Origin of the sequence: Algoriphagus sp. A40 (genome assembly GCF_002002735.1) — a bacterium.
GTDB lineage: Bacteria > Bacteroidota > Bacteroidia > Cytophagales > Cyclobacteriaceae > Algoriphagus.
Map to the genome: position 1 here is coordinate 1 of NZ_MUNY01000042.1, position 115,343 is coordinate 115,343.

Annotated in this window: 76 protein-coding genes and 1 tRNA gene (1 of these 77 running past the window's edge); 43 read left to right on the forward strand and 34 right to left on the reverse strand. The window is 43.7% G+C overall.

Features of this window, described 5'->3' with window-relative positions; genetic code table 11:
• Nucleotides 1-354: 354 nt before the first annotated feature.
• The 4 genes from B0E43_RS26530 to B0E43_RS26545 all read left to right on the forward strand — a co-directional run bounded on the left by B0E43_RS26530 (nucleotide 355) and on the right by B0E43_RS26545 (nucleotide 5,623).
• Complete coding sequence (locus B0E43_RS26530; protein WP_077347418.1) at nucleotides 355-1,500, forward strand: acyltransferase family protein; 1,146 nt, start codon at nucleotides 355-357, stop codon at nucleotides 1,498-1,500.
• Nucleotides 1,501-1,577: 77 nt separating this feature from the next.
• On the forward strand, nucleotides 1,578-2,570 hold the full coding sequence (locus B0E43_RS26535; protein ID WP_139352665.1) for a hypothetical protein: 993 nt from the start codon (nucleotides 1,578-1,580) through the stop codon (nucleotides 2,568-2,570).
• 106 nt (nucleotides 2,571-2,676) lie between these two features.
• On the forward strand, nucleotides 2,677-3,231 hold the full coding sequence (locus tag B0E43_RS26540) for a DUF5655 domain-containing protein (protein ID WP_077347422.1): 555 nt from the start codon (nucleotides 2,677-2,679) through the stop codon (nucleotides 3,229-3,231).
• A 103-nt stretch (nucleotides 3,232-3,334) separates the two neighbouring features.
• Entirely contained in the window at nucleotides 3,335-5,623 is a 2,289-nt protein-coding gene (locus B0E43_RS26545) for a DPP IV N-terminal domain-containing protein (protein WP_077347424.1), read from the forward strand.
• A 22-nt stretch (nucleotides 5,624-5,645) separates the two neighbouring features.
• Here the strand turns inward: B0E43_RS26545 and B0E43_RS26550 are convergent, their stop codons facing one another.
• Nucleotides 5,646-5,870: a DUF2283 domain-containing protein gene (locus B0E43_RS26550; protein ID WP_077347426.1), complete on the reverse strand. Its 225-nt coding sequence runs from the start codon at nucleotides 5,868-5,870 to the stop codon at nucleotides 5,646-5,648.
• Nucleotides 5,858-6,061: a hypothetical protein gene (locus tag B0E43_RS26555; RefSeq protein WP_139352666.1), complete on the reverse strand. Its 204-nt coding sequence runs from the start codon at nucleotides 6,059-6,061 to the stop codon at nucleotides 5,858-5,860. Before B0E43_RS26555 ends, B0E43_RS26550 begins: the two co-directional genes overlap by 13 nt.
• Before the next feature lie 381 nt (nucleotides 6,062-6,442).
• Here B0E43_RS26555 and hisG point away from each other — a divergent pair, with 381 nt between their 5' ends.
• The 6 genes from hisG to B0E43_RS26585 all read left to right on the forward strand — a co-directional run bounded on the left by hisG (nucleotide 6,443) and on the right by B0E43_RS26585 (nucleotide 12,246).
• The gene (gene hisG / locus B0E43_RS26560; RefSeq protein ID WP_077347430.1) at nucleotides 6,443-7,303 is read left to right on the forward strand and encodes an ATP phosphoribosyltransferase; all 861 of its coding nucleotides are present in this window, start codon (nucleotides 6,443-6,445) and stop codon (nucleotides 7,301-7,303) included.
• Nucleotides 7,304-7,333: 30 nt separating this feature from the next.
• Nucleotides 7,334-8,629 carry a histidinol dehydrogenase gene (gene hisD / locus B0E43_RS26565; protein WP_077347432.1) on the forward strand — a complete coding sequence of 432 codons (1,296 nt, stop codon included), beginning with the start codon at nucleotides 7,334-7,336 and terminating at the stop codon, nucleotides 8,627-8,629.
• The gene (hisC, locus tag B0E43_RS26570) at nucleotides 8,626-9,678 is read left to right on the forward strand and encodes a histidinol-phosphate transaminase (protein ID WP_077347434.1); all 1,053 of its coding nucleotides are present in this window, start codon (nucleotides 8,626-8,628) and stop codon (nucleotides 9,676-9,678) included. Before hisD ends, hisC begins: the two co-directional genes overlap by 4 nt.
• Before the next feature lie 85 nt (nucleotides 9,679-9,763).
• Complete coding sequence (gene hisB, locus B0E43_RS26575) at nucleotides 9,764-10,858, forward strand: bifunctional histidinol-phosphatase/imidazoleglycerol-phosphate dehydratase HisB (RefSeq protein WP_077347436.1); 1,095 nt, start codon at nucleotides 9,764-9,766, stop codon at nucleotides 10,856-10,858.
• Nucleotides 10,859-10,951: 93 nt separating this feature from the next.
• Nucleotides 10,952-11,311, forward strand: a complete 360-nt coding sequence (locus tag B0E43_RS26580; protein ID WP_077347438.1) for a cupin domain-containing protein — start codon at nucleotides 10,952-10,954, stop codon at nucleotides 11,309-11,311.
• Nucleotides 11,312-11,445: 134 nt separating this feature from the next.
• Nucleotides 11,446-12,246 carry a tetratricopeptide repeat protein gene (locus B0E43_RS26585; protein WP_077347440.1) on the forward strand — a complete coding sequence of 267 codons (801 nt, stop codon included), beginning with the start codon at nucleotides 11,446-11,448 and terminating at the stop codon, nucleotides 12,244-12,246.
• Nucleotides 12,247-12,431: 185 nt separating this feature from the next.
• Here B0E43_RS26585 and B0E43_RS26590 read toward each other — a convergent pair whose 3' ends face one another.
• The 4 genes from B0E43_RS26590 to B0E43_RS26605 all read right to left on the reverse strand — a co-directional run bounded on the left by B0E43_RS26590 (nucleotide 12,432) and on the right by B0E43_RS26605 (nucleotide 17,000).
• The gene (locus B0E43_RS26590) at nucleotides 12,432-13,043 is read right to left on the reverse strand and encodes a hypothetical protein (protein WP_139352667.1); all 612 of its coding nucleotides are present in this window, start codon (nucleotides 13,041-13,043) and stop codon (nucleotides 12,432-12,434) included.
• Nucleotides 13,044-13,530: 487 nt separating this feature from the next.
• Nucleotides 13,531-14,424, reverse strand: a complete 894-nt coding sequence (locus B0E43_RS26595; protein WP_168171894.1) for a carboxypeptidase-like regulatory domain-containing protein — start codon at nucleotides 14,422-14,424, stop codon at nucleotides 13,531-13,533.
• Between the two features lie 784 nt (nucleotides 14,425-15,208).
• Complete coding sequence (locus tag B0E43_RS26600) at nucleotides 15,209-15,760, reverse strand: hypothetical protein (protein ID WP_077347448.1); 552 nt, start codon at nucleotides 15,758-15,760, stop codon at nucleotides 15,209-15,211.
• 358 nt (nucleotides 15,761-16,118) lie between these two features.
• Nucleotides 16,119-17,000, reverse strand: coding sequence for a RimK family alpha-L-glutamate ligase (locus B0E43_RS26605; RefSeq protein WP_077347450.1), 882 nt, complete (start codon nucleotides 16,998-17,000; stop codon nucleotides 16,119-16,121).
• A gap of 101 nt (nucleotides 17,001-17,101) precedes the next feature.
• On the opposite strand from B0E43_RS26605, the gene B0E43_RS26610 reads away from it, so the two are divergent.
• Nucleotides 17,102-17,854, forward strand: coding sequence for a polyprenol monophosphomannose synthase (locus B0E43_RS26610; protein WP_077347452.1), 753 nt, complete (start codon nucleotides 17,102-17,104; stop codon nucleotides 17,852-17,854).
• On the opposite strand, the gene B0E43_RS26615 is transcribed toward B0E43_RS26610, so the two are convergent.
• Nucleotides 17,832-19,049: an FtsX-like permease family protein gene (locus B0E43_RS26615; RefSeq protein WP_077347454.1), complete on the reverse strand. Its 1,218-nt coding sequence runs from the start codon at nucleotides 19,047-19,049 to the stop codon at nucleotides 17,832-17,834. The two genes, B0E43_RS26610 and B0E43_RS26615, sit on opposite strands and share 23 nt — an antisense overlap.
• A gap of 193 nt (nucleotides 19,050-19,242) precedes the next feature.
• On the opposite strand from B0E43_RS26615, the gene B0E43_RS26620 reads away from it, so the two are divergent.
• From B0E43_RS26620 to B0E43_RS26660, 9 genes are all read left to right on the forward strand, one after another.
• A complete protein-coding gene (locus B0E43_RS26620; RefSeq protein WP_077347456.1) occupies nucleotides 19,243-20,424 on the forward strand; it encodes an exo-beta-N-acetylmuramidase NamZ domain-containing protein in 1,182 nt (393 codons plus the stop codon).
• Nucleotides 20,425-20,462: 38 nt separating this feature from the next.
• The gene (locus B0E43_RS26625) at nucleotides 20,463-20,753 is read left to right on the forward strand and encodes a helix-turn-helix transcriptional regulator (RefSeq protein ID WP_077347458.1); all 291 of its coding nucleotides are present in this window, start codon (nucleotides 20,463-20,465) and stop codon (nucleotides 20,751-20,753) included.
• Nucleotides 20,754-20,825: 72 nt separating this feature from the next.
• On the forward strand, nucleotides 20,826-21,206 hold the full coding sequence (locus tag B0E43_RS26630; protein ID WP_217349139.1) for a hypothetical protein: 381 nt from the start codon (nucleotides 20,826-20,828) through the stop codon (nucleotides 21,204-21,206).
• A 7-nt stretch (nucleotides 21,207-21,213) separates the two neighbouring features.
• Nucleotides 21,214-22,137, forward strand: coding sequence for a methionyl-tRNA formyltransferase (gene fmt, locus B0E43_RS26635; protein ID WP_077347898.1), 924 nt, complete (start codon nucleotides 21,214-21,216; stop codon nucleotides 22,135-22,137).
• Between the two features lie 77 nt (nucleotides 22,138-22,214).
• The gene (locus tag B0E43_RS26640; RefSeq protein ID WP_077347460.1) at nucleotides 22,215-23,075 is read left to right on the forward strand and encodes a DUF4412 domain-containing protein; all 861 of its coding nucleotides are present in this window, start codon (nucleotides 22,215-22,217) and stop codon (nucleotides 23,073-23,075) included.
• A gap of 83 nt (nucleotides 23,076-23,158) precedes the next feature.
• Complete coding sequence (locus B0E43_RS26645) at nucleotides 23,159-23,662, forward strand: dihydrofolate reductase (protein ID WP_077347462.1); 504 nt, start codon at nucleotides 23,159-23,161, stop codon at nucleotides 23,660-23,662.
• A complete protein-coding gene (locus tag B0E43_RS26650; protein WP_077347464.1) occupies nucleotides 23,659-24,444 on the forward strand; it encodes an SDR family oxidoreductase in 786 nt (261 codons plus the stop codon). The genes B0E43_RS26645 and B0E43_RS26650 overlap by 4 nt, the downstream gene beginning before the upstream one ends.
• A gap of 14 nt (nucleotides 24,445-24,458) precedes the next feature.
• Nucleotides 24,459-25,715: a competence/damage-inducible protein A gene (locus B0E43_RS26655; protein ID WP_077347466.1), complete on the forward strand. Its 1,257-nt coding sequence runs from the start codon at nucleotides 24,459-24,461 to the stop codon at nucleotides 25,713-25,715.
• A gap of 87 nt (nucleotides 25,716-25,802) precedes the next feature.
• On the forward strand, nucleotides 25,803-27,107 hold the full coding sequence (locus tag B0E43_RS26660; RefSeq protein ID WP_077347468.1) for a dihydrolipoamide acetyltransferase family protein: 1,305 nt from the start codon (nucleotides 25,803-25,805) through the stop codon (nucleotides 27,105-27,107).
• Nucleotides 27,108-27,147: 40 nt separating this feature from the next.
• On the opposite strand, the gene B0E43_RS26665 is transcribed toward B0E43_RS26660, so the two are convergent.
• The 5 genes from B0E43_RS26665 to B0E43_RS26685 form a co-directional block, all read right to left on the reverse strand.
• Entirely contained in the window at nucleotides 27,148-30,000 is a 2,853-nt protein-coding gene (locus B0E43_RS26665; RefSeq protein ID WP_077347470.1) for a PAS domain-containing hybrid sensor histidine kinase/response regulator, read from the reverse strand.
• Nucleotides 30,000-30,911: a Cache sensor protein gene (locus B0E43_RS26670; protein ID WP_139352668.1), complete on the reverse strand. Its 912-nt coding sequence runs from the start codon at nucleotides 30,909-30,911 to the stop codon at nucleotides 30,000-30,002. The genes B0E43_RS26665 and B0E43_RS26670 overlap by 1 nt, the downstream gene beginning before the upstream one ends.
• Before the next feature lie 125 nt (nucleotides 30,912-31,036).
• Nucleotides 31,037-31,276, reverse strand: a complete 240-nt coding sequence (locus B0E43_RS26675; RefSeq protein ID WP_077347474.1) for a hypothetical protein — start codon at nucleotides 31,274-31,276, stop codon at nucleotides 31,037-31,039.
• Nucleotides 31,273-31,692: an OsmC family protein gene (locus B0E43_RS26680; protein ID WP_254423364.1), complete on the reverse strand. Its 420-nt coding sequence runs from the start codon at nucleotides 31,690-31,692 to the stop codon at nucleotides 31,273-31,275. The genes B0E43_RS26675 and B0E43_RS26680 overlap by 4 nt, the downstream gene beginning before the upstream one ends.
• 108 nt (nucleotides 31,693-31,800) lie before the next feature.
• Nucleotides 31,801-35,178 (reverse strand): methylmalonyl-CoA mutase family protein, encoded by a 3,378-nt coding sequence (locus tag B0E43_RS26685; RefSeq protein ID WP_077347476.1) that lies wholly within the window; start codon nucleotides 35,176-35,178, stop codon nucleotides 31,801-31,803.
• A 162-nt stretch (nucleotides 35,179-35,340) separates the two neighbouring features.
• On the opposite strand from B0E43_RS26685, the gene B0E43_RS26690 reads away from it, so the two are divergent.
• Together B0E43_RS26690 and B0E43_RS26695 are read left to right on the forward strand one after the other, a co-directional pair.
• Nucleotides 35,341-36,684 carry a sugar porter family MFS transporter gene (locus tag B0E43_RS26690; protein WP_077347478.1) on the forward strand — a complete coding sequence of 448 codons (1,344 nt, stop codon included), beginning with the start codon at nucleotides 35,341-35,343 and terminating at the stop codon, nucleotides 36,682-36,684.
• A complete protein-coding gene (locus B0E43_RS26695) occupies nucleotides 36,677-37,552 on the forward strand; it encodes a carbohydrate kinase (protein WP_077347480.1) in 876 nt (291 codons plus the stop codon). Before B0E43_RS26690 ends, B0E43_RS26695 begins: the two co-directional genes overlap by 8 nt.
• Before the next feature lie 187 nt (nucleotides 37,553-37,739).
• Here the strand turns inward: B0E43_RS26695 and B0E43_RS26700 are convergent, their stop codons facing one another.
• Nucleotides 37,740-38,207 carry a histidine phosphatase family protein gene (locus B0E43_RS26700; protein ID WP_077347482.1) on the reverse strand — a complete coding sequence of 156 codons (468 nt, stop codon included), beginning with the start codon at nucleotides 38,205-38,207 and terminating at the stop codon, nucleotides 37,740-37,742.
• Between the two features lie 157 nt (nucleotides 38,208-38,364).
• Between B0E43_RS26700 and topA the strand changes: the two genes are divergently transcribed.
• Nucleotides 38,365-40,695 (forward strand): type I DNA topoisomerase, encoded by a 2,331-nt coding sequence (gene topA, locus B0E43_RS26705; protein ID WP_077347484.1) that lies wholly within the window; start codon nucleotides 38,365-38,367, stop codon nucleotides 40,693-40,695.
• A gap of 131 nt (nucleotides 40,696-40,826) precedes the next feature.
• On the opposite strand, the gene B0E43_RS26710 is transcribed toward topA, so the two are convergent.
• From B0E43_RS26710 to B0E43_RS26740, 7 genes are all read right to left on the reverse strand, one after another.
• The gene (locus B0E43_RS26710; RefSeq protein ID WP_077347902.1) at nucleotides 40,827-41,840 is read right to left on the reverse strand and encodes a virulence RhuM family protein; all 1,014 of its coding nucleotides are present in this window, start codon (nucleotides 41,838-41,840) and stop codon (nucleotides 40,827-40,829) included.
• 518 nt (nucleotides 41,841-42,358) lie between these two features.
• A complete protein-coding gene (locus tag B0E43_RS26715) occupies nucleotides 42,359-42,904 on the reverse strand; it encodes a hypothetical protein (protein ID WP_077347486.1) in 546 nt (181 codons plus the stop codon).
• Nucleotides 42,888-44,081, reverse strand: a complete 1,194-nt coding sequence (locus B0E43_RS26720; protein WP_077347488.1) for a hypothetical protein — start codon at nucleotides 44,079-44,081, stop codon at nucleotides 42,888-42,890. The genes B0E43_RS26715 and B0E43_RS26720 overlap by 17 nt, the downstream gene beginning before the upstream one ends.
• 3 nt (nucleotides 44,082-44,084) lie before the next feature.
• The gene (locus B0E43_RS26725; protein WP_139352669.1) at nucleotides 44,085-44,897 is read right to left on the reverse strand and encodes a hypothetical protein; all 813 of its coding nucleotides are present in this window, start codon (nucleotides 44,895-44,897) and stop codon (nucleotides 44,085-44,087) included.
• A complete protein-coding gene (locus B0E43_RS26730; protein ID WP_139352670.1) occupies nucleotides 44,875-47,574 on the reverse strand; it encodes a hypothetical protein in 2,700 nt (899 codons plus the stop codon). The genes B0E43_RS26725 and B0E43_RS26730 overlap by 23 nt, the downstream gene beginning before the upstream one ends.
• 474 nt (nucleotides 47,575-48,048) lie before the next feature.
• A complete protein-coding gene (locus tag B0E43_RS26735) occupies nucleotides 48,049-52,242 on the reverse strand; it encodes a hypothetical protein (protein WP_077347494.1) in 4,194 nt (1,397 codons plus the stop codon).
• Between the two features lie 49 nt (nucleotides 52,243-52,291).
• A complete protein-coding gene (locus B0E43_RS26740; protein WP_077347496.1) occupies nucleotides 52,292-57,658 on the reverse strand; it encodes a hypothetical protein in 5,367 nt (1,788 codons plus the stop codon).
• 316 nt (nucleotides 57,659-57,974) lie between these two features.
• Between B0E43_RS26740 and B0E43_RS26745 the strand changes: the two genes are divergently transcribed.
• The 8 genes from B0E43_RS26745 (at nucleotide 57,975) to B0E43_RS26780 (ending at nucleotide 67,497) form a co-directional block, all read left to right on the forward strand.
• Nucleotides 57,975-60,386: a TonB-dependent receptor domain-containing protein gene (locus tag B0E43_RS26745; protein WP_077347498.1), complete on the forward strand. Its 2,412-nt coding sequence runs from the start codon at nucleotides 57,975-57,977 to the stop codon at nucleotides 60,384-60,386.
• A 124-nt stretch (nucleotides 60,387-60,510) separates the two neighbouring features.
• The gene (locus tag B0E43_RS26750) at nucleotides 60,511-60,732 is read left to right on the forward strand and encodes a FeoA family protein (RefSeq protein WP_077347500.1); all 222 of its coding nucleotides are present in this window, start codon (nucleotides 60,511-60,513) and stop codon (nucleotides 60,730-60,732) included.
• Nucleotides 60,733-60,736: 4 nt separating this feature from the next.
• A complete protein-coding gene (gene feoB, locus B0E43_RS26755) occupies nucleotides 60,737-62,869 on the forward strand; it encodes a ferrous iron transport protein B (protein WP_077347502.1) in 2,133 nt (710 codons plus the stop codon).
• Between the two features lie 168 nt (nucleotides 62,870-63,037).
• Nucleotides 63,038-64,513, forward strand: coding sequence for a lipopolysaccharide biosynthesis protein (locus B0E43_RS26760; RefSeq protein WP_077347504.1), 1,476 nt, complete (start codon nucleotides 63,038-63,040; stop codon nucleotides 64,511-64,513).
• Nucleotides 64,514-64,954: 441 nt separating this feature from the next.
• Complete coding sequence (locus B0E43_RS26765; protein WP_077347508.1) at nucleotides 64,955-65,878, forward strand: universal stress protein; 924 nt, start codon at nucleotides 64,955-64,957, stop codon at nucleotides 65,876-65,878.
• 248 nt (nucleotides 65,879-66,126) lie between these two features.
• Nucleotides 66,127-66,672, forward strand: a complete 546-nt coding sequence (locus B0E43_RS26770) for an RNA polymerase sigma factor (RefSeq protein WP_077347513.1) — start codon at nucleotides 66,127-66,129, stop codon at nucleotides 66,670-66,672.
• A gap of 31 nt (nucleotides 66,673-66,703) precedes the next feature.
• Nucleotides 66,704-67,063 (forward strand): hypothetical protein, encoded by a 360-nt coding sequence (locus B0E43_RS26775; protein WP_077347515.1) that lies wholly within the window; start codon nucleotides 66,704-66,706, stop codon nucleotides 67,061-67,063.
• Between the two features lie 5 nt (nucleotides 67,064-67,068).
• Nucleotides 67,069-67,497, forward strand: coding sequence for a hypothetical protein (locus B0E43_RS26780; protein WP_077347517.1), 429 nt, complete (start codon nucleotides 67,069-67,071; stop codon nucleotides 67,495-67,497).
• Between the two features lie 28 nt (nucleotides 67,498-67,525).
• Here the strand turns inward: B0E43_RS26780 and mscL are convergent, their stop codons facing one another.
• Nucleotides 67,526-67,948 (reverse strand): large-conductance mechanosensitive channel protein MscL, encoded by a 423-nt coding sequence (gene mscL, locus B0E43_RS26785; RefSeq protein ID WP_077347519.1) that lies wholly within the window; start codon nucleotides 67,946-67,948, stop codon nucleotides 67,526-67,528.
• A 166-nt stretch (nucleotides 67,949-68,114) separates the two neighbouring features.
• On the opposite strand from mscL, the gene B0E43_RS26790 reads away from it, so the two are divergent.
• The 3 genes from B0E43_RS26790 (at nucleotide 68,115) to pfkA (ending at nucleotide 71,697) form a co-directional block, all read left to right on the forward strand.
• On the forward strand, nucleotides 68,115-70,157 hold the full coding sequence (locus tag B0E43_RS26790; protein WP_077347521.1) for a S9 family peptidase: 2,043 nt from the start codon (nucleotides 68,115-68,117) through the stop codon (nucleotides 70,155-70,157).
• A 179-nt stretch (nucleotides 70,158-70,336) separates the two neighbouring features.
• Complete coding sequence (locus B0E43_RS26795; RefSeq protein WP_077347523.1) at nucleotides 70,337-70,708, forward strand: methylglyoxal synthase; 372 nt, start codon at nucleotides 70,337-70,339, stop codon at nucleotides 70,706-70,708.
• A gap of 2 nt (nucleotides 70,709-70,710) precedes the next feature.
• Nucleotides 70,711-71,697 (forward strand): 6-phosphofructokinase, encoded by a 987-nt coding sequence (gene pfkA, locus B0E43_RS26800; protein WP_077347525.1) that lies wholly within the window; start codon nucleotides 70,711-70,713, stop codon nucleotides 71,695-71,697.
• Between the two features lie 115 nt (nucleotides 71,698-71,812).
• Here the strand turns inward: pfkA and B0E43_RS26805 are convergent, their stop codons facing one another.
• The 3 genes from B0E43_RS26805 to fbaA all read right to left on the reverse strand — a co-directional run bounded on the left by B0E43_RS26805 (nucleotide 71,813) and on the right by fbaA (nucleotide 80,335).
• A complete protein-coding gene (locus B0E43_RS26805) occupies nucleotides 71,813-77,254 on the reverse strand; it encodes a CHAT domain-containing protein (protein WP_077347527.1) in 5,442 nt (1,813 codons plus the stop codon).
• Nucleotides 77,255-77,605: 351 nt separating this feature from the next.
• Nucleotides 77,606-79,162: an alpha-amylase family glycosyl hydrolase gene (locus tag B0E43_RS26810; protein ID WP_077347529.1), complete on the reverse strand. Its 1,557-nt coding sequence runs from the start codon at nucleotides 79,160-79,162 to the stop codon at nucleotides 77,606-77,608.
• Nucleotides 79,163-79,273: 111 nt separating this feature from the next.
• The gene (fbaA, locus tag B0E43_RS26815; protein ID WP_077347531.1) at nucleotides 79,274-80,335 is read right to left on the reverse strand and encodes a class II fructose-bisphosphate aldolase; all 1,062 of its coding nucleotides are present in this window, start codon (nucleotides 80,333-80,335) and stop codon (nucleotides 79,274-79,276) included.
• Between the two features lie 360 nt (nucleotides 80,336-80,695).
• Between fbaA and B0E43_RS26820 the strand changes: the two genes are divergently transcribed.
• Nucleotides 80,696-83,134: a glycoside hydrolase family 31 protein gene (locus B0E43_RS26820; RefSeq protein ID WP_077347533.1), complete on the forward strand. Its 2,439-nt coding sequence runs from the start codon at nucleotides 80,696-80,698 to the stop codon at nucleotides 83,132-83,134.
• A gap of 50 nt (nucleotides 83,135-83,184) precedes the next feature.
• A complete protein-coding gene (locus B0E43_RS26825; RefSeq protein WP_077347535.1) occupies nucleotides 83,185-84,057 on the forward strand; it encodes an ABC transporter substrate-binding protein in 873 nt (290 codons plus the stop codon).
• Here the strand turns inward: B0E43_RS26825 and B0E43_RS26830 are convergent.
• The 5 genes from B0E43_RS26830 to dnaG form a co-directional block, all read right to left on the reverse strand.
• Entirely contained in the window at nucleotides 84,007-85,890 is a 1,884-nt protein-coding gene (locus B0E43_RS26830; protein WP_077347537.1) for a tetratricopeptide repeat-containing sensor histidine kinase, read from the reverse strand. The genes B0E43_RS26825 and B0E43_RS26830 overlap by 51 nt on opposite strands.
• Nucleotides 85,891-86,077: 187 nt before the next feature.
• Nucleotides 86,078-86,863, reverse strand: coding sequence for a 5'/3'-nucleotidase SurE (gene surE / locus B0E43_RS26835; protein WP_077347539.1), 786 nt, complete (start codon nucleotides 86,861-86,863; stop codon nucleotides 86,078-86,080).
• A 5-nt stretch (nucleotides 86,864-86,868) separates the two neighbouring features.
• Complete coding sequence (locus tag B0E43_RS26840; protein WP_077347904.1) at nucleotides 86,869-87,507, reverse strand: hypothetical protein; 639 nt, start codon at nucleotides 87,505-87,507, stop codon at nucleotides 86,869-86,871.
• Between the two features lie 89 nt (nucleotides 87,508-87,596).
• Nucleotides 87,597-88,829 (reverse strand): bifunctional 3,4-dihydroxy-2-butanone-4-phosphate synthase/GTP cyclohydrolase II, encoded by a 1,233-nt coding sequence (locus B0E43_RS26845; protein WP_077347541.1) that lies wholly within the window; start codon nucleotides 88,827-88,829, stop codon nucleotides 87,597-87,599.
• Between the two features lie 64 nt (nucleotides 88,830-88,893).
• On the reverse strand, nucleotides 88,894-90,831 hold the full coding sequence (dnaG, locus tag B0E43_RS26850) for a DNA primase (protein ID WP_077347543.1): 1,938 nt from the start codon (nucleotides 90,829-90,831) through the stop codon (nucleotides 88,894-88,896).
• Between the two features lie 159 nt (nucleotides 90,832-90,990).
• Between dnaG and B0E43_RS26855 the strand changes: the two genes are divergently transcribed.
• The 6 genes from B0E43_RS26855 to B0E43_RS26880 all read left to right on the forward strand — a co-directional run bounded on the left by B0E43_RS26855 (nucleotide 90,991) and on the right by B0E43_RS26880 (nucleotide 98,449).
• Complete coding sequence (locus B0E43_RS26855) at nucleotides 90,991-92,085, forward strand: Mrp/NBP35 family ATP-binding protein (RefSeq protein ID WP_077347545.1); 1,095 nt, start codon at nucleotides 90,991-90,993, stop codon at nucleotides 92,083-92,085.
• A 6-nt stretch (nucleotides 92,086-92,091) separates the two neighbouring features.
• Entirely contained in the window at nucleotides 92,092-92,340 is a 249-nt protein-coding gene (locus tag B0E43_RS26860) for a NifU family protein (RefSeq protein WP_077347547.1), read from the forward strand.
• A 13-nt stretch (nucleotides 92,341-92,353) separates the two neighbouring features.
• On the forward strand, nucleotides 92,354-95,425 hold the full coding sequence (locus tag B0E43_RS26865) for a M43 family zinc metalloprotease (protein WP_077347549.1): 3,072 nt from the start codon (nucleotides 92,354-92,356) through the stop codon (nucleotides 95,423-95,425).
• 124 nt (nucleotides 95,426-95,549) lie between these two features.
• Nucleotides 95,550-96,305, forward strand: a complete 756-nt coding sequence (locus tag B0E43_RS26870) for a PASTA domain-containing protein (protein ID WP_077347551.1) — start codon at nucleotides 95,550-95,552, stop codon at nucleotides 96,303-96,305.
• A 4-nt stretch (nucleotides 96,306-96,309) separates the two neighbouring features.
• Nucleotides 96,310-98,151 (forward strand): T9SS type A sorting domain-containing protein, encoded by a 1,842-nt coding sequence (locus tag B0E43_RS26875; protein WP_077347553.1) that lies wholly within the window; start codon nucleotides 96,310-96,312, stop codon nucleotides 98,149-98,151.
• Nucleotide 98,152: 1 nt separating this feature from the next.
• Nucleotides 98,153-98,449 carry a rhodanese-like domain-containing protein gene (locus B0E43_RS26880; protein WP_077347555.1) on the forward strand — a complete coding sequence of 99 codons (297 nt, stop codon included), beginning with the start codon at nucleotides 98,153-98,155 and terminating at the stop codon, nucleotides 98,447-98,449.
• A gap of 32 nt (nucleotides 98,450-98,481) precedes the next feature.
• On the opposite strand, the gene B0E43_RS26885 is transcribed toward B0E43_RS26880, so the two are convergent.
• Together B0E43_RS26885 and B0E43_RS26890 are read right to left on the reverse strand one after the other, a co-directional pair.
• Nucleotides 98,482-99,591: a site-2 protease family protein gene (locus B0E43_RS26885; protein ID WP_077347557.1), complete on the reverse strand. Its 1,110-nt coding sequence runs from the start codon at nucleotides 99,589-99,591 to the stop codon at nucleotides 98,482-98,484.
• On the reverse strand, nucleotides 99,584-100,213 hold the full coding sequence (locus B0E43_RS26890; protein WP_077347559.1) for an HAD family phosphatase: 630 nt from the start codon (nucleotides 100,211-100,213) through the stop codon (nucleotides 99,584-99,586). Before B0E43_RS26890 ends, B0E43_RS26885 begins: the two co-directional genes overlap by 8 nt.
• Before the next feature lie 99 nt (nucleotides 100,214-100,312).
• Here B0E43_RS26890 and B0E43_RS26895 point away from each other — a divergent pair.
• Nucleotides 100,313-100,389: transfer RNA gene (locus tag B0E43_RS26895), tRNA-Ile, on the forward strand.
• Between the two features lie 319 nt (nucleotides 100,390-100,708).
• On the opposite strand, the gene B0E43_RS26900 is transcribed toward B0E43_RS26895, so the two are convergent.
• The 3 genes from B0E43_RS26900 to B0E43_RS26910 all read right to left on the reverse strand — a co-directional run.
• Nucleotides 100,709-109,243 carry a neuraminidase-like domain-containing protein gene (locus B0E43_RS26900; protein WP_077347563.1) on the reverse strand — a complete coding sequence of 2,845 codons (8,535 nt, stop codon included), beginning with the start codon at nucleotides 109,241-109,243 and terminating at the stop codon, nucleotides 100,709-100,711.
• 45 nt (nucleotides 109,244-109,288) lie between these two features.
• Nucleotides 109,289-109,777, reverse strand: coding sequence for a DUF4231 domain-containing protein (locus tag B0E43_RS26905; RefSeq protein ID WP_077347565.1), 489 nt, complete (start codon nucleotides 109,775-109,777; stop codon nucleotides 109,289-109,291).
• A gap of 224 nt (nucleotides 109,778-110,001) precedes the next feature.
• A protein-coding gene (locus tag B0E43_RS26910) for a SpvB/TcaC N-terminal domain-containing protein (protein ID WP_077347567.1) crosses the window boundary here: on the reverse strand, nucleotides 110,002-115,343 show its 3' portion. The gene runs 2,287 nt beyond the window's last position; 5,342 of the gene's 7,629 nt are visible here — the last part of the coding sequence; its start codon lies beyond the right edge, outside the window — the gene reads right to left on this strand; the stop codon is at nucleotides 110,002-110,004.

Sequence of the window (115,343 nt, forward strand, 5' to 3'; positions counted from 1 at the left end):
CAATGATATAACTGTCTTTAATTAGATTTTTTTCTTCTATCCCGATAAGGTTAACCTCTAATAAAGGTCTACATGAAAACAACCCAAGGCCAATCAACAAAATCAATATCTTTCTCATTACTTTAAAAATTTAAACGGTTAAAAATCAATACATTAAAATCTACCGAATTTAACAAATCCTTTAAACCCAGTTTAAAGTGATTGCAAAGGAATTTTAGTGTTTTCTGCAAATGGCTTTTTTTTAGGGCAATTGATAGTCCTTTTTGCCCATTTACCCCCTTTATAGTTATCATTCCTGAATATTTCGGGGAAAACTTTATCTTGAATTTTCATTTTCACCTATAAAAACCACCTATGTCCATTGATCAACAGGCAAAAGTCTTGAGCAATCGATACCTCGCCCTGGATGTATTCCGGGGGATCACGCTCGCTTTCATGATTATCGTGAACTCTCCCGGCAACTGGAATGATCTCTATGCGCCGCTGGAACACGCGCATTGGCATGGCTTCACCCCAACTGACTGGATTTTTCCTACCTTCCTTTTTGTAGTGGGCAATGCTATGAGCTTTGCCATGAAAAAGCTCAATGAAATGCCTTCTGGACAGTTTTACCGGAAGGTCATCAAGCGAACTGTACTTATCTTCCTAGTGGGTTGGTTGCTCAACGCATTCCCTTTCTATGACCTGAATGAAGCCGGGGAGATGGTTTTGAAAAATCCTTTAAATGTCCGTCTTCTTGGTGTGCTTCAGCGGATCGCACTTTGCTACTTCTTTGCGGCGATTATCCTGTATTGGGGTGGAGAAAGACTGGGCTGGATTTTCAGTGGTGCCGCCTTGCTGCTCTATTGGCCAATCCTCTATTTCTTTGGAGAAGCGGGTGACCCGTACGCCCTCGCCACCAACGCCGCCACCAAGTTTGACTTGGCCGTGCTGGGTGCCGAAAGATTGTACACCGGCGAAGGAATTGCTTTTGATCCTGAAGGCCTCCTAAGTACACTGCCTTCAATTGTCAATGTAATCGGTGGGTATTTGGTTGGAAAAATGATTCAGAGAAAAGGCAACACAGTCAAGACCGTACAGACGCTCTTGATCGGTGGCCTTCTTCTTATTGCGGCAGCTTATGCTTGGAACACGGTATTTCCAATCAATAAGAAACTTTGGACCAGCTCTTATGTCTTGCTGACTGTGGGATGGGATCTGTTGGTCTTGGCAGGATTGATCTTCTTGATCGAGATTCGAAACCATAAAAACTGGACTTATTTCTTCGAGGTTTTTGGGAAAAATACCCTGGCGCTGTACGTACTTGCATGGGTTGTCGTCGATATTTTTGCCCTGATCCCGGTGGGCGAAACCACCTTAAGAGGGTTGTACTATGACACCCTTTTCACCAGCTGGCTAAACCCTAAAAACGCCTCCTTCTTTTTCTCCCTCAGCTATATGTTCTTGATTTGGCTGATCGGGTGGTGGATGGACCGCAAAAAGATCTACATCAAACTCTAAAAACATCCGGCTGATAAAGAGGCTTTTGAAGTAAAATGGTAAATTCCATTACTGTTTTACTTCAAAAGCCTTTTTTTATGAATCTCAAAATAGCTGTTTACAATGTGGAGTGGATGCGGGATCTCTTCGAACCTGACGGCACTCCGAAAACAACAGGAAAAGACGGGAAAAGAAGTAAAAAACTGGCAGCAATTGTCAAGGCTCTCCAAGTGGATTTTTTGGGAGTGGTCGAAGGCCCTGACACCTTGGTCAATGGCTCAAAGACCACTTCGGGGCAGTTGATTGCATGGGCAAATGAATTTATTCCCGGCCACACATTTTCCGCGGCTCATGGCTTTCCATCGTCCGGTCAGCAGGAACTCGGAGCAATGTTTGATTCCACCAAAATCAAAGTCATTTTCACACCTGAAACCCGGGACGGAGAGCGCTTCAATGAGCCATTTCTGATGGATACCACCAACAGGATGATCAAGGAGCAATATCGCCACTACCGCCCTCCTCTAGAATTGAGCATTTTAGACCTTAATGACCAACTCATTTCCCGGGTAATAATTGCCCATACCAAGTCCAAAGGGATCTTTGACAAGGTTGATTACGCCAGATTTGAGCAACTCTCCCAGCGGGACAGACTGAGGTTGTTTGGAGAATGCATGCATATCCGGGATCGTTGCGACCAGTACCTTGCCAAAGGCCAAAATGTGATCGTCATGGGAGATATCAATGACGGTTTTGAATTGGATTTTTATGAAAACAGATTTTCAAAAAGTGCTGTCGAAATGATCCTGGGAGATGCTTGGAAACCTGAATGGATTTTGAAATCTGTGCTTCCAAAACCTAAGCTCAATGCCTATGGCTGGACACCTTACTCAGGAAAATACATAGACCGGATCACAGGTGATGAATTCAATGTACTGATAGATCATATTTTGGTCAGCAAAGGAATAAAAGTCCTTAAAGGTCAGGTCTGGAACCCCTATTTAGAAAGGGAAGACACCCTCATCCAAAGTCTCAAAAACGAATTGATCCAGGCCGCAGACCACTATCCTATTTACGCAGAAATTGAAACATAAAAGTATCAAGACGTTAGTATCAAGAATCAAGATTTCGCCACAAGCCTTTCAAAAACAATACTAGTACTGAATCTCCCAAAATATCCCACCTCTAAACCAAAAATCTATGGACCAGGCCACCCAAACCATGATTGACAATCTCCAAAAAAACACAGGAAAATCCCTTGAGGATTGGATCGGAATTGTTGAAAAAGCAAAACTTCAAAAGCATGGGGAAATCCTGAAATTTCTGAAGGAAAATCATGGATTCACGCACGGATTCGCCAATTTGGTTGCCCACAAAGCCTTGAAATCTGATGCTGGATCAGCAGATGATCAGGATGAATTGGTCAGAAAACAATATATTGGAAAAGAGGCATTTTGGCCCATCTATGAGAAACTGAAAAGCGAAATCGAGGCAATGGGAAAGGACGTGGAATTTGTTCCGAAAAATGCCTACGTCAGTGTAAAGCGTAAAAAGCAATTTGCCTTACTGGTACCTGCCACAAAAACCCGATACGAAATCGGAATCAACCTGAAAGGTCAACCTGCACAAGGAATTTTGGAACTGGAATCCAAGGCCAACGCCATGTGCAGCCATAAAGTCGTCGTCAACCATGAAGAACAAATCACTCCTGAGGTGATTTCATGGCTAAAAAAAGCTTTCGATGCAGCAGGCTAACCAGTTTTTCCCCTTTAAATGAATAAGGACCAACTCATCCAAAATCAGGGCTGGTCCTTTTTCTTTTTTGCTAATTTGAGGATCAAGTTCTAAATCAGGTATCATGAGTAACTCGACACGATTTTGCTTTTCCATTCTGGTCATTGTGATGACTGCTTTCAGTTTTTCCCAAAATTTAAAAGCTCAAATTACCGAAGAAACTTACCATAGAGCCGAGTTTTTTCTGACCAATTCAATCCAAAAAGAAATCTACCATCTGGAAGTCATTCCCAACTGGATCGATGGAAGCAAAGCATTTGTCCACGCCACTTACACTCCTGAAGGAAAACGGTTTTTCAAGACGGATACACAGTCTCTGGAAACAAAGATTGCCTTTGATCATGCTGCTTTGGCAAAATTGCTTCAGGATAAAACCGGCGAAACGATCGATCAATCCAATCTTCCGATTGAACGGGTTTCTGTCGCAAACGGGAAAACCATCACATTCCAATGGAGAAATCATAACTGGAACTGGAACACCGAAAACGGTTCTCTTGAGTCCATTCCTATGTCAGAAAGAAATGAAATGGAGTCTTTTTCTCCTGACAGAAAATGGAAGGCCTTCTCTAGAAATTATAACCTGTTTGTAAAAAATCTGGATAGCGGCGAAGAAACGCAACTGAGCTTTGACGGCAAAAAAGACTTTGAATACGCCTCATTTTACGGTTGGAGTGATTTGATTTATGGTGAAAATGGAGAGCGGCCAGCGCACTTTTCAGTTACCTGGTCTTCGGATTCCAAGAAGATTTTCACCCAAATAGTGGATTTGAGAATTGCCGAAAAAATGTATTTGCTGGACTTTAGCAAGGATGAAAAATTTAGGCCAGAATTGGTATCCTATTACCGCGGATCTCCGGGCGACAGCACAGTAGTAATGTACATTCCGGTCGTTTTTGACTTGGAAAAGAAGTCGGAAAAAAAGCTCCCTGAACTCTCCTCCCCCCATTTCATCGGCATCAACTTGCGCTGGTCAGATGATAGCAAAATGCTGAGTGGCTTTTATCTGCCAAGAGGATACAAGGAATTTCACCTGCTTGAAATCGACGGAGAAAGTCTGGAAATACGAAAAATTTACTCAGAATCCTCGACGACTCACATCAATAGAGATAATGTTTTTCGCAAGCTGAAAAACGGACAGTTTATTATCAGCTCTGAAAAATCCGGCTGGGCCCAACTTTACCTCTATGACTGGAATACCGGAAAAGAACTCAATCCAATCACCACCGGCGAGTTTGTCGTCAATAAGCTGAGTCATTTGGATGAGGAAAATAGCGTCTTGTATTTCGAAGCATCAGGTAAAGAATCCGGTAGAAATCCCTATTTCAACCATTTGTATAGCGTTAACCTGGACGGTTCAAATCTGCAATTGCTCACTCCGGAAAATGCCTACCATGAAATCTACATTTCCCAAGACGGCAAGCTAGCGGTGGACAATTACTCTACAGTCAATCAACCCACTCAATCTATTTTGATGGACTTGAAAACCGGCAAACACCTCCAGAAAATCTCTGAAGCTGACATCTCCAACCTTCTCGAGCGTGGCTACAAATTCCCTGTCCCTTTCACCGCCACAGCCAAAGACCAAAAAACCGAAATCCACGGGGTTTACTTTCTTCCAACCACATTTAGCTCCAAGAAAAAATATCCGATCATAGATTATACGTACACCGGCCCACATACCTCAACCACACCGAAAACGTTCAAATCTGCAGTTCTCGGACACCAGCAACCTATGGCGGAACTTGGTTTTGTCGTGGTTACTGTTGACGGTTTAGGAGGTTTTGGACGGTCTAAGGCTTTCTCGGATGTGTCTTACCGAAATCTCGGAGACGGCACCACCGACCATGTGCTGGCCATTACCCAATTAGCGAGCAAAGAGCGGTTTATTGACATTACAAAAGTTGGGATATTCGGTCACTCTGCAGGAGGATACGATGCAGGCAGAGCCATGCTGCTGCACCCTGATTTTTACAAGGTTGGGGTTGCCTCAGCTGGTGATCATGACTTCCGGATGGAAAAAGCCTGGTGGCCAGAAATGTATATGGGCTATCCGGTCGGCGATTATTACCACGAACAATCCAATATCACCAATGCGGCCAACCTGAAAGGGCATTTGCTCCTGGCCCATGGAGGAATCGACGAAAACGTCAATCCTTCAGCTACCTTCAAACTGGCGGAAAATCTGATCAAGGCCGGAAAAGACTTTGACTTGTTTATCTGGCCAAGCAGAAACCACAGCTTCGGGCGACCTCCCGGAGATTATTTTACCAAAAAGCGGTGGGATTATTTCATCGAGCATCTAATGGGCGAAAAACCGATTCGGCATTATCAGCTAAACCTAAGCAATCAGTAAACTTGTAAATAACCCAGGAGAATTACATTTTCTTACTTGCATTTAAAACAGTAATTCCGACTACTTCTCCTACCTCATACCTGATGATGAGGTCGTCTTTTGTTAATTCAGAATCATCGGAAACGGCATTTTCCTTGAAGTGGACATATAGAACATCTGCCTTGTCGTCATAATTAGTCCATAGAAATTTATGCTTTAAGAAATAAGGCAGCACTGCCTTGATGTCTTTAAATTCTACTTCTTCCATATCAGTCTTTTCTTTTCCAGTCTGCTTAATTTTGAAATCAAAAAAGAGGTCACTAAAAAGCCATCTTCTTTATTCAATTCTTTATAAACAACCACAATTAGCTTTCCTAAGTTGCTCAAATAATCCTTTACAGCAATCTTTTCCCCACTACTTCCTTCAAAAATTAAATCTGGGGCTCCCAAAGTATCCATCACCTCAGTTTGAAATCGCTCCATTTCAGGGTGACCCAAAACAACATGATCCCATCTTTCTTTTGGAATACGAATTGGAATTTTGTTGATCGAATGAACTACCCTCATCCCATTAAAATAATGAATTTATTTCTTTGCTGAAAAAGCATTCATTCCCTTGCATATTTTCATCCCGCGCCTATCTTTGCCCACGTAAATGGAAAACAGCAATAGAAATATTGAATTTTTAGCAAATGCACAGGACACCTTCCTGATGCATCACTTCCATCATTCCTCCTGAGGAAGACATATACACACCCACCCGGTGAGGCTGATGACAGGGATTCGGCAATCCACCAAAATTTTCTTAAATCCAAAACTTTCCAAGCGTAACTTGTCCCCATGGAACAAATAATCCGCATTGCCGTGCAGAAAAGCGGCAGACTTTCCGATGACTCACTCAGCCTGATCAAAGAGTGCGGCATCAAATTTTACAACGGAACGGGCAAACTCAAGTCCACTTCCACCAATTTTCCAGCCGAATTCCTCTTTCTCCGTGACGATGACATTCCAGGATACGTCGCTGACGGAGTCGCTGATTTGGGAATCGTCGGTCAAAACGAACTGGTCGAAAAGGACAAAGACGTGTTGACCTTGAAGAAACTGGGCTTTTCCAAATGCCGCCTCTCTCTGGCCATTCCCAAAGGCGAGGATTATCCAGGAGTTTCCTATTTTCAGGGGAAAAACATCGCCACCTCCTACCCAAAAATCCTGGGGGACTACCTGAAATCCCAGAAAATCCAGGCTGAAATCCATGAAATCAGCGGTTCGGTTGAAATCGCTCCAAGCATCGGATTGGCAGAGGGAATTTTTGATATCGTAAGTTCCGGCTCCACGCTGATGATGAATGGCCTCAAGGAAGTGGAAGAAGTTTTCAAATCTGAGGCCGTCCTGATCGGAAACAAGAATTTAGCGGATTGGAAAAAAGTCATTCTGGACAAATTGCTTTTCAGAATCAATGCCGTCCAAACAGGCAAAAGCAACAAATACGTCCTGATGAATGCCCCAAACGACTCCATCCAACGTATCATCGAATTAATTCCCGGAATGAGAAGCCCTACGATTTTGCCATTAGCGCAGCCGGGTTGGTCATCGATCCATTCGGTTTTGAGTGAGGATCAGTTTTGGGAAAACATCGAAGAACTCCGCGCTGCAGGTGCAGAGGGCATTCTTGTCGTTCCGATCGAAAAAATGGTTATTTAAAGAGATTTAAAGCTTTTTACCAAAAAAACTATGCAACTCCTGGTCAATCCTTCATCTGAAAAGTTGAAAAAAAACCTCGCCCGACCGGTCCAGAAAACCAAGGAAATCAACAAGATTGTCAAACCGATCCTGAAGAAAGTTCAGAAAAACGGTGACAAAGCCCTGAAAAAATTCGCTCAGGAATATGACCATGTCCAATTGGAAAGTCTGGTGGTTTCTGCTCAGGAAATCAAGGTTTCAAGAGATTTGGTCAGCAAAGAGCTCAAAGAAGCCATTGCGGTTGCAAAATCGAATATTGAGAGATTCCATGCTGCCCAGTTCACTCCAGAGCTCATCGAAGAAGTAATGCCTGGAGTAGTTTGCCGGAGAAAAAGTATCCCTATCCAGCGGGTCGGGCTCTATATTCCCGGAGGCACAGCCCCACTTTTCAGCACAGTTTTGATGTTGGGTATCCCTGCAAAACTTGCGGGTTGCAAGGAAATTATCCTCTGCACCCCGCCAAATCGCGAAGGCAAAATCCATCCGGCAATTCTTTATACCGCCAATCTGATCGGCATCACCAAAATCGTCAAAGTTGGAGGAGCTCAAGCCATTGCGGCGCTGACTTTCGGTACAGACAGTGTGCCACAGGTGGATAAAATCTTTGGTCCCGGCAACCAGTACGTGACTGCTGCCAAGCAGCTCGTGACCAAATATGGGGTGGCGATCGATATGCCAGCGGGTCCATCAGAAGTTTTGGTTTATGCAGATGAGACAGCCATTCCTGCTTTTGTCGCTTCGGATTTGCTTTCACAGGCTGAGCATGGAGTGGATTCTCAGGTCGTATTGGTGACTCCTTCAGAAAAATTCGCCAAAAAAGTCCTGAAGGAAATCAACGAACAACTGGAAAAACTTCCCCGAAAAGATATTGCTGCCAAAGCTTTGGCCAATTCCACTGCGGTCGTGATGGAAGATCAGGAAAAGGCCTTGGCCCTGATCAATAATTACGCTCCTGAGCACCTCATCATTGCAGTGGAAAATGAGGATGAAATAGTCGAAGCAATCTACAATGCAGGCTCTGTATTTATCGGAAATTACACTCCGGAGTCTGCCGGAGATTACGCTTCCGGAACCAACCATACCCTTCCGACTTACGGGTATGCCCGTAATTACAGCGGGGTTTCATTGGACAGCTTCGTGAAAAAGATCACCCTTCAAAAAATCACCGCCGAAGGTTTGAAAAACCTCGGACCAACCGTAGAAGTGATGGCTGCAAACGAACTCCTCGAAGCCCATAAAAACGCGGTGACCATCCGTCTTAACTACCTGAAAGGCAAAAAGAAATGAGCTTCGATCTAAACTCACTTTTGCGACCACACATCGCGAAATTACAGCCTTATACCTCAGCTCGGGACGAATACACCGGCAAGGAAGGAGTATTCTTGGATGCCAATGAGAATCCTTTTGGCTCTATCACAGAGCAGGATTTCAACCGCTATCCTGATCCCTATCAAAGTGCTCTGAAGACGGAGATTTCAAAAATCAAAGCGGTCCAAACCAGCCAGATTTTTCTGGGAAACGGTTCGGATGAAGCGATTGATCTGCTTTACCGTGCTTTTTGCAATCCGGGAAAAGACAACGTGATCCTCCTTCCTCCCACCTATGGCATGTATGAGGTCAGCGCCAACATCAATGACGTGGAAATCCGCAAGGTCTCGCTGAGTGAGGACTTTCAGCTTCAGCCTGAAAAGATCATGGCAGCAGCCGACGCCAACTCCAAAATCCTGTTTATCTGCTCTCCGAATAACCCATCGGCCAACAAAGCCAAGCGGGAGGATGTGCTGTTTCTATTGAATAATTTCAAAGGATTGGTAGTTGTGGACGAGGCGTATATCGACTTCAGCGATGAGCCCAGCTTCACTGCCGAACTGGACAATTTCCCCAATCTGTTGGTCATGCAGACTTTCTCCAAAGCTTGGGGATTGGCTTCTCTCCGACTCGGGATGGCTTTTGCGAGTGAGGAAATCATCCGTATTCTGAACAAAATCAAGCCTCCCTACAATATTTCTGGATTGACTCAGGAAACGGTTTTGGCAGCTATAACCAACAAAACCAAAGTGGACCAGATGATCCGAGAGATTCTGGAAGAGCGGGATTTTCTGCAAAGCGAATTGGGAAAATTCGCTTTCGTAAAAAAGATCCATCCTTCACACGCCAATTTCCTTTTGGTACAAATCCCCAATGCAAGCCAGGTTTATGATGATCTGATCGCCGAAAAAGTAATTGTCAGGAACAGAGCCAAAGTTCTGCTTTGTGAGGATTGCCTGAGAATTACTGTTGGAACAAGAACTGAAAACGAAGCCTTGATTTCGGCTTTGAAAAAAATGATTTCTTAATTGAAAGATTGGAAAATTCGAAAATTGGAAAATTGGGCGAATCATGCCAAAATCTAATTTTCAGCTCGTAAATCTAAAATCGTAAATGAAAAAAGTACTCTTCATAGATCGGGACGGCACGATCATCAAAGAACCGCCTACTGACTTTCAGGTTGACAGCCTGGAAAAACTGGAATTCCTTCCAAAAGCCATTTCAAACCTTCGCAAAATCGCTGAGGAATGCGACTACGAACTTGTCATGGTGACCAATCAGGACGGTTTGGGAACTGACTCTTTTCCAGAAAAAGACTTCTGGCCGGCTCAGTACAAAATGCTGAAGACGCTGGAGCAAGAAAATATCTTTTTCAAGGCAATTCATGTAGACCATACTTTTGAACATGAAAATGCTCCTACCCGCAAACCTCGAACAGGACTTCTTACCCAATACTTCTCAGAGGAATACGATCTGGCCAATTCCTATGTGATTGGTGACCGATTTACCGATGTGCAATTGGCAAAGAATCTGGGTTCCAAAGCAATCTTCATCGGTGATGAAAATCCGGATGCGGCACTCTCGACCAAGGATTGGGATGAGATTTACAATTTCCTAAAAATGCCTCCACGGGCAGCTGAGGTCAAAAGAACCACTTCGGAAACGGATATCTACATCAAGCTGAATCTGGACGGAAGCGGAAAATGCGACATTTCCACAGGTTTGCATTTCTTCGACCACATGCTCGAGCAATTGGGAAAGCATGGCAGCACCGATCTGGAAATCAAAGTAAAGGGTGACCTCCATATCGACGAACACCATACCATTGAGGATACGGCTTTAGCTTTGGGAGAAGCTTATTTGAAAGCATTGGGAGACAAAAAAGGAATCTATCGCTATGGTTTTTTACTGGCTATGGATGATGCATTGGCACAGGTAGCAATTGACTTTGGCGGACGGCCCTGGCTGGTTTGGGATGCGGATTTCAAGCGCGAAAAAGTCGGTGACATGCCCACCGAGATGTTTTACCATTTCTTCAAGTCCTTCTCAGATACTGCTAAGTGTAACCTGAACATCAAAGTAGAGGGTGAAAACGAGCACCACAAGATCGAAGCGACCTTCAAAGGACTTGCACGGGCTATCAAGATGGCTGTGATGCGGGACCCAAGAAATATCAATCAACTGCCAAGTACTAAAGGAGTGCTTTAACGCTAGCTTAAGAAATGACGCTATTCCCTCTTTCTAAGAGGGTTAGGGGGACTTTTCATCTAACATAAGCCTCACTTCAGATTTAACCAACCCATGGAAAAAGTAAACCTCAGCCAAAAATTCGGACTTTTCAACGAACACTGGGCACCAAAGATCGTCGGCGAACTCAACGGTCAGCATGTTAAGCTGGTCAAGCTCCAGGGTGAGTTTGTCTGGCACAAACATGAACTGGAGGACGAACTCTTTTTTGTAGTGAAAGGCACCCTTTTGATGGAACTCCGAGACAAGACGGTTACCATTCAGGAAAATGAATTTCTCATCATGCCAAGAGGTGTAGAACATAGGCCGGTTGCACCGGAGGAAGTCTGGATCATGCTTTTCGAGCCAGCCAGCACGCTCAATACCGGGGATGCGGAATCAGACTTGACCAAAACCAAGCTGGACTGGATTTAAGCCGAATCAGAAAAATCGAGAATTGAAAAAATCGAAAACCCAAAACCTGTCGGATATGAAACTCCGGCAGGTTTTTTTTACATCTTTTCACTTTTGAAGCTTTTCATTTAGTCAGTATTTTTGTTTATTTCGTTATGATACGATTTAATCATATTCTTACGATAATATCATCACTAGTTCTTTTAGTATCATGTGCTGCTGATCCGGCTACTATCGAACAACTTTATCGAACCGGAAAATATGAGCAGGCGATTTCGGCGATTTCCCGAAGGCTTTTTATCCATATCAAAGACATCAAATCTCTTCATATCCGGGCAAGATGTTTTGAGGAATTGGGCAAAATGGAGGAAGCCATGGAAGATTACGACCGAATTTTGGATTTAGATCCGGGTTATGCCCAAGCGCATGCTGCAATCGGAAAAATCCTGTTTGAAAAGGAATACTATAAACCTGCAGAACTGCACATTCTAAGAGCTGCCTCACTCGATCCCGAGGATTTTGAGATTATTTATTTGGCAGGAAGAAGTCAATTGATGGTGAATAACTGGGTACGAGCGGAAATTTTCCTCAAACAGGCCCAGCAAATGAATCCAGAATTTGCTCAAGTCTATTATTACACCGGGCTTGCAAGAGCGAATCAGGGCGATGTCAACGGTGCAGCAGCCTCCTTCAACACCTATTTGACCAAAGAACCTGACAACCTCGCCGCCAGATACAACAGAGGATTTGCACTTTTGAAAATCGGATACTTGCCATGGGCTTTGGAAGATTTTGATTTTGTGCTAAAAAACAACCCAAACCATATCGAGGCCTTAGCTCGAAAGGGTGTCTGCCTCGCTCTTATGGACAATACGGAAGGCTGCCAAATGATCCAGGAAGCTGCCAACAAAGGCAGCGACTATGCAGAAAGTCATTTGGAGGAGTTTTGTTTTTGAGAGAAGTGACTGATTTGCCAATTACAAATTGGTAGGGATACTTTGGTGGAATTACAAATTCCACCAAGTGTCAATTCCTTCTTCAATGTGTTAGGAAGAAACTCCGCTAAGAGCAGAAGACAAATCCTTGATGGGGCAACGCTCTGACCCCGCAATCCAATTTACAAAATGTTAGAAGCAGTTTTTTATTTAATTCCAAACTTTATTATCACCTTATTTTCCTTTGAATCATAATAAGATTCGGTAAAAAATCCACCTTCATATTCTTGTTTCACAGATTCCAGAACTTTCTTATCCAATGTTTTGTCAGGTATTTCCCAATCTTTGGTAATTGCCATGTAAATTAAGCTGTCACCGTTTTTGCAGCGAGTGTCAATTTTTGCTTTTACAATATTGTATTTCCCTTTGGCAGCAAGTGTCGCATTACTTTTGAAAAATGACCATTCTCCAATCTTATAGTTGTAAAATACTCTTTCAAGTCCAGCTATTCCGCAATCTACATAAGAACTTATCTGATAATTCCCTTCACACTTCACTGTACCGTCCGAATAGTATTCTGTCCATTCTCCGACTCTAAAGTCACTTACTTTTCCTTCTTTGTCAATAGCACATTTTCCTATTGATTTGATATCTCCATTGTCATAATATTTTATAATCAATGAATCTTGACCACTAAAAGTATCATTGTTAATCAAAGAGAAATCATTGTCATAAAAAATGACTGTTGAGTATTTCTTTTGAGCACTCGCTAATTGTATTCCTAATACTAAAATTAATATCGTTACTAGTTTCTTCATTAAAAATGGTTGCTAACAACTGCTAAAGTCCCACTCCATTTTTGAGTATCGATTATTTTCGTTTTTGACACAGATTTTTCCGGACTTTTTATGGATTCAAATTAACCATTTGGGCGAGTCATCCAAGCGGCAAGAAAGGATTTTAGTTAGAAAGGGAAGAAATGATGGAAAATTCTGCTTTGCTTGTTGGCAATCCTTTCCGGCTGAGCGCCTTCATGTTCGGTAGGCAAGGAGTCGAAATCAACTTTGCTCGATCTATAATCCCCCTAGCCCCCTTGATCAAGGGGGGAGAAGAGCCAGTTACCAAAACAGAAATCCAGATTCAATCTCCATAGGAACATTATCAGATTCAGGAAACGTTTGTGCATAAGAAGTGACGGGAATTCGAACCGCGACGCTATCCCACGACAAAAAACTTAATTTGAAAAACTAAACTATAATTTTACACTGAATCTCGCCATTGATTATGCATTTTGTTGGGTACCGTTTACCCTTTTCCTTTCTTAGTTCTATAACCAAATCCTGTTCCAATGCCTACACTTAATTCATTAAATGAGTCCAATTTGTAAAACTTCAAGAAACATAAAAATCGCTTATGTCCACCTTGAATTGAAGCTTGATATTCTACTTTGTCTTTGTACAAGCCTACTTTCAATATCGCTGTCGGATGTAGCGGAATGTTAAAGTATCGACCAACACCAATTGAAAGTCCTGAAAGTTTTTTGTTGTCAGCCGTCTCTATTTTGGTGAAATCAAGTCTAGAATAACCGGCAATTAGTTTTACTTTTCTTAGGTTCAAGTCGGTTTCAAATGAGTTCACGCTGAAGTCCAAGTTGTTGTCAAAGTTTACTTGTCGATAATTCCACCTGAAATCAATATCGAAGTCACAGTTGCTAATGGAATGAGCTAATTCCAATTGTCCGGTTTGCATTTTGTTGTCTTCTAGGTTGGTCTGGTAAGCATATGAACCTTTGATGACTCCTAGAAAAATCCATGGTGAAGCAACGTCAATTTGTCCACCTACTGGATTGTTGATTACACCACTATTTGCATATACGTGAACTTCATTAGAGTCAAAAAAATCTTTGTTGCAATCAAGTTTTAGTGTGACGAATATTTCTCTTTTTCCTTTCAGCTCAAACTCTTGAGTCCTTACTCCGATAAATGAGAAGACTAAAGTAGCATCCGGGTCTTCAACTGTCAGTTTAAAAGCCCCGTCTTTGTCGGTCACCGTTCCGTTTTCAGTCCCTTTCTCTACAATATTAATTCCCGGAGCTGTCGATTTGTCCTCTTTGAAAATCACTGTCCCATTAATTGTTACTTGACTCCAACTAGTCGTTGTCGTTAGTACTAGAATTAAAAATATCAGTCGTTTAATCAAAGTCAAATTTGTCCAAGGGTAAATAGTGCACAACGGTTTGCATCTACCCGAAGGTGGCGATTTCGAAGCACTTCACTGTCAACCAAGACAGACTTTGATAGAAGCACAAAGCTTGATTTAACCACTGAACCGCCACTTTTGGGTAGGTGCTGTTGCCTGCTGTAGCTATTACAATATGATTCCACTTTTTATTTGTGTCAATTTGTATGTCTCTGTCTCAGGTAAATACTTGAAATAGAAAATGTAAGCTCCGTCCGCAAAGAATGTTGTCCTCTTATCTCTTTTCTCATATGCCCAAATTGATAGCGTAACTTGGTCACGAATTATTGTCAGTCCGTTGACTTTGAATAAAACGTCATTGTCACCGAGGTTCTTTGTTTTATAATTTTTTGCTTTGTCCTGCTTGACTATTATGATGTTCCTAATTGTCTCTGGAAAATCTTGAATTGTCGACCAGTCCGCCCATAAAACTATTTTTTCAATTCTTTTTTCTTTTTCAATCTTCTGTATCAAGGAGTCCACCGAGTAATAAAACATTCCTGTCTTGTCAGACGAAACGGAGTTGACAACTTGACCAAAAATCGTCTGTGAAAAAAATGTCATCAGTATTATTATTAGTAGTCTCATCTGTCTCGAGCTATTGCTAGCAACGTTTATGTATGAAACGTGGCTGGGCTTTCGAAGCGCATCACTGTCCCATGACACCAAACGTAATTTGAAAAACTAAACTACAAATTTACACTGAACCCAGCCATGTTTTATACATTTTGTTGGCTGCCGTTAGCTACCGCTTCTCATAAATTGTCCCGAGCGCTCCAATCTTTCTCTCCGTTTTATAGTTGTCACCCTTCTCAAATTTATTGTAGTCCGACTCGGCTACCTTTATTTCAATTTCTCTTCCAATTGACAGGTCGTTTATTTCAAAATAATACCTTGAGCTATATTGGTCCTTGTCGATAATTTGTCCGCTGATAGCAGTTAGCTTTTGTTCTCCGGCAGTCCTGTTATAAATACTTAAAAGTCCCTGAGTAACTGCAAAGAAACAAAGTCCCATTCCAGGTATCCATACAATGAACTTAATAGCTGTCTTTAAAATTTTTGAAATCTCAATATCTATTCCTTCGTACAAGTCCCAAAAGTCGTCAGTAAGTAAAATCCAGTACGCGGACATTGCTATTGATAGAATGATTATTGGTATAAGGAATGTATTGATGACTATGTCGCTTAAGGCAAATTCATTTGAAGTAAGAAATGCTTCAATGACTCCCACGACAAATAAAATCATGAATGTCGGTATAACTACTTTTTTTGTTCTCTCAATTTGTCCGTGTGTCATAATTTGCTAATGGCAGCCAACATCCGAATAAATCCAACTGTCCCATCGAATGTCGTGTATATCCATTTTCGACGGAGGATTTTCTCGGCTGTTTCTGGGTTCAAATTAATCATTTGGGTGAATCATCCAAGCTGCAAATCACGATTTATAATCCCCCTATCCCCCTTGATCAAGGGGGAATCCTGTCAACTTGAACTTCAATGGTGAAAATGAAAATCAAGCTGCAGCCTAGAACTCTCATTTACAACGGAGCTTTCCAACTTCCTACCTCCAACTTCCAACCTCCTACTTCCCTACTTTCAACCTCCTACTTCCCTACCTCCAACCTCCGACATCCAACATCCCGACCTTCAACTTCCTACCCCAAAAGACTTTCCTTCAAAGCCGCTTTATAATTCGGAATAGCCTTCCCCGAAATTCCCAAAAACAAATACGGCTCGATAAGCTCCAATTCCATTAGGTGAAATACGCCATCTATTTCCACCCCATCGACGCGTCCGTAAAGCGTCTCAGGCCCAAAGGTATCGATGAGTTTTTGGCAGGATTCCAGCACGGCGATTGAGGGTTGAATCTCCTGAATGGTTCCACCAAAATAATGTTGAACCCGGAAATCCGATTTAGCTGGAGTTTTCAAGACCGCATGGGAAAACATTCTGTTGAAGAAAATCAGGGAATACTCCCCTACTTCAGCCACTTCAGGAACAAAAGGCTGGGCCAGAAAATCTTCCTCCTTCACGAGTTGAGCTACTTTTTCTTCATGATCGGCCCAATCCTTCACCGGAATTTTAAGTGTGTTTTTAGCCCCACCGCTCACCAATGGTTTTACCACAATGGTATCCGCCTTTACCTTTTCCCGGATTTCAACCAAACTCGGCTTGCTGCCTTTTCTCAAAATCAATCCGGCAATGGTCGGAAAACCTTTTCCCTCTATTTCGAGAAGATATTCCTTGCTAGAGTTCCATCGGACAGTGTCAAGATCATTTAAGACGGGAATTCCCAAAGCCTGGATTTTCTCAATCCAAGCCAAAAACTCCGGATAAAAATCGAAATAGTCCCAAGGTGACTTGATCAAAAGATGGGTGTATCGGCTCCAATCCACACTTGGATCCGACCAAACCTGAATTTCATGGGAGATTCCAAGTTCAGTCAAAATGGAAGAAAGAATTTTATCCTCGTCGATGGTATTGGTATCATAGGCACCTGTGGAAAAATAACTGACGATGGCGATATGTTGGGACATGGGGGAATTTTCTTTTTGCAAAACTACTTTTTATGCAAATTTCACATAAACCACTCTTCAAAAATCCACCTTAAATCTTACTTTTGACCATTGATCATCCTATGACCCATCACAAACTCGTCATCATCCCTACATACAATGAGCTGGAAAATATCAGCGATATGGTTCAGTCGGTGATGGGGTTGAATGGAGATTTTGAACTTTTGGTCATCGATGACGGATCTCCCGACGGAACAGGTGAGGTAGTCAAATCCCTCCAAAATGATTATCCCAAACGCCTCCATCTATTGGAACGACAGGGTAAAATGGGCCTTGGTACCGCTTATATCACCGGTTTCAAATGGGCATTGGAGCGATCTTATGATTTTATTTTTGAGATGGACTGTGATTTTTCGCATGATCCCAAAGACCTGATCAGACTTTACGATGCCGTGAAGGACAGAAACTATGATTTGGCAATTGGTTCAAGATACATCACCGGAGTCAATGTCGTCAACTGGCCCATGGGCCGTGTTTTGATGTCTTACTTTGCCAGTGTTTACGTCAAATTCATCACAGGTCTTCCTGTGAAAGACGCAACTGCCGGTTTCAAATGCTATCACAGAAGTGTGCTTGAAGGCATTCAACTGGACGGAATCCGTTTCATCGGTTACGCATTCCAGATCGAGATGAAATTCACCACCTGGAATCTTGGATTTAGAATCGTGGAGGTTCCGATCATTTTTACTGACCGAACAAAGGGAACCTCGAAAATGAGCACCAAGATCTTTAAGGAGGCTGTTTTGGGTGTGATTTGGATGAAAATCAAAAGTATCTTCTCCCCCTACAAACTCAATCGAAGCGGATCGATTTGATCGGGTCGATTCTGGAAATCACCATTACCGGAATCCACAAAACGAGGGAAGTCAGCAGGGCAATCCCGAGATTGAGCCAGATAAACATCGGCCAATTCCACTCTATCGGCACATAAGTCATGTAGTAACTGGCTGCCTCCAGAGGAACCAGTTTAAACTGATCTTGCAAAAACCCGATTCCCAGACCGAAGAGATTACCCAGAAGTAAGCCTTTTCCGAGAATTTTCATCCCGTTCCAAAAGAAAATCAGTCGGATTTGTCCGTTTCTGGCTCCCAATGCCTTGAGTAATCCTATCATCTGCGTGCGCTCCATGATCAGGATAAAAAGAATTGCTCCCATATTGAAAATCGCCACGAAACCGATCAGGGAAATAAACACTACCACATTCGTATCCAGCAAGGTGAGCCAGTCAAAAATTTCCAGAAACCTCTCTCTACTGTCTATCAACTTCAGATTCAGATCCAGTTCATTTTCGATCAGGGAAAAATAGGAGGCGTTCTTTTTGGGATCATCCACAAACAGCTCCAGGCCTCCGACCTGGTCCGGAGTCCAGCCGTTGAGATTTCGAATCGTCTGAAGCTCACCCACCACGATTTTTTCATCAAAATTCTCAAGGTAAGTTTCAAAAATCCCTACGACTTCCACCCTTCTAAACCTGGGCGGATCCTGCACAAAATACAGGGTCACCTTGTCGCCGACTTTTAGCCACAACTTATTGGCAACCAACTTGCTCAACATGATCTCATTGCTGACCCCGGAATCTGGCAGATGAAGCATTCTCCCCTCGACCAAGTATCGGGAAAACGCCAGAGTATCAAAGTCCTTTCCTACCCCTTTCATCAGTATTCCTTCCACTTCCTGGTCGCCTTTAATAAGCGCTGCCTTGTGTGCAAAAGACTGGATTCGCTTCAGAAAAGGCAGTTTTTTGGAGTTTTGGATAAACTCGGAATTGAGAGAAAAAGGAGCTTCTTCAAAGGCATTGCTCATCTGAAATCGCTGCACCTGGTAATGTCCGGTAAATCCAAAAACCCGATCGGATATTGAACCCTGAAATCCGCCAAGCACCATGAACGCCAGGATAGAAACCCCCAATCCCAAGGCCAGACTTCCCACTGCTATGCGGTGAATCGTCCCGGAAAAACCTCCGGTCTGCTTGAAACTGATTCTTTTGGCAATGAAATAGGAAAGGTTCAAAAAGGTGCTTTTTAGGTTTAAAACTTGGTAAACGAACAAGAATTCCCCTGCGTTTTTACTTGGATTGGCCGTCCCCGGTTGACGGTCAACTGTCGACCTTGAACGATTATCCGCCGTTCTTCAATCAAACCTGAATCTGCTAGCATAGGATCGGATAATCCTTTTAATTTGTTCAAAATCCCCGCAAAATAGCATGAAGCAAACGAAATATTCATTCCTGATTTACTTTTTGGCTTTTACGCTCTCGTTTTGTTACTCCTCTTCTGTTTTTTCCCAACAGCAAGTTCTGACGGGTTCCGAGCGGCCTGAGCTTTTTCTCCCACTTCTTGAGGGAAAAAAAGTTGGCTTTGTAGGCAACCAAACCAGCATCATGCCCCAATCAGACAACAAGCATGTGGTGGATTTTCTGTTGGAAAAAGGGATTCAGGTAAAAAAGGTATTCGTGCCTGAGCATGGATTCCGGGGTACGGCCGATGCAGGAGAAAAAGTCGACAACAGCATTGACCAAAAGACCGGACTGCCGATTGTTTCCCTCTATGGAAACAACAAGAAACCATCCGCCGCCCAAATCGCTGATCTCGATGTGGTCATCTTCGACCTCCAGGATGTAGGCACCCGATTTTTCACCTATATCAGTACGATGCATTATGTGATGGAGGCATGTGCCGAGCAGGGCAAAAAGGTCATCATCTTTGACCGCCCCAATCCCAATGGCGGCTACATCGACGGACCGATGCTGAAACCCGGCTTTGAATCTTTCGTCGGAATGCACAATATCCCAATCGTCCATGGATTAACAGTAGGTGAATTGGCGAAGATGATCAACGGAGAAAAATGGTTAAAAGGAGGACTGACGGTGGATTTGGAAGTGATCCCAGTGGCAAACTGGACTCACCAGACAGCCTACAGCCTCCCTGTTAAGCCCTCGCCAAATTTACCCACCGATCTGGCGATTAAGCTATATCCGAGCACCTGCCTTTTTGAAGGAACGGTCGTTTCGCTGGGCCGGGGCACCCATTTCCCTTTTCAGGTGTATGGCTATCCTGATCCAAAATTCGGGGATTTTCAATTTACTCCTGTCAGCATAGACGGCATGTCCAAAACTCCTCCACTTCAGGACAAACTCTGCTATGGCGTGGACCTGAGAGGGGAATCGATGGACCATCACTTTACGCTGAAATACCTCCTGGACGCCTACTCCAAATCTGGCATGAAAGAGAAGTTTTTCAACAATTACTTCAATACTTTGGTGGGCACAGACGAACTGAAAAAGCAGATTTTGGCCGGAAAAAGCGAGGCTGAAATCCGGGAAAGCTGGAAGGCGGGACTGGATGCTTACAAAGTCAAAAGAGAGAAGTATTTGATTTATAAGTAGGAATTTGGGTTTTGACTCAAGAGTTACTGAATAAAACTATGAGCACTAAATCTTGGAGCACAATCAAAGACGAAGTCTACGGAGAAAAAGGAACGCTGAGAAGAGACGGACTTGAACGGGATTTTGAATCCTTCAAAATAGGATTGATGCTAAAAAAAGCCCGCGAAGAAAAAAAAATGACGCAAGAACAACTGGCGGATTTGGTTGATAAAAATAGAGCATATATCTCAAGAATTGAGAATAACGGGAGCAATCTGACACTTAAAACACTCTATGAAATCGTGGAAAAAGGCTTAGGGGGAAAAGTTAAAATCTCAATTGAATTCTGAAATACAAAGTGAATTTGAGTTGACGTGATTTCGAATTTCAAATCTCAAATTTCAAATTCAATACTTTATCTCATGAAAGATCTCCAAAAACTATCCATCCGATTTTTTGACGACCGGGAGGTACGTGCCCTTTGGGACGAGGCAAACGCCAAATGGTGGTTTTCGGTATTGGATATCATCGCTGTGCTGACCAACCAGGACGACTATTGGAAAACCCGCAACTACTGGAAATACCTCAAAGCCAAACTCAAAAAAGAGAGAAGTCAGTTGGTTAGTACCACTACCCAACTGAAATTAACCGTGGCAGATGGTAAAAAATACAAGTCGGACATGCTCGACTACGAGGGCATCATCGCTTTGGGAAATTCAAATTTCAAATCTGGAATTCCTGTGCTGAGCTTGTCAAAGCATCAAATCTCAAATCTCGAACACCGAATACCGAATGTTGAATAACGAAGTGATAGAAAAAAATCTAAGGATCATCTACATGGGCACGCCGGAATTTGCCGTGCCTGCGCTTGAAAAACTGGTGGAAAACGGCTGGAATGTTGTCGCCGTGATCACCGCTCCCGACAAACCCCAAGGCCGCGGCCAAAAACTGGTCGGTTCCCCGGTCAAAGAAGCGGCTGAAATACTTGGCCTGCAAATCCTCCAGCCTACCAACCTTAAAAACCCAGAATTCCATCAGGAGTTGAGAGATCTTAAAGCCGATCTTCAGATCGTAGTCGCTTTTCGCATGCTTCCTGAAGCTGTTTGGAACATGCCACCTCTGGGCACATTTAATCTTCACGCCTCCCTCCTGCCCAATTACCGCGGTGCAGCTCCGATCAACTGGGCCATCATTAACGGGGAAAAGGAAACTGGAGTGACCACCTTCCTTCTCAAACATGAGATTGACACCGGGAGTATCATTTTCCAAGAAAAAGTCCAGATCCTGGCAGAAGATGATCTAGGTTCGGTCTATGAAAAGCTGATGACAATAGGAGCCGATTTGGTTGTCAAAACCGTGGAAGCAATCTCCAAAGGCGAAGTTAACCCGACTGTCCAGGACGAGTCAAAAGCCATGCATCACGCGCCGAAGATCTTCAAGGAAACAGGCAAGATCGACTGGACAGACTCAGCGGAATCCATCCACAACCTGATCCGTGGATTATCTCCCTACCCTGCGGCTTGGACAGAATTTCAGGGCAAGACCTGCAAAATTTTCAAGTCGGGATTTTCTTCAGAAAATCTGTCCGGAAAACAAGCAGGTGATTGGGAATCCGATGGAAAAAGCTATCTGAAATTTCAGACTGGCGCCGGAGTATTGATGGTTTTGGAGCTCCAAATAGAGGGCAAAAAACGAATGAAGACAGAAGAACTTCTCAGAGGAATCAAACTCTGAGGTTGCATTAATTACGATTTCTATTTTTCATGTTGCTGATTTTTAGGAAATTGAAATGAATTTTTAAAAATAATATCATGAGAAAGTCAATTTTAAGTATCCTCATTCTTGCTGGGTATATGATTGCATTGCCTGCTCAGGCCCAGCTTTTGAAGAAAATCCAAAACGCCGCTGCTCAAGGTGCGGAAAACGCCGCAACCAAGAAGACAAGGGAATCCTCCGAAAAGGCAACAAATGATGCGATCGATGGGATGTTTGGTGGTTTGATGGAGCAGGCACCTACCGAAACAGACTATTCGTTTACTGGCTACATGGTGATGGAGGTGACCAGCACGGACAAGAAAGGCAAGGCTGAAGACCCGGTTAAGATTCAGTATTTGCTTTCCTCCAATACAGAGTTCATGGGAATGGCCTTCGCTGATCCCAAGCAATCGGAAACTACTACTACCACAATCATGGACACCAAAAACCAAGCGATGGTCATCTTGCTGGAAGATAAAGGTGAAAAATCAAGTATGGCCATGAAACTGGACTACGACAAAATGCAGGGAATGGTAGATGAAGAAGCCGAGAAACAACTTGAGCAGCCGGACTATAAGATCACCAAAACAGGAAATTCCAAAACTATCCTCGGCTATTCCTGTGAGGAATACCTGGTCACGACCGAAGATGGCGAAGGGAGGTACTGGGTCACAGAGGAGCCGATTGCCGGGGTTTCGATGTTTTCTCCACAAAGCAATCCGATGGTATCAAGCAAGACAATTGAGCGCTATTCCTCCATGTTTTCCAATGCCCCAAAAGGCACTTTTATGGAAATGATCTTTACTGACAAAGAGGGCGCTGTCACCGATATGAAAGTGATCGAACTCGAGACGGACAGTCCTAAAAAATTCCAGATGTCCGACTATCCCAACATGATGGCAGGTGCAAACAAATAATCAGCAAAAAGGGTAGTTTTTCTACCCTTTTTCATTTTTTCCTTTCCAAAGACTGGTAACTTCAAGCCAAACTTTGAAGCCCTGTGCAACTTATACTCATTGCAGCCAAAGCCAAAAACAACGTTATCGGCAAAGACAATCAGCTCATTTGGAAGCTTTCTGCTGACCTCAAGCGATTTAAAAATCTAACTTCCGGTCATTACATCCTGATGGGAAGAAAAACTTACGAATCGCTGGGTAAACCGCTTCCAAACCGGACCCACATCATTGTTAGCCGAAACCCCGATTTCTCCGTTCCCGAAGGCCACTATGCCTTTTCATCCGTTGAGGAAGCTTTCATTTTTTGCAACAAAGTTGGGGTCGAAAAGCTTTACATTATCGGAGGCGGGCAGATCTACGGTGAAACGCTAAACCTCTGCGATAGGCTTGAGATTACCGATGTAGAGGCAAGTCCAGATGGTGACACCTTTTTTCCCGAGATCGATTCTAAAATTTGGCTGGAAACCGGAAGAGAGGACCACCCTGCCGACGAGAGAAACGAATACCCATTTTCCTTTGTGACTTACGAAAAAATAACAAAGCCATGACGAAACCTGTCATTTGGATCACAGGAGCATCTTCTGGAATCGGCGAGGCTGCAGCCAAAAAATTTTCAAAAGAAGGATATCAAGTGATCATTTCAGCCAGGAAGGAACAGGAACTCAACCGGGTGAAGGACGAGTGCGCCCATCCCTCTGAAGTATTGGTTTTGCCCCTTGATTTGACAGACATTCCCTCATTTGAATCCAAAGTGACCCAAGCAATCGGGTACTTTGGACAGGTGAATGTGATGCTGCACAATGGTGGTATTAGCCAAAGGTCTTTGATCCGTGAGACTGGCCTGGAGGTGGATCGCAAGCTAATGGAGGTCAATTTCTTCGGAACGATCGCTTTGACGAAGGCCCTTCTTCCCAACTTCATCTCCCGGAAAACCGGCCAATTTGCAGTGATTAGCTCCCTGGTCGGCAAGATCGAGTCTCCTTACAGATCTTCTTACGCAGCTTCCAAGCATGCCTTACATGGTTTTTTCGATACGCTTAGAGCAGAGCACCATCTGGACAACATAGCAGTGACGATGATCTGCCCGGGTTTTATCCGAACCAATGTCTCGGTCAATGCCATCACCGCTGATGGAACCGCCCTTGGCCAGATGGATGAGGCCCAAGCCAATGGCATGAGCCCGGAGGACTGTGCAGCCGAGATATTCTCCGCCATTACACAAAAGAAAGAGGAAGTCTATATCGGGGGAAAGGAAACCATGGCCATCTACCTCAAGCGATTCCTTCCATCCGTTTTCTCCAAAATCATCAGAAAAGCCAAAGTCAGATAAACCCAAATTCCAGAATGGTACTTGTAAAAGCAGAAATCATAGCCATAGGAGATGAATTGCTCTATGGTCAAATCATGGACACCAATTCCCATTGGATCAGCCAGGAACTGGATCTTTTGGGCGCAAAAGTGGTCCGAAAAACGACCGTTGGAGACAATAGGACGGATATTTTAACTGCATTCGCTGAAGCAGAGAAACGCGCTGACCTGATCCTGATCACCGGTGGATTGGGACCAACACAGGATGACCTGACCAAACCTCTTTTGGCAGAATACTTTGGCTGCGAAATCATCGAGTTTCCAGAGGCAGTGGCCGCTGTCACTGATTTCTTCAAAAGACGGGGACGGGAAATGACTCCGCTGAATACACTTCAGGGCCACCTTCCCTCTTGCTGTACCTATGTGCCAAATGAAGTTGGAACGGCACCGGGAATGTGGTTTGAGCGGAATGGCACCTATTGGATGTCTATGCCGGGCGTACCGTATGAGATGAAAAAGCTGATGAAGGATTTTGTCCTTCCCAAATTGCCAGAGCTTTTTGACCTACCGGTGATCTATCACAAGGTGATGAAAACTGTTGGAATCGGAGAAAGCTGGCTCGCGGATCTGATCAAAAATTGGGAAGATGCGCTTCCTGAACACATCCGCCTGGCCTATCTTCCATCACCTGGGCATGTGAAACTTAGACTGACAGCTTTTGGAAATGACAGGGTAAAACTTCAAGGGGAAGTTGCCAAACAGATTGAACTCGTCATGCCCCTGATCGATAAATTCGTCTATGGTTTTGATGAAGAAAGCCTCGAATCTGCCATCGGAAAACTTTTGAAGAGCAAAGGGAAAACTTTAGCTTTGGCCGAAAGCTGCTCAGGAGGCTACATTTCGCATTTGGTCACCAGCATTCCAGGCAGTTCCGATTACTTCAACGGATCGGTAGTTCCTTATCACAATCAGTTTAAGCAAAATATCCTGGGTGTAAAAGCAGAAACTCTGAACTCCTATGGGGCGGTAAGTGAAGAAACTGTTCTGGAAATGGCCGAAGGCGTGCGAAAACTCTTTGGAGCGGATTTTGGACTTTCAAGCAGTGGAATCGCCGGGCCGGATGGTGGGTCTGAGGAAAAACCGGTTGGAACAGTCTGGATCGCCTGTGCCGGAGAGAGATTTGCTGAGGCAAAAAAACTCCAACTGACCCAGGACAGGTTGCTGAATATTCAATTAACCGGGGTTGCTGTTTTGAATTTGTTAAGGATTTGCCTTATTCAGAATAACAAATAAAATTTTACTATCATGGTTTGGGTAGGAGTTAAAGAAAATTTAATTTTAAAACTTGAATTTAAACCCAATTAAATTACCTCAATCGCTATGGCAAGTGTAGAAATGCTGATGCCCAAAATGGGTGAAAGTATCATAGAAGGCACCATCCTCACCTGGCTGAAAAAGGAAGGAGATTCCATTGAGCAAGACGAGTCTGTCCTAGAGGTGGCCACTGACAAAGTTGACACAGAAGTTCCTGCCACACATGGGGGAATACTTACAAAGATCCTTGCCAAGGAAGGAGATGTCGTAGCTGTGGGTGCTCCGATCGCGGTTATTGAAACTGCCTCTGAAAATGGAGTTGCCACTCCCGCCCCAAAGAAAGAAAAAGCTTCTTCCAAAGAAGAATTGGTAGCAGCCGCACCTGCAAATACTGCTGCGATCCTATCCATCCCTGAACCTGAAAATGAAACCCCGTCTGCTGATGGACGATTCTATTCACCCTTAGTGAAAAACATCGCCAAGGAGGAGGGAATCTCCGGTATGGAACTCTCCAGAATTCCGGGTAGCGGAAAAGACGGCCGAGTCACCAAAGACGACATTTTGGGTTTTATCAAAACGCGAAAAGAGTCTGAAGTCCAAAAGCAAAATGTAAAATCGATTCCTTCCATTTCCGAACCAAAGGCACAGATCAGTATCTCAGCCACCGATGAAATCATCGAAATGGATCGGATGAGAAAGATGATCGCGCTGCGGATGGTGGAGTCCAAGCGCATATCTGCACACGTCACCTCCTTTGTGGAAGTGGACATGACCAATATTGTGCTCTGGAGGGAAAAGAACAAATTGGCCTACAAAGCCAAATATGGAGAAGGAATTACCTATACTCCTTTTTTCATAGAAGCCGTAGCAAAAGCGATCCGTGACTTTCCGATGATCAATATTTCTGTTGACGGTGAAAGAATCATCAAAAAGAAAGACATCAACGTAGGAATGGCTGTGGCACTTCCCTCAGGAAACCTAATCGTTCCAGTTATCAGAAATGCCGATCAGTTAAATCTCGTGGGTATTTCCAACAAAGTAAATGAACTGGCCAACCGGGCAAGAAATAACAAACTCACTGCAGATGACCTGGCAGGTGGCACCTATACGGTATCCAATGTGGGGTCCTTTGGAAATATCATGGGCACACCGATCATCCCCCAGCCACAGGTAGCCATCATGGCAGTTGGTGCCATAGTCAAAAAGCCGGCTGTCGTTGAGACTCCAACTGGTGATGTGATTGCCATCCGCCACAAAATGTTCCTATCCCACTCCTATGACCATCGAGTGGTCGATGGTGCTTTAGGCGGAATGTTTGTCAGGAGAGTTGCTGATTATCTGGAGGAGTTTGACCTTCATACTGGCTTATAAATGGGAATGGCCCCGGAATGATCCGGGGCCATTCTATTTTTCATCCGACCCTCTCACGCATCTTTCGATAGTAAAATTCCAACTTGTCTGCCAAAGAGGCCAGACGGATCGGCTTGGTCAGATAATCATCCATTCCAGATTCCAGAGCCTTTTTTTGGTCCTCCTCAAACACGTTGGCTGATAGTCCGATTATAACTAGATTGCTCTTCCCTTTCAGCTTTCTGATTTCTCTGGTAGCCTCCAATCCGTTCATCAAAGGCATCTGCACATCCATCAAGATCACATCAAAGTCCTGGTTTTTCACCTTTTCGAGAGCCTCTTCCCCATTTTGAGCCACTTCAAACTGAAAGCCCAACTGCTGAAACATCAAGGTCATGAGCTGAAGATTCAGATCATTGTCCTCTGCCAAAAGTATTCGTAATGGAAATACCGTCCCCATTTCCCGGATATCTTTCCAAGTCAATTCCTGACTTTCTGGGGTGATGATATTTTGATCTGCTTTTTTGACAATCACCGAAAAGCTGAACACCGAACCTTTGCCAATTTCGCTTTCGATTTCAAGCTGCCCCCCCATCAATTCAATGATTTTCTTGGCAATTGCGAGGCCTAGGCCGGTTCCCTGATAGGTTCTGGTATTGGAACTTTCCACTTGGTAAAAAGGATCTGCCAAATGCTCCAGATGCTCTTTCGAAATTCCGATTCCTGTATCGGTAATTTGAAATGATAAAACATAGAAAAGATCATCCACGGCACTCAAATCCATTACTACACCTACTGTTCCATGCTCCGGAGTAAATTTGATCGCATTTCCGATCAGGTTCAATAGGATCTGATTGATTTTTCCTTTGTCTCCTTCCAAAAAAATATTCCCCAGGAAGCCAATGCTTACTTCTATTTTGATGTTTTTCTTGCCTGCAAGTCCAGAAAGAATTTTTATTTGGTCCTTCAATTCTTCTTCAGGATCAAAAACAATGTTCTGAATCTGGATTTTTCCGGATTCTATCTTTGAATAATCAAGAATATCCCGAATGATCGTCAAAAGGGAATTGCCTGAGTTTTTGATGATTTCGACATACTGTTTTTGGATTTTATTGAGGTTGGTACTCTCAAGCAAATCGATAATCCCCAACAAGCCGTTCATCGGGGTTCGGATCTCGTGGCTCATGTTTGCCAAAAACTCAGATTTCGCTTTGCTTGCCAGATCAGCTGCATTCATTGCCTCGACAAGACCTTTTTCCCAGATTTTTTGTCCGGTAATATCTTTGGAAATAGACATGATCTGATTTTCATCCAATGGAAAAAAACGCATCTCATGGTGTCTATCCCCCATGGAAGTTTGCCATACTACATCTATCGTCTGAATACTGCTGGTAGTTTTTGCCTTGTGAAATACCCTCAAAAGGTCCTCAGCCTGACCATGCGGTACAAATTCCTTAAGCGATTTTCCCAAGGCAGCCATAGCAGGTTCATGCAGTCCTTTCTTATCCTGAACATGGAAATCCAAGACAATGCCTTCGTTGTCATAAATAAAAATTGTATCAGGAATGTTGCTGATCAAGGTCCTAAGCCTGTTTTCACTTTGGATTATTTCCTGTCTGGAAAGGAACTGGGAAGTAATGTCAGTCCCGATCCCCATTCCACCGGAAAACCTTCCCTGTTCATCAAAAATCAACTTTTCAAAAACCCTTACCCAGATTTTCTCGCCATTCGGTTTGACAAAATCGTATTCAAGATCGACAAAATCCTTTCCTTCAGACAGCGCTTTGATGGTATGAGACTTCACTAAATTTGCCTGAGGGTGGGTGGAGTCCACCTTAAAAGCCTCCACAAATTCTTCGATAGAATGTCCCAATACTCCTTCGACTTCTTTAGACACCTTGGTGATTTCACCTTTGTAATCATGAAAAAAAACAAAGCCCTTCAATTCTTGCAAGAGCAGGTTTTGCTGGTCAAACAATCTGGAAATCTCTCCCAGGTTTTCTTCCTGAACCTTGATGGAATCCATATTCCCCTTTAGAGACAGGATGAAAAATGAAACTGTACCGATCAAAAGGCCAACTATCCCCAAAAAGAAATAAATATAGGTACTGTAAAACCCTGTGGAGAGTCCTTCCATCGGAACAAAAAAGACCAAAGAAGCAGGGATTTCCCCATTGGCAAAGGAAAAGGGATATTGGGCAAGAATTCCCTCAAAGTCTTCACTACCCTTGCTCCACTTGACTTCATAAAATCCCTTGAGACCCAAATTAATATCCGTCTCAATTCGAACCAGGTCTTTTTCTGCAAGATTGACCTGCTCCACATCCTCATGAAGACCGATAGGAATCAAGGTGGAGTCGTAATACAAAAATTTTTCTCCCCCAGGGTTCAAATAAAAATTGGTGGCGTATTCTCTGGAATATCCCAGAATATCGATTGAATAAAGAATCCGATGGCCTAATTTACCAGTTACTAAAAGCTTTGAATCATGGAATTTTTCTGGAAATGGCTTGTTGGTTTTTTTTCTGATGAAATCATTTCTTTCAGTCATGGTAAAAACCAGGACAGAATCATTCATATCTACCCAAATGGAATCAATCATCCCCGAAAAGGTCGTAAATGTCCTTCTCGCCATCACTGTAAATTCATCACGATAATCCTCTTCATCAAGATCGGGGTCCTCCAGAAAAGAAACCAATATTTTTGACTCTTCCTTGAAGCGGTGCAAGTCCATTTCCAAGCCCCTGGCAGCAAGCTCGGTTTGATTAATCAAAAATTCCTTTCTGGAGTTTACCTGGGCAAAAAAGATCGCATTGAAAAAACTGAAGCCCAAAACAATAACCAGGACCACCAGGATGCTTCCTACCACAGTAGTCTGCCAGAATTTTGAACGATCTATGAAATTTCCAGCCATCAGTTATTGGGGAATATTTCAATCAAAAACCACCCTATAGAAACAAAAGGAACACAAATAGCCTTTCTTAAATTGGCTTCCTCCTGAAATTCAAAATGCTCACTTTTTTCAAGGAGAAATCCCTGAGCCATTTTTCTCACCTCTCTGCTTTTGCTGTTGAACAGGTTAAAATCAGAAATCCTGAAATTATCCGACTGTACTGTTTCCCTATAAACATGGTTTTTCAGCGGTGGCATACTTAATAATTCAATTGCTTCGGCTTTGCCTGCCACTATATCACCATTGGAATTGACCAGAATATACTCACCGGGCTCAGATGCTAAATATTCTTCAATGAAATCTGTAACGGTAAAATCAACTCCCAAAACCGCAAAAAGCTCCTCCCCATCATAAATCGGATGAACCAAGGAAAGTATCCAACCTTTGCCTGCAGGATCTACATAGGCCTCTGGTATCCAAACAAGACCTTTTGTAGGATTATGCTCCAGATCTGCCTCGTAGTAAAAATTAAATTTAGTCACATCAATGTTGGCATCAATGATGTTTTTTGCATCATAGGCAGGATACACCCGGCTCACCTGCATGGCCGAATTGGAATAAACTTGCACTGCCATCCTGTTACTGCTTTTGAAAGCAGCAAATACACTGTCCAGCACATTTGTCAAAATCACTTCCTCCTCAGCTTTTTGCCTGTTTGGGGTAGGATTGAGGATTATTAGGGAACTGAGAGTGGAATCCTGACCGGGAAGATTTGTAGAGAAAGCTCCCTCAAATTTGTATGGGTTGGTTCTCGGATTCTTGAGGATAGAGTCTTTTTTGGTTAGAATGTATTCATAAAAATGCGCAACAGTGTCTAATTTCTCAGCCATTACTGCACCCTTCGTTTCCATATCCTGGATCAAGGATCTCATTTTTTGGAAATTTTCTTCAGGGACTTTTTCCAAAGAAGGACTGCATCCTACAAATAAAACTGAAGCTGAAAGGAAAACCTGTATTCCCTTAAGAAAACGCATAACACCAACCGATTTCAGGGAAATTAGAGATTTTCCAACTGCGAACGAAAAGTAATTCCCATTTCATCAAATCTTCGCTTTACTTTTTCAAAAAAATCTCCTTCCAAAAAGGAATCCAGCTCAGACTCCTCCAATACATCCATTTCATTCAGCTTAAAAGTCTGCTCCATGGGACCCAACTCAAACTTGAGGATATACTTATTGTTCCAGGAGAAAATGCTGATTCTCACCTCCTCCCGGATCAATTCTTTAACCACTCTCATTCGGGTCTTCTGACTTCAGATTTGAATGTAATCCTGGATTTCAGCGAGGAAGCTACGGAGCAATACTTCTCTACTGACAAGGCCACCACTTTGGAAAATTCCTCTTCAGTGGCGTTTGGAGAAACGATAGTAAACTTCAGTTCGATGTCAGTAAAAAACGCAGGAACACCGTCATTTCGGATTCCTTCTACAGTTACAAAAAAATCAAGAATTTCTCTTCTCTTTTTCTTCATCATCAACACCGCATCCACCGAAGCACAACTACCCAAAGCAGAAAGCAACAAATCCATAGGTGATTGAGCATGCTTATGCTCAGGATCGTACATGTCGATATTAACCATATTGCCCTGTGCATTGCGGGCTTCATATTCCAGATCCGCCTTCATGCGGACGGTCACGTTTCGCTTATTTGCCATTTATATTTAGGATTTTTGATTTACGATTTACGGGATTTCAGCTTGGCTGCTTCTCCCGAAGCAGAATGATTTTCGATCTTCCGTCTCCGGTCTTCGGTCTTCCAAATTTTACATATTCCTTCTGTATTGACCTCCAACTTCATACAAGGCGTGTGTAATCTGTCCCAAAGAACAAAATTTGGCAGCTTCCATGAGTTTGGTAAAGACGTTTTCATTAGATACAGCCGCCTTTTGCAGATCTGTCAATAATTCATGCTCCAAACCATCAAAAGCCTCGTGTAAGTTCCTCAAGGTTTGAATCTGAGCTTCCTTTTCCTCAAAGTTGGCCCTGATCACTTCACCTGGAGTCACGGTTGGAGATCCTTCAGAGGAGAGGAATGTGTTTACCCCGATAATCGGGAATTCTCCTGTATGCTTGAGCATTTCGTAGTGCAGACTTTCCTCCTGGATTTTTCCGCGCTGATACATGGTCTCCATGGCACCCAAAACTCCACCTCTTTCGGTGATTCGGTCAAACTCCTCATATACTGCTTCCTCTACCAGATCAGTCAATTCCTCGATGATGAAGGCGCCTTGAAGCGGGTTTTCATTTTTAGATAGACCCAATTCTTTGTTGATAATCAACTGGATAGCCATCGCCCGGCGAACAGATGCTTCGGTTGGCGTCGTGATTGCTTCATCGTAAGCATTGGTATGCAGGGAATTACAGTTGTCATAAATCGCATACAAAGCCTGAAGTGTTGTTCGGATATCGTTGAAGTCAATTTCCTGAGCGTGAAGTGAGCGCCCGGAAGTCTGAATGTGGTACTTCAGCATCTGGGAGCGCTCGTTTGCACCGTATTTCAGTTTCAATGCTTTTGCCCAGATTCTTCTTGCCACGCGCCCGATAACTGCGTATTCCGGATCGACTCCATTGGAAAAGAAAAAGGATAGGTTTGGCGCAAAATCATTGATGTTCATTCCCCGAGAAACGTAATATTCCACGTAGGTGAACCCGTTGGAAAGCGTCAGCGCCAATTGCGTGATCGGATTGGCTCCGGCCTCAGCAATGTGATATCCGGAAATGGAAACAGAATAGAAATTCCGAACACTCTGTTCAATGAAATATTGCTGCACATCCCCCATCAATCTGAGGGAAAATTCGGTTGAGAAAATACAGGTGTTTTGAGCCTGATCTTCTTTCAAAATATCCGCTTGCACTGTGCCACGAACTTTGGAAAGTGTATCGGCTTTGATCTTTTCATAGACCTCTTTTGGTAAAACCAAATCTCCTGTCACCCCCAAAAGCATCAAACCCAAGCCGTTGTTTCCATCCGGAATTACTCCGTTGTAGGTTGGTCTTGGAAACCCTTTGTCTTTGTAGATAGAATCGATTTTTGCCTGAACTTCTTCCTCCAAACCATTGGCCTTTATGTATACTTCACATTGCTGATCGATGGCAGCATTCATGAAAAATGCGGTCATCGTAGCAGCAGGGCCATTGATCGTCATGGAAACGGAGGTCATCGGATCTACCAGATTGAAACCTGAATAGAGTTTTTTGGCATCATCCAGACAGCAAACATTGACACCGGAGTTACCGATTTTACCATAGATATCCGGCCTGTAGTCCGGGTCTTCCCCATACAAAGTCACCGAATCAAAAGCCGTGGAAAGGCGCTTTGCAGGCATCCCCGCTGACACATAATGAAAGCGTTTGTTGGTGCGCTCAGGTCCGCCTTCTCCGGCAAACATCCGGGTAGGGTCCTCCCCTTCTCTTTTGAAAGGAAAAACTCCCGAAGTATAGGGAAATTGACCTGGTACATTTTCTCTCAAGCCCCATTTCAGCAGCTCTCCCCAAGCTTCATACTTTGGCAAGGCAACTTTTGGAATCCGGGAACCTGAAAGAGAAAAAGAGATAGTTTGGATTTTTATTTCCTTTTCTCTGACTTTAAATACATAATAATCTTCCTTGTATTTGGCCGCTTCACCGGGCCACTCCTCCAGCCATTTCTTATTTTTCGGATCCAGATTCAATTCCACTTGGGCATAGACTTCCTGAAGTTCCTTGATCAGTCGATCCTTGTCAGCCACATTGGTTGACTTGATGGCTTCAATAGACTTTTGAATGCTGTAGAGTTGTTGAGCGATTTCCTTTTGCTCCTCGACCCACTTGTCGTAATTGCGATTGTTCTCGGTGATTTCGCTTAGGTATCGGGTCCGTGCTGGAGGAATGATATAGATTTTCTCAGAAGTGCCCGCAGTCATTTCAAAACTGCTTTCCCAACCGTGGAATTTTTCATTGACTTTTCCAATGACCGCCCGGTACAATTGATTCATTCCGGGGTCATTGAATTGGGAAGCGATCGTGCCGAACACAGGAATCTTTTCGTCCTCGATATCCCAAAGGTTGTGGTTTCGCTTGAATTGCTTTTTCACATCCCGGATCGCATCGAGTGCTCCACGCTTATCAAACTTATTGAGCGCGATCACGTCGGCAAAGTCCAGCATGTCGATCTTCTCCAATTGAGAAGCTGCACCGTATTCAGGTGTCATCACATAGAGCGAAAGATCGGAATGCTCGATGATCTCCGTATCCGACTGCCCGATTCCCGAAGTTTCAAGGATAATAAGATCAAAACCGGCAGCCTTCACCGTATCCACTGCATCCTGCACGTATTTGGAAAGTGCCAAGTTGGATTGACGGGTAGCCAAGGAGCGCATAAAAACCCTGGGATGATGGATCGAATTCATGCGGATTCTGTCTCCCAAAAGTGCCCCACCGGTTTTTCGTTTGGAGGGATCGACTGAAATTATAGCCAGAGTTTTCTCTTCAAAGTCAATTAGAAATCTCCTAACCAGTTCATCCACCAAAGAGGATTTTCCTGCTCCACCGGTTCCGGTGATTCCCAAAACCGGCGTCAATGAAGTTTTACTCTGCTTTCTTACTGTTTCCAGCAGTGATTTGGAGTTTTCAGGGAAGTTTTCAAAAGCGGAAATTGCCCGCGCGACATGCTCTTTGTGTTCTTTGACCAGGGAAAATTCCTCCGGCAATTCATCACCGATCGGAAAGTCGCATCTCTGAACCAGATCATTGATCATCCCCTGCAGGCCCATCGCACGTCCATCATCAGGCGCATAAATGCGGGTAATTCCGTAGCCATGAAGTTCCTTGATTTCCTCCGGCAGGATGGTGCCTCCACCTCCTCCAAAAATCTTGACATGCCCGGAACCTTTTTCTCGAAGCAAATCATACATGTACTTGAAAAATTCCACGTGACCGCCCTGATAGGAAGTAATGGCAATTGCCTGCACATCCTCCTGAATCGCACAATCGACGATTTCCTGGACAGAACGGTTGTGTCCGAGGTGAATCACTTCACAACCGGTGGATTGTATGATCCGGCGCATGATATTGATCGCCGCATCATGCCCGTCAAACAGCGAGGCTGCTGTAACGATCCGGATGTGGTTTTTGGGTTTGTAAATCTCAGTCGTGATAGTCATGACTTTGGGTTTATATTTTCAGAATGGGTAAAACAATTGCGAAATAAATGGCTGTGGGGCATCATTTTTTGTGCCCGCGAATATAAGAAAATTAAGCCTTGCAGGGTTTTGAATTGCGATCCTTCTCCTTAGTTTAGTGAATCAATCGACCTAAAATAGTCCATGTCCTCAAACCGGTACGCCTTTTTTGTTTCCATTACAGCCGCTTTGGGCGGCTTTTTGTTTGGTTTTGATACAGCTGTAATCTCCGGTGCCGAACGGGATATCCAGGAAGTCTGGAAGCTCAGCGACTGGATGCATGGACTGGCAATTGCTTCAGCGCTTTATGGCACAGTCATCGGAGCATTGTTTGGAGGAATACCCGCAGACAAATGGGGGCGAAAGAAAAGCTTGCTTTGGATCGGATTATTCTACTTTGTTTCAGCCGTAGGATCTGGCATAGCTTGGGATGTAGAATCTTTCACCTTTTTCAGATTTTTGGGAGGATTAGGTGTTGGGGCCTCGTCAGTAGTTGCTCCGATGTACATTTCAGAAATCGCTCCTGCTAAAAACCGGGGACTTTTGGTTGCACTTTACCAGTTCAATATTGTCTTCGGAATCGTGATGGCTTATGTGTCTAATTACCTAATCGGCACTGCGGGAATCGCGGAAGATTGGAGATGGATGCTCGGAGTGGAGGGAATTCCAGCACTGATCTACAGCGTGATGATCTTTAGAATTCCGGAAAGCCCTCGCTGGTTGATTTCCAAATTCAACGATCAGGTGAAAGCCCGGAAAATCCTGACCCGGACTGATCCGGAGGGTGTGGATGAGGCCATCAGGCTCGCCATTGAGGAAGAAAAATCCATGAAGCAAAAGTCTGGTTTTGGAGTTTTGTTTAGCCCGAGATTTTTCTCAAGTACCATGCTTGCTGTGATGATTGCTTTTTTCAATCAGGTTTCTGGCATCAATGCGATCATTTACTTTGCTCCGAGGATATTTGAAATGGCCGGAATCTCCACTGAAAACGCGTTGATTTCCACCATTGGCATTGGGTTGATCAACCTGTTTGCCACATTTTTTGGATTGTATCTGATAGATCGACTTGGAAGAAAAAAACTGATGTCTATCGGGTCCATTGGATATATTATTTTCCTTTCCTTGATGGCCTATAATTTTCTCGGACCGGGAATCCCGGCATTCTGGCTCCCCATTTTCGTATTTGGATTTATCGCATCCCATGCCGTGGGCCAAGGCGCTGTGATTTGGGTGTTTATTTCCGAAATGTTTCCCAACGAGCTCCGGGCTTATGGGCAGTCGCTGGGATCATTCACCCACTGGATCCTGGCAGCAGTGATCGCCAACGTCTTTCCTTTCTTTGCCAATAGTTTCGGTCCGGGTTACATTTTTGCATTCTTTTGTCTGATGATGATCCTTCAGTTACTTTGGGTGATTTTTAAAATGCCGGAAACCAAGGGAAGGACTCTGGAAGAGATTCAAAAAGATTTACAAAAAAGTCATGCGTGATAACGTCGTTATTTTCGGAGAAATGCTTTGGGATTGCTTGCCTTCCGGGCCTGTGGCCGGTGGAGCTCCCATGAATGTTGCACTCAACCTCCATCAGTTAGGTCTGAATTCCCGTTTGATTTCAGCCGTTGGAAAAGACGAAGACGGGGAAAAACTCCTTGAATTTCTAAATGGGTTCGGACTCCCTCTGGATTTGATCCAAACCAAAATCGACCACGAAACTTCCAGAGTTTTGGTAGATACTTCTGATCCGGAAAACATCAAATATTCTATCGTCGCACCGGTGGCATGGGATTTTATCGAATGGAATGAGAAGCTGGACAAAGTCGTCGAGGAGGCCGATGCTTTTGTTTTTGGAACACTTGGAGTCCGAAATCCGGAAAGCCTCAAAACCTTACTCAAACTTCTCCGTCATCCAACTTTGCGGATTTTTGACGCCAACTTCCGTCCTCCATTTTATGATTTTGAAGTGATCGAGACACTTCTCGGCTTTACCGATGTGCTGAAAATCAATGAGGATGAAATGGAGATTTTTGCGGATTATTTCGGGACTGAAGCCACAATAGAGGATTTGTGCTTTCACCTGGATCAGCATTTCCCTATGGAAATCATCTGTGTGACCCGAGGTTCAAAAGGTGCACTGATCTATCAGAAAGGGAAAATGTTTGAGCACCCGGGATATGTCGTTCAGGTCCAGGACTCAATCGGAGCAGGTGATGCGTTTTTGAGCGGGTTTATCAAAACCTTTTTGGAGGAAAAATCACCTGAAGAAATCCTGGATTTCGCCTGTAAAATCGGCGGCTTCGTCGCAACCCAAAAAGGCGGAACTCCCAAATACACCGAGGCGGATATTGAGAATATTGGTTGAATCGCAGTGGTCAGTGATCAGTGGGCAGTATTCAGTGAGCAGTATTCAGTTTGAAAAACAGAGACTGATCGCCGCAAACTGTGACTAATCTCGGCCAAATGCAACTTTATACTGCGACTGATTACTGCAAACTGCAACTGCCTACTGAGACTGCCTACTGCGACTGACCACTGCCTACTGAGACTGCCTACTGCAAAACCTCCTTCAAAATCCCTGTTCCCAGTCCGATCATATACCACTCAGTGATTTCAAGCTCGATGATGGCCATCATTCCGGGCTTCAGTCCGATGTAGTTTTCGTGGGTCAAGTGAGAAAGCAACAGACTGATGGTAGGATTGTGTCCGATCAGAATGCAGGACTCAGCAGTTTTGGGAGTATTTTCGAGCCGCTTTAGCAGAGATTCCAGGTTTCCTTCATAGATATCCCGGGTATATTCCTCCTCCCCGATCTCCATGTATTTCTTGATAATCTCGGCCGTTTCCCGGGTACGGGTAGCTGCGGAACAGTGCAAATAGTCAACTTTCATTTCAGCCGAAAGCAAAATTTCACCCAGCCTATTCAGGTTTTCTTTTCCGCTTTGAGTAAGCTGCCTTTGAAAGTCAACTCCATCCGAAAAGCCTGCCTCACCGTGTCTCAAAAGAATTAAATGCTTCATTACGAAATCGTTTTAACGAGAAGTCCTGACCGATAAACCTCAAAAATCCATCCAATACTAAAGGTCTCATTTTTTTATTATTTGGAGGAGAAGACTAGGCCATCTATTTTTAGCTTTTCAAAATTGGCCTTTCGGTCAAGAATTTCCTCTTTTCTCTATGTCAAAAAATCTAGTCATCGTCGAATCCCCAGCCAAGGCAAAGACCATTGAAGGCTATCTGGGCAAGGATTTCAAGGTAGTTTCCAGCTACGGTCACGTGCGGGATCTTCCCAAAGGCGATAAAGCAATAGATATTAAAAACCGCTTCAAACCGACCTACGAAGTCACTGCCGATAAAAAGGAAGTCATCAAAAATCTGAAAGCACTTTCCAAGGACGCCGAAATGGTGTACCTGGCGAGTGACGATGACCGCGAAGGAGAAGCCATTTCCTGGCATCTAAAAGAAGTCCTCAATCTCAAAGAAGATCGCACGAAGCGGATCGTATTTAGAGAAATCACCAAAAATGCAATTACCAAAGCCATAGAAAATCCTCGTGGAATCGACTATGATTTGGTTAATGCACAGCAGGCAAGAAGGATTCTGGATCGACTGGTGGGTTTTGAACTTTCTCCAATCCTTTGGAAAAAAATCAAAACCGGACTCTCAGCGGGTCGGGTGCAGTCTGTGGCTGTTCGCTTGATTGTCGAGAGAGAGCGCGAAATCGAAGGGCATAAATCAAAGTCATCCTTTAGAATCACTGCGATTTTTGAAGTGGAAGGAAAAACGTTCCAGGCCGAACTTCCAAAGAAATTTGAGACCAAAGCCGAAGCCGAGGATTTCCTGAAGAAATGTCTGGATGCTTCTTTTTCCGTAGCAAATTTGGAGAAAAAGCCGACTAAAAAGACTCCTGCACCGCCTTTTACCACTTCTACTTTACAGCAGGAAGCTTCGAGAAAGCTCTATTTCTCTGTGGCCCAAACCATGTCTGTGGCTCAGAAACTGTACGAGGCCGGTAAAATATCCTACATGCGTACCGACAGCACCAACCTGTCCCAAGAGGCAATGGGTGCTGCAAAAAGTGCCATTGAAAACTCCTTCGGGGCACAATATCACAAGTCCAGGCAGTTTACCACCAAATCGGAAAGTGCCCAGGAAGCTCACGAAGCTATCCGACCTACCGACTTTTCACAAACTCAGGCTTCAGGAGACCGGAATGAGCAACGCCTCTACGAACTTATCTGGAAGCGTGCCATCGCGTCCCAGATGTCGGATGCCGAATTGGAAAAAACCACCATCACCATCGCTATTTCCAATTCTCCTCTCAACCTCATTGCTACCGGAGAAGTAATCAAATTCGACGGATTCTTGAAAGTTTACCTGGAAGACACAGATGACGAACCGGAAGAGGACGAAGAAGGTAACAAATCGCTTTTGCCTCCAATTAAGATCGGTCAAGGACTGAATCTGCAGGAAATGAAAGGTCGAGAAACCTTCAGCAGACCTGCTCCAAGATATACTGAAGCCTCCCTTGTCAAGAAACTCGAAGAACTTGGCATCGGCCGACCGTCTACTTATGCTCCTACTATTTCTACCATCCAAAAGCGGGAATATGTGGTCAAGGAAGCAAGAGACGGCACTCCGAGAAATTATGTCGAAATGAAGATTGCCAAGGGGCAATTTCAGGATTCGACCAAAACTGAAAATACAGGGGCAGAGAAAAACAAGCTCTTCCCTACCAATATCGCCATGGTGGTCAATGACTTCCTGGTGGAGCATTTCCCAAATGTGATCGACTTCCATTTTACTGCACGGGTAGAAAAGGAATTTGATGACATCGCTGCCGGTGGACAGGATTGGCAGGATATGATTGACGGGTTCTATGGTAAATTCCACAAGAGCGTGGAAGAGACCGAGCAGGTTTCCCGTCAGGATATCAACTCCAGCCGATTGATCGGGCAGCATCCCACTTCCGGCAAAAATGTCTATGCAAGACTTGGAAGATTTGGACCGCTGGTGCAGATCGGCGAGACCGAAGATGAAGACAAGCAATTCGCGAGTTTGAAAAAAGGCCAGTTCATCGAAAATGTAACCATGGACGATGCCTTGGAGTTGTTCAAATTACCGCGAGAGGTTGGATTCTTTGAGGACAAAAAGATGACTGCGGCAATTGGTCGATTTGGACCTTATATCCGACATGACAGTTCATTTTATTCTCTGGAAAAAGGTCAGGATCCAATGGCGATTTCAGAAGATGAAGCCGTCACCTTGATTCAAAACAAAAGGGAAGCTGACGCCAAAAAGCATATCAAAACCTTCGATGAAAATCCGGAGATCCAGATCCTAAACGGACGTTGGGGACCTTATATCAAGTTTGGCAAAAACAACTACAAGATCCCAAAAGGCAAAGAAGCCGAGCAACTCTCCTACGCCGAGACGCTCTCCATCATCGAAACCCAACCCGATGCAGGCAAGAAAAAAGGGAAATTCCCGGCGAAGAAGAAGAGTTGATTGAAAGGTAAAAAAGCAAAAACCGACTTGAGAGAGTCGGTTTTTTTTATTTATCAGGCCCTTCACACCATTGAGGAGGAAGCCAAAGAGCCACTTGGAAAATACCTTCTCTAAACTCGCCTCAGTAAATTTCATTTTTTTGGCCTCCCCAGTTTATTAATGTCAGCCTCTATCTCTTTTAGGCTTTCCTCTTTTTCCAGAGCTTTTTGGGTTATCCGATACCTTTCAAATTCGGCCTCTGATTTTTCCAATGCTTGCTGGTGGCTGATCTTTCCCGCATGGCTGAGTAGTTCTCTGCCGTTGAGTTGTAAAATGCTATCCAAGCGCTTGATCCAATCTGCCATATACATCGGAGTGCGCTGCTGGGCCATCGTCTCGGCAAAAGCCAAATACTGCTCTACCAGCAAACCGAGCAACTTGATTTCATCTTCTTTCAGGTAGTTTTTGGCTATGCTTACATCGGATTTTTTGATGGAAAGGACTCCCATTTTGTCGAAGGACTGCATGCCGAGCAAAGGCAAACTGGCGTCTACTCTCCGATACACCAATTCAGCCGCGGTTTGCTCGCTGATCGCCCACAGGAGCTTGTTTTGCACCACTTTGAAAAACTCCAGCGTCTTCTCGTCTTTGGGATCGTAGTCTATACTGGTGGTGTAGATGTCTTTGATTTTCTGGTAGAAGAATCGCTCCGAAAGACGGATTTCCCGAATACGCTCCTGCAATTCATTGAAATAGTTCATTGAATTACCCGACTTGAATCGATCTTCATTTAAGACAAAACCCTTAATGATGTATTCTTTCAGGCGCTGGGTGGCCCAAATGCGGAACTGTGTGCCTTGCGGTGATTTGACCCGGTAACCTACAGAAATGATTACGTCAAGATTGTAGTGCTTTACCTCCTTTTCCTGAGTTTTGCCTGCTATGGCACCGTGTGGAGTGGTGTGTCGGAAATTCCGACATACCACATTTTCCTCCAATTCGCCTTCGGCAAACACATTGGAAATATGTTCCGTGATGGTACTTCTGCCTTTGCCAAACAAAGCCCCCATCTGTGCTTGAGTAAGCCAGACGGTCTCCTCCTCCAGGCGAACATCGATTTTGATCTTGCCGTCTTGGTTTTGGTAGATAAGGATGTCGCTGTTCATAGTCATTGTTAAGTTATGGGCGAATTGCAAACTCACAAAAAAATAAGGATGGAATTGGAAATCCTATCCAGTTCTAACCGAATTTTCCACACCCAGCTGCAGGCCATCAATATCAAGTTTGGCAAATACAATTACAAGATCCCCAAGGGCAAAGTAGCCGAGTAACTCTCCGATGCCGAGATGCTCTCCATCATCGAAACTCAACCCGATGCAGGCCAGAAAAAAGGGGGATTACCGGCGAAGGAGAAAACTTGATTGAAGGATAAAAAAGAGAAAAACCGACTTGAGAGGGTCGGTTTTTTTTGGTTTTAAGCGCTCAAATGAAAATAGATTTTTCCCGAATTCAAATGGGTCTGTATTTGGAGGAAGACTAAGCTAAAATTATCAAAAGGGATTTATTTATTCTCTGGGAATTAGGGTTGGAAAATTACAGCAAGTCCCAAAAACGATCTGACTATGCCCTGAATGAGATGATGGGATGAATAATTGTTTTGAGTTTGCTATAAGTCATTCTAAATTTAAATTGCTTTGTCCTTCAATTTGTCGTTAGCCAAAATTATCGCAAAGTCAAAGAACAAACCGACTGCTTTTGTAAACCGAAATTTTAATTTACTGTTCCCTACATACTGAACTACATTTCGTCTTTGCCACTCATTTAAAAAAGTAATCAAGTCAATGTCGCCTTTATTGTTTGCTATTGAAGTGCTTTCAATTATTTCTCTTTTTTTAGAAGATTCGCTTAGAAATGCTGTGATGTCCTCAACTAAAAAACTTTCAAATTCAATTTCTTGTTTGAAGTCCTTTCCATCCTTGTCCAATTCACGGCAAAGCAGGGCAAGGAAAATTAAAAAGTCCCTGCTATTCTTGTCTTTCTCGTTTGTCGATTTTAAATAAACATAATCTGTCGTGGCTATTAATTCATATTCAAATGTCTGCTTGAAAAAGTCCGCATACATTTCACGGTCAAAATAAATGGGAGTATATAATTCATCGTTCTCTAAGATGAATTTGCCATTCAAAAGTTGTTGAGTTATTTCTTTATGTTGTTTAGGAAATGGAAGCATATAATTTCACTTTAGGTAATTGAATAATTGCGTCTGATAATTCTATTTCAAATTTTTGATTGTCTGAAAACTCTGCATAAAAATCCTTTTCGTGAATAAGATTTGCCAATGAAATAAACTTTATGACACTAATGTTTTCTGTTTCCGTTTGCAGTTGGTTGTAACACCACTCATAAAAATTTGCCAGTGGCAAATTTTTCATTAACTCGTCTTTGTAATGCTCGGAGTCGGGTATCCAATCGTCAATTTCTGTTGTATCGTCTTCAAAGAAAATTGTTTCTCTGTGCTTAAACTGGTCAAGAAACAAACTTGCTTCGTCTCCAAATTCCTTTGAGTAAACCAAATGGTTTTTTCGTCTTGCAAGTATTGGTAAATCTTCTCTACCAAAAGGCTTTTGTAGAAATGCACCCAAACCTTTTAGGATTAAAGAATTTGATTCAATCCTTCTTAGCAAAGGAATAAGTTCGTTTGAAAGATGTCTTATGATTGAATTGAGTTCTTTATTTGTGTTGTCAGAGAAAAAATAAAGTTGTTCGTATAGCTGGCGAATTTCATAATCATTTTCCTCAAACTTTTTGTAGTTGGCATAATCCAAAATTTCACGAAGTGATTTTATAATTGTTAGGTCTTGGCGGCTATCAAAAATATCGTTCAATGGTTTTACGAAAACTTCAATCCATTCCCTTGTCTTTGCAATTCGTAGCGTTAAATCATTATCGGTTTTTTCTCCTGTCTTTATGTTCTCAGTGTCCTTGAAAAGTTTTCGTAGTTCGTCATTCAGTCCCGTTGTAAAATCTGAAATGGTTTCTCTTAATGCTCTGACAATTCTAAAAATGGTTTCCTTGTCTGTGCAGATTTGCAGTTTTGCAAATGCTTCATTTATCGTTTTGGTCTGATTAGCCCAACGGTCGGGCAGAGATAAATTTGATTCCTTCAAAAGGAATTCAATAAATCGTTTGTAATGAATATTGAAAATTAGGTTGCCTTCTAACTGGTCAAGCAAAATTCCATACTCAAATAGTTTCTCTCGGTTAAATTCTTTCTCTGTGCAAAGTTTTTGTAAGTCGTCATTTGTTATGCTGTCATCTTCCTTACGAATACGATAAAGCAATTCTATGAATGAAAAATTATCAAGCATAAAACCTAAAATCCGTGTCGGTGAAAGATTGTAATTCATTGCTTAGTCCTCAAAAATTATTTGTTGTTCTAAAAAGTATTTCGTTTCCAAAAGTTGTTTGCAAACTTTGCTTACAATTTCTTCTTGGCTTTGCAACACTTGTGTTGTAGGCTGTTGCTCCATTCCATTTTTCTTTTTCAATGGCTTACTATATTCTTTAAAGAGCTTATCATAGTTGTCAGGGAAAAACAATTTTGTGTTTGGGTAAATGCTTTTCATTTTCAAGTATTCATTCAGTCCTACAAAATCGTAATCAGGGCAAAAGAGAATTTCATTTGTTTCAATGCTCTTTAAGTTTTCAATACCTATTCTTCCGTAAATGTGAATGAAAGTGTATTCCCTGCTGATTGTCTTTTCTGCTACCATAAAGCAATCTAAATTTTCAACGAAACAAAGTTTGTCAGTTTTCAACTGATTCAATTGAATAGCGAAAACATTAAACTTCGTGGTCAGTTCTAATAAATTCAATTCTGAATTATTGGCAACAATTGTATTGCTGCCCCGCAGCAATACAATTCTTTGGCTTTCTTTTTTCCTGCCTTTGCTGTCTCTTAATGATTTGGCATTTTGAATAGCCGTAAACCTGTCGCTTATTTCATTTGGAAAAGAATTTATGAAATGCTGTTTTAAATGCTCCTCATTTACCACTTCATAAAACTTGCCTTTGTTTACTGCGGTTTTCAGTTCTATAAACTTTGCGGTTTCCAGAATTTGAAAATCTTTTGAACGCAAAATAGTCTTAGCAATGCCGCTTTGCGGCATTCGCTTAACTTCTATTAGTTCTTTCAAAAAATTATGAAACAGTAGGTTTTGCATTTTTATATCTGATACTTTTTACATTGGCACTATCCACTTTTAGCGGTTGTTTCTTTGATGCTTTTTTAATCACATAATATTTTTCAATTCCTTCAATTTGGCGTGGTGCTGCAAAGATTGGAATGAAGTTATACTTGATGCAATAGTTTATTATTTGACGAACATTGTGAGGTCCAATTTCTCCTAACTCGTCAATGTAAAGAACAATTTTATTGTCGGGTGCATTCTCTACTAAACGCTTAATGATACTTAGGAAAAGAAAAAGTTTCAAAACTCTGTCGGTTGCTCTTGATTCAACTTGCTTACCCAAATCAATTGGCGGTTTCTTTACTCCATCAATTTCAATTGAAATTTTCAATTGAAACAGTTCAGTAAATTTTATTTCCTTATTCTCTCTGATTTTATCTTCTAATGCTTTGATGCTTTCGGCTTGCTCTAAAGAAGTAGTAAACAAATCTGCTTTGTTGTCAAGTTTGGAAATTCTTGTGAGGGCTTGTATTTCCTTTTGAACGTCAGAAGCAACAATAGAAAGTTTGGTAATGTTTGAAACTGGAAAGTCCGCTAACTCTTTGTTGTAGTCGGTAATGAAGCGTTGGAAGTGATTGTATTTGTCTAAAAAATCACTGGTCGGTTTTGTAAACTCTGTATAAACAAGCTGCAACAAATCTTTGTAAATGGCATCAAGGTCTTTGATGTTGTCAATCTTCTGTTGCACCTTCTGAATAAATCTGTCAATGTCTTTCTCATCAATTTTCAAGTCTTTGTTTACAAAAACATAAAGCTCAAATCTTGAATGCTCTTTTTTATTGAGTTCACCGATTTGCTTTAGCAATTCGGTGTATGATTCATCAATATTTTTATTGAGAATAGCATCTGTTAGCGGTAAATCAAAATCCTTAGCCCTATCAAAATGTTCCTTTAATATTCGGTCTCTTGCTTTGAAATCATCTCTTTTCTTTTCTTCTCCACTAAGAAGGAGTTGAACATTTTTTATTTCCTGCTCTGTTTCAAAAGCTTTTGCTTTTGATTCAAGTTCTTTGCCTTTATAATCGTTAATGAGTTGTTGAACTGAATCTCTTTCAGAAATTATCAAATCTCGGCACTCAATTTTTTCAAAAAGTTGTTGCTTCTCGGTTAGTTGCTTTTCTACTTCTTTTTGGTCTTGCTCTTTTTTAGTCGTTTCCTTTACAAATTCTAAGGTTTTTTGTTTTTCTCCTAACTGTTTTTTTGCAGTCTTTAAAAATTCTTTTACATCGTCAATTGTTTCTATCGGCTCAATTTCTAATCCGTCAATTTTGATTTCTCCATCAAATATTTTCAGTAAATCGGTTGTTTCAGTTACTTTTTTTAGTAAGGCTTTGTTGGAATTTAGAGCTAAAATTTTGGGACTTAAAATGCTGTTTAATTTTCTTTTGACTTCAATATTGTCAGAAATATTTTGTCCAAGTATTTTATCAAAGTCTTTTTCCTTTTTTACTAATTGTGAGATTTGGGTTTCAAGTTTACCGATTTCAGTTTGAAGTTGATTTGCAGTCAACTTTTCTTTTTGTATTTTCTGTAACTCCGATAAGAGGTTTGTGTTTTCTTCCTTTAATCTGCTCAAATCATTTAATAATCCGTCATATGGCAAACTTCCTTTTTTATATTGGTCTATTAAATCAAGTTCAGCATTATGTTTTTTAAGGTTTTTTTCTTCTCCTTCGGCAAGTGTCGCAAATTTTATTTCATTTTGTTTTTGCTCTGTGTATTGTGTTCTAAAGGTAGTAGAAAGTTTCGTTTGTATTGTTCGGATGCCTCGCATCAAATCGCTATCATAATTTAATTGTGTTGCAATGTCCTTTGTTTCCTTATTGAATTGTTGAATAAAAGTGTTTTTCAATTCAGCACAAAGTCGATTGATAGCATTATAATCATCATTTGCCTTTTTTAAAAACTTAAATTCTTCAAGTATGCCTCGTAGGTTTTTTACTTCAAGTTCTGTTTCTCTTAGTTTCTCAACTTTTCTGTTTGTGTTATTCGCAAAAACCTGTAGTGTTTCTTCGCTAACATTTGCAGCAATGGTTAGTGCTTCTTTAAACTTTGGTTCGTCAATGTCGCTTGATTTTAAAAGAAGATGATAGATTTTTGTAAAACTGTTGCTGTGAGATTTTCCAACCCTTGTAATTTTATCAGTTGTCAAAACAACAGGCTTGTTGTCTGCTTTTTTACTGTAAACTCTGTCGTAAAGTTCGTCAGCCTTTAGTTGCTCTGGCTTGGATTGGGTTTTCAAAAGAAGTGTCGCCACAATCTTCTCAAAACTGATAGGGGCGAAGCCCCTATCAGTTTTTTCAAAAAAGTATTCTTCGTTGTATGATGAGTTGAATTTGTAATACTCTAATTCAAAGTTTCCGTTTGCTTTTACTAAAATGCAGTATGTGTAACCGCTTTTGTTGATTTCAAAAATTACGAAACTTTGATTGACTGTCTTGAAGTAGTGCTTTATAGATTCTTTTAATTTTCGTTCACCTTCAAACAGCATTTGTCCCTGGTCAATGATGTAAAGAAAATTGAGAGTGTTAATTAGGGAACTCTTACCAACATTACTGTCAGCCTCCAACTGTATGCTGGTCGTGTCGCCTATTAAGATGTCGGCTTTTGAATAGAGTTCTGAGTTTATAATTATTATTCTGTTTAACATTATCGGAAGTCTTAAAAGTTAGTAACAAATAAATGAATGCTTTCGAGTGTTTGGTGCGGTTGGGCAAAAGCCAATGTGCTTCAAATTGCGTTGTTTGTGTGTCGGCTTTGCAGGTCTTTTGATTTTGCGTAGGGTTGCCTTTTCCATTTGGTCACTGTATATAATTGTTTAACTTTCGGTTTTTTAGGGTTTATGGTAACACCTTGACACCCCCATCAGAAATCTTTCATAAGCTATCTAATTCAGGAATCAATCGACCCCCAACTTTTAAAAACACATATCAATTACCTCTCGGATTATGTCTCAAATTACACCTTTCTTCGTTTACCTATAACTTCCTTAAAAAAAAATTCCGAGGATATAGAGAAATTGACAAAACTTGTCAGGCTTTTATATCTCTCCCACACAAAAACTCATAAAAGCAAAAAAGCCCAACCTTCTGGCTGGGCTTTTACATAGGGAGGGTTCAGCAACTTACTCACAAGTTGGGCAGCAGACAAACGGCACCTTGGTCAGCGGAGAGGTTCTTAGAATCCTGAAATTCCCAAGACTGTTACCCAAATCCTCCCGGTCATCGGGGGTCGCGGTACCTGTTGCATGCATCATTCTTTGGGTGGCAAGCATAGCATCGGCGTTGTCGCCTGAAGTATTTCTGGCTCGGAAAAAATTCATGTGCTGAGCCAGATTGGTAATATTTCCAAACACTTCGACCACCAACACGCTCAAGGGACTATCTTCTGGTAATCCGAGATCCGTCAAATACCCGGCAATTTCCTGCGAAGTAAAGACGGCAGTTCCCACAGGATGCGATTCTTTGATATAAGCCAAGAGGTTCGCTGTTGATAGCTGCGGACTCACCTTAAACTGGCCAACTTCATACTTTGCCAGGCTTGGCATAAAATAGGTCTGTTGAGTCAGATCATTGATTTTTTTCAATGATTTTGGATCGGTATTCACCCGTACATCTATCCGCATCCTTCGCTCAGCGAGCAAAATATTCCGATGGTCCAGTCCATCTGCCTGATGAACCTGCGCATAAAGCAAGGTCCAAAGGCTGGTGCGGGGAGGCTTTGAGGTTACATTTTTCCCCTGGAAAACCGCCTTGGCGAAAGGTGCCGAGACATACATGTGGTTTTCATTTCTATTGAGCGAGCAAAGTAAAGTCGGAACCGGATGCTGCATCCCAGTCACCCGAAGTTCTCTACCAAACCTCCCCTGCGCAGTTGACCATAGGTTTCCTTTGGGGACACCATTGATCAATTCAAAATCCAGGACTGAGCTAAACTCCATTCCATCGAGCTCATCATCTTCTGCTTCCCGATCGATAAAATGCGCATGACCAACCCGGAATTCATAGGTGTAAAAGCCGAACATTTCCGGACTTTCCGGATGCATACCCGGAGGAATTGGCAGCAAATAGTGCTTATCGCTGTCCGTGGATTTGACCATCATCTGCATGGCATCCAGTCCGGATTTGTCGTCACTTTGACCGGGAATAATCCTTCGCATCAGCTCAGGATCAAGACTTAGGGAGGATTCCTCAGGTATCTGAAAGAGATCCCAGTCGTTGTTGGAAATCAGCTGATCGGGGGCATTCGCCAGCATCCGGCAAAAATACCCATCATCCGGATTTTGGATCGCCTCTTCAAATTCCACCCAAAGGAACCTTTTCCTGGCTTCGGTACTGCTGTAATCTTCCGCTCGGTCATAGGGTGAAAATGCCAATCCCACACTCACGATTTTCGGGGTTTGTGCAGGAATCAGCACAGTCGGCAGCTTCAGCAGATCTGTGGTCACCGGATCTGGAACGGCATGACCCTTTTTCATTTTTGGCACCAAAGTATATTCAGCCCAAAGTTCATCCGGATACCTCAATTCGCTGGTTCCCGGCCTAAAGCGCTCATTCTTTGGCTCCAAAGCATCAATGAAAATAACCCGGGTATAGTGCCTGTTGACCGAATCAAAGCTGTCCGCCTGCAAAGCCTCGAAGGAAACGGTATGCTTGATTTCGATGTCATCGAGGTAGTCATTTTCCCTGATCTCCTTTTTGGGTTCTCTTCTGAATCGGTGTTTTCTTTGGATGACAAAAGCAACATCCTCGTGACCATCCCAAGTCCAATCCCGGTTGAGTTGGTAGCTGAGGCAAGTCACCCAGTGGTAATAGAGGTCGGATTTGGTGGCAAAAGTGATGCTGCTGCCATCCGGAGCTAACGAATGCCTGATTCTGGCGCTGCAACCGAAGGCTACCCGCTCCCCTTTTTTGGCCATCAGAGTCAAACCTTTGGACTCCAATCCCAAAGAATCCGCCAATCGCTTGACTACATCGGGTTGATCATTTTCAGATCTTCGTCGAAGTCTGGCACCGAGGGTGATTTGCTTGGTGGTTGGAATCGGATCTGGTTTGAGATAAAGCGCCTGGAGTTCAGGGACATTTTTGTAAGGCAAAAGAAGCACATCCTCATTCTGAGTTTCTTTGTAAAACATCAATTGCTGAACCTTGCCAAACCTGCTGTCTTTGTCTTCGTCCGAGTCAATGATCCCGAAATAGATCTCTTCAGGTTCTTCCGAAGAAGCAACTGCACGCAACGAAACTCTAACCTGACGTCCTGTCGGTAAGACCAAGGCATTTGCCGAAAGTTGATCGAATAGTAGTTTTTGGGATAAAAAGGGATCAGCCGGTTCGGTCAAATTAAGAACGGGCACATCAATGAAATTGATCGGCAACTCTATTTTTCCATCAAATTCTGCAGGAAAATCCCATTCCCTTGAATACAAAGGAATATAAGAATCTCTTCCTGATCGACTGAGTTGGGTATCCATTCGAAGCGATTTTACCTCCACGAGGATCTTGATCTTGTGAACATCGGGATCAGGAAGCGCTGGCTTCAAACCCATTGCACCGAATTGCAACCCCTTCAGCATGGCGATCGGATCCTGTCCGATTTGCTGATACTTGTCCGTAAAAACTACCGAAGGATATTCTAACAGCGGCCGCTCGATCTGAAGCACGACATTGTCGCTGAATTCGGTGTCATCCGGATCTGCAGAGTTGAAAAAGTTTACTTTGTGCTCTTTAAGTCCCTCAGGTTTCTCTATTCTGAGCATACCCGGATTGACAAATCGCTTAAAAGAAACAGAGGTGTTCGGGCTGGGTGCAGGGTTGAGAGGCTCATCTTCCAAACTTGGACCTCCTCCAGAAATATCCGCCAACCTGATCCGGAATCGATAGGTATTCCCATACCTCAACTGGGTCTGTATTTGCCCAGGACTCAAGGCACTGTTGGGTGTCACTTGGCCGGACTGAGGACCCGATTGTACTCTGCCATTAGGTTGATCGGTCCGATAGATTTCCATCGCATCCTTGTCCTCGGTAGCCATGCTTTTCCCGATCCAATAGGCATAGTACATCGGCAGCCAATAGCCATCGCTTTTGGGTCCTGCGATCTTGGTTGGATAGACCTGATAGGGAAGCTCAGCCGTCTGGTTGGCAAAAGTTCCAGCCAAGCCGCCCTGAGCAGCATTGACTTGAACGACATTGAGACTTTCCCAAGGAGCTCCTGCTATAGCTTGCTGGACATCAATATGATATCCCAAGACTCCAAGTGGCGCATCGAGCCGCTTGCCGGAACCAAGCGCATCACCCGGATTTTCGAGAATTTGTCTCAGATACCAGACCAAAATCTGCTCATCATCCCAGCCCATCCGAATCCCGGAATCGGATTGAGGTGGAAGTCCGTCGGGTGCTTCCTCCAACAAGTTTCCGCTTTCGGCCTGATTGGCGTGGACGATTTTGGCAAAGCCATCATTATAAAGGTGTGCCTCCAAAAACAGTTCATCCCAAGGGCCCACAGGAATCGGTTCGGTCAGTTCGGTGGATTTCTGGTAAAGGACAGGAAACAAGACCGGAGCAAAAACGGGTCTATCCTCTCCGATCACCAAATCAGGAATTTTTGCAGCGTACCGCTTAACCAGCGGTCCGTCCGCAGCTTCCAACAAAGCAGTTTGGGCTGTTTCGTAATCTCCACCAACGATATCCGCATAAAGATATCCTCCGTTATCAAACCAGCCTGGTTCCACTTCCAATTGCACTTCGTAGATCATTCCACAGGCCTTGGCCAAGATCGGCTGGCGAAGGATATTTGCAAAGACCTTTCCCCAACTGACGCTATTTTTGGGGGCATAATTTAGGATCAAATCCACTTTGTCCCTTACTGCGCAGTGATAGGAATCATCCGTGACCGCATTGGGATGGCGGGGTTGTGTAAAATTGAACCTGCTGCGGTAGGAAAGTGGGAGGTATTTTTTGATGCCCCGCTTTCCGGCTTGGTCTAAAGGCACAGGATCCGGAAGTTTGTCCGTGTTGTCGGTTATCGTAAACGATGCCGCAATCTGTTGGAGGACAGTTGATTTATTCGCCGCAGGAATTTCGATCACGTCTCTGAGGATCGGCATTCTGCTTGCGGCAGTGGCGTTACTCAAAGGAAAGTCATCAGTTCCCTTTACAATTGCGAACATAAATTTGGGCTGCAGGTTAGCAAATCCGGGTACCTGTGTTGGATTGGGATTCCCAAGTCCCGTCGGCCAATTGGCAAAAGGATCGCTGTTTCTGGGTACTACTACAATATTGACAGTCAACACATTTCCTACAAGTCTCTGAGGAAAGGTCATTAGGGTTAGAATTCGTCTTGGTTCCATGTCGAAAAGATTAGAGAAAAAATCAGGCTATTTGGCGGCCTTCTTGCCAGGTTTCTTCAAAGCTGATATTGATAATGAAACAGATGCTGATATCCAGCCCGAAGGTGACGGAAGCCGTACAGTCGGTTTGGCCGTTTTCCCTTGTGACGGTACCACTCGCCTCTATGTAGATCGTGATACTTACCAGGCCTCCCACCAAACTTGCATGACCTTTGAACATCATAAATGCTGTCACCGAGATCTTTGTCGCCGAGGCATAAATCTCGCATCCTACCATGAAGGTGACGGTTACATTGCCAATCACCGGCAATCCGACCGAAAGTGATGCTCCAAAGCCAAACTTCATTGTAAGATTCGGCCCGACTTTCGTGTCACAGGCGATCTTGAGCTCAACCGCTCCGATGGCGTAAACCGTTGCTCCGCCCACTGTCAGGCACATCACTTCCAAACCGCCTTTGAACTGGATAAATCCACCGGCAGTTGGTAAAAGTTGAGTTGGGTCGGTGGTGACTTTGAGTGCTGCATTGAAATAGACTCCAAGTGCAAGGCTGGCCTCTAAGCGCAACGGACACTGGGGTGCTTCGTAGGCCTCTTTGAGAGGTGGGAACCTGACCAAAGGAATCTCCTTGGTAGCTTCAAATTTGTATTCCCAGATCTCTCCGGCATTGCTCATCGCTATCTGAAGTCCTTTCTTCAAAACCTCAGCATAGTTTCCTGTGGACATGGAAGCCAGCATCTGCAGGAGATCGATGACCGGCTGCAGGTCTTCACTGAATTCAATTTCAGGAATCGGCAACCCCTCGAGTTTGCTCGGATTATCAGGACCTCCCTCGTATCCGGATTCCTTGCCTTTTTGAGCGTCAAAATTTCCTTTGATAGTCATCAAGCGCTCGAAAGAACCCAAATCCACCACCATTCCCACATTGTTCACGCGGCTTTTCCAAGTATCCTTAAGGTCATTTGCAAAAGAATCCACGTCAAAATTCAGCTTGGAATCGATATAGGGTTTGGGGTTTTCTTTATCCGTCTTTTTCGCTTTGTATTCGATGTAGATTTTGAGCGCATCCATATTGACCAGATACAGCGGATCAAAGCTTGGGACATCAAAGGCTATTGCTTTGTTAAGCGCGTCATTTGCCTCTCCTGTCAACAGTTTGAATCCGCGGTCAATTATTTCACCAGCCTCTGTTTTGACTTTCAAATCCAACAACTCAAAAACCTGTCTGCCACCATCCAAAATCGGAATTGATTTAAAAGCATCAATTGCATTTCCATTAACATCTATTCCCGAAACCAATGCCACTGCTTTGCCCAAGTTGGTGTACCCATCACCGATATTTGGAAAAATGCTGCTGCTGTCCATCAACCGATAAGCATCAGCAAATGCCGGAGGGGTTTTGCTCAGAAGTTTTTTAGTATCAAACTTAAAGCTTGGAGTCAGGAAAAGTGCTTTTTGGGTGGCGGTGGACTGTAAAAATCCAAAATTGAAAGTGTTTCCTATCGGCTCTCTCAGAATCTCAAGTGGATGGGCAATCCGAAGGAGTTTTCCGGTCTGGATGTTATTTGGAACAACATTTCCTTCCACCCATTTTCCTTCTCTGACCACAGGAACCGGCACATAAGTTGGCAATGGCGTCACTTCTCCTGTACCTGTCTCGTGCTGCACGACCGACCAACTTCCATCTTTAGGCAAAAGCACATTTCCGCGTGCTGCAGCCACAAAAATCGGATCCGCTGCATTATTATTTGCTTTGACCGAAGGTGAAATGTCAAACCGTGTAATCCGCATCAATTGCCCCGATTTGTTCAGATCCATGACGCAATCCACATCTCCACCGATCTGCCCTCCCTGGAGATCCAATAATGCTTTGAAGTTTGCTGCCGGAATTGTGACGCCCTGCGGAGCCAACTGCACATATCCCAGGATTTTTTTGGAAGGTGTCAGCCCGTTCTTGTGACCCTGAACAAGGTTGTCAATTTTTACATCTGCATCAAACCATACAGCAGCCAAAATCACATCTTTGGTTATTTCAGCTCCCGTGTTATTGGTGACCCATTCACCAAATTCATCCACATATTTTGTCCCTTGAGGAATCTTGATCGCCTTTGGAACATTGTATTCGGCAATATTCCCGTCCTCTTGAATATTGGTTACATTGAACAATCCCCGAATCGGACCAGTATGCAGCTCATAGGGTTCCACAGTCACCGTATGAAAAATGGTGTTTCCCGATTCATCTACACCTTCGGGTGGCAAACTCTTGTCGATATACTTATATCTAAAATCAAAAAGTCCATCCGACTCTGCTTGCCATCCGCTGTCAGTTCGATAGACATAACCTGACCCGGTTCGGAAAAGTGTAATTGTCCTCACCACTCGGATTCCCCATGGTTTGAGGATGCTTTTCACTTGGATCACTTCATGACCAGTTCGGCCAAGCATGATATCAAACCTTGCCTGACTAGTCTCGGCAATTGCAGCTCTTGGACTCAGCCAATTGCTGAAGGTGCTGGCTCCGTATCCGGAAAAGTCAATTTTGGAAAGAGGCACTCCCCGCTTTTTCAGGATGTCAGGAGTTGATTCACTGGTGAAAAACTCTCCGTTAAAAATCTTGGTGACGCTTCGGCCCAAGGTGCTGGAATTGTTAGGCTGACCGTCCATTCCCAGAATGTTGGAAAGCTGGACAGTGAATCCTTTAAACATCGGGCTATCCGGTCCGGCACCCTGCATTGCATCCTTTCCATAATCCTTGGCAATGGCACGAATCTGAATTCCACCAACCATGTCATTTGGAAAACTTGGCTTCACCAGGTTAAGCTCAGGCTTTTGGGATTCTCTGGGTTCATCATGAGAAAGCTGCGCCAATGCTTTCAGACCAAAGGAAAGTGTAAACAAGGCGTCAACTGGCGTTTTTTGATTTTTGTATTGCTCCAGTGTGTACTTCACCAAAGGAATCGGAGCCAAAGGAACTTGACCACCATGGTAGTTTGCAATGCGGGACGGCCCGCCGTCATTCGGGTAATAGTTGAAAAACAAAGGCGGATCTCCTAAGACATTGTTTCCGGGAGGAGTCAAATTGTAAACGGGCTCCCAGGCAACTTGCGGAAGCATGAATAGTCTGGCTGCTGAGCTTCGTACGACCACTTCCATCCCTTCCACTCCAAACATCTGATTGGACGTCTGCTCGATATGTGCCACATTTTCCCCTCTCCCAACTGCGATTCCTGTTTTTACTCTGGTTGGAAAAGGGGCTCCTAGACTCACACCCATTTGATTTGCATTGGAGCTGACATCCAAAAGGGCAAAAAATTCATTTTGGTATTTCTGAATATGCGGAGTCAGGTGCTGTTCATAAGGAGGCAATGGTTTATTGACACTCACATTGCTCATCATAGTTACGCTTCCAGCTGGCTGAGATCCTGCTAAAGTTGTAGATGCTGAAGCTGGTGGCTGAGAATTGGCAACCATTCCAAAACCAGATGCAGTGCTCTGTTGCTCATTGGACGCAGGACCAAAGTGAAAGCTCACCTTCACATTATCTGTTTTTTCATTTTTGGGAGCCTGCGAAATCTGACAAACCAACCAACTGATAATCCCTTCGACTCCATCCTTTCCACCTCGGTTATTTAACCTTTGCAAGTAGGTTAGATTGGCCAAATAAGGGTCTGGAAGTGTAGGCAGATAACCCAAAAGGCCAAAAACCAAAAAGGTCTCACTTTTCAAAATCCGTTTCCAATCGGGAGTACATTCCCCAAAAATCATCGCACCGTTTACAGGTGTAATTTTAAATAAAGCGTTTTCCAACGCAAGGGCAAGGCTTTTGAATTTCGGGACTTTATCAAACGGTAGTTTATTGTCCCACAGAATATTGTCATCAATCAGGTAAAGCAGGTTTTTGGTTTCTGATCCGGCTAAAACCAACAAACTGTCTTTGGTTTTCACCGCAACGGGCAAACCATTTACCATAACCGGACGATCCACATGATGCACTGCGTTGACTGTGGTGACTAGCAGCTCGACTCCCTCTGCAAGTGAATTATAAATCACAGAAGTCTTCTTGCCTAAAAAGACACTCAGACTTGTTCCGTGAGTGTTTTGTTCGTCTTTCCAATGTTCAAATTCCTGAAATGCCCCTTCGCCCTCACCGGTAAGATCAGTCATGCCGATCCTTCCGGGATCCACCAAAAATAAAGGCTGCTGAAGCTTCAGATTTTTGGCCTCCAAACCTTCCCAGCTACATTTTAGTCCAGGCTTTCCTTCTAGGAAAAATCCTCCGGGACCTGCTACTTCCAGCGGATTGTTGACGTCAAGTTCGGCTGCCGGGATTGCCCAAGCGACTGTTTTGATCGGAGCGCTTTCTGAAAATTCAATTATTGGGCTTTTCTGTTTTGCTGGCTTGATCTCAGACTGATTACACGCCATTGGAATCAGCAATCTGCTGATTTGGGTATGGTAGGTGGGAGCTGCGTTTTTCTGATTAAAGACAAAATTTTGAGCGTAGAGCTCAACTTCTCCGCTTCCAACAGTTGCGATTTGAGCTTTTGAAGTTCCCGAAAATGAAAAAGACAAACTTTCAGGTGTTTTGATTTTGGCATCAACTGCATCCATTCCATGCTTTTTGGCTGGATAATTCACAGCCGCTGCCTGACCTATTACCAGCGAGACTTGGACTCCAGTCTGAGCTCCCAACACAAGCTTTTCGTTTTGAAGAACCGGATTTTGGCTGAGCTGGATTTTGCCAGATGCAACTTTTAATCCAGCATATCGGTTGGCAGGCGCATTTTGAGCCAACATGTCTGCCCGAATCCAGACACTTCCAGCCACTATTTTATACTCTTTGGTGACTTCCACTGGCGGAGTATTCACCTGCTTGAATTTGCTTTCATGAAATTCCGCCTGGAAAAGAATTACCGGGAGTGGGCTATTTTGTTGATAAAGACCCAACAGCTTAACCACCTTATAAAAATCAATCAGAACTAATCTTCCATCCTCACGGACAAGCGGTCCGACGGTTTTTTCAACCTTAGCTCCAGCTGCCCAAGCAGGTACACTGGTTTTGATCTGCGTGGTCTTGACTGGGACTTCCCTAACAAATGGCTTTAAAATAACTGCCTTAGCCTCCTTATTCTCTATTTTCTCCTCTGCCTCCACTTTCTCCACGATCTCACGGATCTTATCCATTTTTGCCGGTTTGATCCTTTCTTGTGAAAAAAGCTGGGATCTTTCGAAGCTGAAAGATTCAGATCGGATGCTGAGGTCTTTTGAAACGATCAGGCTTTTAGCCAATAATGGCAGCCCCTCTTTCCAGAGTGTGGGATCTTGGGCATCATCTGGCTGAAGGTGACCAAATACTTCAGCGAGCAGGATATTTAATTGGTCTTTTTCCATGAGAAAAAAATTGAGGGTTGAGATAAAAGCTATTTTGCAATTAAAAATTGATTGCTTGCCGCACAGAAAAACCTTCTCTCGAAATCGATTGAAAACTGAAAAACAGTGGAACAATCTAACCAAAATTCCTGGATTCGACCTAGCGAAATCAAGCCTAATTACTTGAAATTCTTATTCTTAATTCACCTATAGATAAAATGATTTAGGTTTGGGTTGGATATATCCAATTCACTCCCTGAAATGCAATAAACCATTCATCAATTTGTTGCCAAACCAATTCTGGGCTTTGCTTTATATTTGGAAAGAGATTTTGTCTATGAAAAAACATCTATTGCTGGCCTTATTGATTTTTGGATTAGGAGCCCACATTTTAGAGGCCCAACAAATTTTTGTGACCGAATCGGGAAGTCAACAGCCTTTGGGAGGAGTTTTGATTTACTCGGCTGAGCCCGGCAAAAGCGGTGTCACAGATTCTAAAGGTTCCGCTGACATCAGTATTTTCAAAGATCAACCGGAAATCATCATCCAACTACTCGGATTTGAGTCAAAAAATATCTCTTGGGAAAACCTGGTTTCAACTCAATTCAAAATCGAGCTCAGTCCGAGCCAAATCACACTGGATGTCGCTGTGATTGCAGCATCAAGATGGAGACAAAACTCCCAGGATATTCCCGGGAAAGTACGTCACCTGGACGAGGAAAAACTAACCTTGCGCACACCTGCAAATACCGCCGATTGGCTTGGAAGCAGTGGTGAAGTATTTATCCAAAAAAGCCAACTGGGCGGAGGAAGCCCCATGATTCGGGGCTTTTCTGCCAATCGTCTGCTTTACGCAGTTGATGGAGTGAGGATGAATACGGCGATTTTCCGAAGCGGAAACTTACAAAATGTCATTTCCCTTGATCCTTTTGCTATCCAGACCACTGAGATTCTCTTTGGACCTGGATCGGTGATGTATGGCTCGGACGCGATCGGTGGGGTGATGGCTTTTGAGACCCTTTCTCCAAAATCCAATACCGAGAAACTTTCGGGAAATGTACTCGGTCGGTTTGCTTCGGCATATTCTGAGAAAACGTTTCACGGAGATCTTTCCTATGGTTCGGGAAAGTGGTCTTTTCTTAGCAGTGCAAGCTATTTTGATTATGGGGATCTGAAAATGGGAAATAATGGTGGGCCTGACTCCTATATGCGAAACGAATACCAAATCACAGAAAACGGAAGTGACCTAGAAGTCACAAATCCTGATCCTTTGGTGCAGGTTGGAAGCGGATACAATCAGCTCAACCTGATGCAAAAAATTCGCTTTCAGTCAAACCAAAATACCACCTGGGATTATGGGTTTCATTACAGCAAATCCACAGACATTCCCAGGTACGACAGATTGATCGAAAAAAGAGATGGAGCGCTCCGTTTTGCCCGCTGGGATTATGGGCCACAGATTTGGATGATGAACAATATCCGATACACTCACACAGCGGATCGGGGATGGTTTGATCAGGTAAAGGTAATCGCGGCGCATCAGTTCTTTGAGGAAAGCCGAATTGACCGAAGGTTTGGGCAAAACGAAGAATTTGACAGAATCGAAAAAGTCCATGCCATGTCACTGAATGTCGATTTTTTGAAAAATCTGGACGATGAAAATTACTTCACTTACGGGCTGGAAACAGTCTTGAACAAGGTCAATTCTACCGGAATTGTCACCGATATTTCCACCAATCAGATCAGTCCTGCCTCAGCACGCTACCCGGATTCTGATTGGACTTCCATCGCTGCCTATGGAAATTACCATGTCAAAATCAAAGGAAACCTGCAGTTGCAGACTGCTTTGAGGTACAATTACACCAGCCTCGCAGCAGATTTCAGCAACAATCAAGAATCCTTTCCATTGCCTTTTTCAGAATCCACAAATCGATATCACTCACTTACCGGAAATATTGGTCTGATCTTCAAACCCGAGCCTTCTTTCGCAATTTCACCTTTGCTCTCCACAGGATTTCGAGCTCCAAACGTGGATGACATCGGGAAAATATTTGATTCCGAACCCGGAACTGTGATTGTTCCAAATCCAGATCTAAAGCCCGAGTATGCATATAACGCCGAAATCAATTTCAACAAGCATTTTCAAAACCGGGTAAGATTGGACTTCACGGCATTTTACACCCTGCTTGATCAGGCCATGGTTAGACGGCCATTTACACTAAATGGTGAATCAGAAATCATTTATGAGGGAGAACCGAGCCAAGTCCTGGCTTTACAAAATGCTGCTTTCGCCAAAGTCTATGGCATTCAGACCGGGATCGAAGTTGCGCTTTCTAAAAGACTTTTGCTGACTTCCCGATACAATTGGCAAAAAGGAACCGAAGAATTGGATGACGAATCCACCAGCCCGTCCAGACATGCTTCACCGGCATTTGGGCTGACAAGATTGGCCTATCAATCCAAGCGACTAAAACTCGAATTCACCTCCCAATACAGCACTGAGCGATCTTTTGAAGAAATGCCTGAAGAAGAACGGGGAAAGCCAGCTATCTATGCGATGGATGAAAACGGAAACCCATACTCCCCTTCCTGGGCTATTTTCAATTTTAATTCCACTTTTGAAATTTTTCCTGAATTGAATTTGTCTGCAGGAGTCGAAAACATCGGAGACAAACGGTACAGACCCTACAGTTCGGGAATTGTTGCCAGCGGCAGAAACTTTACTTTGGGTTTGAGCGCTAGCTTTTGATAGCCTTAAAATTGATCAGATCCTTAATGTCCGGTAGCTGGAAAACCATGATAAAAATCTTATCTATTTTTCATTAGATTCATTCCAAATAGTGCTATTTTTGCCGCTAGGAGATTATAGACCCATGACAGCTGACACCCTTCCATTAAATACATCAGGAAAAATCCTTGAAATATTGCCCTCTCCGCTTAAAATCAACCTGATGGAACTGGGTTTTCTCCCAGGCAAAAGAATCACTCTGCAGCATCTAGCCCCATCCGGAGGTCCGATGGCCTTTTTGATGGAGGAAACTCTCCTTGCACTTCGAAAGTCCGAGGCTGCCCTGATCCGAGTAGAACAGATTTAATTTCATGGCCGAAACTACTCTTTCCCATAAAACGCTTACCACCCGGATTGCCCTCGTCGGGAATCCAAATGTTGGCAAATCGACTATTTTCAATTACCTCACCGGCCTCAATCAAAAGATCGGAAATTACCCGGGGGTCACAGTGGATAAAAAAACCGGGTCGGTACAGATCAACGGAGAAACTTTTGAAATCCTGGATCTTCCGGGTACCTACAGCCTTTTCCCAAATTCCGAGGACGAAATCATTGCGCATCGGGTACTCAACCATACCAAAATAGAAGCCCGACCGGATTATGTGCTGATGATCATTGATCAGTCCCAGCTTTCCAGAGGTCTTTTTTTGGCGACTCAACTGATTGATCTTGGTGTCAATCTGGCGGTGATTTTGAATATGGCTGATCTGGCCCAAAAGAAAAACATCGAAATCAAAACTTATGAGCTTTTCAAATCCTTGGGAGTTCCTGTTCTTTCGACCGATGCAAGAAACCAAAAGGGTCTGGATGAAGTCAAAAATCTGATCAGCCAAAGAAATTTCTGCAAGGCTCCGGGATTTATCGATATCCAGCAGGTCGTGCCGGTGGAATTGCTCAATCAGGTTCAGGAAAAATTTGAACTTGAAAATTCCTATCAAGCCTATCAACTGATCCGCTTTGGAACCAAAGACAGGGCAATTCCTTCAAGCGATCGGGCTTGGCTCGAAAATCTAACTAAAGCATCAAATTTTGACCTCGAAGAAGCACAGCTAGAGGAAACCAAGATTCGGTACAAGAAGATCACAGAGATTGTAACCAGAGCTCTAACCAGGAAATCCGAACCCAAACCAAAGTCAAATCTGGATAAGGTCTTCCTACATCCTATACTTGGATATGCAATCTTTGTGGGAATTCTATTGCTGATTTTCCAAACGATTTTCACTTGGGCTTCCTACCCGATGGATTTGATAGATGGTCTATTTGCAGATATCAGCGGCCGAATTTCTGGCGCACTTCCAGACGGTCCGCTTACGCGGCTTTTGGCGGAGGGCGTCATTCCCGGAATCGGCGGGGTGGTAATCTTCATCCCCCAGATTGCGCTGCTTTTTGGCTTTTTGGCGATCTTGGAAGATACGGGCTACATGTCCAGAGTGGTATTTTTGATGGACCGCTGGATGAGGCCTTTTGGTCTTCATGGCAAAAGCATCGTTCCCTTGGTATCTGGTGTAGCATGCGCTATCCCTGGAGTCATGGCTGCCAGGAATATTTCCAACTGGAAAGAAAAAATGATCACCATTCTGGTCACTCCGCTGATGAGTTGCTCAGCCAGATTGCCTGTTTATATTATTTTGATTGGCCTTACCGTACCGGATGAGACGGTTTTAGGCTTTGTAAACCTTCAGGCTTTGGCCCTTCTCGGATTGTACCTTTTGGGTATTATCGGAGTGTTGGGAACAGCTTTTCTTTTAAAGTTAATTCTGAAAACAGCGGAAAAGAGTTTCCTGCTTTCCGAACTTCCTCCCTATAGAATCCCAAGGTGGAGTGATGTCGGAATCACCATGTTTGAAAAGTCCAAAACTTTCGTAATGGAAGCAGGAAAGGTCATTTTGGCAATTTCCATAGTGCTTTGGGTTTTGGCATCCTATGGCCCGCCGTCTAGAATGGATCAGATCCGGCTTGAAGGTGAAGCCCGACTTGAGAATGTGACCGATGAAGCTCAAATCGCCGAAATCGAAGCAGAAACGAATTCGCATTTGTTGGAAAATTCCTTCATCGGAATCATGGGCAGGGCAATTGAGCCTGCCATCAAACCTCTGGGCTATGACTGGAAAATAGGTATTGCCCTGATCACTTCCTTTGCTGCTCGTGAGGTTTTCGTATCCACCATGGCCACGATCTACAGCATCGGAGGCGACTTGGAAGATGAGCTGACTATCCGTGAAAAATTGGATCAGCAAATCAACGCCAACACAGGTGAAAAAACGTTTAACAGAGCAACGGCATTCTCGTTGATGGTTTTCTATGCTTTTGCAATGCAGTGTATGAGTACGGTTGCTGTTGTCAAAAGAGAAACCAAAGGCTGGAAATGGCCCATTATCCAGACGGTTTATATGAGCGTGCTGGCCTATGTGAGTGCGCTGATTACCTATCAAATCCTATCCTGATCATGTGGCAAGAAATCGGAGTCGGTCTTTTAGTCTTAGGTGCTTTGGTTTATTTGGGGAAAAAGTATTTACTCAAACCCAAAACCCAAGCTGGTTGCGATAAATGCGCAAAGCCCTAATAATTGTGGGAATTCTAAGGAATTCCCCTTTTTTTTCTACTTTTCGCCAATGAGTAAAATCGCCCAACAAAGTATCCAAACCACTATTTTTTCTTACATCGGTGTGGTATTGGGCTATATCAATGTCCTGTGGTTGTATCCTTATGCTTTGGATGCTACCGAGCTGGGCACCTTTCGAACGATTCAGGACTTGGGACTTCTTTTTGTCCCATTTGCCCAGTTGGGAGTCGGTCATGGCATTACCCGGTTTTTCCCAAAACTGGAAAAAAATCAATCGGCATTCCTTTCCTACAGTCTTGCATTTTCCCTCTTGGGGTTTGTTGCAGTTAGCCTGATTTTCTTTGGACTCAAAGACCAAATTATCGGTTTATTCGCCAACAATTCACCGGAAGTGATCAACTTCCTGGGAGTGGTTTTGTTGATTACCCTTTTCGCTCTGCTTAGCAGCGTGCTCGATGCCTACAGCAGGTCATATCTGAAAGTCGCCATTCCGACCTTTTTCAGGGAGGTTTTTCTCAGACTTCTGACTTCGGTTTTGGTTGGCATCTACTTGCTGGACTGGATCGGTTTTGATGAAGTCATGCAGGGCCTTGTGGCGGTTTATGGATTTGCCTTGTTTGGGGTGTTGGTTTATCTGATTTGGTTGGGAAAAGTAGAGTTGGATTTCAGTTGGAAAAGTTTCCCCAAGGGATTCAGAAGCTCATTTATCCGTTTTAGCCTGATCACATTTTTGGCCACCGCAGCCTCTACTCTGATCATGAAAATCGACAGTATCATGGTCAGTTCCATGGTCAGTCTTGAGGCAAATGCCATTTATTCAATTGCCTTTTACATGGCTTTGGTCGTAGAGTTGCCCAGAAGGGCTATTTCTCAGGTTGCGATGCCTGTGATTGCAGATCATTTTGCAAAAAACCAGATTGAGGAAATCAACAAACTTTACCGTCAGATTTCCAACCGGCAACTCTATATCTGCCTGCTGCTTTTTGCCCTGATCTGGTCCAATATTGACAGCATCTATCACTTTGTCCCAAACCGGGAAATCTATCAGGCCGGAAAATGGGTGGTTTTTTACATTGCTCTGGGCAAAATATTTGACGTCGCCTTCTCTGTCAACAGTGAGATTTTGGTCTTTTCCAGATACTACAGGTTCAATCTGGTGCTGACTATAGCCATGAGCATTCTGATCATCGTGGTGAATTACTGGCTGATTCCGATTTTTGGAATCGAAGGTGCTGCGATTGGTTCAGCCGGGGTAATGCTGGCTTTTAATCTGGTTAAATATGGCTATCTGAAATACAGACTTCAGGTAGATCCATTCAGCCTTGAAACTTTAAAAATACTTTTGGTTGGATTTACGGCCTTTTTGGGAATGTTTTTCAATCCGGAATCACTTACTCCGATACTTTTGATCGTGATTAAATCTATGCTTGTTTTGGGATTGTTCCTAATGATGTCAAGGCTGGTCGGAGTCGGAAAAGACGAAAGGAACTGGATAAAAAGTAAACTAAAAAAGTCCGGGCCTTAGAGTGTTACAAACCTCCGTACTGACAAGATTTGAGCTGCCTTGAAACCGCAAACTTCCACTGTTATCCTGCGTTTTGTGCGAGGTCCTGTCCCGATTTGCATCGAAACAGGATGAGGCCTGTTTTTGGAGAGGGCTTCACCCATAATTGTAATTAAATTGTGAAGTTTGAACAAGTCGGCGGCCCGGACTCCACAAATATACGGGATCAGAACTGTAGAGTTTGGCATATTCCCACAGAAATAACTCAAAGAAGAAACAGAAAAAAGTCCATTCTGAAGCCTTTTGGATTTTACCCAAATTTTATTTCCCTTAAAATCATCATATCCCTGGAGAAAATGAGGATTTCATCCATTCATTCAAAAAATTCAGAATTTTATTTTGCGATTTTCTGGATAGATTACTGGTCTTCAAATAACTTTGCACCGCAAACCCACGGTTACCATGTACTTGATTAAGAAATTGATTGTTTGTCTCGATCAGACTCCTTTGGATCAAACGCTGATAGAGCATGCAGCCTTTATAGCCAAGGTCAATCAAACGAAGAAAATCTACTTTTCCAATGTCATAAAGAACCTTTCCATTCCAAAAGAAGTCCTGGAGGAATTTCCAAATTTGATCGAAAACATGATCAATGAAAGGAAAGAAGCCATGGAAAAATTGGTCAACGAACATTTCCCTGAAATCAAAGGTCTAGCCATCAGTTATGTAGTCAAGGAAGGAAATCTTTCTAAGAAAATCCTGAAGCTGGCAGAGGAAAAATCAGCAGATATGATCCTGATTGGCCGTAAGGTAGATTTACCAGGTACAGGTGTTGCCTCCCAAAGACTTGCAAGAAGAGCCAGTTGTTCTCTTTTGATCGTACCAGAAGGATCCAAGCCAAGAATCACAAAGCTCCTTGTCCCAAGTGATTTTTCTGATTATTCCAAAGACGCCCTAGAAGAAGCCATCATGATAGCAGCAAAGCACGGTGGTAAAGCCGAAATCGTCTGCCAGAATGTCTTTACCGTTCCCTCGGGTTACCATTTTACAGGTAAAAGCTATGAGGAATTCACCGAAATTATGAAGATGCACGCAGAGATCGATTACCGGAAATTCATCCGGAAAATCGACACCAAAGGCATCAAAATCACCCCGATTTACACCAAAGATGATGACGACGATCCTGTTCAGGAGATTGTTTCCAAAGCAATGGAAATAGATGCTGATGCAATCATTATCGGAGTAAAAGGGCGAACAGCAGCCACCGCGCTCTTTATCGGCAGTATGGCTGAGCGCCTGATCCAATTCAACGACAGTCTGCCTCTGCTGGTAACAAGGCCAAAAGGTAAGAATGCCGGGATTTTGGATTACATTTTGGAGATTTGATTTCAGCAGGAATAGGGAAAGAGTCAGTAAAACTGGCTCTTTTTGGTTTAACCCGGACTATGCATTAGAATTCGTAACGAGGCCTCAAAACGCAAGAAAATCAGTCACTTTGGATCCCGATGGCTATCGGGAGAAAAGTGAAGCGCAGCGGCTGATTTTGAAGCGGTTTGAGGCAGCAGTAGATTTTCTAATGCATATTTCGGGTTTCATTAAACCCTATTTCTCCAAGTCAGTCTAAAGACCCGAGAATGAAACAAACCGACCAACAAATTCTGGAGCAGATCAAATCTCCCTTTACCAGGGAAATTGGCTTCAGGCAGTTGATCGAAGCCTACCAGCGAAAAATCTATCACGTCATTCGCAGAATGGTCATCATCCATGAAGACGCCGATGATCTCACCCAAAACACCTTCATCAAAGCCTATCGTAACATCGATAAATTTGAGGGAAATGCGGCCATTTTCACCTGGCTGTACCGGATAGCAACCAATGAAGCCCTGAGTTTTCTTGAAAAAAAGAAGAAACGATTTTTCTTTTCTATCGATGACCATCAGGAAAAAATGGAATCCTATCTCGATCAGCCCGGAAATCTCAACGGCGATGAAATTCAAATCCGACTTCAAAAAGCCCTTTTAAAACTGCCTGAAAAGCAAAGATTGGTCTTTCATTTGAAATATCAGGAAGAGTTGACCTATGAACAAATGTCAGAAATCACCGGTACAAGTGTGGGGGCATTGAAGGCCAGCTACCATCACGCTGTCAAAAAAATAGAACAATCTGTACTGTCCGAATAAACTTAACCTATTCACCCAAGTCTAACTTACGATGAACCACTTTCCAAAACTGAAAGATTTCCAATCGCCGGAAGGCTATTTTGACCGATTGCCTGACCAAATCATTGAAAAGGCAATGGCTCGGAAATCTTATTCATGGACCAAATATGCAGCTGCCGCAGTATTCCTGCTTGGTTTGGGTTTATCCTGGCAGCTGGGGCTATTTGTACCAGATCCACAGCCACTTACAATAGAAGAAGAAGCTAATCTATATATTGAAAGCCAAGTCTGGACCGCTGAAGACATCCTGAGTTTGTCAGAGGACCCAAATGCCCTATTGGACCAAATAATTGAAGAGGAAATGCCCGCATCCGAAGAGTTGTGGGCAGAAGATGAACTAAACTGGTTTTAAGAACTATGAAAAAAACATATCTAATCGCATTGATCATGTTCCTGAGTTTAAGCTCAGTCGCTTTGGCACAAAGACCGCCTGTAGATCAGGAAAAACTTCAAGCTGCAAGAATTGCCTTTATCACCACCCGGATCGACTTGAAACCCGAGCAGGCTGAAAAATTTTGGCCGATTTTCAACGAATACAACGACGATCGGGAAGCGACGATGAAGCAGATTTCTCAATTGGGAAAAGACCTGGAAACTATCAGCGAAGAAGAAGCCAAAACACGGATCCAAAAGCGGTTCCAGCTACAAAGTGAATTATTGAAAGAAGAACAGACATTTGTAAACGATGCATCAAAGGTTTTGTCTTCCAAACAGATCCTGATGCTTAACAATATAGCCCGGGATTTTAACCGGCACCTCTATCAAAGAGGAAGAGATGATAAATAAAAAAAATGGCCCTGACGGGCCATTTTTTTTATTGTTTTTTGAGCAAATCTCTGATTTCCTCCAGAAGCTTTTCTGAAGGGGTTGGCTCTGGTGGTGCCGCAGGTGCAGGGGCTTCCTCTTTTTTCTTGTTCATTTGATTGATTCCCTTGATTGCCAGGAAGATCACAAAAGCAATGATGGCAAAATCAACAATGTTTTGAATAAACATGCCATAATTCAGCGTTACTGCTGCCACAGTTTCTCCCAGCTCATTGGTGGTCTCTTCTTTCAGAATCAGTTTCAAAGCTTTGAAATCCACTCCACCGATCAAAAGCCCAATTGGAGGCATGACTACATCGTTGACAAAAGAAGAAACAATCTTACCAAAAGCTCCGCCGATGATCACACCGACTGCAAGGTCTATTACATTGCCTTTGACGGCAAACTCTTTAAACTCTTTCAATAATCCCATAAAGTTTCAGGTTGGTTGAAGTATAGATCAATATTCTGAAAATTACGCTTTTGTGCAACTCTCTTTTTGGAAATCATTCCCTTTTAGAAGGAAAAACCAAAACTATCCTAAATCTTTGAACCAAGGACCTCTATTTTTCATTAACCTTGCAACAAAATTCAGCGGAATGAAAGCCCCAATTGCCCCTCAAAAAGCCCAACTTTTAGAAATTCACGGCCACGAGCGCATCGACAACTATTACTGGATGAACGACCGGGAAAACCCTGAAGTCATCGCATACCTCGAAGCTGAAAACGCCTACCTCAAAGAGGTGATGAAACCGACTGAAGAGTTTCAAAAATCGCTTTTTGAAGAAATGAAAGGGCGGATCAAGGAGGATGACCAGACCGTCCCCTATTTCAAGTCCGGTTATTTCTGGTACGTCCGATATGAGAAAGGTGGAGAATATCCAATCTATTGCAGGAAAAAAGAGTCCAAAGACGGTCCGGAAGAAATAATTCTCGATGTTAACCAGCTTGCTGAAGGAAAATCCTACTACCAAGTCGGAGGCACTTCCACAACTCCGGATCAAAAGATTCTGGCCTTCGCTTCTGATGAGGTGGGAAGGAGGATTTATACCATTTGGTTTAAAAATCTGGAAACCGGAGAGATCTATTCTGAATTCATCCCGGAAATCACCGGAAATCTCGTTTGGGCAGCTGATAACCAAACTCTTTTTTACTCCAAACAAGATCCGGAAACACTCCGCTCCTATCGGATTTACAAACACAAACTTGGAACGGATGTCTCAGCCGATGAATTGATTTTTGAGGAAACCGATGAGGAGTTTTCCTGCATGGTTCACAAGTCCAAAACTGAAGAATACCTCTTTATCCACTCCGAAAGCACGATTTCTTCGGAAATGAGATTTCTGAAATCGGACCAACCAACTGGTGAATTTCAGATCCTTCAAGAAAGAATCCCCTTCTTGGAATACGCGGCTGATCATTTTGGAGAATTCTTCTGGATCCGAACAAATGAGAATGCCCAGAATTTCAAATTGGTCAAAACTCCTGTTTCGGCTCCGAAAAAAGAAAACTGGACAGATGTTATCGAACATCGGCCTGAGGTACTGCTGGAGGATTTTGACCTTTTCTCCAGATATCTGGTCACCCAAGAACGGATAAACGGATTGACCAAGATCCAGATCAAACCTTGGGAAGGAGAAAGTTTTACCCTTAAGTTCGATGACGAGACTTATACTGCCTGGATCAGCACCAATCCTGAATTTGACACGGATATCCTCCGTTTTGGCTATAATTCTCTGGTGACGCCTAGCTCAGTTTTTGACTTTGATCTGATTTCTGGAGAAAAAACTTTACTCAAACAACAGGAAGTAATAGGAGGATATGATCATTCACTATACCATTCTGAGCGGATTTGGGCTACTTCCGCTGATGGTACACAAGTCCCGATTTCGCTGGTGTACAAAAAATCACTTTTCGCCAAAAATGGTCAATGCCCACTCCTGCTATACTCCTACGGGTCTTATGGGTACAGCATGGATGCTTACTTTTCAAGTAATCGATTGAGTCTTTTGGATCGCGGATTTGCTTTTGCCATCGCCCATATTCGAGGTGGAGAGGATTTGGGAAGGCATTGGTATGAGCAGGGAAAGATGCTGAACAAGCGAAATACCTTTACGGATTTCATTACCTGTGCTGAGCATTTGATTGCAGAAAAATATACCTCCCCTGCGCATCTGTATGCCATGGGAGGAAGTGCGGGAGGTTTGCTTGTCGGCGCAGTAATCAATATGAGACCTGAGCTTTTCAATGGTGCGATTGCCAATGTTCCTTTCGTAGACGTGGTGACCACCATGTTGGATGAAAGTATTCCATTGACAACAGGGGAATTTCAAGAATGGGGAAATCCTAAAGACTTGGAATACTACGACTACATGCTATCCTATTCTCCTTATGACAATGTGGAGGCCAAAGTTTACCCAAACCTGCTCGTTACCTCTGGTTTGCATGATTCGCAGGTCCAATATTGGGAACCCACCAAGTGGGTGGCCAAGTTGCGGGAAATGAAAACAGACCAGAACTTATTGTTGCTTGATACAAATATGGATGCCGGGCACGGAGGAGCTTCAGGGCGTTTTAATGCGCTCAAAGAACTGGCGCTGGAATATGCCTTTTTGCTGATGCTTGAAGAGAAAAGAGCATAGAACTCATTTTCCAGTATCTAAATTACAAATTCAAGCTATGGAGGGTAAGCCGACCGTATTTTGAAAAAGGAACCATTTGACTATCAATCTGATTTACATATAGCAGTCATAAAAAATAAGTCAAAGAAGGGAAATGCGAATTTTTCCTAACTTTGACTCAAACCTATTAGCACCTATTCATGAAAATCGCCCTTATCGCCCATGATGGCAAAAAAGCCGACATGGTACATTTTTTAAGCGGATTCCGGGATGCCCTTCACCGAGTAGACATTGATTTGGTAGCTACCGGAACCACTGGTTCTCATATCGAAAGAGCCGGATTTCAAGTAGAAAGACTACTTTCTGGACCATTGGGCGGTGATGCCCAGATTGCAGCAATGGCCGCAGAAAAAAAACTGGCCGCAGTAATCTTCTTTCGTGATCCTCTAGACAAACATCCACATGAGCCGGATGTTCAGATGCTGATGAGAATATGTGATGTCCACAATATTCCCTTGGCTACCAACCCTGCATCTGCAGCCCTCATGTTCAAAGCTTTAACACAATCCTAATAATGGAAGCTAAAACCATAAAAAAAATCGGTGTACTCACCTCTGGTGGGGACGCACCGGGAATGAACGCAGCAATTCGTGCTGCAGTCAGAGCCGGTTTTTACTATAACCTCGAGATGTACGGGATCTATCGCGGATACGAGGGAATGATTCAAAATGACATCAAAAAGCTCGATTCCAAATACATCACCCACGTATTGGAGCGCGGCGGAACATTTCTAAAGTCGGCCCGAAGTGATGAATTTCGAACCCCTGAAGGAAGGAAAAAAGCCTATGAAAACCTGAAAAACCATGGCATCGATGCCTTGATCGTCATCGGTGGAGATGGATCACTGACAGGAGCCCACCTGTTTTTCCAGGAATATGGAATTCCTGCCATCGGACTTCCCGGCACGATTGACAATGACCTTTCCGGAACTGATTCTACGATCGGGTTTGATACCGCTTGCAATACTGCAATTGAAGCCATTGACAAAATCCGTGACACGGCCACTTCCCATGACAGGTTGTTCTTTGTGGAAGTAATGGGTCGTGATGCTGGATTTATTGCGGTCAATGCTGGAATCGGGAGTGCTGCGGCAGCCATTTTGATACCGGAAAATAAAACTCCGATTGAGACTTTGGTGGAAAAGCTCAAAACGCGATCCAAGGCAATGAAAACCTCCAACATCGTAATTGTGGCAGAAGGCGGAAAAAGCGGATCCGCACAGGAGATTGCAGATAAAGTAAAAAAATTCCTCCCCTATTACGACATCAAAGTCACCATTCTCGGACACTTACAGCGGGGTGGTGCACCCACAGCTTTTGACAGGCTTTTGGCTTCCAAGTTGGGAGTGGCTGCTGTCGAAGGGCTCCTACAGGGAAAATATGACGTGATGGCCGGCATGATCAACAATAAAGTAGTCTTCACCCCAATTGTCAAAGCTATTGTAGATGACAAACATGTGGATGATGAGGATTTGAGAGTTGCGAATATTCTTTCCACCTAAAATTGGAAAAGGCCCTCAAACTAAATTGAGGGCCTTTTTTTTGGCATTTTCATAGACTATTTTTTTTCCGGCAAGATTGAGGAAATTCAACTTCAAGATTTTCCCCAAATACCATTCACTTTTTTGCCTCAAGTTCCTGTTTGAGTTTTTGAAGTTTGGTTGACAAAGAGGCTAGTTCCGTTGACTTTGCAATTCCCATCATCAGAATTAGCAAGTTAAGGTGCTCTATTTCGGCCATTTTATCCGAAGCACTTCCTGCATTTTTCCACACGTTCTCATAGGAAGTCTTTAAATTTTTCCAGGCCTTTTCTGCTGGCATTTCATCCAATAAAATTTTAGAAAGCAAAATATTGGAATCAGTCACCAAGTCCCAAAACTCTTTCTTTTCCTCGGGTATGGATTTAAGGTGTTTTTCCAACTCTCCCAAAACTAATGAACCTGTTTTATCAGACCAATCCAATGATTTTTTTGTAGCCAGTTCATAGATTCTACCCAATTGGATAGCATTGTTTACTGGATAGGCTTTTTTGAAACCGGTTTTTTTGGCTGCCATAACATAGGCCTCGGCTGAATTTTTCAACGCTTGAAGAATTAACTTCGGCGATTTCGGATCAATGACTGTCAGTTGCCTCTTGAAGGCACTTCCTATCAAACTGTACCGCTCGGAAGTTTCCCCGATTTTATTCAGAAATCCCAGTTGCGCTATTGCCAAGTCTATTGATTTCAGGGCTTCTTCTCGTTTGCTTGGTGTTTTTGAAAATTCCTGCACCCAATATTTGCAGGAAATATTACAGTATTGCTCCATTGCACGAACCGAATAGCCGGCATTTTCCAATCCCGACAGCTCCTGATAGAGCTCCATGGCTTTCTGATAGTCACCCAATTTGGCGTGGACATCCGCTCTGTATTCCAAAATTTTGTCACTGGAAAGATTTGCCTGCTTGATTCCTTCTTCGAGTTTCAGAAGTTTTGCCTTGCCGTCTGCGGTACTGATGCTTTTGGACTCCAATTGAAATCCCAGATTATACAAATCAATCTCCACCTCTTCCAGAAGATAAAATCCGACTCCTGCATGGGATGACTGCGACAATCCTTCAATTTTGAAGAAGGGATCCCCGTAGCATTGATAAGCACCCCAGGTATTGCTTCTGGTGCCGTGCACTCTGTAAATCTCCGCTCGGGCAGCTTTGGTAGACTCACCAAATGTATCTCCACAGAAGAGGCATTTGTAAAATTTCTCGCAAAAATCTAAAGCCGCCGCATCATCTACTGCCCATCCTGCCACAATCACCGCCTTCACCCCAATCTCAATCAGTTGGGTTCCGATATTTGCTGCAAGCTTGTTTCGGTTTTGATTGAACTCTTCCGCCTGATTGTCCATTTGGCCCAAATAGCAGCAATTGACAAAGACAAACTCCGGCACTTTGCTCATTTGAGCAATATCACTTGGAGTCAGAAAGTACCCGTTGCCGATCACCATGCCTGAAGGTTTTTGAGGATCGGAATGGAAAACACCATGGCCCGCCAAGTGAATGATTTTATAATTTTGGGTGAAAAGCTTCAGAATAATCTGCGAGGCATTGCTGTTGATCAGCGTCTCGGTTACATATTTTTCGCTTTTTAGTTTTTCGGAAACCAAGGCTGCTTCTTTTTCAGCCCCTTTCAATTGACTCATGAAGCCACGCAACTCAGGATCACCTACGACCAAGGCGCGCTTTTCCTGAACTGAGCTGACATTTTTCCTGAAATTAGTCGTGGCCAACTGCCTCACCATACCCGAATGGATGCACAGCGGCATACCACTAAGATCTTCCTGGAGCATTTCCCAGGGGAAATTGGCCGTCCGCTTGTCCAAAACCCAAGTGATATTATTTTGACGTTTAAGGTTTTCTTTGAATTCAAAAGGAATCAATAATTCAAACATCGTCTTGGCAATTTCCGGCTCATATTGGTTTTTTAAAGTCATCCCTTCGAGCAGACTTTCGATATTTCTCACATTTGTGAGCAGCGGAACTTCATTTTCACTAGCTCCAGTGGTGGCCATAGCCATTTTGATTTTTCTGCCAAATCCGGTTTTGAGTTCATCATCACTTTTTTCCTCAGTTACCTTGATTCGCGTCCACCAGTCGGAAGTATTATCAAATGGAATTCGGGAAAGCCTTCCGATTTTTTGGTTCAAACATAGGTTGGAGATACTAATGTTAAATTCCTTACTCCCATCCTGTTCCAGGTTTTTGACAGTTCTCAAAATACCCAATGCCCGATCACGGAAGAGTTCGATAATTTCGATTTCTTCGATGACTTTTACCTTGTTTTGATAGGCTCGACGGATGTTTCTATTCGCTTCTTGGATGCCCAATAGGATCGATCTGATAGAAGTATCACTGGAAAATCCACCATAGGAAGTGGCCAAGGCAATGATGGAGATACCCAAACGCTCGCTTTTTTCTACTTCTGGCTCTTTGGGTTTTGTTTCCGAAGATTTCCCTTTGGTTTTAGAGCCAATTTCCACTTCACTCGTATCCTTTTGGTCTACTGATTCCTCCTCTTCGTCTCTTACATTTCGGATAGTGAGGTAGCGAGCAATTCCTTTGGAGACGGAAACCATTAACTGAAAAGGCGTCAATTCACCAGGAACTCCCATTCCGATGACCACGGTTCCTTTAAAACTCTTGTTGTCGCAGGTAAGATCCTTGGTCAAAACGATCTGGTGCGTCCCGACTTTATCAGGGTAAAGCCCCAAACTCAGCAACCGAGAAAGTTCATAATTCAAAATGCCATCGATGGCCTTTTCAGAAGTCAAAATGGAGTCGAATTGGAAATGGCCGGCAAGTACCGGATAATCTGCGTGGCTTAAGTCTCCGTGGCTGACTTTGACATGAATTGGAGTTTCGTGCTCTTTTTGCTCTTCCTCTTCACCCAATCCAAGCAGGGTCTTGAGGGTATTTCCTTCACTGATATCAAATACTTCTTCCTCCTTGGCCAAAATCCTCTCCTCCACTCCACGTCCATTTGGCAGGGTGTTTTGCAGCCGTCCGGTAATTCCCTGACTCAAGATATCTTCAATGGCTCCAAAGATTTTCTTTTCGCAGGAAAGTGCTCCATGAGTCACATTGGCGTAATAGAGATGCTTTGCTTCTTTGATTCCCAATGGAATCCCGCTCGACCAAGTCACACTTTCATCGCCTTCATTTGTTTCAAAAAACTCCAACCTTCCGTCCCTGATTTCCAGATCTGTGATGGTTGATTTTTTCTTTCGGCTCTGTCCGGCGATGTAGTAGATATTTTCGTAATTGATTTCTTTCTCTTTTTCTAAAATTTGCTTTTGATAGGCTGCAAAATTTTTGAGGTCCGATTCAGTGGGTATGGGCCAGGATCCATCTCCGGAGGCTTTGCGGAGCTTTTCCCAAAATTTCACATCTGAGAAATCATGTTTGCCTGAGCGATTGATCGGAAGCAGTGCAAGAATGCCGGGGAAATTCACAAAGACATCCATCAGTTGCTTAGGAGAATTGACAATGTCAATTTTCGCCAAAAGCTTGATGATCCCATCTCTTCCAAAAAGCACATAAGGAATCCGGTAAGATCCCCCAAGCGGCGAACCCAGGAAGAGAATTTTGAATCCTGCTCTATTATTGAGCTCCTTGTAAGTTTCAGGATGATACAACATAAAATCCCGGATCAATACGCCACCCATGCTATGGCCGACCATTTTGATGGGTTGGTTATGCTTCATGAGTTCCTCCACTTTTGCCTTGAGGAGATCAGCATTCCCCTTCATATCCAGTCTCCAGTCAAATGGAAAAGCCTGGACATCGTAGGTATTGCTCAAGAAATCCCCCAGCTTCTTGTAGGAGGTCTTGATCAAGGAATCAGCCTCAATTCCATTGGCCGGGCCTGGTAATAAGCTTTTCAAATCACCTCCTAAAAATCGCTTGTAATTGATCCAAAGCATGCCGGCCGGATCCTTGAGGTTGGATCCCATGATTCCCGGCAATAAAATCACAATCGGTTTTTTGCCACTGACTTGAGTTCCGTTGTAGCTTCCGCCTTCCAGTACCAAGCCGCCTCTTTCTTCCCCTCTGAGGAAAGTAATTCCATCCTTTCTCGTTTTCCCGCCAAACTTCTCAGGGTTACCAAGAAGTGCAGTCTGAATCATGTTTCTTACCAGCGGAGTCTTGAAATAGGTGATGTGATCAATTTTTCCTGATTCCTCCAGATAGATAAAAGTGTTGCCTGGTACTCTTTTGGCACCAAAATCCATACTGGAAGTATCTACTACCAAGTCATTTTTCCCACGGAAAAAGAACTTGCCTACCAAAACCACCAAACTCTTGAAAGCCAGACTCAGCTCGCTGCTGCCTGCAATCACGATGAGTTTGGAACTGATCTCCAGCTCTGTTCCCTGGTAATTCAATACTTTAATAAAGGGTGACTTAGGATTCATCGACTCCAGTCCCGGTAGCACCGAGACATCATCTTTGGTCTCGATCGCGGTCATGATCAATTCCTTCATCGTGGTAAAGACCGGATTAGTAATGCTCCCAATCGCCGTACCCAGGAGATTGATGATCACGTTGAGAAATAGGTCCATCCGATCTGAAGCCAGTGTGGTGCCATTGGCAGGACAAGCCACCCGCACCATTCGATTGACAGTAATGGTTTTGGAACCGATCAAATTTGAGATTTCAGCGATGACATTCAGATCTCCCTGGCGCTTATTGTCTTTCAAAACTCCCTTTTCGACATCTCCAAAACCCTGATTAGCTGACGCAAACCTAGCGATCAAATCCCCCACCAAGCCTCCCCGAGAATGAGTCACCAGGTCAAGGGTGATGCCGCTTGGCAGCTGTTTGAAGGCCTCCAATACATTTTCCAAGGGACTGCAGGTCAGCGTTCGGTGTTGGATGGCCAAGATGTTTCCTGGACCATAATGCTTCACCATTTCTTTCCATTCGTCAGTAGCTTTCATTTCTCCGAAAGAACCTACAGTCGAGGATCCTGTGCCGTGGATAAAAAGGAGGCAATTTTTAGAGAGGTCAACCTTAGAAAAATCAGCTTTGGCCAATTCAAAGTTTTCTCCGACACTTAGGATTACCGCAGCACCTTCATTTTCGAAGGACTTTCCTCCAAATTCAAGCGCAGAATTTTCAGCTTTAGTAGCCAGTTTTTTGATTCCAGGATTGATGACCTCCCTTTTTACAAAAACCTTTGCAGCTTTTACCAGGATTTTTTGGACAAGGCCTCGATCTTGCTCATCAGACTCGATGTCTCCGGAGAGATTGATTTCATCTAGGTCTCCACCTCTCTTAAGGTCTTTGGAATAAATCTGCCTGATCGTATCTGCATCACCGAGCCAGAAGGTATTGTCATCAAAATCCAGCTCTAAAATCTCTCCCTCCTTGAGTTCGATGAGCTGCTCGGGGATATCGCTGCGAGTGGCACTTTCTACCGAAAATGTCCTGCTGACTTGATAGTTTCCCAAGGCTTGATCCTCAGCTTGGGAAATTTCTTTTGGCAATTCTTGACCTCTAAGTCTGATTTTGAAGGTTGACATGCAATAAAAGATTTTAAAAAGGATGGAAAAAACTCCTCACCTGACAGCCAATTAAAAGTGGTCTGAACTAACAGGGTCGTAGCTAATTGGAAGATTCACAAACAATTAAAGCTAGAAAGTTATTCTTTGGGAAGCAATATGGAACAAGGGAGATTTTGGAATTGAAAATGGTTTTCGATCAAACTATTTGGATAACTAAAACCAGCATCAGAACCAACTTTCTGATTCCCAATAAACGGACCTGATAGCTTGCCAGTCACATATCAGAACTATGGCGATGGGTCTTGCTTCCCCTTAGATTTACCCAATGAGCCTACACCTATTTGTTACCTTGGATATGGGAAAAATCAATTACTTCAAAAGCACAAGACTTGAATTTCCCCCAAGTTTCAGTTTGCCATCTGAAAATCCCCCTTCTCCCAAACTGAATAACATCTCTTCAAAGCCATCAGGAAGCCTGATTTCGACCTCTTTTTTACCCACGTTGTGAACTACAAAGATTTCCTGTTCACCGGACTTTCTGAAGTAAGCCATCACTGTCGACGGTAATTCCTCAGCCGGAAGTTCTAATGAACCGATCGCCAAAGCCGGGTAGGAATTGCGAAGGGCGATCAGGTTTTTGTAATGGTTGAAGTAACTGTTTGGATCCCCCCGTTGTATCACCAGTGGGGTCACTGTTGAGTCCTTGCTGTACTTGGCTTTGATCCATTTGGTTCGTCCTTTGTCTTTGGATTTGATATCCCAAAGGAAAGCCTCTCGGATGTGCTCGTCGGGTTTGAGGCCCAGCATACCGATTTCCTCACCGTAATATAGGTAAGGCGCGCCTGGCATCGTGAGCAAGATAGAGATCGCTTGCTTGTATTTGGCCGGATCTGAATCCAGTTCATTGAGCAAGCGGGGTTGATCGTGGTTGGAGGAAATAGTCGCATCAATGAAGCTTGGGGTAATCCCCTGATAAAAGTCCAGGATTTCCTTCTGCTTTTTGGCCAAAAGCATCCCATCACCAGTATTCATGGTTTCCAGCAAAGTATAGTGGAAATCAAAATTGAACAAGGCCGGTAAACCAGGTAAGTAAGGTGCCACGATTTCCTTTTTGTCATACACCTCTCCTACCAGATAGACATCCGGCTTGATGGCTTCCATTTTTCCCCGGAATTCCTTCCAAAACTCGTGATTGTCTATTTGTCGATCATCGGAAAAAATATGCTTTGCAGCATCCAAACGGAACCCGTCCACTCCCACTTCCTGGAGCCAGAATCTGCCAATTTCGTAGATTTCCTCACGGACTTTTGGGCTGTCAAAGTTCAAGTCTGGCATTCCTCCCCAGAAAAATCCGTAGTAAAAATCCTCGCCCACTCCCGGATCATGCCATTGGCGGATATTGTCCGAGTCCAGCGTGAGGATCTTTTTGTTCAATAAGTCAGCTATGGTGTCTTTTTGAGCCCAGACATAATACTCCCGGTAAGGATTGTCCTGGCCGGATTTTGCTTCCAAAAACCAGGGATGCTCTTTGCTGGTGTGATTGATGATCATATCAATCACGATTTTGATATTCCGCTTATGGGCTTCTTCAAGCAGTTTTTTGAAATCGTCCATCGTCCCATAATCCGGATGCACCGCCTTGTAATCTGTCACATCGTACTTGTGATAGGTCGGGGATGGCATGATCGGCATAAACCAAATCGCATTGGCACCCAATTCTTTCACATAGTCCAGTTTTTGTGTCACTCCGTTGAAATCCCCAATACTGTCTCCATTGGAATCGTAAAAGGATTGTACAAAAATTTCATAGGTCACTCCTGCTTGAGGCCAGTAATTTTGGACTTCGGGAGCTTCTTTTTCTATTTCCTTACAGGAAGAAAAAACTGCAATTGTCAAAACAGAAGCGGTTAAAATGGATCTATTCATCTGTTGATAATAGATTTTTAGAGGTCAGATAAAATCGCCGGACTTTAAAATCTAATATGAAAAAAAAAGTCACCCGTAAGTGACTTTTTATATTCAGACTACTAAAATAGCTTAATTTCTGCCCACTGCATTCAGCATGTCAAAAGCAAGTTCGAGACGCTTCACGAAGTTCTCTTCACCTTTTCTCATCCAATTGCGCGGATCGTAAAATTTCTTGTTTGGACTGTCCGGACCTTCTGGATTTCCCAATTGGCTTTGCAGATAGCCTTCATTTTTCTTGTAATAATTGAGAATCCCTTCCCACATGGCCCACTGCATATCGGTGTCGATGTTCATTTTGATAGAACCGTAGCTGTTTGCCTCACGGATTTCTTCCACTGAAGATCCAGATCCACCATGGAACACGAAGTTCAAAGGCTTGCCTTTGGTTCCGTATTTCTCGTTCACATAGTCCTGGGAATTCTTCAGGATGACCGGCTTCAAGCTTACGTTTCCTGGCTTATAAACACCGTGCACGTTACCAAAAGAAGCTGCAATAGTAAACAGATCACCGATTTTTTTCAGGTGCTCGTATGCATAAGCCACTTCAGATGGCTGGGTGTACAATCTGGAAGAATCCACATCTGAATTATCCACTCCGTCTTCTTCCCCACCTGTCACGCCGAGTTCGATCTCGATGGCCATGTCCAGTTTAGTGAATTCGGTGAAGTATTTGGAAGAAATCTCCACATTTTCATGAAGTGGCTCTTCGGAAAGATCCAGCATGTGAGAGCTAAAAAGAGGCTTTTTGTAAGCAGCATAAAATGCCTTGCCAGCTTCCAAAAGTCCGTCAATCCAAGGAAGCAACTTCAATGCAGCGTGATCAGTATGCAAAATCACCGGAACACCATACGCTTCGGCCATTTGGTGTACGTGGTGTGCACCTGAGATACCACCCGCAATACTTGCCTGCTGCTTGTCATTTGGAAGGCTTTTTCCTGCAAAAAACTGAGCTCCACCATTGGAAAACTGAATGATAACGGGGGAATTTACCTTCTTGGCAGTTTCCAAAACAGCATTTACTGAATTGGTACCGATCACGTTGACTGCAGGATAAGCAAATTGATTTTCTTTAGCGTAAGCGTAAAGGTCTCTAAGCTCTTCCCCGTATTTTACTCCAGGTTTAAATTTCATAGTTTAAGTTAGGTTTGATTATTCTTTGATAGAGCACTTTTAGCAGCACCCGCTTGTTCTCGAAAGCCTCAAAGATATAAATCCCTGCCTGAATTCCAGTTAAGTCAAAATCTAAAATCTGCTCACCACATTGGGTTTGTACATCTCAATCAACAACTCAGGCTCTTACATTCCAGCAAAAGGCCAAAACCTCTCGATTTAACAATCCTATTCTCTGATTTCAATAATCATCCTTTATGTTTTGAGTCCTTCGATACACATTATTGCAACCAATTTTTTCATACCTATGCAATTGCCAGAATTAAGGTTATCATCTTTAATTTAGCGAAGTACTTCACTGGAATCCCAATTTCTTATATCATGAATACTTCCACCTCGGTCTCAAAATTTTCACGCAATTCGGCTCGCTATCGAGGTTTTGGAGAAGTAAAGGAGTGGCACTCCACACGTTTTGGATTGGAAGGCAAAAGTGATTTTGCCCATTTTCGGATATGTGTTTTTCAGGATGGAATAATCCGGGTTCAGGCCAGTCTTTTTGAAAACTTTGAATCCAATCCTTACTCAGTAATTGCATTTCCTGAAAATGTCCATTTCGAATTAATCGAAAAAGAAAGCCAGTTGATTCTCACTACTTCTTTGCTGAGAATGATCCTCCATCTGAAGACTTTCAACTTATCTTTTTTTGACCTCGAGGGTAAGCTTCTGAATGCGGATGATTCGCTTGGAGTGTCCTGGATCGGATCGGAGGTGACTGCCTATAAGCAAGTCCAAAAGGAGGAGAAGTTCATCGGATTGGGTGAAAAAACAGGGAATCTTAACCGGTTTGGCAATGCCTTCACCAACTGGAATACGGACTATTTCGCTTATGGTGTTGGTGATGATCCCCTTTACATGAGCATCCCATTTTACATGGGAGTCCATGAAAAAGGCGCTTACGGGATTTTCTTTGACAACACCCATAAAACTGTTTTCAATTTCGGAGCCTCTACCAACCGTTTTGTGTATTTCAGTGCTGAAGACGGGGATTTGGATTATTATTTTATCCACCAGCCAACTGTGACTGAGATCATTAGCTCCTACACCTGGCTGACCGGGCGCATGCAAATGCCTCCAAAGTGGGCTTTGGGATTCCAACAGTGCCGTTATTCCTATTATCCTGACTCGGAGGTTTACACCGTGGCGCAGACTTTCAGGGACAAAAAAATGCCCGCTGATGTCATCTATCTCGACATCCACCACATGGAGGGCTACAAAGTGTTCACTTTTGACGGAGAAAAATTCTCAGATCCAAAAGCCATGATCTCTCGGCTGAAGGAAAAAGGTTTCAAAGTCGTGGTCATCATGGATCCGGGAATCAAGAGCCAAAAAGGATATTTACCCTATACCGAAGGCCTGAAAGAAGATCTTTTTGTGAAATATCCTGACGGTAAAACTTACGAAGCGCAGGTTTGGCCGGGTTGGTGTGCCTTTCCGGATTTCACGAAAGAAGAAACCAGATCTTGGTGGGCCGAAAAAATGGCATTCTATACAGACGCCGGTGTTGACGGCTTTTGGACAGACATGAACGAACCTGCATCCTGGGGACAGTTTACTCCAAATTTGATCGAGTTTGAATATGAAGGAGAAAAAGCCTCTCACAGAAAAGCCAGAAATATCTACGGAATGCAGATGGCCAGAAGTGCCAAGGAAGGTTCCGCATTTCAAAATCCTGACAAGAGGCCTTTTGTATTGACCCGTTCGGGTTTCGCTGGAATCCAGCGATTTGCCGCAGCATGGACTGGCGACAATGTCGCATCCGAAGAGCACATGTTGGCCGGGATTCGACTGGTAAATAGCCTGGGATTGAGCGGGGTTTCTTTCGCTGGTTATGATGTTGGGGGCTTTGCAGGAGAGGCTAGCAAGTCACTTTTTGCACGCTGGATGAGTATCGCTGCTTTTGCTCCATTTTATCGAGCTCATTCCATGATCAACAGCAAAGATGCTGAACCTTGGGCTTTTGGGGAAGAAGTCGAGGAAATCAGCCGAAACTATATGAAACTGAGGTACAGGCTTTTGACTACCCTTTACAGCAAGTTTTACTCCAGCAGTCAATCAGGTCTTCCGGTTGCTGAAAGTTTGGCTGTCCAATTCACTCAGGACCAAACTATCTACCAATCCGCTTTCCAAAATCAATACCTGTTTTGCGATTCTTTCCTTGTGGCTCCTGTCGAAAGTACCAAAGGAATCACCAAAGTATATTTACCGGAGGGCGGATGGTATTACCTCTATTCTGACCAAAAACACTCCGGAATTCAGACAATTTACCAAGATTGTCCGCTGAATTATCTGCCGATTTATGTCAAAGGCGGACAGATTTTCACCATGCAATCTGATGTGGCATTTACCGAAGGAACTCATGACGGCATCCTCAGAATCCATGTTTACAAAGGAAAAACGGGCTCAGAATACCTTCATTACGAAGATGCCGGAGAAGGATTGGAGTACCTTTCTGATGTTTTTTTCAAGCGAAAAATCAAATACGATTCAAAGTCCGAAACCTTGACATTTGATTCCGTTGAAGGGAAATATCCAAGCGATTTCAAAACCTTGAAAATCTATTTCCATGGATTTTCCAATGATACCGTATCGCTAGCCGATAAAAATTTCAAGCTTCAGCGGGAGGATTTTGCTTTTCTTGGAAAACTGACTGAATTTGATCCACTCCCAGAACACAATCACCCTTATTTCGAAATTAAAAACCTTCCCTATTTTGAATTGGATCACCTGACAGAGCCTTTCGAAATCCTAGGACTCAAATAGGCGCACCACTTTACCGATTGTACCCTCATTTAATTTTCCCGAAAATTCCCATGAAAACCCTGCGAATCATTGGTGTCCCTGAGCATTTCAATTACCCATTTCGACTTTTGGAAAAAGAGCAGCCGCTATTAGACAAAGGAGTAAAAATCCAATGGACGGACGAATCCCGGGGTTCCGGCCAGATGAATCTGGCTCTGAGAAATGACGAGGCTGACATTGCGATTCTATTGACAGAAAGTTTTCTAAAGGATTTTGAAGCAGGAAATCCCTCCAAAATGATCGGATTTCATGTCGAAACACCATTGGTTTGGGGAATTCATATCCGGGCCAACTCAAATGTAAACTCCCTTTCTGAGCTGAAAAAAAAGCATTTTCTTATCAGCAGAATTGGATCCGGATCACATTTGATGGCATTGGTTTTGGCAAAAAGAGAGGACTGGAATGTTGAAGAACTAACTTTTGAAACTGTCGGAAACATGGATGGGGCCAAAGAAGCGATGGACTCAGGAGATGAGGGGATTTTCCTTTGGGAAAAATACACTACCTCTCCCATGGTCAAAAACGGCACAATGAAATTGATCGGAGAAGTACCGAGCCCTTGGCCATGCTTTGTGATAGTCGCTTCAGATAAAGCTTTGGAGGAGTTTGGGGAAATGATTTTTGAACTTCGGGATAGGCTTTATGAGATTTCGCAGGCTCTAATGGAAAACCATACTAATGCCAAAACGTTGGCCACTTTCTATCACCTGGATCAGAATGGGTTAGAAAAATGGCTTGGGCAAACCAAGTGGTGTACACAAGCAAAAGTTTCACGGAGCGGGTTAAACCAAGCTATGGAAACGATGGTTGATTTGGGGATTTTAAAATCCAAGTTAAGCCTTGAACTCTTCCTGGCTGATAATCGAATTTGGATTGAGGACTGATATTGATTTGGGAAGTCGGACACTAAACTTAGTTCCATGTCCCGGATAGCTTTCTATTGTAATTTCGCCACCGCATTTGCGGGTAAATTCTTTGGCAAGTTGAAGGCCCAAACCGGAACCCTTTTCAAGGTTTGTTCCAGGTTGAGATTTGGTCAGGGAATAGGATTCGGATAAAATCAGATTTATTTGATCTCCAGTCATTCCCACACCCTGGTCAAGTACGCTCCAATGGACCCAATCATCGTCCGTTTCTGAATATACAGTAACCGCATCCCCCTGATTTGAGAATTTCACCGCATTGTTTAGGATATTTCTTACCACCACATCCATTAAATCCTGATCTCCGAAAACAATAACACTGGCTTCCATCTGAGTAAAGACTGCAAGGTTCTTTTCCTTAAAAGCCGCTTGTAAAAGCTTGAGTGAGTTGTCAACCACCTCTCGCAGATCAAAAGTGGATAAGTTCACATTAAACCCCTCCATCTGGGCCATCGACCATTTCAGGGTATTGTTTAGGGTGAAATTGACCGAATCAATGTCTTTGTTCAGCACATAGATCAGACTCAAAAATTCCTCTTTTTCGAGATGGCCGGCCAATAGCATATCGACTACTGATTTGACTTGTCCGATTGGTCCTCTCAAGTCATGTCCCAAAATCGAAAAAAGCTTGTTTTTGGTCTCATTAATTCCCTTCAGTTGAAGAGATTGATTCTCAAGAATCACATTTTGCTCCTCGATTTTTTTCTGCTGGGCCATCAGGTTGGCATTGAAAGACCGGATGTTTTTGTTCATGAAATACAGTCGGATTCCCAGGATTCCAATCAAAGCTGCGGTTATGGCGAAAAAGGCAATGTACTGCCGGGATGTTTTTAGCCGGTAGGCCTGATTCTCATTTTGTGATTTCAGTAGTTCCAGTTCAGATTCTTTCAGATCGGTTTGAAACATATTCTGAAGCAAAGCCAATCTGTCCCGGTTTGATTTATTGAGCAGGGAGTCATTTAAAGTCAAATATTGGGACTGATGAAAAAATGCTTCTTCGATTTTTCCATTTTTCTCATACAACTTTGCCAGATAGCGGTGGCTTTTCGAAAGTTCATCCAAAAATCCATATTCACGGCAAAGGTTAACTGAATACAAAAGAATTTCTTCGGCTTTATTGTCCATTCCATTGAGCAAATACGCATTTCCCAATCGGTGTAAAACCCCAGCTTCAAAGGATTTGATTCCCTGTTCGCGGGACATTTCGAGGGAACGGGTATAAATGGCCTGTGCAGAATCATAATTCCCCTTGGCCAGATAAACATCTCCAATTACCCTATGGGCAAAAGAAGTCAGGTATGGTGATCCGGCATTTTCATTCATTTCGATCGACTGCCGGGCATATACCAATGCCGAATCGAGCTGATTTATTTGAGTAAAGTTTAAAGCCACATTATTCAGACTTCGAATCCGGGTGGACAAGTCATTCACTTTGGTGGCAAGCTCATACCCTTTTTTAAACTGCTCAATTGCCATTGGGTAGTTTTGCTGCTCGTAATAGAGAGCTCCCATATTGTTCATCAATCGGGCAGCCTGAAGCGGATCCTTGGTTTTTATGGCCAATTCATAAGCTTTCTCTGAAAATTCAAAAGACTTCTGCCATTGGCCTTGGCGGTAATAAATCCAACCGATATTTTCCAAGGCACGGCTTTGCCCTGAAAGATCTCCACTGATTTTCGCCAGAGAATCAGCTTCAATTGAAAAATTCATAGCTTCCTTTTGGGCACTTTCGCGAAGCGATGCAGCCATTTGGTTCAGCAAGTCGATCCGCTCTTTTCCGGATTTTCCCTTCAATATCGAATTAAGGCTATCTAAGATTGGTTCCTGTGAAAAACCATAATCCGGAAAGGAGAAAATTATCAATAAGAGTAAAAGAATTGGGCGACTCACTATGCGGCAGATTCTTGATTTGCTGCAAAATAAAGATAATCACGAAAATAATGGACTCCGATTGCCTTTTCAATTCAAAAATGCCAAAGGGTCAGGATTGCAAATTCTCCCAATCCCATTCTTTGTTGATCTGGGAAATCGCGTGGTGCGCAGTCAGATCATATTGGCAAGGAACGATGGAGATGTAATTGTTACCGATTGCCCATTCGTCATTGTCCTCCCCTTTGTCAAAATTCACAAAGTTTCCTGCCATCCAGAAGTATTTCCTCCCTGTTGGGTCGTAGCGTTCCGAAAATTCTTCTTGCCACTTGGCATCTGCCTGACGGCAAATTTTAATTCCTTTTATGGGTTCATTTCTCTTGGGAGGGAAATTCACGTTCAAAGCAACACCTTTGGAAATTCCTCTTTCCAAAACCTGCCGGGCAATTTTCTCCACCCATTCTTCAACGTGGGAAAAGTTAGCTTTTGAAGAATAATCACACAGGCTGAAACCAATGGATGGTAATCCCTCCAGCGCACCTTCAATTGCCGCAGACATGGTTCCGGAATACAAAACCGAAATCGAGGTATTTGAACCGTGATTTATCCCGCTTACCACCAGATCCGGAGTGCGGTCTTTCAAGACATAATGCTTCGCAAGTTTTACGCAATCAGCAGGCGTGCCACTGGATTTGTATGCCAACACATCCTCAAAAATATCCTCTTCATACAATCTGAGAGTCTCTCCGATGGTAATTGCATGACCCATTCCGGACTGTGGACTGTCTGGGGCGACTACCACTACATCGCCCAGTTTTTTCATTACCGAAACAAGAACCCGGATACCTTTGGAGGTGATTCCATCGTCATTGGAGACGAGGATAAGCGGTTTTGACATAAAAATTAATTGTGCAAATCATTGTAATACGCGGTAATTCTAAGCAAATCTCCGCGCTTATCATGCTCCAGTCGGTTTTTTCTCATGAAAAGATCTATCTCTTCATCATATCCTGGAAGCATGGCAAAAAGGTCTTTTCGCTTCAAACTGTACAGCTCCATTTTACCATTTTTGAAAAAATAATAATTGAAAGCCAGCCGATATCCCGAATAAGTCTGCGGTCCCCAGAAAGGATTCATTCCGACAGGTCCCCAATTGTTCATCCCCCTGGTATCAGTTGCGATATATTCACGGCAAAGCAAAGCAATGTCAGTCCCTTCTGTCAAAACCTCAAAAAAAGTCGGAGTCTCATACTGCCCGTTGATTGCATAAGGAAGGCTGTAAAACTTGCGGATTCCTCCAAAAATCTCATCGTAGATTTCAAAGTTTGCAACATTGGAAGCAGTGAAAGTATCCACAGTCTCAGTCTGAAGCTGGACCAGATTATTGTCCAAATCATATTTGATCAGACCTGAAATTGTCGTGCCGTCATTGAGATAAATATTTCCTTTGTGCCAAACCTGTGAAGGGAATTGGCTATTCTGAGCTAAGGCCAAAACCAAGCTCAGAAATAGGAAGCCCAGGGTGAAAATTGCCTTTTTCATGGTGATCATTATGCTTAGAATAAACGGCCAAATTCATTTTGGGTTATTGCTTCCCTTTTGACCTCGATACTTAAAGTTAACAACTTCTCCTACTTGAGAATATTGTGTCCCATTTTATCTCTTTTGGTAGTGAGATACTTTTCATTGTGTGGATTGGGTTTGATCTCGATCGGAACCTGTTCCACGATTTCCAGTCCATAGCCCAACAAGCCCACTCTTTTTTGGGGGTTATTTGAGATCAGGCGGATTTTGCTGATTCCCAAATCTCGTAAAATCTGTGCACCTACTCCATAGTCTCTACCGTCCATCGGCAAGCCCAAAGCAATATTTGCCTGAACAGTATCCATGCCTTGCTCCTGAAGTTTATAGGCTTTCAGTTTATTGATCAAGCCGATCCCCCGGCCCTCCTGGTTCATATAAAGGACCACTCCTTTGCCTGCTTTTTCAACCATTTCCATTGCCGCATGAAGCTGTGGACCACAGTCACATCTGCAACTCCCGAAGATATCCCCTGTCGCACAGGAAGAATGTACTCTTACAAGGATCGGTTCCTTAGGATCCAATTCGCCTTTGATCAAGGCCATGTGGATCTCCTGGGTATTGGTCTGTCTAAAAGCAATGAGATCAAAATCCCCCCAAGTAGTCGGAAGTTCCACTCCGATTTCGCGTTTGATCAGAGATTCGTTTTTGAGTCTGTAAGCAATCAAGTCCTTGATCGAAACCAGCTTTAGTTTGAAGCGTTCGGCTACTTTCACCAAATCAGGAAGTCGGGCCATCGTCCCGTCTTCATTCATGATTTCTACCAAAACCCCTGCAGGTGCCATTCCTGAAAGTCTAGCAAAATCAATTGCCGCTTCGGTATGACCTGCACGGCGGATTACTCCTCCCCGCTTTGCTTTTAGCGGAAAAATATGCCCGGGTTTTCCAAGTTCGCTTGGATGAATCGAGTCGTCTATCAGTGCTTTGATGGTTTTTGCACGGTCTGAAGCTGAAATTCCGGTAGTACAGCCATGGCCGACGAGATCAACTGAAACAGTAAAGGGAGTTTCAAAAGCAGCGGTATTATTCCCAACCATCAATTCCAATCCCAGTTGGTCACAACGATCCTCAATCAGCGGAGCGCAGATCAGTCCACGTCCATGTGTAGCCATGAAATTGACGATCTCTGGAGTAACTTTCTCAGCCGCGCAGATGAAATCGCCTTCATTTTCACGGTCCTCATCATCTACTACAATGATGACTTCACCGTTTTTGATGGCTTCGATGGCATCCTCTATTGAGTCTAGCTGGTAGTTTTCCACTTGGGTTGTATTTGAATTCATAAATCGAAGCGCAATTTAGTCTCTTTCCAACTCTAAACAGGGATTGACCAAAGAAAGTTTGGCCTTAGCCGATGACTATTCCGAGTTCTTTATCGATCTCAAGCTGGACCTTTTTCAGTTCAAAATAAACCTGCTGAAGTTCAAACACCTTATCGGCATCCAAACCCTCATGCTCTGCGGATTTAATTTTTTGCTTGGCTTCATCCATCATTTTATGAACCAGCCTCCTCTTCAATCTCAAAATTGATTTGAAAGCAGTTCCTGCCAAATCATCAGATTCCGTGGTGATAAAAATCTGGTGCCGCTCATGCCAATGATTGGACACTTCATGTCTGGGAGTGATCAGATCAATAACTTCCTGCCTTACCTCTGTATCCCGCTGAGCAACAAAAAAATCGGTATTAGGAATTTCACCTTTTGCAAGACAGTCCCTGTACATGCTAAGAATCTTTTGATAAATCGGGGTATGAAATTCGATTTCCTCAGTCTCTGAAAGTAAATATTGACAGAGGCGCAATTCCTCTTGATCAAACTTTTGCCAGCCGTAATTTAACAAAAGCCTTACAGTCTCTTTCTCCTGAATTCTCAGCGTGTCTTCAACCGAAATCTGAGTCTTGGTGGGGATCAACTCCTCCAGTTTTTCCTCAGCCTCAGCTTCTTCCTTTACTTTCTGAAAATGCTCTTTATTACTCTTGATCAGAGACTTATTAAGCTCTGAGTGAATAATCTCTTCCTCGATCTGTAAAAGTCCTGAGGCTTCTTTGGCATATACGGAACGGACGATAGGATCCGGAATTTTCCCGATGCTTTGGACAATCTCACGGATTACTTCGGCCTTTCGGATAGGATCCTTTGCAAATTCATCCTGATAAAGACCAATCTTAAATCCGATAAAATCACGGCTGTTTTCTTTCAGATAATCCTGAAAAGCCTGCGAGCCGACTTTTCTCGAAAAGCTGTCGGGATCATCTCCGTCAGGAAATACAACTGCTTTGACATTCAGCCCACCTTCAAGCAGCAAATCTATTCCCCGAATTGAGGCCTTGATCCCGGCAGCATCCCCGTCATAAAGGACCGTCACCTGATTGGTGAAACGCTTGATCAGTTTGATCTGTCCTTCTGTAAGCGAAGTGCCTGAAGAGGCCACCACGTTTTCGATTCCGGATAAATGCATCGAAATGACATCCGTATATCCTTCGACCAGGAAACAGTTGTCCAAATCTCTGATGGCTTTTTTGGCCTGAAACATCCCATAGAGCACATCGCTTTTGTGATAGATCGGTGTCTCCGGCGAGTTGATGTACTTCGGTTGGTTTTTGTCCTTGGTGAGAATCCTGGCTCCAAAGCCGATCGCCTTACCGCTGATATTGTGTATCGCAAAAGTGACTCTTCCTCTAAAGCGATCATACAATCTGGTAGGATCTCCTTCTTTTTGAAGAATAAGACCTGCTTTGAGTAAAATATCTTCCTCAAATCCAGCAGTTTTAGCAGCTTTCAAAAAATGATCCCAACCATCCAAAGCATAGCCTAGATCAAATTTTTCGATGATTTGGGGATTGAAACCCCTCTCCTTGAAATAACTCAGACCGATGGATCTTCCTTCCTCGGTCTGAAGATTTTTCACAAAAAAATCCTTGGCAAAATTCAGAGCGATGAACAAACTTTCCCGCTCATTTTGCTGGAGATCCTGTTCGGGAGTGCGGTTTTCGTCTTCTTCTACCTCTATCCCATATTTTCCGGCAAGGTGACGGATGGCTTCCTGAAAACCGACTCCTTCGATATCCATTACAAACTGAATCGGGTCTCCGGCCTTTCCGCAACCGAAGCATTTGTAAATCTGCTTGGCAGGTGAAACCGAAAACGAGGGGGATTTTTCTCCGTGAAAAGGGCAGCAAGCCCACATGTTTTGCCCTTTTTTCTTCAAAGGAACATAGTCACCCACCACCTCGACGATGTCGGCACGCTCTTTTACTTTGTCAGAAGTCAGCTTACTAATGCTCATTAAAATAGGATAGGAAACAAAGTTAAGTGCAGAGTTCAGATTTAAAGGACAATTCCAAAGAACTATTTGTCTTGGGTGAGAGTTCTCCCAGACAAGGCTAGAATGCGGTTTCATAAAGCCACATTCTTAACCTAACTTGCCCAAAATTTAGAATTACCCATGCAATTGACCGCAGAATCAATCAAAAAATCACTTTCAAGAGTTCAGGATCCAGACCTAAAGAAGGATCTGGTCACCTTGGGAATGATTCAAGGAGTTCATATTGAAGGAAAAAAAGTGAGTTTCAAGGTCGTATTGACCACTCCCGCTTGTCCTTTGAAGGAAGTAATCAAAAACAACTGCATCGAGGTCTTGGAACAAGATCATGGAAAGGACTGGGTTTGGGATATTTTTATGACTTCTCAAGTGACAACTATCCGGGATGCAGGGCCGATTCTACCGGAAGTGAAAAACATCATTGCAATTGCATCCGGCAAAGGCGGAGTGGGAAAATCCACAACAGCGGTCAACTTGGCTGTAGCTTTGGCTCAACTCGGAGCAAAAGTCGGATTGATAGATGCGGATATTTCCGGCCCATCAGTTCCTACCATGTTCAATGTCGAGGGTGAACAACCATCGGTAAAGAAAGTCGGTGAAAAAAACATCATCATTCCGATCACTCAATATGGGGTAAAACTGATGTCCATTGGGTTTTTGACCCCTACAGACCATGCCGTGGTTTGGCGAGGCCCGATGGCAAGTTCTGCTTTAAGACAATTTATTTCGGATGTGGAGTGGGGAGAATTGGATTATCTGTTGATTGATTTGCCGCCGGGTACTTCAGATATCCACCTGACGATGGTTCAGACTGTTCCCGTCACTGGTGCTGTGATTGTCACCACCCCTCAAAAGATCGCTTTGGCTGATGCAAACAAGGGTTTGTCCATGTTTAGGCAGCCTCAAATTAACGTGCCTATCTTAGGTGTTGTTGAAAATATGGCTTATTTTACACCCGAGGAGTTGCCTGAAAATAAATATTACATTTTTGGGAAAGAGGGTGGAAAAAAATTAGCCGAAAAATACGATGTCCCGTTTCTTGGAGAAATTCCAATTGTACAAAGTATCCGGGAAAGTGGCGATACAGGCTACCCGGCAGTATTGAAAGAAGGATTGACTAAAGATGCCTATATGGATTTGGCAGAATCTGTAGCCCGACAGATCGCAATCCGAAATGCCTCAATCGAAAAAACATCAGTTGTAGAAGTAAAAGCATAAGTAATAATGGAACCTGGACTAAGAGAAAAAATTGAATTCGCTTTGGATACCATCAGACCCTACCTGGAAGCTGATGGGGGAAATGTGCGGATAGTGGAATTGACAGAGGATTTGGTTTTGAAAATCGAAATGATGGGCAACTGCGGCTCTTGTCCCATGTCAACCATGACTTTGAAAGCAGGAGTTGAAGAGGCCATCAAGCGTGCAATTCCTGAAATCATTCGGGTGGAAGCCGTAAATCTTACCATTGCCTGATTATTTCCACTGAATGAAAAAAGGTTTCCGGATTTTTAGCACAATCCTGCTTTTAAAAGGACTATTACTACTAGCGGCTAGTACTTACGGTCAAAAAATCACCTTTCTGGATCCGTCCCAATCCCTGGGATCTACCGCTCCCCATTCCCACACAGACAAATGTGCCCATACCCTGATCCAATCCAAGATCGAAAAAGAGATGGGTTATTTTGGAACGAAAGGATTTTTTGAGGATTGGCTTGACCAAAAAATTGTTTCCAGGAGATCCACACCTCAAATAGCCAGAATCCAGGAAGATCGGAGACTGATACCCGTCGTGGTTCACGTCATTCATACCGGTTCAGCAGAAGGAACTGGCACAAACATTCCCCAATCACAGATCATCGAGCAAATCCGGATCCTCAATGAGGATTTCAGAAGACTCAACGCCGATGCCAACCGAACTCCGGCTGAATTCCTTCCTGTAGCTGCCGATGCCAATATCGAATTTGTCCTTGCCAAGCAGGATCCAAATGGCCTTCCTACCAATGGAATTGTCCGCCTGCAAGGCACCAAATCCACCTATGATCCGAATACTGATGCCGTCCTGATCGGTCAGCTAAGCCAATGGAATCCGGAGGAATACATGAATATTTGGGTGGTTCCTTTGGTTCAGCCCTATATCGGTTATTCATCTTTTCCGATATCTGACCTTCCGGGCCTGAATTTTTCTCCTACACCGGCGATTATGGACGGAGTAACAATCGATTACCGCTATTTTGGAGTGGGGGGAAGTGCAGCTTCCGGTTCATTGGGAAGAACAGCCACGCATGAAGTGGGACACTTTTTCGGACTACGTCATATCTGGGGAGATGGAGGATGCGGTGTGGATGATTTTGTCACAGATACTCCGGATCAGGATTCCTCAAACTCGGTATGTAATTCCAATCCGAGTAAATTTTCCTGCGGAAACAACAACATGATCCAAAACTACATGGATTATACTCCGGATGCCTGCATGAATTTATTCACCAAAGGTCAGGTAGAACGGTATAATGTGGTACTGGAAAACAGCCCCCGACGGATTACACTTGTTAACAACCGCGCCACCCAAGATCCTGTTTTGGTAAGCAGAGATTTGGCTCTAATCAGGATCACCCAACCTGTAGATGCCATCTGTGATCTCAATATCATACCACAAGTAGAAGTACAAAATGCCGGATCGGGACTCATTTCATCTGCCCGGTTGGATTTTAGAAGAAACGGAGTAGTCATCGAAAGCAAGACATTTTCCCTAAACTTGACCACTGGGGCAACAGCTAACTTGACTTTCAACCCCTATCTGTTACAACCCGGAAACAATCAAATCCAATTTGAGATCACACAAGTCAATGGGCAAGCTGATGAAAATGCAGCCAACAATGTAAAAACCTCCAATCCTGTTTTGCAGGGAGAAATCAATCTCCCTTACAATTACAATATTTCTACTTTTCCAGGTGATTGGGTCATTTCCAATCCTGATCAGTCAAAAACTTGGGAGAAAAGTACCCTTTCCCTCGATGGACAAAGTCAGGATGCAGTTTATATCCGTCATTTTGATTATGAAGCTCCCGGACAATACGACTTTTTCATTTCCCCTATCATTGATTTGTCAAAATATCCAAATGCCCAATTGGTTTTTGAGGTAGCACATGCCACATACAATCAGGCAGGTTATCAGGATGAATTATTGATTTCTGTATCCGAAGACTGCGCCTCAGAATTTGACCTTATAGATGTCAACTATCAGAAATCTGGAGTAAAGCTGGAAACCTCACCCACAACTTTGGATGAGTTTATCCCAACTTCTAATGCGCAATTCAGAACTGAGGTCTTTAATCTGAAAGAATTTCTTTCCTTGGGTAAAGTTCGCTTGGCAATCATTTCCAAAAATTCTTACGGTAATAACATTTACCTGAAAAATATCCGCATTCTTCCCAATGAGGAATTCAACTACTCGCTCAAAATCGAAGAAATTGTAAATCCCTACCCAATCGGTACAGGAAAGCATGTAAATGAAATTTTTCGAGTCACCAACACAGGTAACCTACCGGTTTCTAAATTCCTGTTTACCCGAACTACCAATTCCTCAACTCCTGAAACTTACATTGTTTCAGAGTTAAACGTTACCCCTGAAGGCCATGTAGATCTGGATATTGCCAAGTCCACAAGTGAGGGAAAAAACCGTCTTCAGTTTTCGGTATCAGAACCTAATTTCGACCAAAATCAACAGGTTCCATTAACTTTCAGTCGGTTCCATTTGGAAAATACGGATTCCATTGCTGCTCCCTGGCGACAAAAATTCGACAACAGTACCAACCTCAATCCCTGGTTGACCATCAATCCTGAAAATGATCAGGCTTCCTGGACAGTCCTTCCAGTAAGCAACGGCACCGAACCCAACAATGCGGCCAGGCTGGAAAATGGAAGTTCAGGCAACAGTTATTGGTTGGGTACTCCGGTTTTTGATCTATCCAAAACCAGTCAGGCTAGTATCTTCTTTGACCTGGCAGTCGGCCAGATAGATGCGGATACACGCTTGTCACTTTTGGCAAGCAAGGACGGGGGATTAAGCTATACCCTTGCTTGGACTGCAGCTGGAACAGAACTTTCAACCGTATCAGTTGGAAATGCAAATCCCAATTCACCAGGAGATTTTGCAAGAAAGTTTGTGAACCTAAGTGAATTGGCAGGTACTGGCAATACCTCAGTCAGATTGGCTTTTGTATTGGAAATATCCGGAAACAGCAATTCTCCGGTTTACCTGGATAATCTGGAACTGTTTCTGAATGCCAATCCAGAGCCAGTAATACCTTCGGAAGTTTCCAGCATTCTGTTTCCAAATCCGGCCAGGGAATTTTTCAGCTTGGCATTCAACCTTCCGGTACGGGAAGATGTCACCATTCAGATTATTTCAGCCACAGGATCCATTGTGCATGAAGTAGTCTATCCGGGCACTCTCAACCAGACCTACTCGTTTAGCACTGAATTGTTCAGAACAGGCCTGTATGTGATTAGGATCAACAGCAATTCCCTTCAGGAAACGAAGAGATTGATTATTAATTGATCTTAAATAAGCCGAAGTTGAAAGCTTCGGCTTATTTTTTGCCAGTTACTTTGGGTTGTTTTCAACAATTTTGCACCTTAAGCGATCAAAAATCCAACTATCTTAGTCTGACACAAATTTCCCGATGATTCCCCTCAATTATTCGCTCAAAAAAATCCTGATAAACCTGCTGATCATTACCGCCATCGCAGTTTTTTTTGGATTTCTTTTTTTGAAAGTTTACTTACCTCTCTATACCAATCACGGAGAAACAGTCTCTGTTCCGGACCTTTCAGGTTACGAATACCAGGAGGCAAGTGAACTGTTGGACAATTCAGGACTCCAATATGAAGTATCACTGGATTCTGGCTTTAGCACCGAATTGCCTGCCTTGGCAATCCTAAAGCAGATTCCAGAAGCAAACTCCCAGGTAAAAAGTGGGCGAAAAATATACCTGACGCTCAATGCCAGAAATGCACCTTTGATCAAAATGCCAAATCTGGTTAACATGCCACTGAAAAATGTCCAGGAAATTCTTTCAAATATTGGTCTGGAGCGTGGGGATATCGTGTATGTCCCAGATATCGGTATCAACGTGGTCCTTGAACAGCGATACAGAGGAGTCACCGTCAAGGAAGGTTTTGAAATACCCAAAGGTGCCCAGATTGATTTGGTCGTTGGAGATGGTATGGGAAACCAGATTCTCCTCGTACCTGACCTTACGGGAATGGAGGAGGAAGATGGGGAATTTCTCGTTTTGGGTTCGGGTCTCAGAGTAGGCAAAAAGAATTATTCTTTGACAGATTCAGTCTCTCCCGGAAAAATTTTCCTGCAAGCCCCGCCGGCTGGATCTGAAGTCAAAACCGGAGATTTAATCGATATTTGGATATCCAAAAACTAAGGGATTGAAAAAAATTCAAACATCCTGGCAACTTTTTTTCTGCTTTGCTTTCCTTATCTCGCAGAGCCAGCAAGGATTTGCCCAGTTTGTAGAAATCGCTCCAATCCACCAACAAAAGTATTCTGCAAAAACAGCAGCCGGGCTTTCTTCGAGAATTCAAAACTTCAACACATTACCCTTTTGGGACGATTTTTCGACAGGGCTTGATACCCTTAAATGGACTGCTGAAGGTGCATCCTACACGGAGACAATCGGACAAAATCCACCTTCTCTGGGAGCAATATTGTTCAATGGAGTGGATCAAAACGGAAGACCTTATTCCCTACAGATCCGTGACCAGGGCGAAAGCGACTTTCTGGCTTCCAAACCATTTGATCTGAGTACACTTTCAACTGCTCAGAAGGAAAGTCTGTATTTGAGCTTTTTTTGGCAGGCAGGAGGAAAGGCCGAAGCCCCGGACGACCGTGACCAACTCACACTTCAGATTTTGAATCCTGAGGGAAATTGGGTTACAGTTTGGTTTCGACGCGGAGGTGAAGGACTTGACAGGACTGCCTTTACTCAGGAAATCCTGAAAATCAGACCCGAATGGCAGCATTCTGACTTCCAATTCAGGTTTTACTCCAACGGGCGCCAAATTGGACCCTTTGACAGTTGGTTGGTGGATTATGTCTATCTGAATTTCAATAGAACGGAAAACGAGGTGAGCTATCGGGACAGAGCTTTGACACAACGCAATCAGGTAACAATCGGAGATTTTACAGCCTATCCTTTGGAATTGCTCCAAGCTGATCAAACCGGACTTTGGAGTCAAGTTGGAAATGAATTTTTGAATCTTGAAGACCGCTTTCGGGCAATGGAATATTCCATCCAATTAGAGGACAGCCTGGGCAACCAAATCTTGCCTATCAACGAGGATACTCCTTTCAATCCTGTACCCAATTCACTGGAAAGGAGATCATTTTTGAGCCGTGAGTTCGATGAAATCCCTGTGCCGGTTTCAGAATCAGATTTGGTCTTTAGTACCTCCCTTACTTCGGGGGATGAGTTTCTCTATGAAATTCAAAACGGCGACACCATCCGATACCAATCGGTGGATTATCGGCTTAACGACACGGTAAAGACTGTTTTTCCAATCCGTGATTTTTTTGCCTATGACAACGGATCCGCTGATTATTCGGCGGGGATCAATCAGCGGGCAGGTCAGTTAGCTGTCCTGTTCGACACACCCGAACCAGTCTACCTCAAAGGAATTTCGATCAATTTCACCAATGCTATTCAGGCAAATCAAGCCCTGGACATCGTAGTATGGGATGAAATTGACAAAAGCCCCATCCTGGTCAAAGAATCTTTGATTCCTGCCAAAATACCCGGCCAGGACTTTATTTATTATTCACTGGATACCAACCTGCTTGTAACAGGACAATTTCATATCGGATTCACCCAATATACCAATGACTTTATCCATGTGGGCTTGGACAAAGTCAATGACCAAGGTGACAAGATTTATTACAATGTGGGAAGTGGCTGGGTTCAGAATGAAGAAGTGAAAGGCTCCCTGATGATCCGGCCCCATGTATCTCTTTCCCCTCCCTTTGAAGAGAGTCAAATTCCTGAATCTGGTTTTAGAATTTATCCAAACCCGGTAGTTGACAGGTTATTTGTGGAAGGGGAATTTGCAGAAATTACCATTTTTGATTCCTTCGGAAGGCAGATTTTGTTACAGAGGGAGCGAAACGATGAAGGGGAAATTGTTAATTTTGAAGGACAAAGACCGGGGATTTATGTGATCAACCTAAATTCCAAATCCGGTTCAAAATCATTCCGAATTTTAGTAACCAAATAATATGGAAGATATAACTGTTTCAGAACTGAAGGATCGCTTGGACAAAGGTGAAAAGTTTCACTTTCTTGATGTGCGGGAGGAATGGGAATATGAAGAGGATAACCTTGGCGCAGAAAACATCCCTTTGGGCGAACTGCCACACCGACTAGGGGAATTGGAGCAATTCAAAGACGAAGAAATCCTAGTCCATTGCAGATCCGGTGCGCGCAGTGGAAATGCCAAAAAATTCATGGAAAGCAAAGGATTCAACCAGGTCCGAAATGTCCTGGGAGGAATTTTAGCTTACAGAGCACTATAAGAACGAGCCGGAAATTTCCGGCTCGTTTTTTTTTAGGAGAAAATAAAAGGCTTGGGAGAAAAGCAAAGCACGAAAATCAGGATTGCTAACCAGCCGATGATTTTTCTGTTTCGGTCCATTTCTCTTACTCCGGAAACCTCTGGGTGTCGAAGCCCCATCACCCTTCCCAAAAGAAATGCAAAGAAAAGCCAGCCCTGATATCCATCCCATTCCGGTTTAAAGAAGGCCAAAGCATATTGTCCAGCGGCAATGGAAAGTGCAATAGTAAGTTTGGATTGCAGGGAAAAATCTGTTCTGGAATAGCAGATATACAAAAATCCGACATAGAGTGGAATACTGATCATCAGTTCCTCCAAAGGCATTCCCGGTCTAATGGTCCCCAATCCGGCATAGGCTAAGAAAATCGTAAAAACCGAGATTGAAATTTGCCTGTGATGCTTGGGAAACAGACCAAACACCACATGACCGCCGTCAAGTTGTCCGATAGGCAACAAATTGAGCGCGGAGAAAAAGAGGGCCAAATATCCGGCGAAAAGAAAAGGATAATGGATCACTTCAGACATGACCGGAAGTCGGTCCGGATCTGCCAAAAGCTCCCCCATTCCCCAAAAAAGAAGGTTTTTTCCCAATTCAAAATCCAGTACATCCTCTCCATTCCCTTCAAATTCCGGATCGGCATATTCCGGATGTATCGTGTAAATATATTCTGCTGGAGGCAAGGTGGTAAACCCATACACCAGCACCCCAAAAGCGACCACAAACCCGGCAATCGGACCCGCAACCCCTATATCGAAGAACTTCCTACGGCTGTTGACAAGTCCTTTCATCCGGATGATCGCCCCGAAGGTTCCAATCGATGGCCACCCAATAAATCCCAACCAGGCCGGAATAAAATAGGGCATGCTGCATTTCACTTTGTGATAAATCGAAGTAAAAAAATGCCCCAGTTCATGAACCAGCAGGATTCCGACAAATGGAATGGAAAATGCCATGGATTTAAGAAAATATTCCCAGGTCATGAATGATTCCCCACTTGCGATCACAGATTTACCGTAAACCCACTCCCCTCCTGCCAATGTGGTGGTGATAACGGTAAGAATGAAAAGGGATCCGTGGATGAAGTATTCTTTTGGTTTATACATGTCCGAAAAAATCAAAAATCACATTCGGACCAGTCACCTGAATCGCCTTGATTCCAAGGGAAACTGCACCCAAAACATTTGCCTCCAAATCATCGAAAAAAATCACCCGGTCAGCACTCGTGCCCAGCTCGAACAGCATCCTCTCGTAGATTTCAGCCGATGGCTTGGCCAAACCCATCTCGTGACTGTAGAAGATTCGGTCAAAAAGCGGTTCAAATCCTTCCATCCCATGATCCATTCGAAGCATTTCGTAAACTGCATCAATATGAATCTCATTGGTATTGCTCAACACAGCCAGCTGGTAATTTCCTTTGAGTTTTGAGACGAGTTCTATTCTTTCGTTAGGAATTTTTCCAAGGATACTGTTCCAAAGTTCATCTACTTTGCTATCCTCCCAAGACTGGCCAAAATAGGCTCGAATTTCATTTCTAAAGGTCTGGGAATCTATTTCTCCTTTTTCATAAGCTTTATGAAAATCAGTGACATAGAAGGAATCCACTTTGGAATGGTAGGCTGGAGGCACCTCTGATTTGATAAGATTAAATGCCCTATTGTAATCTAAATCGATAATCACATTGCCCAAATCAAAGATCAAAAAGTCAGCATCAGGGGCATTTTTCATTCGCAATACGAGTTGTGTATATGAACTCAAATATGTAACATTGCACTCCCAAAACCAAGGTTTAAAGGCATTAGAGCGAATAAATCCTAGTTATGATCCGGGCCTATAGCTCATTCGGTTAGAGCAACTGACTCATAATCAGTAGGTGCTTGGTTCGATTCCAAGTGGGCCCACCAAGCCATCTGAGAAATCAGATGGCATTTTTATTTTTAGGGATGAAAATGTTTTTCGGTTGCATCCTCCATTCAATTTGCTGCTCATCACTTTCGCAGGCAAGAATGCTCGAAATCCATATCAAGAAACTGAAATCAAAAACCTATATCCAAAACAGGATCAAGTTTCCGGAGATAAGTCAGAAATTATTATCATTATAACCACTCCTAAAATCTATTAACAAACTTTCGCGATAGTTTCAAATAGAGCATTCCTTGACTTCATATCTAGTCAGGTCACTCACACAAAATCCAATATATGATTGGCCTTTATTGGAACGCATTAAAACTTATACTTTACAACCAAGATCAATTCGTCCAATTTCCCTCTGACCTCATCTGAAAGTGAAAGGCTAAACGGAGTATCTAAAACAAAGCCTGTTTCTAATCCTGTCCATAGTTTCAATTCTTCCGCTCTTTTTAGGTTTGTGGTAACTCGGTCTATATTCCGATCGATATCAATGGTAAACTCATCAGGGCTACCCCCTTTTAACTTAGCCACAAACATGACACTTTCTATCTTCGCAGTTTCTAACACTTCCGGATAGATAGGTCGAACCATGTAGGGCAATCTTGATGTATCAAGCGTTAACGCTATAGAACCTTTCTTTTTCAGCAGGTTCCATTCGTTCGGTAAATCATGCTTCAAATTCAGCGCTGTAGCCAAACCGGACTCACCCAAACTCTGCTTGATTTTTTTGAGCTGTTCTTTTAGGACTCCATTTGCATCAGCTTTCAAGTCTTTACCGCCTTCCCTTGAGGTATATTTCACGTGAATTATTACATCTGAAATGGTGTCGTAGTCAAACTGTCTTATTTCTCTTGGAAGCTCAAGTTCCCATGTACTAATCGCTCCCGCGCCTTCAAACGGAAGATACCTTTCATCCCGGAAATTAAGTTCAAAAATGCCACTGTCGTTTTGCGCATTGCTTGTAGCAATAGATTGACCATTCCCAAATTCTTTCAAACTTCCTTCAGCCAAATCATTTTTTGTACGGCATTGGCTTTTTGTCAATCTTAAATTAGCACTTACCGAGGTATATGGCCCTGCAATACAAGGCAGGCTTATACTGACAGATTTTAGCCGCCTGAAATATTGGCCTGCAAAATCCATGTCATACAATGCTTCAGGAATTTCAAATGCACAGGCGCCTGTTGACCGAAGTTGTATGATAGCAAGGGGATCAAGCAGGAAGAGTGAAACATGTTTTACTATCTCGTACTCCCGTTTGTTTTCTTCAAGGTAGGCATTCTCCAATCTTCTTAAATCGAATTGTAGTTTTTCGCCGCTTAGCAAGCCTTTTTTCAAGTTGTCCCAATAGCCGAATTTTACGTATCCAGCTTCAAGTGCATCGTTTGGCAGTTCTAAATTGAAACATCGCTCTGCCTGTTTTGCAAGGTCGTAAGCCATTTGGTACGTTTGGAAATAGAGGGTAGATACCTGACCCGCCATCCAGTCGTACAACTGACGGTTAGTAAACTTGCTACGCATGAATTCATCCGTTTCTGCGGATTGCTCCATTTGCAGTTTGTGATTGGAACGTTCGCGCTCCGCTATTGCCAAACGAATTTCGGCAGCGAGGATTTGGTGGTTGATTTGTTCTAGTTCCTTTGTTGCTAGGTCCTTTTGATAAAGCCTCTCCTCCTTTTTTCTTTCACGCTGACCCATAAATGCTGTTAAACCAGAAGCAGTATTGGCCAGATTAATGGTTGTTTCAATTACTCTTGCAACTCCTTTTGAAATTTCTCCTGCCTTTGTTGTCACTCCGACCGTAGTTGGTGAGCCCAATTTTGCTTCGTAACTGTTAAGTAATGCTGCTATACCCTCAATTCCTGCCACCATAGGCCAAAGTCCGCTGGCAGTTGTAGATGATGCAATACTCAACTTCTCCCACACATTATAATCTTTCAAATTTTGGTAATAGTCAACACGCACTTCGATTATTTTTTTCGACTTTTCTAAACCCCGAACCTGTTCCTTCGCCTCCTCCACCTGCTTTTCCCTTATCTGCAGCAACGCACTCAGCAAATGCTGCTCATGACCCGAGCGTAACAGCGACAATGCCTCCGCATCTCTTTTTTCCAAAGCTGATAGCAAAGACGCTCCCAATCCTTTTACCTCATTTACCAATTCATAGGCTTTTTGTAGCGTGAAGGCAAAGCGGTAGTGCGGCAACCTTCCGTTAACATCGTTCAGAAGACTGTTTAAGTCCAAGCCTGCAGCCGCTGCCCGAACGAGTAACGCCGGATCAATCGGTGGCTCGAACAAAGGCAACGAACGAGCAATGCCCTCAATATTGAGGCTATGACGGATTTTGAAAAGTCGGTCGGCCACTGTTTCCCAATACTTGAGCAGATATTCATTACGAGGCACTCCGAAATAAAACATGGCGCCTAGGGCACTCGTTGTTCCTACAGCATTTGTACCCTCCGGCATGTCGGAAATATAGGTTTCCAAATCCGCCAGGGGATAAAAGGAAATGCCCGGATTGTCCTTCAATCCATCAAAAGTCTCGTCCTGTCGTTTAACCAGGGATGGGACTTTTTGCGGCGGATTACCCAGTATGTTGGAAGCCAGAATGTACAGATTGGTGGCTTCATTGATGCTTTCAATGGTGTCCCGCCGGAACAACTGGTCCCCCCAGGCAATGAGGTTGTCTATGTACTTCATTACCGTGAACTTCATGTACGCTGTGACGCGCATCCGGGCCACGATATGCGGCTGGAAAGGGTTTGCAGCCCATTTTTCTATTTGAGCGGCCAGATCAGCCTCGTTTCTCAAAAAATCCTCCTCGGTAGTGAAGCCTTTTTTAGCCTCTTCAAAAAAGGGATTGAATTGCCAGAAGCGTTCCTTGTCACCTGTATCGCCTGTCGTAGGATCGAATATGTAATGGAACCACTTGCGGGCTTCTTCAAAACGCTGGTCTGTACTTAGCCGGCAGGCGATATGGATAGGCAGGTGAAAAAACACCTCCCAGTTGTATTGGGAATAGGGACTTCCGTAGGTAAAATCAACGATACCTTTGGGGTGATCCCGGACAGCAGCAGTGGGTTCATATTCTTGAAAATCTACGAGGTCGCTGCCCTCTTGTACACTCCGGCGCAACACGGCCGGAACGCCTGATTTGTTCAGGGTACGGATGAAATTTTTGACATGAGGATGGTAATACGCACTGACCTCAAAATAACGCCCAATTCGCCGGGAAGGGTCAGCAGAGGGTACATAGGGCACATCGAAACCAGTGGCCAGGTCATGGGGAAGGGTTTCTACCATTTGATTCTCTGCTGTACATCGGGTGATTATTAGGGCAGCATCCAATCCATCAAAAGAAGACTCCAGAATTGGGCTGTTCCCGCCAGAAGGATAGTCTACTTCACTTCTTCTCCGCATCGAATTACCCCTTTGGTTAAAAACCTGACCCCAGATATGTCCAATGCTTTTTTCGACCGTATATACATCCGGTAAATCCGAGTAAAGGTTTTCCCTCAAATGTTTTTTGAAATAGGTTGTCTTGATAATAAAACTGCTTTTCTGGTCCTGAAAAAAAAACAATCTGGCAAGCGGTTGAGGTGCTCCAGCTTCAACGGAAAGCCGGAAAGGAGAATTAGCTGTATTATTAAATACTTTTTGGTATTCTCCCAAGGAGATTCTGCCATCAGGGGATACCGTTTCATACCGCAATTTCAAATCGGCGGACGAGCCGCTAATGAGTTCATTTTCAAAAACAGTATTGGCTGGCAAAGGCAAAGAAAAACCGGTGGGCAATTGATCAGGTATCACTGATGGTTCACTGGAAGTGTTTTCGAACATAAACGAAGTCTGACAATAGGATAAACCTGTTCCCATCACGAATAAATGAGCCTCCACATCTTCCCTGATCTTGACTGGTTTTAAATTTACAAGCAACCTGTCTTTTGCCATATAGGGACGCACAAACAACCCTTTGCGCAACTCACTTAGTCTGGTTTTGTTGCTGGTGCTTTCGGTATGAACAAAGCTTTTGGAAAGTTTCTTCCCAGTCCAGGCATTATTGCGAAACTCACTCCACGCGATTTGGATTTTCCAGTAATAACTTGTTTTGGGGAGTATTACTGCAGGATTAATTGGGGAAGACTCCTCGGCCTCCTGGGTAAAAAATAACCAGAACAAGCAAAGCCTCCGGTTGAAAATCACAGGCACCAAATGGTCACTGTCTATATCCCCTTCCATTTTTAACCAGGATGTCCACTCTCCTTTTTCGAGGCTGCGGTGGAAATACTGATGGGGTTGTGTGTAGGTACGACCGAAAACGTGCAGGATATCAATGGCAGACTGATCGCCTTCTTCGGGTTCCTGCTGATGGGTGCTGCCGACGATTTCAAGTCGGGCAACCTCGTCCAGTTTTTCCAGGTACCCACGGAAAGCATCTTCTACCGTATTAGGAGTCAGCTCGTTTTGTAGAAGTGCATCAGTTGCGTCCTTGAAAAATGGGGTCTGATCGTCCCTCAATTCCGGCTCTATCCAGTTTTCGGGATAGAGGAATATTTTGCGGTTGGCTTCCCATACCCGGTAGATTTTTCGCCAGGTTTTCCATTCTTCCGTCTGCTCGGGTTGAAGATGAACGTGCAAACCTGTCTCCTCGCTACGCTCCAGGTTCATCAAAACCCGGTCTACAAACAATTGCACGCTACAAGTCGCCTGTTTCAGGCGGGAAGTCATGGAGACAGGTTTCATTTCCACGTCGATCAGCAGGTATGCGTAGAGTTCTTCTGAACTTTTCCATGGCCCGGTATGATGAACAGCATAATCTACTAAAGCAGCCCTCTGTTGCTCCCGAAGAACATCCCTTAAGGGTTTTGCGATGTTGCGCCATTGCACATCATCGTATTTCGACTTAACAGCCTGTTTGATGGCAGTTGCGGTTTGGGAATTTATATCGGGCAGCACGACTTTTTTCATGAGGTCCCCACTAATGCCTGTGGTGTGCAGTGCATTCAATGCCTTTTTGATGCGCAAAATCAGGTCGCCGTTGCGGAAATCAGTGGGGAAGTCCACTTTTAATATACCTCCACTATCCACAATGTCAGCCGAACCTACCAATGAGGTAATGGAAACTTTGTCCCACCCGGTTACCTGTGCCAGCTTTTCAAGCCATCCCTCTTTGCTTGCTTCTGTGACCAAAGCGTTTTGGAGTATGTCGAAAAGATGGGAAGTACCAAAGCCCAGCAGGTCACGGGCTCGGATTAGGTTCACCAACCCTTCGAAGCCCTCCCAATGGGCATTCACTTGTATCGTTATAGGCAGGGCATCGAAATCCAGACATCCGATAAGTGTTTGATTTTCAAATATTTGTTTCAGCTCTTCGTTGGAAATTTTCAATCGTTTCACCAACATGGCCGCTTTGGCAAACTTGCGGTAGTCGGCTGTTTTGGTGGTTTCTACTGTGTCCGGGTTGATAAAGTCCTGCACCATAGCCACAGCAGGGTTTGATGAGCTTTTGAGGTGTTTTATGAGCAACAGGTCGGCCGCTGCTGCCGACAACCCAAATGCTCCGGAAAACTTCCCTGCAAGCATATTTTCATTGCGCTCCGGCATAGCCCCGACCTCATTTAGGAATAGCTGTAAGGCTACATCGGAGGGTGCAATTCCTGAAGGTTTCACAACCATGTCCCGTAACAGATAATCCAATTCTGCCAATGAAAATCCCGAATCCTGGATAAAATCGGTTTTCCAAAGGAAAGCGTAGGTCTCAACCGGATTTTCAAACGGGTTGATTCCAAACAGGTCAATTTGCTGCAGCAATTCGGAGATACTTAGTCCCGTCCATTGTGCCATAGTAGCGTGGCGATAAAATGAAGAAAGGTTTTGAAGGTTCAGGTCGCTGTTGGCGGCCACCCTGCTGCTACTCCTCAGCAAGCGGTAGTCCTCCTCGCTGATCCGCAGCGCCGCTTGAATAGATGCCGAGTGGCTGTCCATGATGCCCGATAAAGCGACTGGGTCGGCTTTCAGTGCATCGTTCAGCGGGTTGAGGACAGCTTTGTTGCGGAATATTTTTTCATACAAAGCAGGGACAGCCGACGACGGGGTTTTGCTAAAATCCGTGTACCCGACGGAAGGAAGGTTATTCCACATGGCCAATACTTCTTCCACCAGACAGTTGAATCGGCGGCGCAACTGCTCTATCTGGGATAGCTTGCGCACCTGGTCAGCAGTCAGAAATCTGGCTTCGGGCTGAGGAGTACCGTCAGGGTTCAGCCCTCGTATTCCCATTGATTTGAGCGCCTGGTCCAACTCGTAATAGGTCCAGTGTAAACGACGGGAAAGCCTCAAAAAACGGTGCCACCTCACCAAATCGTCTTCATCCAGCCCCTCTAATTTGAGCTGTTTCAGATCGCAGGTATCAGGTCTATCAGTATCTTTTGAAGCGATGGTGATTTTGGGATTACCCTTCGTGCTGCCGGGATTAATAAATTCACAGCCTAGCAGAGTTATCAATTCTATATATGAAACTCCTGCCTGCTGAAGAAAAACATCTACCCGATCAGAAAGAAAGCTGATCCAATTCTCTGGAGTATCCAGAGGGCTGCCCCCGTCAGGGTCCAGAATGGGACGAAAACCAAAGGCTTTATTGATGCCATAAAAGTTCCACACACCATTGTCTGACGTACCGTCTCCAGTAGTTTGGGCAGTGACTATGTCACGTTCCTGTACCGACATACCGATAAATTCTATTGCTACATGCGGGTCGGCAAAGGCAGCTAGCTCTTTTCCTGGAAAAAAGCAGGTCATCAACTGGTGGCGCGACTGTTGAAGGTGCGACAAATACACCCGGCTTTCTTCGAGAGGAAAATTGAATGACAGCCTGGTTGGATAGATGGCAGTTTTCAGGACATCGTAAGCCGCATCATTGCTGTACTCCGGATTAGCTGCAAGCTCTGCAGCGCTGAGTGTGGTCTGCCGGGCGGTCGAGTCAGGCAACGGAGACACGAAGTCTTCCAGCAATTCTATCACTAGGTCAATATAAGGCAGGGGCGTGTTGGTGTTTTCGCAATTGAGCAATAAACCAGGCAAGTCTGGGCGGCGGCGTACCAGTTCATCATAAGCCTCTTCGGAGCGGGAGCTGAGGAAGTGTAGGAGGTCGGTCAGGTAAGCGGCAAGGCTAAAGAGCGACATGCAATGTTCACACTCACAAGCGTCCAGGCTTCCAAATAGACTTCGGAGGGTGGCATTGGAGCTGTTGGCGATATACGAACCAATGGTGGCGGTGGTGGCTAAGTTCAGATTGGGGTGTCCGGCTGCCCAGATTGCAGTAACCAAAGAAGCTTTACTTTCTGCCTGGTGATGCGCCTGAAGAGCTTCCTCCTCTGTGTCAAAGGCTCCTCCAAGCCTTGAGATGAATTGGCGGCTTGGTATAGCCGCTACTGCGCTTGCGGAGTCCAATCCTGCCTTCCGCAAGGCTTGCATTGCCTTGGTATTGGGAGTAAAACCCATCATGCGTCGTGCACTGCGTAGTTCTTTCAAAAGCGATTGAGGGCTGCTAATCCCGGTCAGATTCAAGCCAGTGCCTTCAGCCAATGCTTCGATAGCCGCTTTTTTGAATTCAAAATTGGGGTTTTGGGTGAAAAACATCTGCAAATCTGCCTTTGAAGCACCAAAACCATCGGTAGCAGCGATTTTCGACAGCCGTCCAAAAAAGGCATGGGTTGGAAAAGCCGTCTCTGACGTTTTGGCCAGAATAGCTGCATATTGTGCTATTCGCTCTGTTTCGTTGCGACCCTTGATGAAGGTAGGAACTGCGGATCCCCCGGTCGAAGCAGCCTGGATGAAGGCTTTCCAATCCTCATTATCCTTACCTGCCAGTGCTGCAACCGCATGGATATTTTCTATTGGGGTTTCCTGCAACAAGGCACCCACCATACGTGGCTGAAAACCCACAAAGGCTGTGAGTTGCATGGCTTTTCGTAAACGGGTGACCTTGTTATTGCTATTATTGTTGTTGCCAATAGCTGTGGCCAATTTTTCCCAATAGGCTTCATCGCTGCCCGTGTGCTCTGACAACAGGGCCATCATTTTATTCTTGTCACCCGTATTGGCGCCGGCAATTGTGAGGATTTCCCCCAGGGAGGCATCCATCCCTTCGGGCTTTTCGCTCAGGGATTTGCTGCCCAGCAATTCATTCCAACTCTTCATCAGGACGCCAACGGGTACAGCATCGGAGATTTGGTTCGTCTTCATTGCCTGTTGGAGCGCTTGTACGATGTCGCCGTTTGGTAGAGCTGAGAGTGCTTGAATGGATCCCGGTAAGCCTTGCTTCAGCAATCCGTAAAGTGCCTCGGCGGGCATTTTATTCGCACCGTTTGTGGTTTCTACTTCCAGTTGATGGGCTTTCATCCAACGCCAGGCTTCACTGGGATCTTCACCGGTTTGAGAAGCTACAAAGCGGGCGTCATCTGCTGTGATTGGCTGGTTTGTGCCGCCCTGCCGCCATTCAGCCACATATTTTTTCAATCCAGCCTCCCGCGTTTTGAAAACCGGCTTCCCGGTATAAAACTCATCGTTAAGGATGAGGTCTAATTTGATGTTGCCGGCCCGTACCGAAAAAGGACCTTCTTTCAACAACACTTTGCCCTGCTCATTGGGCACTTCAAGATAATAAGACGTGCTCTCAGCAATATCCCGAAGCACAAGGCTATAACTTCCTCTTGCTGTAATTGATACTTCTGACAAAGTAGGATTGAGACGCAGTTGGCGCTCTTTGGCGACGACCCGGAAGCCTTCCTGTGCGGCTATTCCGTTTTGGTAAAGGACTTTTCCGGATATCGTGATTGTGGTTGCCATAATACTTTGATTTAATTTTTTTTAAAGTCTCTATATTTTCATTTCTCACCCTTCATTCACGGTCTGTTCCCATTTGCCGTGGCCTTCGTTCCATAGCTGTATCATTCGTTCCGAAAACAGGCGGAGGCTCTCCTCTTTTGAGATATTATAATAACTGCCGGCCTGTTGATTAAATAAAAATTGTTCTGCCTGCAATTGCTGGCCGGTGGTTCTTGAGTTAATCCATATTCTTTGTGCACTGGAGGCGCCAAGAAATGCTACAGCTACTGTTGCACCTGCGCTGACAACAGGTAAAATCCAAAGCGGAAAACTTTCCGGGTATATAACCTGCAATGATGAAACTATGGTTGTAAATGCGGCAAGTACAATGCTGGTGTATTTATAGAAATGAAAATTTGTTTTGGCTTTATCTGATTTGGTATCAAAATGCGTCAATAGTCTTTGCAATTCGTTATTAACAAGCATGATTTTTTCTTCTGCGGAGAGCTGCGGATTTAATAAATAAGGATTTAAAAATTGATTATTTTGTTTCATGTGTTTAAGTTTCTTTGTCCATCTATTATTGTGGTCTTGAATCCAGTTAATCCTCTCATTTTGTAAATTCTGGTTCCGACAATAATTGCATCACCGGTAAAGTATTTCCAGAGGGAGAGGTTGGTTTCTGTTTAGTTGGCTTTTGTGCGCATTTTTATGTTTTATTTTTTTTCGAAATGGTCAGGGGAAACAAACCAAGCAGAATATTAAATTCTATATTAAAGCTATTGACCTGGGCTTGAATTTGAACTAAAGCAATAGGCTCTAACACATAACTGTCTTGGGCTTGATGTTGCTTCTTTCCCGTGAAACCTAGAGACTTGGTCTGAATAAGGTGCATTGTAGACTCGGGTAGGAACATGTAATGCACGACTTGTTGCAACATCTTCCCAGTAAAATATTGGTTCTGCATATGTTGGATTGGAAATTGCCGTATTCCCTAATTCGTCACCGTGTGTTCCAGATAATATTAACACTTCTTCAATTTTGGGATTTTGAGCAAGTTGTTGCCTGATTGCGGACGCTACATGCACAGCATTCGTCTCCGTTTCCCAAGAGATGCTATTACCTCTTATTGTATAAATAGCTGCCCCTTTCCCGGTTTTATCTCCTGGTTGAATTACAAATGGATAGTCGGCCGATGAAGTAGATTCAACATTTGCCGTTGTACTTGTATTGCTATCGCCTTCGCCAGCAAGACTATTGCCATATCTTGCACTTGCATAAGAAGGAAGATCTATAGAAAATTGTTGAACTAAATCTACAAAGTTTGATGCATTTCTTTCGGCTTCTAGTTGATCAACCCCTAATTCAACTTGGATTTCTACTGCTGACCTTTCTGTAGCTGTAGCAGTATCTTCACCTGATATACCTTTTTTAACTCCCGTAACTGCATTGTCGATACCAAAAACACAACCAGGTATTCCAATACCAACTTCCACAAATGGACAATTCAAAGCTGCAATCCCTAAGCCAATCAAAGTTTGACCTACTCCGCTGACTCTAGTTTTCGCCTTATCATAGGATGCTTGAGCAGCATCTGCTTTTCTAATCGCAGCTTTTGCCTTTGTCCTAGCAGCTGCTGCATCAGCTTCTGCAATTCGAAGTTTCTCCACTGAATCGTCTACCATTGCTTTTAGTTCTGCCCTCATTGCTGCAACGTCTTGCCTGATGTTTGCTAATTCGGCTTGAGCTTTAACTACATAATCAGCCCATTCTTGATCAGTGAATTTCTTCTCCCTTCCAGAGTGATCTGTATAATGGATAGGTTGGGATTCTACATACACGTATAAATTCATCCCCCCCTTAATCCCAATCGGATCCGCACTCAACCACCTCCCAAGCCAATTCAAATAATACCTGGCACTATGATAAGCCATCCCGCTTTCTTCATCCCGCTCCATGCCTGTGTATTTATATCGTTTGGCGGTAGTAGTTATGGCTGCATTTTTGGCCTGGTAAGCACTAGTGCCATAAGGGTGGTATTCTTCATACGAAATAATACTCCCACCGCCATCGCATTCCAATCCCACTGAGCCTAAGTGGTTGCTGTATTGATACCGATAAACTAGACCTGTTGAGAGTTGGTTATTATTGGTTGTTATAATATGCTCTGCGATCAATATCCGTTGGTCACCCACAAACAGATGGTGGGTTTCAATTTCTTCTTGTAAATCTGCGCCATTCCATCTGCGATAAAGCTCCATCCCCCCGAGGTAAATGCGCTCTTCGATTACGCCACCCGGCCTTTCTATGCGTTTGCGGCAGCGTTGTTTGGTTGTATCATAATTATAAAATGCCTGTCCGCCACCGCCCAAATTGATGGTATGAATCATCTCGCGGTAATCCCATTGCATACGGTATTCTTCCTCCCCATTGCCCAGATTAAGCATGCTGCCGTGGGTGTCGTAGCTATAATTAATGGTGGAGGCAACATCGCCCGTTTGGGTACTTAATAGTCGGTTACTGTCTGTTGCAAAGGTGTATTGTCGGGTCCATCGGTCAGCAAAACCGCCGATGCCTGCACGGTGTTTCATTTGTAAAATGTTGCCCACTGCATCGTAGCGGTATTCCTGTATGTAGTTGCGGCTGGCATTGGGGTCATTGATGGGGAATGATACAGAGGCCATATCTGCTGATTGCCCATGTTTGGGTGCCTGATCCAAATTTCCATTTTCCCTTCCTTCTGCCTGTATCAGTTGGTAGAGAGCGTCGTAGCTATATCGGTTGCGGGGTTCTACCCGTTGATTATTGAAAAATACAGGTTCGTATGCATCGTCGAGTATTTCTGTAATATTTCCGGATGGATCATAGGTATAATACAGGTTTTGCAATACAAGGGGGTCGCGTAATTCAGTATGGGCATTGGGCAAGGTTTCTCCCGGGCTGTTACGGGTGGTCCTGAGCTGCATCAAACGAAAAGTCAATGCATCGTAATGGTATCGGGTAGTAGTGCCATTGCCGTATTGCATGCGGGTTCGCTGGCCTTTGGCATTGTATTCAATGTTTCGCACCACCGTGGTGGCTATGCCATTTACAGTATGTATTTCACTTTTTAATACCCCTCTTTGATTGTATGTAGGCTTATAAGTAGATGGAATTCTCCCAGTTAGGTGCCAGTTTTCCATAAATACCATGCGGTTGAGTGCATCGTATTGAATGCTCTGTGTAAATATTTCCGGTATAGGTGATTCTATATTCCAATCAATAAGCGATTGGTCATAGGAGGTAGTCAATTGCCGGGTGGCTTCCAGTAAATTCCCTTTAAAATCAAAAAGCTCATTAGTAATTAATCCACCTGAGTCGTAATGCTGATAGATTTGTGCTTTGAGGTTCTTCGATGCCGCATCCGGTAAAGATTCACCATATACCAGGCGTTCAATCACCTGCCATTCCCCTTCATTAATTTTTAACCGGACTTCAATCGGACGATGAAAAACATCGTAAACGGACTGCATGACTTTATTTTCCTGCACCGTATCCGTTCCAACTATTTTTTCATTTTCATCCCAGGCATAAAATGGTTGTCTGGTGCTATCCATAATCATCCATCGGTCTCCGGCATCCATGCTGTGATGAAAAAGTAGATTGCCTGCGATGTCATAACAGGGAACATACCCGCTTACAGCGCCCGTTGTATTGATGTATTCCATTACCCGATTGCCGCGGGCATCCTGTATCCATAGGGGTTTCCCTTCGGTATCCAGCTTGGAGAAGGTTACCTGTTTCTCATCCACGCCATCCCTGCGATTGTGGGCAATGGAAATGACCTCTCTACCCAAACCATCAACATGCACCACTGCAGGGGTATTAGCATGTGCCGCAGCTAAACTTGCAGCCCGCTGTTGCGCAACTGTTCCCGCGATGTTTCTCAGATACCAGGCATTGTTCGGTTCTAAAACCGTATCGTTGGCATCCCACACAGTAGATAACCACGGGGTAAATTCTACTCTGGAATAGGTTCCATCCGGCATCTCGGTCCGTATTTGTCTGCCGGCAGCATCGTAGAAAAGGATGGGCGTTACCCCAAATTCTATAGGTTCTTCGTATTGGTGACCGACTGGACTAAAGTAAGGTTCGTATTGCTTTACGGGTTTACCTTTGTTGTTGAGTATGGTTTTGCCATTAGCAAGCCAACGCAGGGCAAGTCCATCCCGCTCAGGTTCCGCTTGTTTTTTGGTGACTATCGCATTGCCTGAGCCATCTGAATATTCAAAGCCCACTTGCAATGGACTTTGAGTTTCCCCTTCTTGCGATAAGTGTTTTTCCCTTACAATACCTGCAGCACAGGCAGGATGGTGGCCATAGGTAATGCTTCCATCGGCTTCTATTTGTTCACCGAAGTAATACAAGCTTCTGCCAGTAGCGTTACCTAATAGATTTCTGGATACTGCTTCATCATACGCTTCTGTAAAATAGGGGATGACTGTTTCCAGTGCTGGATGTATAAGTGCCTCATCAAAATCAGTTAAATGATCGGCTTCGTCACCTTTACCCATTAAAGCAGTCGCAGTAGGCATTCCCAATATGTCAAAAACCACTTCGGCAATGTTGTCATTGATGTCAATCATTCGTTGTGGAGCCAACACCCGGAAATTGAAATTTTCAACACGGGTGACATTGCCTATTGGATCGGTAATCGCTTCGATGAATAAATCCTTGTCGTCATATCGCAACCCGGTAATATTTCCAAACGGGTCGGTGTATCTTTCCGGCAGAAAAAAATGCATGGCTGCATCAGCATGAAAACCAGCAATCCCCGAACGAATCCAGTATTGTCCGGCGGTATTGATGTCAGGAAATCGTTCTTGCAGGGGCGTTCCGCTGAGGTATCCGCTGATTTGGGCGTCATTCAAATCCTGAATAAATCCGGGCGTTAATTGCCCTGGCTTAAACACTGCGGAAATTAACGCTGTGGTAAGCGCCAGGGTGTAGGTTTCATAGGGCAACCCCCATGTGCTTTGCGCACCCCAGGGCAAAGAATTTTCCAGGTCATCCGCGAAATAGAGTATCCGGAAGTGCTCCACACACCTCTTTTGTGGGCTGGTTCGGTTGGGGAGCATTTGATATGGAATTTCCCCTACGACATCGGAAATTTGGTGATTCCTAATTTCCTCCATTGAAAAATAGTATCCATCTGCAGGAAAAATTCCGGTTACCTCAAACGTTTTAGCTTCGGTTGGTACACGCAATCGGTAGGTGTTTTCCTCCAAAATGTCATTGCTGAAACTGTTTTTGGAAAAAACCATCAAACTTTCCCTTTGTACCTCCTGAATAAGGGCCAATGTTTCTGCCGCTAGGCCGGCTTCCGCATGTGTTCCAATACGAGGGTAGGTGACAGCCAGCGATTCTAGCATGTTGCCATAGGCATCATAATTTAAATTGAATGAATGGGCGATGCGGGGATCGGGCACAATCACCTCATTCGTCAAATCCAATTCATACTGATAGGTAATGGCTTCACTTTCGGCAGGAAAGAAAACAGCGAATGGGTTATTGCCCTTGGGTTGGACGCGATGGATTTTACTATTGTGAAATGCGGTAGAATATAGCCTGATTCTTTTTTCCTCACCTCTTTTAAATGCTTCTACCTCCAATTCATATACTTCTTGGCGCAAGGTCATTCCTTTACAAGCCCGTAAAGCCTGTGGCCATTCCTGAGGAGAAAGCCCATCCGCATCCAAGTTAGGTTCAGACAGCTTGCTTTCGGAAAAATCTGGAGATTGTGGGGCAAAATATTCTGTTTGAAACTGGTTTAAAATTTTATCTCTACCTAAAAACGCACCTGTATGAAACCAGGTAATCGTTTTGATTGGCGGCTGGTATAGGGTGAGATCATCCGTTATATATGGACTGTTTGCATTTGCCACAGCAAAGACGCCGAAATCCTCAGCATCGGTTTGTTCCACCCTGCCAAATCCCCTGAATTCTCTTTCCGCATGATCATAATACCCATGGTGATAGCTGTATTGCGAGGTGAACCGGGTCTTTGTCCACTTGTCAGCAACCGTCGTTTTGGATAACAGATGAACCGGGAAATGAAGTTTTGTAATCCAGGGATTTCCTG

Bases quoted from the DNA above. Each gene is read 5' to 3' on its own strand.
- B0E43_RS26805 (WP_077347527.1), bottom strand. From the start codon at position 77,254: ATGTCAACCTTCAAAATCAGACTTAGAGGTCAAGAATTGCCAAAAGAA.
- B0E43_RS26695 (WP_077347480.1), top strand. From the start codon at position 36,677: ATGCGTGATAACGTCGTTATTTTCGGAGAAATGCTTTGGGATTGCTTG.
- pfkA (WP_077347525.1), top strand. From the start codon at position 70,711: ATGGAAGCTAAAACCATAAAAAAAATCGGTGTACTCACCTCTGGTGGG.
- B0E43_RS26620 (WP_077347456.1), top strand. From the start codon at position 19,243: ATGAAGCAAACGAAATATTCATTCCTGATTTACTTTTTGGCTTTTACG.
- B0E43_RS26610 (WP_077347452.1), top strand. From the start codon at position 17,102: ATGACCCATCACAAACTCGTCATCATCCCTACATACAATGAGCTGGAA.
- B0E43_RS26585 (WP_077347440.1), top strand. From the start codon at position 11,446: ATGATACGATTTAATCATATTCTTACGATAATATCATCACTAGTTCTT.
- B0E43_RS26825 (WP_077347535.1), top strand. From the start codon at position 83,185: ATGAAAACCCTGCGAATCATTGGTGTCCCTGAGCATTTCAATTACCCA.
- hisD (WP_077347432.1), top strand. From the start codon at position 7,334: ATGCAACTCCTGGTCAATCCTTCATCTGAAAAGTTGAAAAAAAACCTC.
- B0E43_RS26600 (WP_077347448.1), bottom strand. From the start codon at position 15,760: ATGACACACGGACAAATTGAGAGAACAAAAAAAGTAGTTATACCGACA.
- B0E43_RS26775 (WP_077347515.1), top strand. From the start codon at position 66,704: ATGAACCACTTTCCAAAACTGAAAGATTTCCAATCGCCGGAAGGCTAT.
- B0E43_RS26790 (WP_077347521.1), top strand. From the start codon at position 68,115: ATGAAAGCCCCAATTGCCCCTCAAAAAGCCCAACTTTTAGAAATTCAC.
- B0E43_RS26885 (WP_077347557.1), bottom strand. From the start codon at position 99,591: ATGTATAAACCAAAAGAATACTTCATCCACGGATCCCTTTTCATTCTT.
- dnaG (WP_077347543.1), bottom strand. From the start codon at position 90,831: ATGAGCATTAGTAAGCTGACTTCTGACAAAGTAAAAGAGCGTGCCGAC.
- hisG (WP_077347430.1), top strand. From the start codon at position 6,443: ATGGAACAAATAATCCGCATTGCCGTGCAGAAAAGCGGCAGACTTTCC.
- B0E43_RS26660 (WP_077347468.1), top strand. From the start codon at position 25,803: ATGGCAAGTGTAGAAATGCTGATGCCCAAAATGGGTGAAAGTATCATA.
- B0E43_RS26730 (WP_139352670.1), bottom strand. From the start codon at position 47,574: ATGTTAAACAGAATAATAATTATAAACTCAGAACTCTATTCAAAAGCC.
- B0E43_RS26855 (WP_077347545.1), top strand. From the start codon at position 90,991: ATGCAATTGACCGCAGAATCAATCAAAAAATCACTTTCAAGAGTTCAG.
- B0E43_RS26735 (WP_077347494.1), bottom strand. From the start codon at position 52,242: ATGACCTTTCCTCAGAGACTTGTAGGAAATGTGTTGACTGTCAATATT.
- B0E43_RS26680 (WP_254423364.1), bottom strand. From the start codon at position 31,692: ATGGCAAATAAGCGAAACGTGACCGTCCGCATGAAGGCGGATCTGGAA.
- fbaA (WP_077347531.1), bottom strand. From the start codon at position 80,335: ATGAAATTTAAACCTGGAGTAAAATACGGGGAAGAGCTTAGAGACCTT.
- B0E43_RS26865 (WP_077347549.1), top strand. From the start codon at position 92,354: ATGAAAAAAGGTTTCCGGATTTTTAGCACAATCCTGCTTTTAAAAGGA.
- B0E43_RS26725 (WP_139352669.1), bottom strand. From the start codon at position 44,897: ATGCAAAACCTACTGTTTCATAATTTTTTGAAAGAACTAATAGAAGTT.
- B0E43_RS26690 (WP_077347478.1), top strand. From the start codon at position 35,341: ATGTCCTCAAACCGGTACGCCTTTTTTGTTTCCATTACAGCCGCTTTG.
- B0E43_RS26545 (WP_077347424.1), top strand. From the start codon at position 3,335: ATGAGTAACTCGACACGATTTTGCTTTTCCATTCTGGTCATTGTGATG.
- hisC (WP_077347434.1), top strand. From the start codon at position 8,626: ATGAGCTTCGATCTAAACTCACTTTTGCGACCACACATCGCGAAATTA.
- B0E43_RS26655 (WP_077347466.1), top strand. From the start codon at position 24,459: ATGGTACTTGTAAAAGCAGAAATCATAGCCATAGGAGATGAATTGCTC.
- B0E43_RS26605 (WP_077347450.1), bottom strand. From the start codon at position 17,000: ATGTCCCAACATATCGCCATCGTCAGTTATTTTTCCACAGGTGCCTAT.
- B0E43_RS26700 (WP_077347482.1), bottom strand. From the start codon at position 38,207: ATGAAGCATTTAATTCTTTTGAGACACGGTGAGGCAGGCTTTTCGGAT.
- B0E43_RS26720 (WP_077347488.1), bottom strand. From the start codon at position 44,081: ATGAATTACAATCTTTCACCGACACGGATTTTAGGTTTTATGCTTGAT.
- B0E43_RS26685 (WP_077347476.1), bottom strand. From the start codon at position 35,178: ATGACTATCACGACTGAGATTTACAAACCCAAAAACCACATCCGGATC.
- B0E43_RS26750 (WP_077347500.1), top strand. From the start codon at position 60,511: ATGACAGCTGACACCCTTCCATTAAATACATCAGGAAAAATCCTTGAA.
- B0E43_RS26870 (WP_077347551.1), top strand. From the start codon at position 95,550: ATGATTCCCCTCAATTATTCGCTCAAAAAAATCCTGATAAACCTGCTG.
- B0E43_RS26640 (WP_077347460.1), top strand. From the start codon at position 22,215: ATGAGAAAGTCAATTTTAAGTATCCTCATTCTTGCTGGGTATATGATT.
- B0E43_RS26625 (WP_077347458.1), top strand. From the start codon at position 20,463: ATGAGCACTAAATCTTGGAGCACAATCAAAGACGAAGTCTACGGAGAA.
- B0E43_RS26860 (WP_077347547.1), top strand. From the start codon at position 92,092: ATGGAACCTGGACTAAGAGAAAAAATTGAATTCGCTTTGGATACCATC.
- B0E43_RS26745 (WP_077347498.1), top strand. From the start codon at position 57,975: ATGAAAAAACATCTATTGCTGGCCTTATTGATTTTTGGATTAGGAGCC.
- B0E43_RS26555 (WP_139352666.1), bottom strand. From the start codon at position 6,061: ATGGATACTTTGGGAGCCCCAGATTTAATTTTTGAAGGAAGTAGTGGG.
- B0E43_RS26670 (WP_139352668.1), bottom strand. From the start codon at position 30,911: ATGAGATCCTTGATCCAGGATATGGAAACGAAGGGTGCAGTAATGGCT.
- B0E43_RS26650 (WP_077347464.1), top strand. From the start codon at position 23,659: ATGACGAAACCTGTCATTTGGATCACAGGAGCATCTTCTGGAATCGGC.
- B0E43_RS26580 (WP_077347438.1), top strand. From the start codon at position 10,952: ATGGAAAAAGTAAACCTCAGCCAAAAATTCGGACTTTTCAACGAACAC.
- B0E43_RS26890 (WP_077347559.1), bottom strand. From the start codon at position 100,213: ATGAAAAATGCCCCTGATGCTGACTTTTTGATCTTTGATTTGGGCAAT.
- B0E43_RS26535 (WP_139352665.1), top strand. From the start codon at position 1,578: ATGAATCTCAAAATAGCTGTTTACAATGTGGAGTGGATGCGGGATCTC.
- B0E43_RS26630 (WP_217349139.1), top strand. From the start codon at position 20,826: ATGAAAGATCTCCAAAAACTATCCATCCGATTTTTTGACGACCGGGAG.
- B0E43_RS26760 (WP_077347504.1), top strand. From the start codon at position 63,038: ATGAGTAAAATCGCCCAACAAAGTATCCAAACCACTATTTTTTCTTAC.
- B0E43_RS26715 (WP_077347486.1), bottom strand. From the start codon at position 42,904: ATGCTTCCATTTCCTAAACAACATAAAGAAATAACTCAACAACTTTTG.
- B0E43_RS26665 (WP_077347470.1), bottom strand. From the start codon at position 30,000: ATGGCTGGAAATTTCATAGATCGTTCAAAATTCTGGCAGACTACTGTG.
- surE (WP_077347539.1), bottom strand. From the start codon at position 86,863: ATGTCAAAACCGCTTATCCTCGTCTCCAATGACGATGGAATCACCTCC.
- B0E43_RS26675 (WP_077347474.1), bottom strand. From the start codon at position 31,276: ATGAGAGTGGTTAAAGAATTGATCCGGGAGGAGGTGAGAATCAGCATT.
- mscL (WP_077347519.1), bottom strand. From the start codon at position 67,948: ATGGGATTATTGAAAGAGTTTAAAGAGTTTGCCGTCAAAGGCAATGTA.
- B0E43_RS26840 (WP_077347904.1), bottom strand. From the start codon at position 87,507: ATGAAAAAGGCAATTTTCACCCTGGGCTTCCTATTTCTGAGCTTGGTT.
- B0E43_RS26795 (WP_077347523.1), top strand. From the start codon at position 70,337: ATGAAAATCGCCCTTATCGCCCATGATGGCAAAAAAGCCGACATGGTA.
- B0E43_RS26810 (WP_077347529.1), bottom strand. From the start codon at position 79,162: ATGAATAGATCCATTTTAACCGCTTCTGTTTTGACAATTGCAGTTTTT.
- B0E43_RS26845 (WP_077347541.1), bottom strand. From the start codon at position 88,829: ATGAATTCAAATACAACCCAAGTGGAAAACTACCAGCTAGACTCAATA.
- B0E43_RS26765 (WP_077347508.1), top strand. From the start codon at position 64,955: ATGTACTTGATTAAGAAATTGATTGTTTGTCTCGATCAGACTCCTTTG.
- topA (WP_077347484.1), top strand. From the start codon at position 38,365: ATGTCAAAAAATCTAGTCATCGTCGAATCCCCAGCCAAGGCAAAGACC.
- hisB (WP_077347436.1), top strand. From the start codon at position 9,764: ATGAAAAAAGTACTCTTCATAGATCGGGACGGCACGATCATCAAAGAA.
- B0E43_RS26905 (WP_077347565.1), bottom strand. From the start codon at position 109,777: ATGAAACAAAATAATCAATTTTTAAATCCTTATTTATTAAATCCGCAG.
- feoB (WP_077347502.1), top strand. From the start codon at position 60,737: ATGGCCGAAACTACTCTTTCCCATAAAACGCTTACCACCCGGATTGCC.
- B0E43_RS26550 (WP_077347426.1), bottom strand. From the start codon at position 5,870: ATGGAAGAAGTAGAATTTAAAGACATCAAGGCAGTGCTGCCTTATTTC.
- B0E43_RS26540 (WP_077347422.1), top strand. From the start codon at position 2,677: ATGGACCAGGCCACCCAAACCATGATTGACAATCTCCAAAAAAACACA.
- B0E43_RS26780 (WP_077347517.1), top strand. From the start codon at position 67,069: ATGAAAAAAACATATCTAATCGCATTGATCATGTTCCTGAGTTTAAGC.
- B0E43_RS26590 (WP_139352667.1), bottom strand. From the start codon at position 13,043: ATGAAGAAACTAGTAACGATATTAATTTTAGTATTAGGAATACAATTA.
- B0E43_RS26770 (WP_077347513.1), top strand. From the start codon at position 66,127: ATGAAACAAACCGACCAACAAATTCTGGAGCAGATCAAATCTCCCTTT.
- B0E43_RS26530 (WP_077347418.1), top strand. From the start codon at position 355: ATGTCCATTGATCAACAGGCAAAAGTCTTGAGCAATCGATACCTCGCC.
- B0E43_RS26740 (WP_077347496.1), bottom strand. From the start codon at position 57,658: ATGGAAAAAGACCAATTAAATATCCTGCTCGCTGAAGTATTTGGTCAC.
- B0E43_RS26820 (WP_077347533.1), top strand. From the start codon at position 80,696: ATGAATACTTCCACCTCGGTCTCAAAATTTTCACGCAATTCGGCTCGC.
- B0E43_RS26880 (WP_077347555.1), top strand. From the start codon at position 98,153: ATGGAAGATATAACTGTTTCAGAACTGAAGGATCGCTTGGACAAAGGT.
- B0E43_RS26900 (WP_077347563.1), bottom strand. From the start codon at position 109,243: ATGGCAACCACAATCACGATATCCGGAAAAGTCCTTTACCAAAACGGA.
- B0E43_RS26710 (WP_077347902.1), bottom strand. From the start codon at position 41,840: ATGAACAGCGACATCCTTATCTACCAAAACCAAGACGGCAAGATCAAA.